Origin of the sequence: Vibrio sp. F13, from assembly GCF_020806305.2 — a bacterium.
In the GTDB taxonomy this organism is placed as follows: domain Bacteria; phylum Pseudomonadota; class Gammaproteobacteria; order Enterobacterales; family Vibrionaceae; genus Vibrio; species Vibrio crassostreae_C.
In genome coordinates this window covers 922171-1037513 of the sequence record NZ_CP170176.1, presented here as the reverse complement: position 1 = coordinate 1037513, position 115343 = coordinate 922171, and the positions used below count along the sequence as shown (strand labels likewise).

102 protein-coding genes and 4 pseudogenes (2 of these 106 only partly in view) are annotated in these 115343 nt (G+C 44.3%); 62 read left to right on the top strand and 44 right to left on the bottom strand.

Annotation, left to right across the window (positions count from 1 at the left end):
* Together LMH68_RS19635 and yghU are read right to left on the bottom strand one after the other, a co-directional pair.
* Positions 1 to 3785: the 5' portion of an SslE/AcfD family lipoprotein zinc metalloprotease gene (locus LMH68_RS19635; RefSeq protein ID WP_229647760.1), read on the bottom strand. The gene continues 703 nt to the left of window position 1, outside the view; 3785 of the gene's 4488 nt are visible here — the first part of the coding sequence; it begins with the start codon at positions 3783 to 3785; the stop codon falls past the left edge of the window.
* Between the two features lie 276 nt (positions 3786 to 4061).
* Positions 4062 to 4919, bottom strand: coding sequence for a glutathione-dependent disulfide-bond oxidoreductase (yghU, locus tag LMH68_RS19630; RefSeq protein WP_017060875.1), 858 nt, complete (start codon positions 4917 to 4919; stop codon positions 4062 to 4064).
* A 284-nt stretch (positions 4920 to 5203) separates the two neighbouring features.
* Between yghU and LMH68_RS19625 the strand changes: the two genes are divergently transcribed.
* Positions 5204 to 5548, top strand: a complete 345-nt coding sequence (locus LMH68_RS19625; protein ID WP_017060876.1) for a YajD family HNH nuclease — start codon at positions 5204 to 5206, stop codon at positions 5546 to 5548.
* 180 nt (positions 5549 to 5728) lie between these two features.
* On the opposite strand, the gene LMH68_RS19620 is transcribed toward LMH68_RS19625, so the two are convergent.
* Positions 5729 to 6109 carry a hypothetical protein gene (locus tag LMH68_RS19620; RefSeq protein ID WP_017064770.1) on the bottom strand — a complete coding sequence of 127 codons (381 nt, stop codon included), beginning with the start codon at positions 6107 to 6109 and terminating at the stop codon, positions 5729 to 5731.
* A 594-nt stretch (positions 6110 to 6703) separates the two neighbouring features.
* Between LMH68_RS19620 and LMH68_RS19615 the strand changes: the two genes are divergently transcribed.
* From LMH68_RS19615 to LMH68_RS19605, 3 genes are all read left to right on the top strand, one after another.
* Complete coding sequence (locus LMH68_RS19615) at positions 6704 to 7942, top strand: OFA family MFS transporter (RefSeq protein WP_017067032.1); 1239 nt, start codon at positions 6704 to 6706, stop codon at positions 7940 to 7942.
* Between the two features lie 57 nt (positions 7943 to 7999).
* Positions 8000 to 9664 (top strand): VRR-NUC domain-containing protein, encoded by a 1665-nt coding sequence (locus LMH68_RS19610; protein ID WP_229647759.1) that lies wholly within the window; start codon positions 8000 to 8002, stop codon positions 9662 to 9664.
* Between the two features lie 236 nt (positions 9665 to 9900).
* Positions 9901 to 12255, top strand: coding sequence for a fatty acid cis/trans isomerase (locus LMH68_RS19605; RefSeq protein WP_229647758.1), 2355 nt, complete (start codon positions 9901 to 9903; stop codon positions 12253 to 12255).
* A gap of 122 nt (positions 12256 to 12377) precedes the next feature.
* Here LMH68_RS19605 and LMH68_RS19600 read toward each other — a convergent pair whose 3' ends face one another.
* Positions 12378 to 13316, bottom strand: coding sequence for a LysR family transcriptional regulator (locus tag LMH68_RS19600; protein ID WP_229647757.1), 939 nt, complete (start codon positions 13314 to 13316; stop codon positions 12378 to 12380).
* A 93-nt stretch (positions 13317 to 13409) separates the two neighbouring features.
* Here LMH68_RS19600 and LMH68_RS19595 point away from each other — a divergent pair, with 93 nt between their 5' ends.
* Genes LMH68_RS19595 through LMH68_RS19585 form a run of 3 tightly spaced genes read left to right on the top strand, consistent with a single transcriptional unit; the run spans position 13410 to position 17450 of the window.
* Positions 13410 to 14735: a cytosine permease gene (locus tag LMH68_RS19595; protein WP_229647756.1), complete on the top strand. Its 1326-nt coding sequence runs from the start codon at positions 13410 to 13412 to the stop codon at positions 14733 to 14735.
* A 5-nt stretch (positions 14736 to 14740) separates the two neighbouring features.
* Positions 14741 to 15865 (top strand): DUF917 domain-containing protein, encoded by a 1125-nt coding sequence (locus tag LMH68_RS19590; RefSeq protein WP_229647755.1) that lies wholly within the window; start codon positions 14741 to 14743, stop codon positions 15863 to 15865.
* Positions 15866 to 15869: 4 nt separating this feature from the next.
* Entirely contained in the window at positions 15870 to 17450 is a 1581-nt protein-coding gene (locus LMH68_RS19585; protein ID WP_229647754.1) for a hydantoinase/oxoprolinase family protein, read from the top strand.
* 135 nt (positions 17451 to 17585) lie between these two features.
* Here LMH68_RS19585 and torS read toward each other — a convergent pair whose 3' ends face one another.
* Positions 17586 to 20591: a TMAO reductase system sensor histidine kinase/response regulator TorS gene (gene torS, locus LMH68_RS19580; protein ID WP_017060885.1), complete on the bottom strand. Its 3006-nt coding sequence runs from the start codon at positions 20589 to 20591 to the stop codon at positions 17586 to 17588.
* 92 nt (positions 20592 to 20683) lie between these two features.
* On the opposite strand from torS, the gene torT reads away from it, so the two are divergent.
* Both torT and LMH68_RS19570 read left to right on the top strand, forming a co-directional pair.
* Positions 20684 to 21712: a TMAO reductase system periplasmic protein TorT gene (gene torT, locus LMH68_RS19575; protein WP_102332911.1), complete on the top strand. Its 1029-nt coding sequence runs from the start codon at positions 20684 to 20686 to the stop codon at positions 21710 to 21712.
* 60 nt (positions 21713 to 21772) lie between these two features.
* Positions 21773 to 22228 (top strand): methylglyoxal synthase, encoded by a 456-nt coding sequence (locus LMH68_RS19570; RefSeq protein ID WP_017064778.1) that lies wholly within the window; start codon positions 21773 to 21775, stop codon positions 22226 to 22228.
* Positions 22229 to 22345: 117 nt separating this feature from the next.
* On the opposite strand, the gene LMH68_RS19565 is transcribed toward LMH68_RS19570, so the two are convergent.
* Together LMH68_RS19565 and helD are read right to left on the bottom strand one after the other, a co-directional pair.
* Positions 22346 to 22696 (bottom strand): VOC family protein, encoded by a 351-nt coding sequence (locus tag LMH68_RS19565; RefSeq protein WP_017060889.1) that lies wholly within the window; start codon positions 22694 to 22696, stop codon positions 22346 to 22348.
* Positions 22697 to 22783: 87 nt separating this feature from the next.
* Positions 22784 to 24859 (bottom strand): DNA helicase IV, encoded by a 2076-nt coding sequence (gene helD, locus LMH68_RS19560; protein WP_017064779.1) that lies wholly within the window; start codon positions 24857 to 24859, stop codon positions 22784 to 22786.
* A 177-nt stretch (positions 24860 to 25036) separates the two neighbouring features.
* Between helD and yccS the strand changes: the two genes are divergently transcribed.
* The 5 genes from yccS to LMH68_RS19535 all read left to right on the top strand — a co-directional run bounded on the left by yccS (position 25037) and on the right by LMH68_RS19535 (position 30591).
* Positions 25037 to 27220, top strand: coding sequence for a YccS family putative transporter (gene yccS / locus LMH68_RS19555; RefSeq protein ID WP_102332913.1), 2184 nt, complete (start codon positions 25037 to 25039; stop codon positions 27218 to 27220).
* A 332-nt stretch (positions 27221 to 27552) separates the two neighbouring features.
* Positions 27553 to 27738 (top strand): hypothetical protein, encoded by a 186-nt coding sequence (locus tag LMH68_RS19550; protein WP_065584591.1) that lies wholly within the window; start codon positions 27553 to 27555, stop codon positions 27736 to 27738.
* Positions 27739 to 27859: 121 nt separating this feature from the next.
* Positions 27860 to 28180 carry a hypothetical protein gene (locus LMH68_RS19545; protein ID WP_229647753.1) on the top strand — a complete coding sequence of 107 codons (321 nt, stop codon included), beginning with the start codon at positions 27860 to 27862 and terminating at the stop codon, positions 28178 to 28180.
* Positions 28181 to 28341: 161 nt separating this feature from the next.
* Complete coding sequence (locus LMH68_RS19540) at positions 28342 to 29604, top strand: hydroxymethylglutaryl-CoA reductase (protein ID WP_229647752.1); 1263 nt, start codon at positions 28342 to 28344, stop codon at positions 29602 to 29604.
* A gap of 75 nt (positions 29605 to 29679) precedes the next feature.
* Positions 29680 to 30591 (top strand): LysR family transcriptional regulator, encoded by a 912-nt coding sequence (locus LMH68_RS19535; RefSeq protein ID WP_017060895.1) that lies wholly within the window; start codon positions 29680 to 29682, stop codon positions 30589 to 30591.
* Between the two features lie 75 nt (positions 30592 to 30666).
* Here the strand turns inward: LMH68_RS19535 and LMH68_RS19530 are convergent, their stop codons facing one another.
* The 3 genes from LMH68_RS19530 to LMH68_RS19520 all read right to left on the bottom strand — a co-directional run bounded on the left by LMH68_RS19530 (position 30667) and on the right by LMH68_RS19520 (position 34141).
* Positions 30667 to 31581: a YjjW family glycine radical enzyme activase gene (locus tag LMH68_RS19530; RefSeq protein WP_229647751.1), complete on the bottom strand. Its 915-nt coding sequence runs from the start codon at positions 31579 to 31581 to the stop codon at positions 30667 to 30669.
* A gap of 56 nt (positions 31582 to 31637) precedes the next feature.
* On the bottom strand, positions 31638 to 33203 hold the full coding sequence (locus LMH68_RS19525) for a YjjI family glycine radical enzyme (RefSeq protein ID WP_017060897.1): 1566 nt from the start codon (positions 33201 to 33203) through the stop codon (positions 31638 to 31640).
* A gap of 338 nt (positions 33204 to 33541) precedes the next feature.
* A complete protein-coding gene (locus LMH68_RS19520; protein WP_017064785.1) occupies positions 33542 to 34141 on the bottom strand; it encodes a class I SAM-dependent DNA methyltransferase in 600 nt (199 codons plus the stop codon).
* Between the two features lie 161 nt (positions 34142 to 34302).
* On the opposite strand from LMH68_RS19520, the gene LMH68_RS19515 reads away from it, so the two are divergent.
* Positions 34303 to 35181 carry a LysR family transcriptional regulator gene (locus LMH68_RS19515; RefSeq protein ID WP_016797108.1) on the top strand — a complete coding sequence of 293 codons (879 nt, stop codon included), beginning with the start codon at positions 34303 to 34305 and terminating at the stop codon, positions 35179 to 35181.
* A gap of 57 nt (positions 35182 to 35238) precedes the next feature.
* On the opposite strand, the gene LMH68_RS19510 is transcribed toward LMH68_RS19515, so the two are convergent.
* Positions 35239 to 35589, bottom strand: coding sequence for a hypothetical protein (locus LMH68_RS19510; RefSeq protein WP_017060899.1), 351 nt, complete (start codon positions 35587 to 35589; stop codon positions 35239 to 35241).
* 288 nt (positions 35590 to 35877) lie between these two features.
* On the opposite strand from LMH68_RS19510, the gene LMH68_RS19505 reads away from it, so the two are divergent.
* Positions 35878 to 36774: a cation diffusion facilitator family transporter gene (locus LMH68_RS19505; RefSeq protein WP_050633104.1), complete on the top strand. Its 897-nt coding sequence runs from the start codon at positions 35878 to 35880 to the stop codon at positions 36772 to 36774.
* A gap of 39 nt (positions 36775 to 36813) precedes the next feature.
* Here LMH68_RS19505 and yddG read toward each other — a convergent pair whose 3' ends face one another.
* Both yddG and yjjG read right to left on the bottom strand, forming a co-directional pair.
* Positions 36814 to 37743 carry an aromatic amino acid DMT transporter YddG gene (gene yddG / locus LMH68_RS19500; RefSeq protein ID WP_229647750.1) on the bottom strand — a complete coding sequence of 310 codons (930 nt, stop codon included), beginning with the start codon at positions 37741 to 37743 and terminating at the stop codon, positions 36814 to 36816.
* A gap of 273 nt (positions 37744 to 38016) precedes the next feature.
* The gene (gene yjjG / locus LMH68_RS19495; RefSeq protein ID WP_229647749.1) at positions 38017 to 38691 is read right to left on the bottom strand and encodes a pyrimidine 5'-nucleotidase; all 675 of its coding nucleotides are present in this window, start codon (positions 38689 to 38691) and stop codon (positions 38017 to 38019) included.
* A 213-nt stretch (positions 38692 to 38904) separates the two neighbouring features.
* Here yjjG and LMH68_RS19490 point away from each other — a divergent pair, with 213 nt between their 5' ends.
* The 3 genes from LMH68_RS19490 (at position 38905) to LMH68_RS19480 (ending at position 41585) form a co-directional block, all read left to right on the top strand.
* The gene (locus LMH68_RS19490) at positions 38905 to 39057 is read left to right on the top strand and encodes a hypothetical protein (RefSeq protein WP_017060903.1); all 153 of its coding nucleotides are present in this window, start codon (positions 38905 to 38907) and stop codon (positions 39055 to 39057) included.
* A gap of 260 nt (positions 39058 to 39317) precedes the next feature.
* Complete coding sequence (yiaY, locus tag LMH68_RS19485; RefSeq protein WP_229647748.1) at positions 39318 to 40466, top strand: L-threonine dehydrogenase; 1149 nt, start codon at positions 39318 to 39320, stop codon at positions 40464 to 40466.
* Between the two features lie 195 nt (positions 40467 to 40661).
* Positions 40662 to 41585, top strand: coding sequence for a hypothetical protein (locus tag LMH68_RS19480; protein ID WP_229647747.1), 924 nt, complete (start codon positions 40662 to 40664; stop codon positions 41583 to 41585).
* A gap of 104 nt (positions 41586 to 41689) precedes the next feature.
* Here the strand turns inward: LMH68_RS19480 and LMH68_RS19475 are convergent, their stop codons facing one another.
* Positions 41690 to 42124, bottom strand: a complete 435-nt coding sequence (locus tag LMH68_RS19475) for a YccF domain-containing protein (RefSeq protein ID WP_004730224.1) — start codon at positions 42122 to 42124, stop codon at positions 41690 to 41692.
* A gap of 247 nt (positions 42125 to 42371) precedes the next feature.
* Between LMH68_RS19475 and LMH68_RS19470 the strand changes: the two genes are divergently transcribed.
* Positions 42372 to 42497 carry a hypothetical protein gene (locus LMH68_RS19470; RefSeq protein WP_017060906.1) on the top strand — a complete coding sequence of 42 codons (126 nt, stop codon included), beginning with the start codon at positions 42372 to 42374 and terminating at the stop codon, positions 42495 to 42497.
* Between the two features lie 102 nt (positions 42498 to 42599).
* On the opposite strand, the gene LMH68_RS19465 is transcribed toward LMH68_RS19470, so the two are convergent.
* Positions 42600 to 43676, bottom strand: a complete 1077-nt coding sequence (locus LMH68_RS19465) for a threonine aldolase family protein (protein WP_229647768.1) — start codon at positions 43674 to 43676, stop codon at positions 42600 to 42602.
* A gap of 303 nt (positions 43677 to 43979) precedes the next feature.
* Between LMH68_RS19465 and LMH68_RS19460 the strand changes: the two genes are divergently transcribed.
* The 3 genes from LMH68_RS19460 to LMH68_RS19450 all read left to right on the top strand — a co-directional run bounded on the left by LMH68_RS19460 (position 43980) and on the right by LMH68_RS19450 (position 48287).
* A complete protein-coding gene (locus LMH68_RS19460) occupies positions 43980 to 44597 on the top strand; it encodes an NAD(P)H-dependent oxidoreductase (protein WP_102428337.1) in 618 nt (205 codons plus the stop codon).
* Positions 44597 to 46519 carry a monovalent cation:proton antiporter-2 (CPA2) family protein gene (locus LMH68_RS19455; RefSeq protein ID WP_229647746.1) on the top strand — a complete coding sequence of 641 codons (1923 nt, stop codon included), beginning with the start codon at positions 44597 to 44599 and terminating at the stop codon, positions 46517 to 46519. Before LMH68_RS19460 ends, LMH68_RS19455 begins: the two co-directional genes overlap by 1 nt.
* A 541-nt stretch (positions 46520 to 47060) precedes the next feature.
* Positions 47061 to 48287, top strand: a complete 1227-nt coding sequence (locus tag LMH68_RS19450) for a DUF819 domain-containing protein (protein ID WP_229647745.1) — start codon at positions 47061 to 47063, stop codon at positions 48285 to 48287.
* Between the two features lie 128 nt (positions 48288 to 48415).
* Here the strand turns inward: LMH68_RS19450 and LMH68_RS19445 are convergent.
* Together LMH68_RS19445 and LMH68_RS19440 are read right to left on the bottom strand one after the other, a co-directional pair.
* A pseudogene (locus LMH68_RS19445) lies at positions 48416 to 48556 on the bottom strand (L-threonine 3-dehydrogenase); the annotation flags it as partial.
* Positions 48557 to 48927: 371 nt separating this feature from the next.
* Positions 48928 to 49665, bottom strand: coding sequence for a KilA-N domain-containing protein (locus LMH68_RS19440; RefSeq protein ID WP_229647744.1), 738 nt, complete (start codon positions 49663 to 49665; stop codon positions 48928 to 48930).
* Between the two features lie 518 nt (positions 49666 to 50183).
* On the opposite strand from LMH68_RS19440, the gene LMH68_RS19435 reads away from it, so the two are divergent.
* The 21 genes from LMH68_RS19435 to LMH68_RS19335 all read left to right on the top strand — a co-directional run bounded on the left by LMH68_RS19435 (position 50184) and on the right by LMH68_RS19335 (position 71420).
* Complete coding sequence (locus LMH68_RS19435; protein WP_016800282.1) at positions 50184 to 51464, top strand: hypothetical protein; 1281 nt, start codon at positions 50184 to 50186, stop codon at positions 51462 to 51464.
* 178 nt (positions 51465 to 51642) lie between these two features.
* On the top strand, positions 51643 to 53217 hold the full coding sequence (locus tag LMH68_RS19430; protein WP_016800281.1) for an EAL domain-containing protein: 1575 nt from the start codon (positions 51643 to 51645) through the stop codon (positions 53215 to 53217).
* Between the two features lie 716 nt (positions 53218 to 53933).
* On the top strand, positions 53934 to 54305 hold the full coding sequence (locus LMH68_RS19425; protein WP_017061840.1) for a hypothetical protein: 372 nt from the start codon (positions 53934 to 53936) through the stop codon (positions 54303 to 54305).
* Positions 54306 to 54479: 174 nt separating this feature from the next.
* Positions 54480 to 54782 (top strand): type IV conjugative transfer system pilin TraA, encoded by a 303-nt coding sequence (locus tag LMH68_RS19420; protein ID WP_016800279.1) that lies wholly within the window; start codon positions 54480 to 54482, stop codon positions 54780 to 54782.
* Between the two features lie 41 nt (positions 54783 to 54823).
* Positions 54824 to 55129, top strand: a complete 306-nt coding sequence (traL, locus tag LMH68_RS19415; RefSeq protein ID WP_016800278.1) for a type IV conjugative transfer system protein TraL — start codon at positions 54824 to 54826, stop codon at positions 55127 to 55129.
* On the top strand, positions 55129 to 55689 hold the full coding sequence (gene traE, locus LMH68_RS19410; protein WP_016800277.1) for a type IV conjugative transfer system protein TraE: 561 nt from the start codon (positions 55129 to 55131) through the stop codon (positions 55687 to 55689). Before traL ends, traE begins: the two co-directional genes overlap by 1 nt.
* On the top strand, positions 55686 to 56411 hold the full coding sequence (gene traK / locus LMH68_RS19405) for a type-F conjugative transfer system secretin TraK (protein ID WP_016800276.1): 726 nt from the start codon (positions 55686 to 55688) through the stop codon (positions 56409 to 56411). Before traE ends, traK begins: the two co-directional genes overlap by 4 nt.
* On the top strand, positions 56408 to 57820 hold the full coding sequence (locus LMH68_RS19400) for a TraB/VirB10 family protein (RefSeq protein ID WP_017061841.1): 1413 nt from the start codon (positions 56408 to 56410) through the stop codon (positions 57818 to 57820). Before traK ends, LMH68_RS19400 begins: the two co-directional genes overlap by 4 nt.
* An 11-nt stretch (positions 57821 to 57831) precedes the next feature.
* Complete coding sequence (gene traV / locus LMH68_RS19395; RefSeq protein WP_016800273.1) at positions 57832 to 58212, top strand: type IV conjugative transfer system lipoprotein TraV; 381 nt, start codon at positions 57832 to 57834, stop codon at positions 58210 to 58212.
* Between the two features lie 4 nt (positions 58213 to 58216).
* Positions 58217 to 60760 (top strand): type IV secretion system protein TraC, encoded by a 2544-nt coding sequence (gene traC / locus LMH68_RS19390; RefSeq protein WP_016800272.1) that lies wholly within the window; start codon positions 58217 to 58219, stop codon positions 60758 to 60760.
* Complete coding sequence (locus LMH68_RS19385) at positions 60757 to 61104, top strand: TrbI F-type domain-containing protein (RefSeq protein WP_016800271.1); 348 nt, start codon at positions 60757 to 60759, stop codon at positions 61102 to 61104. Before traC ends, LMH68_RS19385 begins: the two co-directional genes overlap by 4 nt.
* Before the next feature lie 4 nt (positions 61105 to 61108).
* On the top strand, positions 61109 to 61831 hold the full coding sequence (gene traW / locus LMH68_RS19380) for a type-F conjugative transfer system protein TraW (RefSeq protein WP_017061842.1): 723 nt from the start codon (positions 61109 to 61111) through the stop codon (positions 61829 to 61831).
* The gene (gene traU, locus LMH68_RS19375) at positions 61828 to 62844 is read left to right on the top strand and encodes a conjugal transfer pilus assembly protein TraU (protein WP_029222902.1); all 1017 of its coding nucleotides are present in this window, start codon (positions 61828 to 61830) and stop codon (positions 62842 to 62844) included. Before traW ends, traU begins: the two co-directional genes overlap by 4 nt.
* 12 nt (positions 62845 to 62856) lie before the next feature.
* Positions 62857 to 63543, top strand: coding sequence for a type-F conjugative transfer system pilin assembly protein TrbC (gene trbC / locus LMH68_RS19370; RefSeq protein WP_016800267.1), 687 nt, complete (start codon positions 62857 to 62859; stop codon positions 63541 to 63543).
* Entirely contained in the window at positions 63540 to 65300 is a 1761-nt protein-coding gene (gene traN, locus LMH68_RS19365; RefSeq protein WP_102561068.1) for a type-F conjugative transfer system mating-pair stabilization protein TraN, read from the top strand. The genes trbC and traN overlap by 4 nt, the downstream gene beginning before the upstream one ends.
* Before the next feature lie 24 nt (positions 65301 to 65324).
* Positions 65325 to 65528 carry a hypothetical protein gene (locus LMH68_RS19360; protein ID WP_016799995.1) on the top strand — a complete coding sequence of 68 codons (204 nt, stop codon included), beginning with the start codon at positions 65325 to 65327 and terminating at the stop codon, positions 65526 to 65528.
* 12 nt (positions 65529 to 65540) lie between these two features.
* Complete coding sequence (gene traF, locus LMH68_RS19355) at positions 65541 to 66350, top strand: type-F conjugative transfer system pilin assembly protein TraF (protein ID WP_170962716.1); 810 nt, start codon at positions 65541 to 65543, stop codon at positions 66348 to 66350.
* Between the two features lie 15 nt (positions 66351 to 66365).
* Positions 66366 to 66803 (top strand): conjugal transfer protein TraF, encoded by a 438-nt coding sequence (gene traF / locus LMH68_RS19350; RefSeq protein ID WP_016799993.1) that lies wholly within the window; start codon positions 66366 to 66368, stop codon positions 66801 to 66803.
* A gap of 71 nt (positions 66804 to 66874) precedes the next feature.
* Positions 66875 to 68161, top strand: coding sequence for a conjugal transfer protein TraH (locus tag LMH68_RS19345; protein WP_241904846.1), 1287 nt, complete (start codon positions 66875 to 66877; stop codon positions 68159 to 68161).
* A gap of 12 nt (positions 68162 to 68173) precedes the next feature.
* Positions 68174 to 70858, top strand: a complete 2685-nt coding sequence (locus tag LMH68_RS19340; protein ID WP_017061847.1) for a conjugal transfer protein TraG N-terminal domain-containing protein — start codon at positions 68174 to 68176, stop codon at positions 70856 to 70858.
* Positions 70859 to 70964: 106 nt separating this feature from the next.
* Positions 70965 to 71420, top strand: coding sequence for a hypothetical protein (locus LMH68_RS19335; protein ID WP_017061848.1), 456 nt, complete (start codon positions 70965 to 70967; stop codon positions 71418 to 71420).
* A gap of 318 nt (positions 71421 to 71738) precedes the next feature.
* Here the strand turns inward: LMH68_RS19335 and LMH68_RS19330 are convergent, their stop codons facing one another.
* From LMH68_RS19330 to LMH68_RS19315, 4 genes are all read right to left on the bottom strand, one after another.
* Complete coding sequence (locus LMH68_RS19330) at positions 71739 to 72890, bottom strand: HNH endonuclease (RefSeq protein WP_017061849.1); 1152 nt, start codon at positions 72888 to 72890, stop codon at positions 71739 to 71741.
* Positions 72890 to 73591, bottom strand: a complete 702-nt coding sequence (locus LMH68_RS19325; RefSeq protein ID WP_017061850.1) for a flagellar motor protein MotB — start codon at positions 73589 to 73591, stop codon at positions 72890 to 72892. Before LMH68_RS19325 ends, LMH68_RS19330 begins: the two co-directional genes overlap by 1 nt.
* The gene (locus LMH68_RS19320; RefSeq protein WP_017061851.1) at positions 73591 to 75294 is read right to left on the bottom strand and encodes an anion permease; all 1704 of its coding nucleotides are present in this window, start codon (positions 75292 to 75294) and stop codon (positions 73591 to 73593) included. Before LMH68_RS19320 ends, LMH68_RS19325 begins: the two co-directional genes overlap by 1 nt.
* 599 nt (positions 75295 to 75893) lie before the next feature.
* Positions 75894 to 76109 carry a hypothetical protein gene (locus LMH68_RS19315; RefSeq protein ID WP_029236513.1) on the bottom strand — a complete coding sequence of 72 codons (216 nt, stop codon included), beginning with the start codon at positions 76107 to 76109 and terminating at the stop codon, positions 75894 to 75896.
* Positions 76110 to 76534: 425 nt separating this feature from the next.
* Between LMH68_RS19315 and LMH68_RS19310 the strand changes: the two genes are divergently transcribed.
* Positions 76535 to 77416, top strand: coding sequence for an FRG domain-containing protein (locus tag LMH68_RS19310; RefSeq protein ID WP_017061853.1), 882 nt, complete (start codon positions 76535 to 76537; stop codon positions 77414 to 77416).
* A gap of 423 nt (positions 77417 to 77839) precedes the next feature.
* Positions 77840 to 78550 (top strand): phospholipase D family protein, encoded by a 711-nt coding sequence (locus LMH68_RS19305; protein ID WP_017061854.1) that lies wholly within the window; start codon positions 77840 to 77842, stop codon positions 78548 to 78550.
* A 65-nt stretch (positions 78551 to 78615) separates the two neighbouring features.
* On the opposite strand, the gene LMH68_RS19300 is transcribed toward LMH68_RS19305, so the two are convergent.
* Positions 78616 to 78915: a hypothetical protein gene (locus LMH68_RS19300; RefSeq protein WP_133152788.1), complete on the bottom strand. Its 300-nt coding sequence runs from the start codon at positions 78913 to 78915 to the stop codon at positions 78616 to 78618.
* An 83-nt stretch (positions 78916 to 78998) separates the two neighbouring features.
* Positions 78999 to 79230 (bottom strand): annotated as a pseudogene (locus tag LMH68_RS19295) (regulator).
* Between the two features lie 410 nt (positions 79231 to 79640).
* Between LMH68_RS19295 and traD the strand changes: the two are divergent.
* Complete coding sequence (gene traD / locus LMH68_RS19290) at positions 79641 to 81680, top strand: type IV conjugative transfer system coupling protein TraD (protein ID WP_017102203.1); 2040 nt, start codon at positions 79641 to 79643, stop codon at positions 81678 to 81680.
* A 187-nt stretch (positions 81681 to 81867) separates the two neighbouring features.
* The gene (gene traI, locus LMH68_RS19285) at positions 81868 to 87648 is read left to right on the top strand and encodes a conjugative transfer relaxase/helicase TraI (protein WP_229647743.1); all 5781 of its coding nucleotides are present in this window, start codon (positions 81868 to 81870) and stop codon (positions 87646 to 87648) included.
* A gap of 20 nt (positions 87649 to 87668) precedes the next feature.
* On the opposite strand, the gene LMH68_RS19280 is transcribed toward traI, so the two are convergent.
* From LMH68_RS19280 to LMH68_RS19260, 5 genes are all read right to left on the bottom strand, one after another.
* Positions 87669 to 88028, bottom strand: a complete 360-nt coding sequence (locus LMH68_RS19280; protein WP_016800258.1) for a hypothetical protein — start codon at positions 88026 to 88028, stop codon at positions 87669 to 87671.
* Positions 88029 to 88581: 553 nt separating this feature from the next.
* The gene (locus LMH68_RS19275; protein WP_016800257.1) at positions 88582 to 89025 is read right to left on the bottom strand and encodes a lytic transglycosylase domain-containing protein; all 444 of its coding nucleotides are present in this window, start codon (positions 89023 to 89025) and stop codon (positions 88582 to 88584) included.
* A gap of 54 nt (positions 89026 to 89079) precedes the next feature.
* On the bottom strand, positions 89080 to 89415 hold the full coding sequence (locus tag LMH68_RS19270) for a type I restriction endonuclease subunit M (protein WP_102488478.1): 336 nt from the start codon (positions 89413 to 89415) through the stop codon (positions 89080 to 89082).
* 78 nt (positions 89416 to 89493) lie between these two features.
* A complete protein-coding gene (locus LMH68_RS19265) occupies positions 89494 to 89880 on the bottom strand; it encodes a hypothetical protein (protein WP_102429047.1) in 387 nt (128 codons plus the stop codon).
* A gap of 38 nt (positions 89881 to 89918) precedes the next feature.
* On the bottom strand, positions 89919 to 90275 hold the full coding sequence (locus LMH68_RS19260; RefSeq protein ID WP_017060516.1) for a hypothetical protein: 357 nt from the start codon (positions 90273 to 90275) through the stop codon (positions 89919 to 89921).
* Positions 90276 to 90744: 469 nt separating this feature from the next.
* Here LMH68_RS19260 and LMH68_RS19255 point away from each other — a divergent pair.
* Positions 90745 to 91175: pseudogene (locus LMH68_RS19255) on the top strand (IS5/IS1182 family transposase); the annotation flags it as partial.
* 90 nt (positions 91176 to 91265) lie between these two features.
* Here the strand turns inward: LMH68_RS19255 and LMH68_RS19250 are convergent.
* Positions 91266 to 92213 carry an Rpn family recombination-promoting nuclease/putative transposase gene (locus LMH68_RS19250; RefSeq protein WP_229647742.1) on the bottom strand — a complete coding sequence of 316 codons (948 nt, stop codon included), beginning with the start codon at positions 92211 to 92213 and terminating at the stop codon, positions 91266 to 91268.
* A 328-nt stretch (positions 92214 to 92541) separates the two neighbouring features.
* On the opposite strand from LMH68_RS19250, the gene LMH68_RS19245 reads away from it, so the two are divergent.
* The 5 genes from LMH68_RS19245 to LMH68_RS19225 all read left to right on the top strand — a co-directional run bounded on the left by LMH68_RS19245 (position 92542) and on the right by LMH68_RS19225 (position 97604).
* The gene (locus LMH68_RS19245; protein ID WP_229647741.1) at positions 92542 to 93405 is read left to right on the top strand and encodes an abortive infection family protein; all 864 of its coding nucleotides are present in this window, start codon (positions 92542 to 92544) and stop codon (positions 93403 to 93405) included.
* An 83-nt stretch (positions 93406 to 93488) separates the two neighbouring features.
* Entirely contained in the window at positions 93489 to 94670 is a 1182-nt protein-coding gene (locus tag LMH68_RS19240; RefSeq protein ID WP_413755758.1) for a hypothetical protein, read from the top strand.
* 498 nt (positions 94671 to 95168) lie between these two features.
* Positions 95169 to 95861, top strand: a complete 693-nt coding sequence (locus LMH68_RS19235; RefSeq protein WP_229647739.1) for a hypothetical protein — start codon at positions 95169 to 95171, stop codon at positions 95859 to 95861.
* A gap of 142 nt (positions 95862 to 96003) precedes the next feature.
* Positions 96004 to 96702 (top strand): hypothetical protein, encoded by a 699-nt coding sequence (locus LMH68_RS19230; RefSeq protein WP_413755756.1) that lies wholly within the window; start codon positions 96004 to 96006, stop codon positions 96700 to 96702.
* A gap of 146 nt (positions 96703 to 96848) precedes the next feature.
* The gene (locus LMH68_RS19225) at positions 96849 to 97604 is read left to right on the top strand and encodes a hypothetical protein (RefSeq protein WP_229647737.1); all 756 of its coding nucleotides are present in this window, start codon (positions 96849 to 96851) and stop codon (positions 97602 to 97604) included.
* A gap of 540 nt (positions 97605 to 98144) precedes the next feature.
* Here LMH68_RS19225 and LMH68_RS19220 read toward each other — a convergent pair.
* Positions 98145 to 99782, bottom strand: coding sequence for a P-loop NTPase fold protein (locus LMH68_RS19220; protein ID WP_229647736.1), 1638 nt, complete (start codon positions 99780 to 99782; stop codon positions 98145 to 98147).
* Between the two features lie 334 nt (positions 99783 to 100116).
* Positions 100117 to 100602, bottom strand: a complete 486-nt coding sequence (radC, locus tag LMH68_RS19215) for a RadC family protein (protein WP_102420969.1) — start codon at positions 100600 to 100602, stop codon at positions 100117 to 100119.
* Between radC and LMH68_RS19210 the strand changes: the two genes are divergently transcribed.
* Positions 100601 to 100984, top strand: a complete 384-nt coding sequence (locus LMH68_RS19210; protein ID WP_413755753.1) for a hypothetical protein — start codon at positions 100601 to 100603, stop codon at positions 100982 to 100984. The two genes, radC and LMH68_RS19210, sit on opposite strands and share 2 nt — an antisense overlap.
* Before the next feature lie 21 nt (positions 100985 to 101005).
* On the opposite strand, the gene LMH68_RS19205 is transcribed toward LMH68_RS19210, so the two are convergent.
* The 7 genes and pseudogenes from LMH68_RS19205 to LMH68_RS19175 all read right to left on the bottom strand — a co-directional run bounded on the left by LMH68_RS19205 (position 101006) and on the right by LMH68_RS19175 (position 104820).
* Positions 101006 to 101323 carry a hypothetical protein gene (locus LMH68_RS19205; protein ID WP_017059568.1) on the bottom strand — a complete coding sequence of 106 codons (318 nt, stop codon included), beginning with the start codon at positions 101321 to 101323 and terminating at the stop codon, positions 101006 to 101008.
* An 8-nt stretch (positions 101324 to 101331) separates the two neighbouring features.
* A complete protein-coding gene (locus LMH68_RS19200; protein WP_229647734.1) occupies positions 101332 to 101841 on the bottom strand; it encodes a hypothetical protein in 510 nt (169 codons plus the stop codon).
* Positions 101842 to 102349: 508 nt separating this feature from the next.
* Positions 102350 to 102649, bottom strand: coding sequence for a hypothetical protein (locus tag LMH68_RS19195; RefSeq protein ID WP_016799982.1), 300 nt, complete (start codon positions 102647 to 102649; stop codon positions 102350 to 102352).
* Between the two features lie 16 nt (positions 102650 to 102665).
* Entirely contained in the window at positions 102666 to 103439 is a 774-nt protein-coding gene (locus LMH68_RS19190) for a ParA family protein (protein ID WP_016799981.1), read from the bottom strand.
* Between the two features lie 464 nt (positions 103440 to 103903).
* A complete protein-coding gene (locus LMH68_RS19185; RefSeq protein ID WP_229647733.1) occupies positions 103904 to 104266 on the bottom strand; it encodes a hypothetical protein in 363 nt (120 codons plus the stop codon).
* Between the two features lie 76 nt (positions 104267 to 104342).
* Positions 104343 to 104575: pseudogene (locus tag LMH68_RS19180) on the bottom strand (type II toxin-antitoxin system RelE/ParE family toxin).
* Positions 104563 to 104820 (bottom strand): type II toxin-antitoxin system Phd/YefM family antitoxin, encoded by a 258-nt coding sequence (locus LMH68_RS19175; protein WP_016799979.1) that lies wholly within the window; start codon positions 104818 to 104820, stop codon positions 104563 to 104565. The pseudogene LMH68_RS19180 and the gene LMH68_RS19175 overlap by 13 nt, the downstream one beginning before the upstream one ends.
* 233 nt (positions 104821 to 105053) lie before the next feature.
* Here LMH68_RS19175 and LMH68_RS19170 point away from each other — a divergent pair, with 233 nt between their 5' ends.
* Positions 105054 to 105626: a DUF2913 family protein gene (locus tag LMH68_RS19170; protein ID WP_016799978.1), complete on the top strand. Its 573-nt coding sequence runs from the start codon at positions 105054 to 105056 to the stop codon at positions 105624 to 105626.
* Positions 105627 to 105769: 143 nt separating this feature from the next.
* On the opposite strand, the gene LMH68_RS19165 is transcribed toward LMH68_RS19170, so the two are convergent.
* The 4 genes from LMH68_RS19165 to LMH68_RS19150 form a co-directional block, all read right to left on the bottom strand.
* Positions 105770 to 106000 carry a hypothetical protein gene (locus LMH68_RS19165; protein ID WP_016799977.1) on the bottom strand — a complete coding sequence of 77 codons (231 nt, stop codon included), beginning with the start codon at positions 105998 to 106000 and terminating at the stop codon, positions 105770 to 105772.
* Positions 106001 to 106267: 267 nt separating this feature from the next.
* Positions 106268 to 107434, bottom strand: a complete 1167-nt coding sequence (locus LMH68_RS19160) for a replication initiation protein (protein ID WP_016799976.1) — start codon at positions 107432 to 107434, stop codon at positions 106268 to 106270.
* A 685-nt stretch (positions 107435 to 108119) separates the two neighbouring features.
* Positions 108120 to 108542, bottom strand: a complete 423-nt coding sequence (locus LMH68_RS19155) for a phage regulatory CII family protein (protein WP_318276423.1) — start codon at positions 108540 to 108542, stop codon at positions 108120 to 108122.
* Between the two features lie 203 nt (positions 108543 to 108745).
* The gene (locus LMH68_RS19150) at positions 108746 to 108958 is read right to left on the bottom strand and encodes a hypothetical protein (protein ID WP_029203682.1); all 213 of its coding nucleotides are present in this window, start codon (positions 108956 to 108958) and stop codon (positions 108746 to 108748) included.
* 91 nt (positions 108959 to 109049) lie between these two features.
* Here LMH68_RS19150 and LMH68_RS19145 point away from each other — a divergent pair, with 91 nt between their 5' ends.
* Positions 109050 to 109676 (top strand): phage repressor protein CI, encoded by a 627-nt coding sequence (locus LMH68_RS19145; RefSeq protein ID WP_016799972.1) that lies wholly within the window; start codon positions 109050 to 109052, stop codon positions 109674 to 109676.
* A 429-nt stretch (positions 109677 to 110105) separates the two neighbouring features.
* On the opposite strand, the gene LMH68_RS19140 is transcribed toward LMH68_RS19145, so the two are convergent.
* The gene (locus tag LMH68_RS19140) at positions 110106 to 111011 is read right to left on the bottom strand and encodes a LysR family transcriptional regulator (RefSeq protein ID WP_029203681.1); all 906 of its coding nucleotides are present in this window, start codon (positions 111009 to 111011) and stop codon (positions 110106 to 110108) included.
* Between the two features lie 150 nt (positions 111012 to 111161).
* On the opposite strand from LMH68_RS19140, the gene LMH68_RS19135 reads away from it, so the two are divergent.
* The 3 genes from LMH68_RS19135 (at position 111162) to LMH68_RS19125 (ending at position 113133) form a co-directional block, all read left to right on the top strand.
* Positions 111162 to 111467, top strand: coding sequence for a monooxygenase (locus tag LMH68_RS19135; RefSeq protein WP_017059571.1), 306 nt, complete (start codon positions 111162 to 111164; stop codon positions 111465 to 111467).
* Between the two features lie 83 nt (positions 111468 to 111550).
* Positions 111551 to 111925: a hypothetical protein gene (locus LMH68_RS19130; RefSeq protein ID WP_016800234.1), complete on the top strand. Its 375-nt coding sequence runs from the start codon at positions 111551 to 111553 to the stop codon at positions 111923 to 111925.
* A 470-nt stretch (positions 111926 to 112395) separates the two neighbouring features.
* Positions 112396 to 113133: a DNA/RNA non-specific endonuclease gene (locus LMH68_RS19125; RefSeq protein ID WP_016800233.1), complete on the top strand. Its 738-nt coding sequence runs from the start codon at positions 112396 to 112398 to the stop codon at positions 113131 to 113133.
* 412 nt (positions 113134 to 113545) lie between these two features.
* Here the strand turns inward: LMH68_RS19125 and LMH68_RS19120 are convergent, their stop codons facing one another.
* Positions 113546 to 113818, bottom strand: a complete 273-nt coding sequence (locus tag LMH68_RS19120; RefSeq protein ID WP_016800232.1) for a hypothetical protein — start codon at positions 113816 to 113818, stop codon at positions 113546 to 113548.
* A gap of 237 nt (positions 113819 to 114055) precedes the next feature.
* Between LMH68_RS19120 and LMH68_RS19115 the strand changes: the two genes are divergently transcribed.
* Together LMH68_RS19115 and LMH68_RS19110 are read left to right on the top strand one after the other, a co-directional pair.
* A complete protein-coding gene (locus LMH68_RS19115; RefSeq protein ID WP_029203707.1) occupies positions 114056 to 114466 on the top strand; it encodes a LexA family protein in 411 nt (136 codons plus the stop codon).
* Positions 114466 to 115343, top strand: partial view of a Y-family DNA polymerase gene (locus tag LMH68_RS19110; protein ID WP_017059572.1) — the 5' portion only. It continues 376 nt past the right edge of the window; 878 of the gene's 1254 nt are visible here — the first part of the coding sequence; the start codon lies at positions 114466 to 114468; its stop codon lies off the right edge, out of view. The genes LMH68_RS19115 and LMH68_RS19110 overlap by 1 nt, the downstream gene beginning before the upstream one ends.

Sequence of the window (115343 nt, the reverse complement as noted above, 5' to 3'; positions counted from 1 at the left end):
ACTGGGTAGCCAGAGTGAGCAGCGCCAATCGAAATCTGCACGTCATTCACAAAACGATGGCGGAACGCATTCAGTTCTGGATAAGTGAACCTACGGTGTAAACCAGTGCTTTGTTTCTCATCACGCCCGTAGAAGTCACTTGCCGCTTCAGCGAATCGATTCATATCTGTTGCGAATTGGTTCAAATCAGCGGATTCTAGATTCCTGATTGGTGTAGTGTAAATAAATGAACCCGTATCGATTTCTGCAATTGGTGCGTCTGCCGATTGAATAGTGTTAATCCACTGTCCCTCTTTCCACCAAGCCGCTTTTAACGCGCCATCAATGCTAAACGAGACTTCACCAAGCTCTTTTACTTTCGGTTGAATGTAAATAAGGCCACCATATGGAACCTTGAAAGTTAAGCTCGAACCATTGTAGTCAAAGCTGGTTTGCATACGTGGAGGGCGTTTCAAACTCGTTTCGTGATTCGGCTTACCTGTAAGATCATCCGCGATCATCACAGTAATCGTAGCTGCCACGCCATCTTGAATAGTTACTTCTTGTAATTGAGGTGCCCACAGACCTGTCGATTGATTGTTTCCTGCCGAATACGTCACCGCTTTACCGTTGGTCTGAACCATTACCGTACTTGACGAAGATGCCCCCGAAGTTCGACCCGGATACATTGTGGTATCAACAACGATTTCATGATCCCAGAATGAGCGCCCCAACATAATACGAGTCAGAGGTTTCTCCATGTAATTTAATGGATAGCTAGGATTCAACTGCCCAGATAACTCACCTTCGCCATGAATCATTCCATTAGCGACTAACGACGCTTTTAAGTCAACAGGACACTGTGCATCCATTGTGTCTGTTTGATGTAAGTCTTCGGTATAACAGTTAAGGAACTGAACAGCCTGCTTGAACCCCAACTCATCTTGTATTTCTGTTTCAAAATGGTATGCGTTGTCATTCCACATCCAAACAGACAGGTTATCAAACGCTTGATTCAATTCGCTGTTAGACAGACGCTTACCTTGAGTACCTTTTGTTCTATAGTAAATTTCATGCTCATAAAGCGCCGTAAAGTTAGTGCCCAAGTTCGCCGCTTTAACCATGCTACCAACAACAGCTTCACTTACTTCATAGCGATCAAAGTCTGCGCGATAATAAGCACCGCGAACAGTAACACCGTCTCCAGAACGAGTCTCAATACAGTTAAATTCATATTCATAATCGTTTGTACAAAGATCAGTTCCAACAAATGCAGATTGCAGTTCTTTGATCGCCGCTTCACGCTCTTCTGCCGATTCAACAAAGATACGTGCGGATTTTTTCTCCATTACTGTTACACCAGACGCATCAAGCACTGGCTTCCCTTCAGCGTCTAACTTAGTAACCTCATAAGTCGGGATCTCAAACTTAATCTTGGACTCATCTTTGATCCACTCAACCGTACCATCTTGATTTACCGTGAATGGAGGCTCTCCTTGGTTATCTTGAAAACGCTCAAGAACCACCATTTCCTTTTGACTCTTCACGTGAAGATTAGGATAAGGTGCTTGGCAGTAATAAGAGCTACCGCAGAAAGCTTGGTTTGTCGGGGTAACGTTTTCACCACCAAGAGATACACCTACGGCATCTGCCAAGCGTCCAACAGGTTCAGGATTAGTCGTTTGAATCGCATCCATAAACAAGATATTGCCACCGTCATTAACATAGTTAATAAGAGCCGTAATATCGTCTTGGTTTAAGTTCGGGTTATCCAAGTCAGCAACAAACTGGTTAGTCATGCCATCTTGAACCAACTTAGGTGGGTATGCCTGAAGGATCAAAATCGGCGTATTACTCGCATCCAAATCATCAAAGTCACCTGAACCACGCTTTTCTACTGACGCAAAACCATACTGAGGACTAACAAAAAACGTGTACTGCTTACCCATTGTGGAGTGGTGATAAGCCGAATAGGCTTGGTCAATATTGGTCACTGCATTCATCCCAGCAATAGGCAAACCATTATTGAACCACTCAAACAAGTTCGAGAAAAACAACCTCATGCTGCCTTGGTCATCATGTAGTAGGTTTTCAAACGTCGAAACAGTGCACTGTTGTTTGTTGCTGTCGATATGTAATGTGCGATTAGCCCAATAATTCTCTGGGCATGACAGAATACTTGGATATAAGCCATTGCCCATGAACACGACCTTACCTTTGCCTATCTCGCCTGCAGTAACGAATGGGAAACCATAAGTCGCGTTGTCTTCAGAGACTAAAGGAATCGGAGGCATCGAGATGCTTGGGTGTTGTGCGATGTAAGGCTTACCTTCACGAGTCCAAGCCTGTTGCTCACCAAAGTAAAGCTCACGGTTTTTATCAGTTCTTGGCATCACCACAGGGAATGCTCTGTTCGATATGTTCAGAGCTCGCATACCACGGGTATACCCCGTCGCACCGTAAAAGCTACCATTGTCATTGAAGACATGGAATTTGGTGACGTTGTGGAAGATTTGCTTCAGAGACTCTGTTACATACTGACCAGAATTCATAGATAAAACGGCAGGTTGACGAACATAATCCATAAACTGAGGCGTTTGGCGCAGCTGCTCATCAATGACTGCCGTTAACCCTTGGCTAAACTGACCAACAAACTCATTAGGAAGTTCGAAGTCTGTACCCTCTATCAGCCCCCCATTTGGCAGAGTTAGGTTGATCAACTCATTTATAACGTTAGGGTAATTTGAAAAGGTATCTTGGACTTCTTCAGATATCTCATAATAACTTACATGATCAACCGCATAGCGCTCTAGTAATGACTGGATATTCGCTTTCTCAACCACATTATTGGTCACATCAGACAATTTATAAGCAACCTGATTACCCGTAATGGAGCCAAACTCAAACGTATCAATACCAAAAACGATTCTGTCGCCCCACAGGTACTCAAAGACTCCCTCTTCATCCGTCACGCCCGTCGCGTTAGCCGAAAAGAAACTGATCCCAGAAATCGGCGTACCATTAGCGTCTGTAAGCTTACTGCGAGTTAACACCTTACCTTCAACACTTGGCTTATAAGCATAGGTAGACTCCGCGTCTGCAGAAACAAAACCAGCGTTAAGGTTATTGTCCGCATTAGGGTCAACCGCAGGAACAACAGTTGTGTCTACGTGTGAACTAGGAGCCTTACCTACTTCATCTGTAGACTCCTCTTCTTTCGATGAAAAGTACGCATCGACAGCATCTTGATCATCAAGCTGCGAGAACACATCCTCAATATCAAAAGCATCCAGCTCTTTTAGACAGATAGCACTTTCAGTCTCACAAACATCAATTGATTCGAGTACCTTGGTAACGTTGTCTCCATGTAATTCTGTCAACTCAAATGCCGCATGAAGCGCATCATTTGAAATCGTGCTTTCTGTGACTTCGGGGAAAGGAGCCGTGAAATCACCTAAAGTAAGGTGACCCAAGGTACAGCTAAAACTCACGCCTTGTTTTACACTGAACGTTCCGTTTTCAAGATGAATGCCGTCACAGTACACATCTCCAGAAACAAACGCCCCGCTCGACAACAGTGAACCGATGTAAGTTGTTGGGGGAATAATATCTGTTGGTGGAATAATGTCAGTCGGCGGAAGAATATCCGTTGGTGGAACAATATCTGTCGGAGGAAGAATATCCGTTGGTGGAATAATGTCTGTTGGAGGAGCCGTATCAGGGCCGTCACTATAGCTTAGTGAATCGTGATTACACCCGGAAAGAGCCGTGGATATGATAGCCAACGCAATTAAGTTTTTTTTCATTGAGCGAAGTTAGTCGTAATTTAAAGTGGACCGTTATCTTATAGATTTACTCCACCTCGATGACTATTGTTTTTTGTCTTAACCACAAAGACCATTACTCATAAGCGATTGAATAAGAAAAACAAAATGATAATTGAGACTCTCATTCCAATTACAAAACCTCTCCCTACCTTAAAACGGAAAAACGCCATATCTCGATTGAGATATGGCGTTTCAATTAGCCATTAACACTAAGACCGATAGGGTATATCTGCCAAAAACACGTTCAAAAAAGAACTAAGGCTTAAGCTTTAAAACTCGGTCAATGTCTTCTGCAGAATGGCGCTCTGGTACTTGCTCCCACTCTTCGCCAAATGAACGATTAACCACTCGGCCGCGTTGGAAACCTTCACGCGCTTCTAGCTGCTTCGCCCAGCGCACAACGTTGGTGTAAGACTCAACTTGTAGAAATTCGGCTGCGTCGTAAATTTTGCCAAGTACTAAGTTACCGTACCAAGGCCAAATCGCGATATCTGCAATAGACAGCTCTTCACCCGCAACGAAAGTGCTGTTAGCAAGTTGCTTGTCTAACACATCTAGTTGACGCTTAGCTTCCATTGCGAAGCGGTTAATTGGGTACTCTTGCTTTTCATCCGCGTAAGCGTAGAAGTGACCAAAACCACCACCTAGGAATGGCGCAGAACCTTGTGCCCAGAACAACCAGTTAATGGTTTGCGTTCTTGCTGCCCCTTCTTTTGGTAAGAAGTGACCAAATTTTTCTGCTAGATGCATCAAGATAGATGCCGATTCGAATACATTCACGTCTTCGTCACCAGACTTGTCGACAAGTGCTGGTATTTTGGAGTTTGGATTCACGCCAACAAAGCCAGAAGAGAACTGATCAGCCTCACCGATGTTGATCAAGTACGCATCATATTCAGCTTCTTTAACACCCGCCGCTAACAACTCTTCCAGCAAGATAGTGACTTTTTGACCGTTAGGTGTGCCAAGAGAATACAATTGAAAAGCATGGTCACCAACAGGAAGCTCTTTATCAAAGCGAGCTCCAGATTCAGGACTATTGATGTTTGCCCACTTGTTACCACCAGCAGTATCGTTAACCCAAACTTTTGGCGGAGTGTATTGTTCTGACATGATATTTCCTTATTAATATAGGGTCTCACAAACTGATATTAGGTCACATGCCTGCGGTTAAAACCCCTGAATACGATTTATTTTCAAACTGTTAAGCATGGCTTATTCCAGAAAGACATAACCCGCTTAAGCGTTAGTGTGTAGAAGGTAAGTCTGTATTCAAACTTCAATCTAATATCGATAAGTCCACTGCATCATTTAGCAATGATTTTACGAACGACATACCGACAGCTTCAAGAAAGCTGTGATAAAATCGGGATATTACAATTGATAAGGATTTGGCAATGTCTTCTGATTTCACAGGTTCGAGTGCAGCGTATGCTCGCCAAGAGAAAGGCTACCGCGAAAAAGCACTAAAACTGTACCCTTGGGTTTGTGGTAAATGTGCGCGCGAATTTGTTTACTCAAACCTCCGAGAGCTTACCGTTCACCACGTGGATCACGACCATACAAACAACCCTGAAGATGGCAGCAACTGGGAGCTACTGTGCCTGTACTGTCACGATCATGAGCATTCAAAATACACTGACCATGAGCGTTATGGTGTGGATGCAAAAGCGAGTTTAGATGATCATCAGTCAGCGACACACAACCCGTTCGCCGATCTCGCTAAGATGATGAAGAAATAACACACCTTCAGAGTAGTCTTTGGTAGATGGTAACTGCTAGATAATAGATACATAACAAGTAACCCCAGTATGTCACCATACTGGGGTTTCTTTTATCTGCCGTCATAACCAAATAATAGAGTTCAGGTAGGCAGGATCAAAAAAGCCTTCCGAAGAAGGCTTTTTAAGAATCAAATCGAATTATGCTGCCGCTTGCTTGCGAGACTCTTCTACCTTCTTAGCGCGCTGTTTTAGCGTCAATTTATCGCGGTATGCAAACCAAACGTAAGACACAACCACTAAGAAGAACAGGTATGACAATGAGAAAATGAACGGCGATTGAATGATATCGTTCGAGATACCCCAAGAAACACCGATAACAGTCACTGCAATTTTCGCAAAAAAGCCACACATCAATAGCACTAATGCCAACTGTGGGAAACGCGTACTGCGGAATGCAAGCCAGTAGCAACTACCAACTGCTAGAGCCGCAACATAGAAGCCGAATAGGAAAGAGTGAATATGGTCAGCTGCCGCTACACCACCAGAAATTGACATCAATAAAATTAAAAACAGTTTCATAATACTCGCCTCACCATAAGTTGGAAACGCATCCTTTCAAATTTGGAATCTCAGTTTGCATACTATTTTCCCACTTTTTACGGACAACACAACCCCTCCAATCGAACAAAATGTAAGCAAAAGTACTAACAAAAATCACCCTTAACAATTGCTTAACATTCTGTTTTTAATAAAACTCCGTTACTCCTTGTCTCATATGAACAAAGCGCTGTTACGATTTATTTTGTTACACAAATTTAACCTTGGAAATTAATTAAAATTATTTGTAACTCTGTGATATCCGCACGCAATACGCGTCTATTCAAAAACCATCACCTCAAAATCCCTGAAATAATAAGAAGACAGAGCGAAAAAGAACAAAATAGAGAGGTGTTAAAAACATTTCAAAAACCAATGAAAAACAACTTATTAACAAATTGAATTTAATTTACCAAAAATGGAAAAAGAGATTCCAATCACATTTTAATTGGTTATAATCCGCGCTCTTTTGCGCTATCTGTTGATAAACGCAAACTAATTTTGAAGAAACAATCACAATAACCCGTCTTTAGTTAAGTGGCTCTCCACTAACCGATGACAAAACTGAGAATAAAAATGAGCAAGATTGATAAAGCAACACGTATCCTGCTAGCAGGCTTCTGTATCAACCTTTGTCTTGGCATCCTGTATGCTTGGAGTGTATTTAACAAAGCGCTAGTAACTGAAGCTGGTTGGAGTGCTGCTGAAGCATCTTCACCTTACGCTATTGCAACTATCACATTCTCTGTTTGTCTTCTTGTTGCGGGCATCCTACAAGACCGTATGGGTCCACGTAAGATCCTTATCCTAGGTACAGCGCTTACAGGCCTAGGTATGATTGCTTCTGGTTTCGCTACAACGCCTATGATGCTGAACATCACGTTCGGTATTATAACAGGTGCAGGTATCGGCTTCGGTTACGCATGTCTGTCTCCATCAGCAATGAAGTGGTTCCACTCTTCTAAGAAAGGTATGGTTAACGGTCTTATCGCAGCAGGCTTCGGTCTTGCGGCTATTTACCTAGCACCAGTAACTTCTGCGCTAATCGACAGCATGGGTATCCAAACTAGCTTTATGATTCTTGGTGTTGGTGTACTTGCAATCGCAGTACCTCTAGCAGCAACAATCAACAACCCACCAGCGGATTACACGCCAGCTGAGCCTAAAGTAAAAGCAGGCCAAGCTCCTAAAGCGGTTAAGAAGACTGAAGACCTAACTTGGAAAGTAATGCTGAAGACTCCTCAGTTCTACTCTCTATGGATCATGTACGCATTCGCTGCATCTGTTGGTCTAATGATCATCGGTAACATCACTACAATTGCTAGCGTTCAAGCTAACCTGCCAAACGCAGTTTACCTAGCGTCTATCCTTGCAGTATTCAACTCAGGCGGCCGTGTTGCTGCGGGTATGCTTGCAGATAAAATCGGTGGCGTACGTACTCTACTTCTAGCGTTCATCCTTCAAGGCGCGAACATGGCTCTATTCGCTACGTTCAACTCTGAATTCACGCTAATCATTGGTACGGCTATCGCAGCGGTTGGTTACGGTACGCTTCTAGCAGTATTCCCAACACTAACTGCTGAGTTCTACGGCCTGAAAAACTACGGTACTAACTACGGCGTGCTTTACACGGCATGGGGTATCGGCGGCGCTATCGGTGCAGCAGTTGTTGGCTTCTCAATGTCAAACGGCGAAGGTTACGGCCTAGCTTACACAATCTCTGCAGTTATGATGGCAGTGTGTATTGTTCTAGCAATCATCACTAAACCAATCTCTGAAGCTAAAGTTGCTGAACTAAAAGCATCACAAGCTTAATCAACAGAAAAGATTGAATTTGTTACTGAAGAGCTTAACCTTAGGGTTAGGCTCTTTTTGTATCAAGCGACTTCTCCATTGACGACCGAAACCACTCTTCAGCTCTCCCCCACTTATTATCTCGACAACTTCAATCGACTGGTTGAACACGCTCAAACGCTCTACCCCGATCTTCTGAGTGATGATGAATGTCGTTGGTTGTCCGCATACAAACGTCTTTCTGTTTCAAGCCAATGCCTAATGGTTCGTTTGCTTTCTCGTAAAGGCCGTTGGTTTCGCAGCGATAAACTCAACTATGTTGAGATCCCAGATCTAAAGACCGAACTGCAAGAGCTAAACAGCTCAGGCTTCATTGGGTTGAGTCATCCCGAAGAACAGCATGACCTCGCCATTAGTGAGGTCGAGCTCGGGTTGCACTTGCTCACCAAACCAGAGCTGTTGAGTGTATTCCCCGCCCTTAAGAGCCATAGAAATGCCAAGAAAGACGAGCTGTTGTTACGGCTTGATCAGCAACCTTTTGATCAATTTCAAAACCTCTCTTTCGACTGTATTTACGTCATCGAATCTCAAGTGATTGATGTATTACTGTTGCTGTTCTTTGCCAACACCTATCAAGACTTAAGTCAGTTCGTGTTAAGCGACCTTGGGCTAAACACCTTTGAGAACTACCCATTAAGCAAGCAACGCCGCTTCTTCACCTCTAGGGATCAGCTCAATCAATTAATCCAGATGCGCGATATTCAACGCTTGTATTCAGAAGGTGACCGCAAAGATGGCGAGTTTCTGGAACTGATTTTAAATGCGATTCCTGAAGAATCAGAACACAGAAGTATTGCCAGAAAACGATCGCGTTTGATCAATGATGTTGCTCGCGATCTTGAAAGGCTTAATCTAAACGACCAAGCAATCTTTTGGTTCAGACAATCTACACTTCCTCCGAGCAGAGAACGACTTGCACGCATCTATGATAAGCAAGGTACGCTAGACTTAATGTGTGACATTGTCACGCAAATGAAAGCTACTCCATCGGATGTGTCAGAGTTGGAAATCGCTATTAAGCTTGAAGACCGGCTGCTACGGAAACAGGGGCACAAAGTTTCACGAACCATAAAGCCGAGCTGCAAAGAGTTAAAACTGGAATTAGACCTCAGCCAAACTCGAGTCGAGCTTGCGGTAAAGCAGCATTTTGAGAACCAAGGTTGGGACGTCTACTTTTCAGAAAACAGTTTTCTGTGTGGCTTGTTTGGTTTGGCTTTCTGGGATGTCATTTTCGCAGACGTTGAAGGCGCCTTTATCAATCGTTACCAACATCGACCATTGGATCTGTACCATTCAGATTTCGTAGACAAGCGAGCCGAACAGATTGAAGCCGTGTTTCAAACGATATCCAAACATGGGCTGAACCATTTTCTTGATACTTACGATGAAAAGCAAGGTATCGCGAACCCCTTTGTTCATTGGAATTATTTTCCTAAAGCACTCATCGAACACGGCATGGCTTCAATTCCAAATGCCTTGGTTGTAGACCTCTTCAAAGTGATATTGAGTGACTTAAAGCTATTTAGAACTGGGATGCCGGATTTGATTGCGTTCAAGGGCGATGAGTTTCATTGGATTGAAGTCAAAGGCCCTGGCGATAAACCGCAAGACAACCAGTGGCGCTGGATCAAAGAGTTTGAGCGATTGTCTGTCCCCTTCTCTGTTTGTTACGTCAATCAATGAGTCTTAGCTCTTAACTCTTTACTCTTAACTCTTAACTCTTAACTCTTAACTGCTAGCTTTTAGCTCTTGGGACTTAAATCTAGCTAAGTCTAAACACCAATTTCTGAGCACTAGCGAGTGACGCGCATCGACAAGTCACTCGTCCCATCAAGATCTTGTCTACAAAATTGTTAGAACATGAGCATTTTCAATCATTTTCGATATAATTATAGAAAATGCCTAATATTTAAATACGTATGAATTTGAAAAAACTCTTCATTTTAGCTTTTGTTAGCGTCTTCTCAGGTTGTGCCGTCTACGCGGGTTTAAACTTCGACGAACTGTTTGGTGAACAACAAGTACGCGATCGCCAAGCACCTATTCTTTCAGCTCAAGCGCAGCACTTCATTGACGAAGTAAAGCCCATCATTGATAACCGATGCGTGGTTTGTCACGCTTGTTATGACGCCCCTTGCCAACTCAAAATGTCTTCAGTGGAAGGTATAGACCGAGGCGCGAGCAAGGCACTCGTTTATCAAGGCACCCGCTTAACGGCATCAGCCCCTACTCGCTTGTTTGAAGATGCTTTAACCACGCAAGAGTGGCGCGATGCGGATTTTCATCCTGTCCTCAATGAGCGCATGCAAAACTCAACGGCTAACCTCGATGCTGGTCTTGTTTCTCGTATGTTGATCCAGAAAGAGAATCACCCTCTGCCCGATCAAACCCAGCTTGAAGGTTTCGACTTTTCAATCGATCGCGACCAACAGTGCCCAACCATTGAAGAATACGCTCAATACGAGAGAGATTACCCAACTTGGGGAATGCCTTATGGGATGCCAAACTTAGACAAAACCGAATACGCGACTTTAATGAGTTGGTTGGAAAATGGCGCGTTAATGAACGACCACATTCCATTGACTGATGCAGAACAAGAGCTCGTTAATGTCTACGAAAGCTTTTTAAACAAGAGTGACAATAAGAGTCAACTTTCAGCACGTTACATCTACGAGCACCTGTTTTTATCTCATGTCTATTTTTCTGATTTAGCTCAGCCAACACGCTTCTTCACTGTTGTTCGCTCTGCAACACCACCAGGTGAAGCGGTACAGCGCATCACGACTCGTCGCCCTTATGACGATCCAAAAGTAGACCGTGTTTACTACCGTCTGATTCCAGAACAAGGCACTATCGTCGACAAAACGCACATGCCTTTCGCACTTAATAAAGAGCGTCTACAAAAGTGGAATACCTGGTTTGTCGACGTAAATTACGAAGTAAAACAACTACCTAGTTACGACATCGATGTTTCAGCTAACCCAATGACTTCGTTTGAAGCACTGCCAGTAAACTCGCGCTTCAACTTCATGTTAGATAACGCGCAAAACACCATCATGGCCTACATCAAAGGACCTGTGTGTCGTGGTCAACTTGCCTTGAACGTAATTAACGACCGTTTTTGGGTTTTCTTCATCGACCCAGAGAAAGCCGATGTTCCGGAAATCAACGCCTTCTACGCAAGTCAAAAGAAAAACTTAAAGCTGCCTAGCGAACTAAAAAGTAACACCGTACCTGTGACCAACTGGGTAAGATACGCAAAGCAACAAGCGCAATACCTAAACGCGAAATCAGACTTCACTAACCAATGGTTCGAGAGTGGCGTCCACCTAGACACTGGCATCATTTGGGATGGCGATGGCATCAACCCGAATGCTGCTCTCACCGTCTTTAGGCACTTCGATAGCGCCTCTGTTGTACAAGGGTTAGTTGGCACGCAACCTAAGACTGCGTGGATTCTTGATTATGCTCTTCTAGAGCGTATTCATTATCTTCTCGTTGCAGGCTTCGATGTTTACGGCAACTTTGGCCACCAGCTGATTACACGCATGTTCATGGACTTCTTGCGTCTTGAAGGTGAGAGTAACTTCTTAAGCCTTCTTCCTAAAGACGTTCGTCACATTGAACACTCTAGTTGGTACCAGAACCAAAGCGCACAACTGAGTGACTATTTGCAGCGAAACATTGCACCTTTTGATCAGCCGACCAGCGTGGTTTACAAAACGGCGGATCCGAAACACGAACTGCTTGATATGATCAAAGATAAGCTCGCACCTGTTCTCGATAATCGCTTTGAGATTGTTGAAACAGGTTTTGGTAGGAAGAATGAAGCACTGCTTAACCAAGTGAATTTGATAAAGGGCGAAGGCCTGCGTCATGTGCCTCAATTAGTGATGATCATGATTGAAGGCGAAAACGGCGAAGAGCAACTGTTCACCATGATTCACAACAACGCTCACAGCAACATTTCGAGCCTGTTTAATGAAGAAGGTAACCGTGATTACGCCAATGATGACCTAACCCTCGTAAGAGGCGTTGTCGGTAGCTACCCTGCGGCTTACCTGTCATTAACCGAAAGCGACATTCCGACTCTGGTTAAAACGCTACAGAACTTGAACACGGAAGAAGACTACGTGGCGTTACTTGATAAGTTTGCTGTACGACGCAGCTCTCCGGAGTTTTGGCCGTTCAGTGACCGTGTCCATCGCTGGTATCAACAAGCGCAACCTATCGAGTTCGGCCTGTTGGATTACAACCGCTTTGAGAACCGCTAGTTTTCACGCATAACTTTTAAAAACAAAAATCCTCTGTCTTGGCAGAGGTTTTTTGTTTATGGGGAAAAGTATCGTAAATGCTATTGAGAAGCGAGAAGTGCTCTTAAGAAGCGAAAAGTGCTCTAGATTGAACCCGATGTTTCCGGTTGGTGTAGCTCATCAAAAAACGCACGCGCGGCGGGGGAAAGGGAATCTACAGGTTGCTTCAACACCACATAAAACTGACTCTTAAGGCTCCACTTCTCGGGCTGAAGCGGAATCAAGGCTTGGTCATAATGGCCACGGTCGATTAAATGAGACGGTAAAAAACTCAGGTGTGTGCCCGCCAAGGTTAAAATTACACCCGACTCGACATGCCAGCCATCAAAAGGCTTTACGGAATCGTACTGCTCAATATTCAGTAATCGGAACATCTCATCTTTGGCATAGCCGCCCATGTTGATACGACAGCCATCCAATGAGAAATCCTTGTCCATGATCTTCTCAGCCAGATCCTTACGCGCATACAGATAACTGTGCTCTTCAAACAGTGGGTATTTATGTTGAAACGCTGATTTTTGATGTGACCCTAGAACCACTATCATCATATCAATCTGGTTCTTTGCTAACTTCTCATTCAACTGGGTGAAATCCCCGACATCAACACTCACCTCAACACTGTTACTGCGTTGGTAAAACGTCTCGATCGCTTTGGGAAGTGGGTTATAAGGCAAAGTGACGGTGTTATCCAAACATCCAATTCGCACATGCCCAGAGAGTTCCGTCTGTACACCTCGTAACTTATAAGCGAAGTCGGTTAAGGTCGATTTTAGTTGGTTCGCATATTTATACACTTGCTCACCTTCATGAGTCAGCTTAAAACCACGTCGACCACGTTGGCATAATGTTAATTCTAAGCTTTTTTCCAAGGCAATAAGCTGATTACTCAGCACTGGTTGACTAATCCCAGTGCTTGCGACCGCCTGATTGATGCCTCCTTGTTCAACAATTTCACAAAAAAGCTCTAATCTACGTAGGTCTCTTTTATCTAACTTATTGTTTTGATTCACTTTGCCACTCACATTTGTTTTTTGTTATGTTTACATCTGATTATATTCATTTATTAACAATAAATACATCAGTATGCTTTATTCACACTTATGGAATAACAATGCATGGATGGCACTATGGCGGCAGAAGCTTACGTGAATAAACCCGAAGCAACACACAGCCACAAAAAGATAGATGACTTCGAGTTGGAACCCGTTCCCGAGAAGGCCAAACGATCTTGGTGGGTCATCAGCCTTATTTGGTTGGCAATCGGCATCGACATTTCGGGACTGTTTCTCGGCTCGATTCTAAGCAGCGGTATTGGTTTTGAAGACGCACTGCTTGCCACGTTTATTGGTTCAGGCTTATTGGCGATCATCGCGATGCTGTGTGCCAACATTGGCTTTCAAGCTGGCGTCTCTACCCCGCTGGTGAGCAGCGCGGTATTTGGCCGTAACGGCGGTAAAATTCTTGGCTTCATCAACGGCATCTCATTAGTCGGCTGGTTCGCATTCCAGGCTGATTTCTTCGCTTTCATCATGGTCGATGCACTGGCGAAATACGACATCATAATTTCACACCTCACCGCTCTTATTGGCGGCAGTGTGTTAATGATGATGACGGCTATCTATGGCGTTCGTGCTTTAGGCAAACTCAGTACCTATTCTGTTCCATTGATGGTGACGTTGATTACCATCGGTTTGTTTATGGCTGCTGATTATCAAGGTGGCGCAGCGCCATCGATTGAAGATCCTTTGACGCTTGGCCAAGCCATCTCTTTTGTTATGTCTATCTGGATTCTAGCTGCGGTTGCTGCACCTGATATTGCTCGCTACGCCAAAACACGCCGTGATGCGATTTTAGGAGCGGGTATCGGTTTCCTCGTCGGCAACAGCGCCATCATTCTTATCGCATTGATCTTGACCAAAATGACCGGCACCGACGACCTAGTCGAAGTCTTCTTCACCCTAGGTTTAGGCATGGCGGCCATTATAGTACTGGTATTCGCACAATGGACCACCAACAGTAGCAACCTAACCTCTGGCGGCTTATGCATGTCGATGGTTCTACCTAAGATTCCGCGCCCTGTTCTGGTTGTGATCATGACCATCGTCGGCATTGGTATCGCTCAACTCGGCATGGTGAACAAGTTTACCGACTTCTTAATGCTACTCAGCGTAACCATTGCGCCTGCTGCGGGTGTCTACATCGTTCAATATTATGTTTTAGATTCGACAAAAATGAGCTTTGAGAACATCCAACAAGTTCCAGATTGGATGTTTAAAGGCTTGGCTTCTTGGGCATTTGGTACTGCATTCAGCGCTTGTACTGCACCAGAGTTTTTCAACCTGTTTTCGTTCACCAGCATCTCGGCGTTAGACGGCATTCTTGCCGCTGGTGTGATTTACCTCGCCCTAATGAAGCTTTCTCCTTCAAGTGATAAGGAATAGTAGTTGTGATTATTACTGAACAAATGATTGATGATATCGCGCTGGGTGCGACGGTATTAGGTACTGGCGGCGGCGGTGACCCATACAGCGGTGCCTTGATGGCGAAAGTAGCCATTGCAACGGCAAAGCACCCTGTACGCATGATTCCTTTAGAAGACGTGCAAGACGATTGGATGACAGTGCCCTCTTCAATGATTGGCGCACCAACAGTCGCAGTAGAGAAACTCAATTCGAAAGATCAAATGTTGATTGCTTTCGAAGCGATGGAAAAAGCGCTCGGCACTGAAGTAGCGGCAACGTTTCCTATCGAAGTAGGCGGCTTCAATTCATTGATTCCAATTCTCGTTGCAGCACAAAAGAACATTCCTGTGATCGATTGTGATGCGATGGGACGTGCGTTCCCAGAAGCTCAGATGGTGACCTTCTTTCTTGATGGTCTCCCTTCGGCACCGAACACATTGGCCGATGAGCGTGGCAATATCGTCACGCTTTATCCGATTGACGGTATTTGGTCTGAAAAGTTTGCGAGGCCAATTACCGAGCAGATGGGCGGCTCTGCAGCAATGTGCGATTACCCAATGAACGGTAAGAACCTAAAACGCAGCGCACTGCCTGCAACACTGACCCAAGCAATGAAGATTGGTGAAGCGATTAGACTGGCGAACGACAACAATAAAAGTGGCACACAGGCCGTATTAGACATTGTCGGCGGCCATACCATCATCAGTGGCAAGATTGTTGATATTCAACGTGAAACCGATGGTGGTTTTGCAACAGGTGGTGTCGTGATTGAAAAGCTGGCTCAGTTTGAAGATACCGGCGTCGATAACGTGTTTGTGCAGTTCCAAAACGAATTACTTCTCGCGCACAAAGGTACAAGCCGCGCAGACATGAGCCAAGATAACCTGCTGGCATCAACACCGGATCTTATTTCGATCTTGGATCATGAAACGGGTAAGCCAATCACAACCGAACAACTTCGTTACGGGCAGCGCATCGACCTTATCGCTTACCCTTGCGACCCCAAATGGCGCACTGATAAAGGTATTGAAGTCGCGGGCCCGGGTTACTTTGGCTACACCGTCGAGTATCAAACCATTGAACAACTAAAGTCTGCATTGAAGAGGTAGTCGCATGACAAACATTACGCTTGATTACTGCCGTTTGGGCATTGACGTAGGTGGCACCAATACCGACGGTGTGCTGCTCGACGCAGACTTAAATGTGATTGCCAAAGTAAAAACCGCAACCACACATGATGTTTCAACAGGGATCGACAACGCGATTTCTGCGCTATTAAACCAAGCAAACATTGATGGTCAGCAAGTGAAACACGCGATGCTTGGCACGACTCAATGCACCAACGCAATCGTTGAACGAAAAGGCTTAGACAGAGTCGGCATGATTCGCTTAGCGCTTCCCAGTGGTGATAGCGTCCCGCCCCTTTGTGGTTGGAGTGAAGCGTGGCAAAACCTGCTTGGTGAACACTTCTACCAAGCTCACGGCGGCTATGAATACGACGGCCAGTTGATCGCCGACATTCAAGAGTCTGAGATCCGCGAGCTTTGCCAGAAAATGAAAGGCCAAGTGGATTCCATTGCTATCTGCGGAGTGTTCTCTCCCGTCAACGGCGACCAGGAGCTTCAAGCAGCAGAATGGATTCAACAAGAACTTCCGGGCGTGAACCTATCGTTATCCCATAAAGTGGGCAGTTTAGGGCTTTTAGAGCGTGAGAACGCCACTATCCTCAATGCGGCTCTGCAAGGGACAGCAAAACGATTCGTTGACGGCTTTTGCAGTGCACTCATCAATCATGAAATCCACACCACGCCTTATTTCGGTCAGAACGACGGAACACTGATGTCACAGCAGTTCGCATTGATGTACCCGATTCTTACCGTGGCTTGTGGGCCAACAAACTCGATTCGTGGAGCGAGTCACTTAACTAAGTTAAAAGACGCGATTGTGGTCGATGTGGGCGGCACTACGTCTGATATCGGCGTACTGACTCACGGCTACCCAAGAGAATCGAGCTTAGCAGTAGAAATCGGTGAAGTGAGAACCAACTTCCGTATGCCTGATATTTTGGCGTTAGCCATTGGTGGTGGTACCAAGGTTCGCTTTGAACAGCAGCGTATAGAGCTAGGCCCAGAAAGTGTTGGCCATACCTTGACGCAAACGGCGCGTAGCTTTGGTGGTGATGAACTTACGCTCACCGATATTGCACTCAAAACAGGACAAATGCAGTGGCAGGCAGAACATCAACTGAGTGATGAGATTGGTGTTTCAGCCGAACAAGCAAGCAAGATTTATCAACAAATGGTCACGGATGTTGAAGAAGGCATCGATAAGATGAAGACCTCTGCGGCGAGTGTACCCGTAATCATGGTTGGTGGTGGTAGTGCCCTATTCCCAGATCATTTTGAAGGTGTGAGCCAAGTGGTTCGTCCTGAGCACTTTGAAGTGGCTAATGCGATTGGTGTTGCGTTGGGTGAAATATCAGGTCAATTCGATAAGATCGTACCGATTGACCCAGCATCACGTGAAGAGACCTTAAAGGGCTTGGAAGCACAATCAAAGCAACTGGCGATTGAAGCTGGCGCATGCAGCGATAATGTCGCGATCATTGAACGCAGCGAGATTCCATTAAGCTACCTACAAGGCAATATGGTTCACGTTAAGATCAAAGCTGCTGGACATATCAAGATGGCTTAGAGCCGTTCCTTGAAAGCCTTACTTAGATTCTTATTCGACAATAAAAAAGCAGGTCACTTCTTCATATTAAAACGGAGAAATAGCCTGCTTTTTGTTTTCTGTTCTTATTTTGGGGCTTTCCGCCCAATAGCCACTCTATAGTTGCTCTCGGAGCGCTGCTAACGAGTCTTTCACCAATTCAGGTAATGAGTCTGCATTATCGCGATATTGAAGTAATGGATCCTCGCTCGCTTCAATGCTCTGGCATAAAGCAAACAGTGCAGATAATCCTAGGCTGCCGGCAGACCCTTTCAGTTTATGAGCTAAAGACTTAATTTCACGAGCGTTGTCAGCGGCACTTGCCACAATCAGTTCATCGAGAGTGACTTGGCTGCTTTGGTCAAACAACCCAACAATCTGCACTATTTTTTCTCGACCGAGAATGGCCAAGTCGTCTTTGATAATCTTAGGGTTAATCATCTGCACAATCGGTTCTCCTTGATTATGTTCCGCGTCTTGGTTTGCTCGTTGTGTCGAGCTTGCAAATGCCAATGCTGATAAGTCTAGCTCGGTTTCCTGAGGTTTAGAGTTTAGCTGACAGCAAACAGCATCTGACGGATCCGGCTGAGGCAGCAACAGCGTGTGACCGTCCAACTGCTCAACAATCAATTCCGATAATGCTTCCTTCTCTAACGGCTTAGGTAAGAATCCATCAAAGCCAGACGACAAATAGCTTTCCACTTCTTCGTTAAACACATGAGCCGATACTGCGATCATTGGGGGTACTTTTCGAATTACGTCTTCTTCACTTTTATGCTGAAGCGCATCGTCTTTGAGTTGTTGAATTAACTCGACGCCATCGCAGTCGGGTAAGTTAATGTCCACCAGCGCAATATCGAACTCTTGCTCACTGAATATGGCTCTCGCTTCTTGTCCGGTTGTCGCAATCACAACCTCGTGCCCCAAGTTATGCAAGAAGCCTTCAGCAACGATGCAGTTTACGGGGTTATCTTCAATCAGAAGTACTTTAGCTCGAATACACGCTTCAATGACCGGTACTTTCGTTTCTATCTTCTCACCGGCTTCAAGTGGCAGTGAGAACCAAAACTGGCTACCCTCGCCTTCTTCAGAATGAACGCCAATATCCCCGTTCATTGCCAACATGATGCTTTTACTGATCGCTAATCCAAGCCCTGTGCCGCCGGTTTTGTTGCGACCGCTATCGGTTTGGGTAAAGGCATCAAACAGACAAGCTTGTTCGCTAGCATCAATACCGACACCTGTATCTGACACTTCAAACATCACTCGATTTTCATCTTCGATATCTAAGCTGATAAAGATATCGACCGAGCCACTTTCCGTAAACTTAATCGCGTTACCGACCAAATTATTCAAGATTTGGCTGATTCGCGTTACGTCACCACGCCAATAGCGTTGCACATCACTTTCAATATGGAAATCAAAGTTCAGCTTCTTCTCAGCGGCACGCCCTTCCATCAATTGGTAGGTATCTTGAACCATCTGATGAAGATCAAACGAAGCAGTGCGGATTTCTAAATGCCCTGCTTCAATCTTTGAGTAATCCAACACGTCATTCAAAATCGCGAGTAGGTTCTTACCGCTGCGGTTAATGATGTCTGCATAGCCGGATTGCAGCGGGTCTAACCCGGTATCTTTGAGCAATCTTGCAGTACCTAATACACCGTTCATCGGCGTTCGTATTTCATGACTCATCGTCGCAAGGAAAGCGGATTTTGCGCGGCTTGCTTGTTCTGCGGCGTTACGAGCCTTAGCGTGGTTCCCTACCTCGATGTTCAGCTTCTCATTGGTCTTTTGCAGCTGGTAGGTTCGGTCTGTGACCAACTCTTCTAAGTGTTCTTTGTGCTCTTCAAGTTCGCGTTTCGCCTTTGCTTCACCCACCGCAACCACTTGTAGCGCCTGCGCGGTGTTTCTGGCAGTGATGATCGCCTCGCCCATATGAGCCAGCTCATCATTACCCTTTACCGAGATATCAATATTCAGGCGACCTTGTGCGATAGACATCAAGGCCGATGAGTATTCAGTAAGACGTTTAACAACCGAGATATACACCACTCGCCACACGATAAATGCAACGATAACCAAACCAATAACCGAAATCACAGACAGTGACCATTGAGCCAAATTCAACGTGCTGGTCAGCTCATCAACCGCTTTTTTGGTACTGCGGTTTGAATCATCAACCAGTTGGTTAACCGTTGTATTCAGCTGAGAGAACAGCTCCAACGTATTTTGCATCAGAAACTCTGACTTTTTGGTGTTCTCATATTGTTCTAATGAAATATCGAACACGACTTGGCGTTTTCTGAGCTCTTCTAGAAGCTGAGACATCTGCGCTGAACGAGTAGGATCTTCGACCGCTTTAACGCGGCGCGCCATGATTCTTAGGTTGGATTCAAATTCTGATTGGATTTGATGAATACGCTCTACGTTGGTAACGGTTTGCGTTTCTTCAATTTGGTTAAGCATTTTGAACGCCAGCAAATGCAATTCGTGTAGGCGCTCAGACAAATCAAGGTCAACCTCTACAAGCGCATCTAAGGCTTGGTAGGCTTTATCCGTTTCTTTGGTTTCTAGCAGGTCATAGATATGCGTGACGTTAGCAACCGCAATGGTAGCCGTGTTCAAAACTTGGGTTCGCGTCAACTGCTCTAGCTCTTCGGCCAATAGGCGCATCTCTTCGACACGAGACGACAACTCTTTGCTTAACCAAAGCTTACGCTCAACCGACACACCCAACTCAGCCAGTGTGTTAATAACGCTTTGAACATTGTTTTCGAGTTTATTGAGGAGCTGAGAATCGAAACTGTCGACACCAAGCTCTTTGATATGTTGAAGAAGCGACTCAAGTTGGTCAAACAGTACGGTGCCAGCCTCTTTTCTTTCGGCCTCGTTTCTCGCATTAGAAAGTGTTTGTACTGACGAAATAATACGGTTACTCAACTCAGAAACCTGACGAGCTTCGATCATGGCAGGAAGCGCCGAATCAACGACGTTTCTTTCCGTTTTGGCTACAAAGCTAAAACCAGAAACACCGATCAATGCAGACAATAGAACCAACAGTGCCATCACTAAGAATGAGGCCAGCAGCTTGCGTCCAATACTCGCTGAAGCTAACAACATAAACTCTAAACCTTAAAACGTTCTTCTTTACCCATGCAGAATACGCTATATTTTGCAGTGTTTCTTATCTAAAACCAACAAAACGGCAATTCATGCTATCTAGACCTTTCGCTTCAATAATTCTTCTCTCACTACTGGCCTCAGTAACTACTGTCGCAGGTGCTAGTGAGCCTTTGAGCCCAATAAAGCCCGCCAATGCCACATCACAAAAAGAGAAAATCTGTGCCATTTATCCGCACCTCAAAGACTCTTATTGGTTGTCGGTAAACTATGGAATGATCTCTGAAGCAGAAAAGCAGCAAGTTGAGCTAAGAGTATTGGAAGCTGGCGGTTACCCCAACGTGGCCAAACAAGCCTCGCAACTGGTGCTTTGCACGCAATGGGGAGCCGATGCCATTATTTTAGGTACGGTTTCACCCGATGCGTATCATGACAATCTCAGCGATTGGGTTGGCTCGACGCCTGTGTTTGCTACGGTAAATGAGTTAACCGTCAATGAAGAACAACAGAAGGTATTAAAAGGTACGGTCGGTGTCGATTGGTACCAAATGGGATACCAAGTCGGAGATTTTTTGTCGAAACGACACCCGAAAGGATCAGGCGAAACACCTATCGCCCTGTTACTTGGCCCACAAGCGAGTGGCGGCACTAAGCCTGTAGCACTGGGGTTTTATGATGCGATCAAGTCGAGTGATATCAAAATTGCGATCAGCTATTGGGCAGATAACGATAAAGAACTTCAAAGAAATCTAGTACAGCAGGTGATAGAAGAACCTGATATCCAATATATAGTCGGAAGTGCCGTCGCGATTGAAGCAGCGATCAGTGAGCTACGAGCGGCCGATAAAACCGAAGATATTGGGTTAATCTCAAGTTACCTAAGTCACGGAACCTACCGTGGTTTACTCCGTAACAAGGTACTTTTTGCGCCAACAGATAAAATGGTTGAGCAAGGTCGCTTGTCGGTAAAACAAGCCACGAGTTACTTACGCGGTCAACCTTACGAGCAACACAGCGCACCGATTATCGAAGCGCTGACACCTGCAACTCTCAAAGATCAAATTATCGCCGACTCATTGTCACCTTCTGAGTTTCGTCCGGTATTCAGTGTGAATCCATAGTGCTATATTGGCTGAAGAGCTCAAAACAATAAAAACGAAACAACAATTTAGGGAACATTCATGCAAAAAACAACGCGCACTATGCCAACACACAAGCATATCGCTTTGGTCGCTCATGACCACTTCAAACCTGAGCTACTAAGATGGGTCAAAGAGAACAAAGAAAAACTACAAAAGCACTTCCTTTACGCAACGGGCACGACTGGTTCTCTACTCAGTAAAGAGACAGGCTTAGCAATCAAGAGCATGATCAGCGGCCCAATGGGCGGCGACCAACAACTTGGCGCGCTTATCTCTGAAGGCAAAATCGATATGCTGATTTTCTTCTGGGATCCGCTTAATGCTGTACCACACGACCCAGACGTAAAAGCACTGCTTCGTATCGCAAGTGTTTGGAACATTCCTGTGGCAACTAACCGCGCTACCGCTAACTTCCTGTTTAACTCTTCATTGCTTGAAGAAGAAGTAATCATCGAAATCCCAGACTACGAAGCGTATCTAGCAGAGCGCACGTAATCGCACGTTAAATGTGATCTCTACTGAACAGACTAAAAAGCCTGCATTTTATCGCAGGCTTTTTTATGTCTCGTTTCAGACATTAAACAGTTCAATCATAAACAGTGTAGTGAGTCTCTACTTATCACTCCACACTGCCATCTCGTTGCCACTTGGCTCTCTGAAATGGAAACGTCTGCCACCGGGAAAGCTAAAGATCTCACGGTTTATCTGACCACCAGCATCAATCACATCGCGCTCAGTTTGCTCAAGATCTTGGCTATAGAAAACCATCAGTGCCGCGCCATTATCCGTATTCGACGCCAGATCCGCCAAATAGAAGCCGCCCATTAAGCCTTTGCCTTCAAAAGCAGAATACTCAGGGCCATAGTCTTCAAAGCTCCAACCAAACACTTGGCTGAAAAACGCCTTAGTTGCTGAGATGTCTTTCGCAGCAAATTCAATGTAGTTAATAGAGCCGTGTTCCATAGCAAATTCCTTATGCTTTATGCGTCTGCCTTGTGATATTAGGGCAGGGATTGAAGATCTAATCTTAGACAATCAAGTCAAGTAACATCACTTTTTACGAACAACTGGGTAATCAGAACCATGCAGCTCCTGCACAAAGCCAGAGCCGTCGCCACTGTGCGTGATCCATACTTTCTCTTTTGCCCGCGTCATTGCTACATAGAATAAACGACGCTCTTCAGCATAAGGGAACGCGTCTGATGATTCAGTCAATGCGCCATCAATATGCAGCTGTTTTTTCTTGGTCGGGAACTGTCCTTCATCAACACAAAGAATAATGACAAAGTCCGCCTCTTTACCTTTACTGCCGTGGCAAGTCATGAACTTGATATCAATGGAGGTGAAGATCTTCTTCCAATCTTCCAACAACTCTGGCTTGTGGTAATGATTACGTCCAAGTAGCAACACCGATTTATTGGTTTTGCCTTTGGATTGACGGTTCAGTTGATCAAGAATCTTCTCAACTTCTTTGCTTGGCGCACTGTACACCGCCTTCTGCTTTTGTTGCTTGAAGCTGTTCAGTTCTTTCGGAATCTGAATTGGGTTTTCTTGTACAAAGCGATTGGCAACTGCACCTAGCTGATTGTTAAAGCGATAAGTGGTATCTAGGTGATGAATGGTCGAGCTTTCAAAGCGATCCTTAAAGCCCGTGGTCAAATCCACATCCGCACCCGCAAACTGATAAATCGACTGCCAGTCATCGCCTACTGCAAAAATAGAGGCTTGATGCTCGGCTTTAGACTGATTACAAAGTGCTTCAACCAAGGCAAGACGATCAGGTGAGATGTCTTGGTACTCATCGATCATGATGAACTTCCAAGGTGAGATAAACTTGCCCTTCTCGACATACTGGGTCGCTCGACTGATCATGATTGAGAAGTCGATATGATTCTGTTCTTTCAGCTCCTTTTGCCACGCGGTTACACATGGCCAACACAGTGAAAGCTCGCTGTTGAGGCGCGTATAGTCTCGGTGATCAATCAGCTGTTGCTGTACTTCTTTTTTGGTTAAACCCGACGCATTCAACTGTTCTAGCTGCTTTTCAAGCCAACCGATCAATTTGAGGTTTGAAACGTGGCTACCAAGCTCATCGTCACCGGTTAAATAAGCGATTGGCCATTTAGACAAATGCTTTTGCCAACGTTTAAAGTTGGTCGGTGTCATCCAGTGCTTCTTCAACCAATCAATGCACCATGCTTGGCGTTGGTTGTCATCGAGCGCTAAAGGAGAAATAACCACACGTTCGGGTTCAACTTGATTCAGTATCTTTAAACCCAACTGGTGGAAAGTGCTGACTTGCACCTTCTCTGCTGATAAACCAATTTTGCTGTCGAGACGTTGCTTCATCTCTTCTGCCGCTTCACGACCAAAAGCGAGCAATAGCAACTCTTCAGCTTGAGCTTGATGGCTTTGCAGTAAATACGCGACGCGAGCCGTTAGAACACTGGTTTTACCCGAGCCTGCACCCGCTAAAATAAGGTTGTGATCATCATTCATCAACACCGCATATTGCTGCGATAAGTTCAGTGGTGACGACTCACATTGCGCAAACAACACTTCCCAGTTTTTTCGCTCGGTCTCTAGCCATTGCTGGTTTCTTTCAGCTTGCTTGATTTCCGTTTCAGATAACCATGGCTGCATTCTTGCGATGCGGTTTGGCATGCGTTGTGCGGCCTCTTCTAGCGTCATTGTCATACTCTCTAAGCCTGAGTTGACCATATCAACCCAAGTGTTGACCTTAGAATGCGGTAGAAAGGCTGGTAATTGCTCAAGACGTGTTAATTCAGCTTCCCACTGAGGTACGTGTTCAGCCAATTGTTCACATTGAGTGTCGTGCCACTTCTGATAAGCACTAACTGACGCGCGTGCAAATTGACGGCATTGATCCCAAGGTAAGCCTTGTACTAACCAACTGCGCTGTGTTCCATCTTGTTGATTAGCAAAAAATTGTAGCGATCCCCAGAACAATCCGCGCTTTATCGCGATCTTGCCACTCCAAATAGTAAATGGGATACGCTCTTCACTGCCTACTGAAGATAACAGCAAGCGTGGACCATCAAGTTCAACCTGATGATATTCATTTTGAATAAAAAACTGTGCAGTCTTGTTAGCGCTTAGCTGCATTGGAGTGTGCTCTTAATTGGGAATATTGAATTTATATCATGATGCAATGAGAATTAATAATATCTCATATCTTATCGACGCTTTCATGACCACCTACGGGCAATTATGGATAAGTATCAAATTCTTGTGCTTGATTTCTGTTAGGATTATGGTTTTTAGTGTGTCAAGTGAGCGACTGTGGACTTTTCAGCCAAATTACGCCTCTATTGGGCGAATAAAACCATAAATTACAGCGTATTAATTCTCATCACCCTACTCGGTGTTGTGGTGCCTGCTTGGTATTATGGACAAAACACACTCATCACCCCACTTATTTTAGGCGTTATTGCTGCGGCTCTTGCGGAAAGTGATGACAGCTTTACCGGGCGCTTGAAAGCACTCACGCTGACCTTTATCTGTTTCGCCGTTGCGGCTTTCTCTATTGAGCTTCTCTTCGATACGCCTTGGCTGTTCGCGATCGGGCTTTTTGTTTCAACCTTCTCTTTTATCATTCTCGGGGCAATTGGCCCTAAATACGCGAGTATCGCGTTTGGTTCTCTCTTGGTTGCCATCTATACCATGCTTGGTGCACACGAGAGCACCAACCTTTGGTTTCAACCGCTTCTACTGTTAACTGGCGCCGCTTGGTACTACTTCATGTCGATGATTTGGCAGATAGTGTGGCCAATGCAACCCGTGCAGCAAAACTTAGCCACGGTATTCGATCAAATCGGTAACTACATCGATTCAAAAGCGGAACTCTTCTACCCCGTTTCTGACTTGATTCCCCAGCCACACCGAATCATTGAAGCCAAACTCAACGCGAGTACCGTTAACGCACTCAACATGTGTAAAGCGACGCTGCTTAATCGCTCTAAGCGCGGACACATTGACGGCCCTAGTGACCGATTTCTTAACACCTACTTCATCGCACAAGATATTCATGAACGCGTAAGCTCTAGCCACTATCGTTATCAAGAGCTAGCAAAACACTTTGAACGCTCTGACGTGTTGTTTCGATTTAAGTATCTACTGGAAGCGCAGGCAACAGCTTGTAAAGAAGTGGCGAGCTCATTGAAAGTTGGCGCTGAATACCAGCATGGTGACAAGTCTGTATTGGCACTTGATGAGCTGATGTCATCGCTCAATCACCTGCACCAACAGAACAACCCTGAATGGAAATCACTGCTGAATCAGTTGGATTACTTATTCAATAACCTAGCAACCGTTGAAAAACAGCTCTCGAATATCAGCAACCCAGATGCAGAGAAGATTGAAGAAGGTGTATTGGACGATACCAACCCTCATACTTTGACGGCAATGTGGCACAAGATCAAAGCTAACTTGCACACCGATTCTATGCTATTCCGCCACGCGATTCGTATGGCGATCACTCTGACGCTGGGCTATGGGATTATCCAAGGGTTTGATATTGAAAGAGGTTACTGGATTCTACTGACAACGCTGTTTGTGTGTCAGCCAAACTACAGTGCAACCCGTCAAAAACTGACGGCACGTGTCATTGGCACGGTCGCAGGCTTGTTGATCGGAGTACCTTTACTGACCTTCTTCCCGTCGCAAGAGAGCCAATTGGTGTTCATTGTGATCAGTGGCGTGATGTTCTTTGCGTTTCGAATCAATAATTACGGGTTTGCGACCGGCTTTATCACACTGCTTGTGCTCTTCTGCTTTAACCAATTAGGTGAAGGCTACGCTGTAGTATTGCCAAGGTTAGCGGATACCTTTATTGGTTGTGCTCTCGCCGTGCTTGCTGTCATTTATGTGTTGCCTGATTGGCAATCGAAGCGACTGCACAAAGTGATGGCGGATGCGCTCGATTCCAACAAGAACTATCTCGCTCAGATCATCGGCCAATACCGTGTCGGTAAGAAAGATAGCCTAAACTATCGTATCGCTCGTCGTAGCGCTCATAATAATGACGCAAACCTGACTGCCGCCATCAGTAGCATGTTGGTTGAACCGGGTAAGTACCGCACCTCTGAAGATGAGAGCTTCCGATTCTTAACACTCAATCATGCTCTGCTTAGCTATATCTCGGCTCTGGGTGCTCACAGAACGCGTATTGATGATGAAGCGACACACAAACTGGTGCTAGATGCGCACAGAGTAATCCACCAACATCTCGACGCTCTAAATGATCAGCTCTATTCTCATAAAGAGCATTGTGAAGTGAAAAACGCTTATGACCCGGAGCTGGATAAACGTTTGAGTGAATGGCGAGAAGAAGATGAGAATTCTGTCAAAATGGTTCTACAACAGCTCCATTTGATCTATCGCATGCTTCCAGAACTGCATACCTTAGCGACCAAGTTTGCAGTTAAGGTTAAGATCGACAAGTCGTTTGAAACAGAAGCTTCTTGAGCAACAAACAAAATACCGTAAAAACAAAAAGATAACGCCAATTGCTTATCTTTTGATCATCGCAAATATTTATACATTGCTTTACCCATACCCCTAATTGGGTAGAGAAATTACTTACCTACCCTTGTGCTACAAGGGTTGAAGGCGTTTTTACGTTATAGGAATTTACTGACTTTGATTGACCAAGCCTTAACTTTGCCTAACATTTCTCGGACAAAAAACGACCACAGGAATTTATAATTGTCTTAGTTTCAAGAAACTTCAAACATCATTTAAAATTCACTTAATCTTGTTTGATTTCCTGAATCAGTAGGCTATGCTCTAAAGAGCATATGGATTTGAACAAAGGTCACACTATGAATACACAGCAATTTGAAGCATTTAAGCAGCAAATACAGCTTCTTAGCCCACAACAATTAAAAGCACTTCAGAGTGAGATCGACGGCAACCTCGAAACAGAGAAGCCTTCTTTGCTTACTGATGAAGAATTAAACGCGCTAAATGACCTGTTCAGTTAATAGACAGACATCACTATTTTAGCTTAAGTTCACATTTTCACCGTAAATTTCATCTGTTCACCATTGCGCTCAAAATATCGTCCGCCTAGACTCATTCCATACGTCAATAAAAGGTTCTGATATGTCGATATCTGGTATTCAATCTGGTTACGCCATTATTCAGCAATCCACCAACATGGCTGAAGAAGCCGCAATCGAGCTCAACCAAGCCTCCAAACACGCTCTAGAATCCGACGACACTTTCGAAGCTAGCGATCTCAGCTTTAATCAAATAGAGCCTGAACAAGCCATTTCCTTTAAAGACAAAGAACCTGAACCTGCTTCATCTTCAACCGATTCCCTGATTAAACTGACACAAAGCGCAAGTTATAACCGCGTTGGTGCAAGTGTGGTTGATCGTCAAAACGAAGCCATCTGTAGCCTTCTCGACATTCATATCTAAATTTCGCTCAAATACAGCCTATATTTCGCGAAACTTCGCTGCTTTTTGCTTCAACAACCACACAAACTGTAACTCATTATATCAGGCGCTTGTTTCTGGTTTATTACTCGGTAGAATCAGCGCAAACCAATTTGCTGCACAAACTTTACTTCATACTATTTATGCCAAAACTAAATCTGCATCGCCATGACTATGTTTCTATTTTAGGAGGCGACATCTCCGCAGACGAATTAGAAAAAAAGCTTCAGCCTCATTTTGAAAAGCCAGTAAATAAGCTGACACCTAGCCCCTACCTGACAGAAAAAAATCTCACACGTCGCTGGACAGCGCTCGATAATGCAGATTCACAGCAAGAACTGCTCGACCCTCATACACAAAGTCAGTTCCAAGCTTATGAGAAAAACATTGAGCACTTTATTGGCACCGTTAAAGTCCCTGTGGGAATATCTGGCCCTTTAAGAGTCAATGGCCTATTTGCTACGGGCGATTACCTCGTACCACTCGCGACCACAGAAGCTGCGCTTGTCGCGTCTTATAACCGTGGTTCTAAGCTGATTACGGCTTGTGGTGGCGCAAGTGCTATGTTGCTCAATGAAGGCGTAACACGTACTCCTGGCTTTGCATTTCAAGGATTAGTTGAAGCCGGACAGTTTGTGGCTTGGGCTGTGACACAGTATGACCAGTTCAAGATCTTGGCAGAATCAACAACATCACACGGCAAGCTGACCGACATTAATATCAACATCGAAGGTAACCATGTTTACTTGGTGTTCGAATTTCTAACCGGAGACGCTTCTGGTCAGAATATGGTGACCATCGCAACCAATGCCGTGTTTGAGTACATCATCGAAAATACGCCAGTTAAGCCTGACCACGCTTTCCTTGATGGCAACTTGTCAGGCGATAAGAAAGCCAATACCCAAACCTTGCGCAGCGTTCGTGGCAAAAAGGTAACTGCTGAGGTTAATATCCCTGCAGAGCTTGTCGCGAAGTACCTACACACGACACCAGAGAAGATGGTCCAGTTTGGCCAAATGACCACAGTCGGTGGCGCTTTGAGCGGCACTATCGGTATCAACGCCCATTATGCGAATGCACTGGCAGCACTTTACATCGCTTGTGGCCAAGACGCGGCCTGTGTCGCCGAGTCAGCGATTGGTATGACGCGTATGGAACTCAACAAAGAAGGCGGTTTATACGCTAGCGTGACACTGCCTAACCTAATGGTGGGGACTGTCGGCGGTGGTACTGGCTTGCCAAGTCAAAAAGCCTGTTTAGATTTACTTGGGCTGCATGGTAACGGTAAATCACAAGCCCTAGCTGAAGTTTGTGCTGCACTGTGTTTAGCGGGTGAACTATCGATTGTGGGCGCATTTTGCGCAGGCCACTTTTCACGAGCGCACCATAAGCTAGCTCGTAAATAACCTTTATCCAATTTGGCTTGTTCGATTTTGTCGTTCATGCAAAATCACAAGCCAATCTGAATGCGTGAGTCATAAATGGATTACTTACACTTATCTAGGGTGAGCCTTAAGCACCTCACTGCGCTTCATATTATGCTGAACACCCACAGCGTCACTCAGACCTCAGAGCAACTCTGTGTCAGCCCTTCGAGTGTAAGCAAAACCCTGTCTCAGTTGCGTGACATCCTGAATGATGAGCTTTTCTATCGAGATGGTACCAAGCTTATCCCGACTCCCTTTGCTCTGAAGATAGCGCCCACTGTTCACGCAATTCTTTCAAGCATGAATGGACTGCTTCATCAAAAGAGTTTTACCCCTCAAGAGTACCAAGGCAGTTTTTCACTTTCGATGCGTGAAAGTACCTTCGAAGTATTTGCCTCTAAGATAAGTAAAATCACTACTGAACTGGCGCCAAACGCGAAGCTCAACATCTATTCGAAACAACAGCTCGGCTTCGATGCTTTACTCAGTGGCAAGGTCAATTTGATCTTGTTGCCTCATGATATATCTCAGCCGCCGACCGATAACAAAGAGCTGGTTTGGGAAACAATTCTTCCAGATGAAATGGTTTGTTTGATGGGCGCACACCACCCTCTCGCTCAGCAAGAACTGACGGTAGAAGGCTACTTAGATTACAAGCACATTGGGATTTTAGATAACGAACTGTCTCAGCCTTACTTTGAACAAAACTTGGTTCAATGCCACCAACCAAGAGAGATGGCAATATCGGTCGCGGACTTCGGCGCTGCGGCTGTGTTGTGTCACCACACACCTTTCCTGTTCACTTGCTCTAAACAGTGGGCTGAGCATGCTAAACAAGCTCAGGGCTTAGTGAGCAAGCCCTTGCCTTTTGATTACGGTAAGGTGGCTTACAGCTTGGTGTGGAATAAACCCAACATGAATGATCAAGCGATCAAATGGTTGTGTGACCTGTTTTTAGAAGCTTAATATTTTTAGAGACTTAATATCTTTAGAAAGTTAACGTTCTTAGAAGCCTGATTGACCGCCTAAGAAATCTAAAGACTAGGTATAAACCTCAGGAGTTTGCATCGGTCTTTGAACTATGGTGTAGAGCTTATCGTGAAAGCTCTGCATCTGTTTTTCGGTGCATTTCGGCCAATCTAACGCGTCGCCAATGACACCATGATGCTGAAACGCATTGAGTCGAATTCGAACATCACTTGGTAGAGTCTTCAAGTAACGCCCCACTTGTTCAATTTCGTCCTCAAGATCGCTTTTATTTGGGATATGTAGCAACCTAACTTCGTGCAGTTTTCCTTTATCTGCTAAGTAGTTAATGGTTTCAAACACCCTATGATTACCTCTACCCACTAACCATTGATGTGTTTCCGATTGCCATGATTTTAGGTCAATCATCGCGCCATCAAGATAAGGCAACACCTTGTCCCACCCTTGAAGTGACAGCGAACCATTACTATCAATAAAACACGTGAGATGCGCTAACTGTGGATCACGTTTAATCGCTTGAAACAGCTCGATGATAAACGGCAACTGCATGGTCGCTTCACCGCCAGAAACGGTAATGCCACTCAAGAAAAACTGATTATGCCTGACAAGCTCCAGAACCTCTGAGACCGTCATTGTGGTAATTTTCGGGCTCGACTTATGATCGCAGACATCAATGCACTTATCGCAGTTGGTGCAAGCTGCTGGGTCCCACTTCACTTTGCCATCAACCATGCTTAAAGCACGGCTTGGACAGCCACTCACACAATCTCCACAATGGTTACAGTGATTGATTGTGTGGGGGTTGTGGCAAGTAATACAATTAAAATTGCAGCCCTGAAGAAACAGCACCAAGCGGTTTCCCGGGCCATCAACACAAGAAAAGGTCAGCACACGGCTGACCTTCGCTTGTTTTTCTGCCTTATTATTTTTAACCCTAGCCATTTGAGTTGTTAGATCAGAAATTTTCATAATTCACATTGTTCGTATTCGAAACGCACCATACACATAACGCACGCACGTTAAAGCTATTCGTATGTCGGCGACATCTCTAAACTCGCCACGCGTGGTTTACGCTCTAATATGCCCGTGTTCTTCGCAGCTTCGGCACCTAAAAAGGTGGTATTGGTGCGTGAGCCTTGCTCGTCATATTTGGCAATGTCAGATAGCTTAATCATGTAACCCGTGACACGAACCAAATCATTTGATGCAACGTTAGCCGTGAACTCTCGGTAACCCGCTTGAATCGCGCCTTTACACAGGTTAAACATCGCTTCAGGGTTAGATTTCACTGTTTCGTCGATGGTCAGAATGTCACTGATGCCCGAGGTGTAGAACTTATGGTGACCCGCGGTTGCACGAACGTAAGAGACAGGATCCGGTTCGGTACCATAAGGAATACGGACACCCGGCGTCACATCTTCATCTAAGCTAATACCGCCTTGAGCATGCAGCAGAGCTTTACCTTCTAATCCATATTTCACTTCAGAGCGTTCAACGATCTCAGCCAGCTTTTCAGAGATACGATGACCAAGCTGATTCGCCAGTTCATCGTGACCATAACGCCCTGCTTGACCTTCTTTCTCCAACAAGATGTTGACTGCTTCCGCCATGCCGTAAATACCAAACATTGGCGCAAAGCGATCCTCTTCGATCAAACCTTCTTTGGTTAAGAAGCCTTCGAAGAAGTTAGACTCTTCATGCAAGAAGCGGCTTCGAACGTTCATCAACTCAACCATGATGCCACTGTAGTTCGGCAATACTTGTTGTAAGAAATCAGCACTGTCCTCAGACTTCAACGCCACTTGCTTAAGGTTCATACGCACCAAGGTGTTTGAACCACCCGCTAACGGCAGAGAGTTGTAGCAGCTCACAATACCAAAACGCTTATCGCCGTAAGCCTCGGCATGCGCTGGATAGTTTGCAATATGTGGTTTACTGCATTCACAGATGTTGCTCGCCGCATGACGAAGTAGATCATCAGGTGTCACGGCTGGGTCGTACATAAAGGTTAAGTTTGGCGCGATCTGCTTCAATTCAGCGTCTACACGTAAAATCGTACGGCAGATAATGTTGTCTGTCGGGCCGATATTCACATGCATAAAGGCGTCTGGCAGTGTGCGATCCAACATGATCCAGAACAGCTTAATCTTTTGGTATACCTGCTCTTCTGTTAAGTCGCCCACGAAAGGCATCAACACATCATCCAACTGACCTAGGTAAACCGGAATTGAAGTGACAGACGGAACATGGTGGTAAAGGATGGTAAGCATGTTCAATGCTTCATCGAAGTTGGTTGCCGCGCTAAGCTCTAAATACTCTGAGCCTTGATGTAAGTATTTAGAATAATCTGGAAGTACATAGCGCGGCTTAAATGGGGCGTGCCCTTCAAACATGTCACACAGCACACCTTGTTGTAAGGCTTGCTCTACTTCTTTGCTTACCGGCATATACGGTAAGCTGGCTTCAGCTTCTAAGGCAAGATAGCTCGACTTCTGTTTTGGTGACAGGTTGGCATCTGAAATGATATTGCTAAAGCGTTGTTGTTGCTCTGAAAGTGGTGAAGAAGTAGATGACGCAGATTGGTGGCTCATAATTAAACCCTTAGTGTTGTTATGGGCTTATTTTATATCTCACCGTTATATTTCCACTAATGAAATGTATGCAAGACTACATTTCCAAAATGGAAATAAATAATTTGTAAATTAGCGGTGTTGAGTTTTCTATGAGCGAGATGAGAAACAGAGAAATAGAGAAATAGAGAAATAGAGAAACCAGAGTTAGTAGTGAAGAAATGAGAAAGCGCTAATTCGTTCTGTTTAAAACGATAGCGCCAAAAAGAGAAAACCCACATAACTGACGTTAGAGTCGTTAATGTGGGTTTAGTAGTTTAAATGAGCATTCTGAATGCTAGCTCAAGGCATACACACGATTACAGATCTGGAAGCGCTTGTTTACGTCCAACACCCATTAATACCTTTAACTCTCCTTGTGGAGTGTCAATCGAGAACGGTGTAGAGACTTCAACTACTGCAAAGCCCGCTGCACTCAATACATTTTCTGAGCGCTGTTGGCTTACACCGTAGTCTTCACTGTCGCTTTCCAAGTACCAATCCCAGTGTACAAACGTACCGTCGTTTTCAAGCAGCGTGTAAATCAGACTGACTGTGTCTTGTAGGTTCGGGATAAAACCACACACCGAAGAGGCTACCACTAGGTCAAACTGGTTTCTGAATGCTGGATGCTGCGCTGCAAGTCCGCGCGATAAAATATCAACTACCGGTTCAACGTTAGGTAACTCTTTCTTATCTAACTCTTCAATCATCCCTTCAGAGATATCAAGTGCGATGATCTCTTTTGCTAAAGGAGATATTTTCTGGCTGAGTAGTCCTGTACCACAACCAAAATCAAGGACACGGGTTCCGTTTAAATCAACGAGCTGTGTTAACTGGTCAAATACGGATTGTGCGAATACTGCGGTTGCGGGATCTTTATCCCAATCAACGGCGTATTCGTCCCATTGTTTCGCCATCATGGCCTCCATCTTTACTTCTTGTAGGTTCGGAACTTCCCCAGAGTAAACCAAATTAGTCAATTCGTCATAGAGTTATCATGCAAAGATGGACTATTTCTAAGATAGTCAGCACAATATTCAGATAATATGCACCGACCCCCGCTCAATATGGAAATGAAATGAACCTTTCTCAAGTCCAAGCCTTTTGTTCCGTTGCTGATTTAGGATCAGTTTCTGAAGCTGCACGCCAGTTAGAATGCAACCGAACCAAACTCAGCATGTCGATTAAAGCCTTGGAAAAAGAGTTAGATGTCGAGCTGTTCGTCCGCAGCGGAAACCACGTTGAGCTTTCAGAAGCGGGTAAAGCGATTTACAAAGATTGCGAAGGCATGTTGGTGACAGCCGCGCGTATTAAACAAACCTGCTTGCATGTTTCGGGCGAATTCAACGCAGAAATTTGGATAGCACGAGATGACTCCCTACCCGATGAAATGTGGCAGGACTTATCTCACGCCTTAAATAACAAGTACCCTTCTACCTCATTCAACTTCGTTCTCGCATCGAGCGGTGACTTAGCTAACCTAGTTGAAACTCAGCAAGTCGACTTCGCATTTGGTGTCGATTACGAACGCGTCGATGACCCAAGAATTATCTACAACCCGCTTGGTAAGATTCGAATGATGTCTGTATGTAAGAAAGGACATGATTTGAGTGCGATGCGACGAGTGTCTGATGAAGTACTGAGAAATTCGATGCAAGCAACCATGGTTTATCTTAATGAAAAGGATAATCCTGAGCTTGAGCCCTTCTCGCGTCGTTACATTGGCTTCTCTAGCTTCGACTTTATGTTGGATACGATTCTACGTGAAGAAGCATGGGGCGTAATGCCTGAGCCATTGATTCGCCATTTACTGCGTGAACAAGAGCTTGCCGTGATCAAACACACCTACGGTTTAACACAAGAAGACTACTGTATGTTTACCGCGGCTGGCATGGCAGAGCACCCAGGAATGAATTGGTTGGCCGACCAGCTTAGTGATTATTTGTTTGATTTCTAGCTCGCGCTTATTGCTTATCGTCGATAACAAAGGGAAAAACCACAAACAGCACTACTCCTAAAAGACCATCACGTGATCCACTAAATAGCGTCCGTCTTCTTCAACCAATACCATTTCAGCGACAAACTCACCTTTGGCGATGGTGTAAGCTTGTTTCCACACAAAGGCGATGGAGTCTGAACGTCTAAATAAAGCAACTTGCTCACGCTCAGCAAAAAAGCCATTACTGTGCTGATAATGGTGACACACCTTTTCTAAATATTCTGGCGTAACAATGTCTTTCATCCTTTGAGTAAAATCTCGACAGTGCTGTTCATGATCAACCTTAGTTGAACCATCCATCAGATTATCCATGATCGGGTTAGCAATCGCCCACAACTCATTATCACTGATATCGTCAAACTTCATATTGATTCACTCCTTGTCCATCGCAGTCGCAGTCAAATCTAGAAGACCAATAAGACCTTAGCGACTAATGTGTTTTATTAATCATAAACGATCCTATTTCAGTTGCACACCATCACCAAAAAACACTCAACGTCAACTTTATTGACACCACACCCTGATCTTAAGTCACTGAATTTTATTGATTTATATGTTCGAATTAAATAAGACATATAAACATCATCAGATAAAGTTTGTAAAGTTAGCTCATTATTAGAACAATGAAGTTATCAAAAACATCTGGAAAATATTATGTGTGACAGGAAAAGCCAAAACGAAAATCGAGTACTATTGTTCTCAGCCCTTTTAGCATCAGGCTTCGCAATTGGCGGATTGGTGTTGGGTCTTCTCGTTGGCTCTCTGGTCATAGTGTTTGACGGTGTCTATTCTCTTATCAGCTTACTGTTAACTTTATTGTCACTAGCTGCTTCAAAATACATTAACCGCCCTTCAGATAGAGAGTTCCCGTTCGGTCGAGCTATCATCGAGCCGATTGTGATTGCGATTAAAGCCGTTGTGATTCTGCTTGTGGTTGGTTATTCACTTTACTCTGCGATTGGTGCCCTAATGACGGGTGGTCGTGAAGTTGATGCTTCTATTGCAACTCTGTTTGGTATTTTCAACGTGTTGGGTTGTGGTTACGCTTGGTGGTACATCGCGAATAAGAGCAAACGTATTTCTTCAGGTCTGATTCAGGCTGAATCTAAGCAGTGGCAGATGGATACGCTACTGAGTGTAGCGGTAACAGCGGGTTTCGTAGCGGCTTGGTTAATTACTTTTTCTCCGCTTGCAGAATACGCAGTGTATGCCGACCCAATGATGATGTTGCTAATGTCTTTCTACTTCATCAAAGTTCCTTTCGACATGTTACGTGAGGCGATGCGCGAACTGCTTATGATGTCGGCAAACAAAGATATTTGTGATGCGGTAGATAAGAACGTTGTCGCGGTAGACAAAGAAGCGGAGCAAGATTTGGAGCTGATGGGTGTGACTAAGGTTGGTCCAGAATTACGAATCAATGTTGATATTCATACCAACGACCAACAAGCGATTGCGGTCGATGATATTGAACGTACGCGCCGCCAACTTAAGCGACGCCTATCGAAGATGCCATATGAGCTTCAATTGAACCTCAATGTCGCGAGCTAAGTTTTCACCTAGCAAATAACGCTGGAACATAAGCGCAAATTAAGACTGAGATTGAACCTTTATAGAAGCCGACGCCTTTGCCGTCGGCTTTTCTCTTGTTACCCACCAGCAAGCCAGTGAACCAACGGTTACCATACATACGCCCTGCCAAAACGTCATGGTCAATGACAAGCCCAAAATCACCGAGGAAAGTAGTGTCGCGAAGATTGGCGTAAAGTACGACATGGTTGCCAAAAACACCATGTTGCCACCAAGAATCGCCGTGTTCCAAAGTGCGTAGCCTGCCCCCATGCAAGCGCCAGCTAGCGCTAAATCAATCGCCGCACTCGTTGTCATCACCATGCCGGTTTCATCACTCAATGCGTATTTGATCCACAGAGTGATCGCCGTAGCGATAAAGAAAAGTACAATCGCATTCTGCCCTTTCGCGACACGCTGGGTGTAGTTACAGTAAACAGCCCAAATAATCGCACCGAAAAACGCCATAGAATAGGTTTTAGGGTTGGTCGCAATGTTGGCAGCAATTTGGTCGACAGAGAGACCTTGGTCACCGCTGATGCTCCAAGCCACACCAAAGAATGCCAAGAAGATACTTGGATAAACCAGCCAGTTAATCTTCTTGTCGCTCAGCAGCACCGCAAATAACACCGTCAGTGCCGGCCATAGATAGTTGATTACCGCCATCTCTATCGCTTGATGTCGGCTGTTCGCCATTCCCAACGCCAAAGCCAAGAAGATCTCATAACAAACGAACAAGGCGCCGCCAATCAGCAAGTAAGACTTAGAAAAGCGTGAAAACTTAGGTAGCCCCATAACACAGACCAACAACAGCGAACTCACCGTATAAAGACTGGCCGCACCACCAATTGGACCTAGCTGTTCTGAGACGCTACGAGACAGAGCAATCAAGCAGCTCCATAGTAAAATGGCGATAATACCGTAGCAGCTATAACGATGAGATTTCAGCACACCTTTTCCTTTATCTGTTTTGATGGTCACTCTATGGTAAAACCAAGTTCAAAATAATTGGCCGAGTACATTTTCGTACTCGGCCATCAACACTTTGTTTACAAAGTATCTATCAATCTACGAAGTATCAGTCAATTAACAAATCATTGGTCAATTAACAAATCATTGGTCAATTAACGAAACGCCAATCAATTTACAAAGCATTGGTCGATTAAAGAAATCAACCGATTATGATTGTGTATTCGCTAGTGGCGGTCAGTTGTTAACTATTCACTAAGCCAGCAGTAGAGCTTGCAAGTCAGCCAAAGACTTCACTTGGTAGTGAGGATTGATACCCGCTGGCGTTGCCTTTTCTTGACTGTTTAACCAACAAGTTTCGATGCCAAAATCGAGTCCACCTAGAATATCGGAATGTGGGTTATCCCCGACCATCAATATTCTTTGCTTCGATGGCAATCCAACCAGCTTATGCGCATATTCAAAAATTTGTACATCCGGTTTGGCTACCCCAACCTCTTCAGAAATTATCACGTGCTCAAAGTAATCCGTCATTCCTGTACGCTCTAAACGAATTGACTGCAGCTCTGTAAAACCGTTAGTGATGATGCCCATGTTCACTTTGCCTTTTAAAGACTCCATCAACTCTTGTGCACCCGGTAATAAAGAGCAGATATCCGCCATCGCTGTTAAGAATGCACTGTTTAAAGCAGCGGTTGTTGTCTCTAATTTCTCAGCCCAGCTTTCGAAGCGCGTGTGTTTCAGTTGATCAGCCGTAATGCGACCATCTTGATAGTCTACCCATAGTGGTAGGTTAACTTCTTGATAAAAGGAATAATCCTGTTCGTTGAAGTCCACACCAAAACGAGAAAACATCAGCTTCATTCCCTGATAAGCATCAAAATGGAACAAGGTTTCATCTGCATCAAAGAATATCCAGTCGTACTTCATTTTATTTCCTATTAATCACGCTGTTGAGCTGCGTTTATCTTTAGTTGTTCATTGGCTCAAAGACCAGATGTTCATTCTACTACCAATTTTGTGAGCCTGAATATAGTTCTAATAATTTATAGAAAACAAGCCACAAGTCATGATGTATCGCAAATTTTGCCACATATTAAACCAATACCATACAATAAATACACTTAGGTACCGGGAGGTACTATGAAGCACTTTTTACCATCGTCTGTCATGCTTACCCCTTTTCTTGTCAAATACTATGACGAGGAGTCAGAAGACACGCTTGATTCTGAAGAGTCACAAGAACCTGAAATTGAATGCAGCGATGACTCAGATAAAACGTCGACACCAGCCTAACTAGAAGAGTTTTCAATGAAAAACCTTATTTTTCATTGTTATAGAGCTCCATACTGTCTCTAATTTAGTCGATTTATCGCGATCTATTACTGACAATCAACACAGCCAAAAACCATGAAAACGATTGCTATATGAGCCCTATCACAACGACTAGCCACAAAGTGGTAGTTCGAATTCAAAGTTGTTCCAGATCAATGGTCGACCACTTGAATGCCGACAACATGTAGGAAATTAAAAATCATAATTAACGGAGTTTTCCAATGTCTACTGCATTTTACATCCCTACAATCAACTTCATGGGTACTGGCTGTCTGAAGGATGCTGCTGATAGTATTCAGTCTCAAGGCTTTAAAAAAGGTCTGATCGTAACTGATAAGATCTTGAATCAAATTGGTGTAGTTAAGCAGGTACAAGACCTTCTTAGCCAGCGAGGCGTAGACGCAGTTGTATTCGATGGCACTCAACCAAACCCAACCATCACGAACGTTAACGATGGTCTTGAATTGCTGACTGACAACGATTGTGATTTCGTTGTTTCTCTAGGTGGCGGTTCTCCACACGACTGTGCAAAAGGTATCGCTCTGGTTGCTTCTAACGGCGGCAAGATTGCAGATTACGAAGGCGTAGACCAATCTGAAAAGCCAATGATGCCATTGATCGCTATCAACACCACGGCTGGTACGGCATCTGAGATGACTCGTTTCTGCATCATTACTGACGAAGCTCGTCACATTAAGATGGCTATCGTTGATAAGCACACAACACCGCTTATCTCAGTAAACGATCCTGAGTTGATGCTTGCTAAACCTGCATCATTAACTGCTGCAACTGGTATGGATGCGTTAACGCACGCAATCGAAGCTTACGTTTCAATCGCAGCAACGCCAATTACCGACGCTGTAGCAATCAAAGCAATCGAGCTTGTGCAAGCACACCTAAGAACAGCGGTTACGCACGGCGAAGAGATTGAAGCTCGTGAGCAAATGGCTTACGCACAGTTCATGGCGGGTATGGCGTTCAACAACGCGTCACTAGGTTATGTTCATGCGATGGCGCATCAGCTAGGCGGCTTCTACGATCTTCCACACGGTGTGTGTAATGCTATCTTGCTACCACACGTTCAACGCTACAACGCGCAAGTTTGTCCTGAGCGTCTACGTGATGTTGCAAAAGCAATGGGCGTTAACGTTGAAGGTATGTCACCAGAGCAAGGTGCAGAAGCTGCGATCGAAGCAATTGTTCAACTAGCAAATGACGTGAACATCCCAACAGGTATCGCGCAACTTGGTGCAAAGCTAGAAGATATCCCTACTCTGTCTGACAACGCACTGAAAGACGCATGTGGTTTTACTAATCCTAAACAAGCGACCCACGAAGAAATCTCTGCGATTTTCGAAGCGGCAATGTAATCTGCCATTAAGTCACTTATAAACTTATCGACAAACGGGCTCACCTACTGAGCCCGTTTTCTTTACCTGCCATATGTTATTCAAGTCTCTGTTTTGAATAGCCACTGATTAAGATAAATCTCTTTAAAAGTCGCATTGTCATAACTGCTTAGTTATAGTCAAACTATTGATACATAGAATGACAAACAGGTTCCATTGAGTCGTTGGATAGTTAACTCCTCATTATTAGCATCGCTCGTTTCCCACTCTGCCTTCGCGGAGGAACAGGATGAGTGTCACAGCCAACCGTTAGAAGACACGCGCGTCGAAAAAGCTTACCAGTACCTAAACAGCAAGTTTTGTCAGCCCGCAATATGGTTCGATAACTTCTTTGTGGATGACCGTATTACCGAGGACGCCAGAGCCGGAACCTCTGTACGTTGGTATAATGATTTCATCTATTCTGAGGGCGGTGACGTGGATTATTCCACCAAGCTCAACGCACGCCTGCATTTACCCTTTGTCAGCAAAAGGCTTAAGCTAATCTACGAGTCTGTTGGCGATGAAGAATTCTTAGACTTCTTCCCACAAGATTCTGAAGAGTTAGAGAATGCACTTGGCCTTCGTTATGACGCCTATGCCAAGGGTTACAGTAGTTTCAATATCAAAGCGACATTACGCCCAAGAATAGAGGCTCGCTATCGTTTTACCTACCCGCTCACCACAGATGCAGTATTCAGGCTGACCCAACGTGTATATCAAGAAAAACAAGAGACTGGTGAGATCACCGACATCGACTTTGATCTTTCTTTAAGTGATGATTTCTTGGCTCGATGGTCAAGCTTTGCAGGATATAACGACGACCTTAAAGGTTGGAACTATGGTACAGGGCTAACCTTGTATCACTACCTTGCCCAAGACCAAGCACTTCAATATAGCGCCACGATTAATGCAACGGATGAGCCTCATAATCATTACGAATACGCTCAGGTTTCGGTTACCTACCGACAAAACGTATGGAAAGAGTGGCTGTTCTACGAACTCATCCCTCGTTATCAATGGGAACGAGAACCTCATGAGAAACACACCGAAGAAGCCAACATCACCCTTAGGCTTGAAGTCTTGTTCAACAATGTCTAGTGAGTGTTTGTGAGATTGGGGCATCGTTAGATAGAAAACGAGGCACAAAAAAGCACATCATGTGATGTGCTTTTTCAGTTCTATATAAGGCTTAAACTGTAGTCTTAACCCTTGTAGTTTCTTACTCGTGCCGCTTCTGCTTCACGCTTGTCGACAACGGTTTTACCGATTGGCGCCAATGAGATAACCGCGAGCTTAAGGTGCTGAATCGCAAACGGAATACCTATAATAGTAATGAAACACGCTACTGCTGACATGATGTGACCAATCGCCAACCAGATCCCCGCAAATAAGAACCAAATAACGTTACCAATCACACCTAGCGGGCTCGTGCCGATGTCCATTTCATTGGTTAGCTCATCACGCGAAATCGCTTCCTGACCAAATGGGAAGAATGAGAAGTTACCCATAACAAAACATGCTCTACCCCATGGAATACCAACGATGGTTAGGAATGCGAGCAGTCCGAAGAACCACCAAGCTAGTCCCATAAATACGCCACCGAACAGAAACCAAATGATGTTTCCTATTGTTTTCATTCTGTATTCTCCAAATCTTTGAATGCTATTTATTTAATATGCCGAGTAAGGCAATGATTGTTGTAATAGGTTCATTATTGTTGAACCTTTATGAACCGTTTATGAATCACTTACATTTTATGTGATTGATATACACCACGGTTCTCTAAATCTACATAGGGCTAAACCCATTTATTTGATACCATACACTTAGATTTTTAGTACCAAAAAGCTAAACAGACTCAACAACGAATTTAAGGCCGAATTTATGAATAACACTGAGCAACCTAAAAAGAAAATGAAAAACTGGGTGCCAATCGTCTTCTTCGGACTTCTCAGCACTGTTCCAGTGTTCATGTTCTTAGTTGATGTGTACATCAACCAGTATATGTAACAGAGCCGGACATCCTAGCTATATAAATGGATATAAGAACCCTTTCCTGTATCCATTTCAGTTCCAATTAGATCAGTTCTTCTTCAGCCAGCTCTTCGTTAATCAAATCAGCTCTTCGCTAATAAAATCTAGAATGTCTATCAGCTCATGATCAGGCAAATTTAGTAGGTTATCCCCTACATACCATTCAATCTTACATTGGTTTGGCAACTCACTGATCGCTGGGTTTCCTATCCAAATCTTGTGTTTCTTCGCTATGTTATCTCTCACAATAATGCCGTCTTCATAGCTCACAGGTAAATATAGGTGAAGCATGTTGACCTGCGGTTGCTGCGGATTAACGGTGAACTGAGGGTAATCTTGTAATATTTGATAAACCTGTTTGGTGCGTTCATACAGAGCTGGCATCAGTTCTAATCGCTCATCAAACTGCATCGCAGCAGATACCACATAAGGCGTTCGGTGATACACGTTACCACCTTGGCGCTTCATCCACGCCGATGCCTTCGCTACAAAAGCTTTATCGCCTAACAGTAGCGAACCACCAAGGCCATTGAGACCTTTATACAGCGAGACATAGGCGCTATCGAACCCCTTAGCAATCTCGCGGTATGGCTTTTGGTAATACGCGCCACACTCCCACAAGCGGGCACCATCCATATGAAGGTGAATCGATTGCTCTTTGCAGTACTGCTTGATCGCTTCAAGCTCATCCCATTCTGGTAATTGGCCGCCGATTTCACGCATGGGTAATTCATATAGAGCGGCTGCAATCTCATCAGGCCACGCCTTTAAGTCATCAACATTCCAAGTGCGAAATACGTTGCCAACGGGAAGTACGTTGAATCGGTTTTGGAGCTGATACCCTTGGCGTTCATGACGCATAATATGACTCGATTCATGCATCGCCACTACTGGGTTTCTTTTCTCTTGGCACGCAATTTCTAATGCTGTTGGTTGATTCATGGTGCCAGTAATCACAAATACAGCCGCTTCATAACCTAGCAGTTCCGCGACTTTGTTTTCGAAGCTCTCGATAAACTCACCATCGCCGTAGCTATCATGGCTCACATTGTGTGTCTCACACCATTCAGCCATCTGAGCGAATGTTTGTGCTGGAGTCGGTTCTAGGTGACCGGAAAGCAACAAATCACATTGTTGACGCAAGTCCATGCTCATAGTTTTTCCTTTATTCATTATCGTTCTATGTAGGGTTATTGGATTATTTACGTTACCCACCAACGGTGACATAAAATGCCCATATTCGCTTTTACTATTCGTGAATAATTAGTTTTACTCAGTCATCGGCGGCTTGTGCCAGAAATACTCAAATTGACGGATGTTTTATATAATTAAGTACCTAAAAACACACGCATCTAGATAGATAAGTATGGGCTAATTCGTTGTTGTTCAACCATTCTTCTATTATTGTATATCTATAATTCCAATAAATATTATTCGTTAATGGACAAAGAGGGCTATATGTCGAAAAATCGAGTCTTGCTGCTATTCGCTCACCCTTCTCAACATCGTTCTGAAGCAAACAAACCCTTATTTGAACAAGCCAAACGCGTTGACGGTGTTACCTGTGTCGATCTCTATGCCGAGTATCCGACATTTAAAATCAACATCGACCGTGAACAGAAACGCCTGTTAGACCATGACATCATCATTTTTCAGTTCCCTTTGTATTGGTACTCAACACCGGCAATTCTTAAAGAGTGGCAAGACCTTGTTCTTGAATACGGCTTCGCCTACGGCGCCGAAGGCAATGAACTACAGGGTAAGAAATTGTTATGTAGCATTACTGCAGGAGGTAAAAAAGATGCCTACCAAAGTGATGGTTACAACCATTTCACGATTCGAGAACTGCTTCACCCAATCGAACAAACCGCTTCTCTGTGCGGGATGAACTATCTCGCGCCCTTTGCGTTATTTGGCTCGCGTACCGCTTTGGAAGAAAACCGCATTCAAGAGCATGTCGATAGCTATAAAGTGCTGTTAGAGGCGTTAGTTGCTGGCAAGATCAATATCAAGAAAGCCAGCAAAGCAGAAAAACTCAACCACTACGTAGAAGAACTAATGGCAGAGGTTAAATAATGACGGGATATTTTCTACAAGCATTTATCTACTTAGTCGCAGCAGTTATTGCCGTGCCTATTGCCAAAAGACTTGGCCTTGGTTCTGTATTGGGTTACCTCATTGCTGGTGTTGTGATTGGCCCAATCATTGGTCTGGTAGGTGAAGAGACCAAAACGATCCAACACTTTGCCGAGTTCGGTGTGGTTATGATGCTGTTCTTAGTCGGCCTTGAGCTTGAACCTAAGATGCTTTGGGCAATGAGGAACCGACTTATGGGGCTGGGTGGCCTGCAAGTTGGTGGTACTACCGCGATTGTAATGGGTATTGCTCTGTTCTTTGGGCAGCCTTGGACGATCGCACTGACTATCGGTTTGATCTTCGCACTGTCATCTACCGCGATTGTACTCCAAACCTTTAACGAAAAAGGGCTATCCAAAACAGAAGGCGGAAAGAACGCTTTCTCAGTCCTACTGTTCCAAGATATTGCCGTTATCCCAATGCTGGCGTTCATCCCTTTGTTGGCTCTTCCTGAATTGGTTGCTTTGGCAGAAAGTGCCGCCCAAACCGCTGCACACCATGATGAACTCAGTTTAGTTGCAGGTTTGCCAAGTTGGGCATACGGACTTGTTATTACGGCTTCAATTGCGATTGTGGTCGTCGGTGGACATTATCTAAGTCGGCCACTGTTTCGTTTTGTTGCGAGCTCTGGCTTACGCGAGATCTTCACTGCAACTGCACTGATGTTGGTGATTGGTATTGCCGCGCTAATGAGCCTTGTTGGTTTGTCGCCTGCCCTAGGTACTTTCTTAGCAGGTGTGGTACTTGCCAACAGTGAGTTCAGGCACGAACTGGAATCTAACATCGACCCGTTTAAAGGGTTATTGCTTGGATTGTTCTTTATCACGGTAGGCGCAGGTATCAACTTTGGCGTTCTATTTAACGATTTCGCACTCATCATTGGCTTAACTCTTGGCGTGATGGCGCTGAAAGCCTTGGTGTTGTTTACACTGGCTTTAATCTTCAGAATCAAAAACAGCGACCGCTGGCTATTTACATTGAGCTTGGCTCAAGCGGGGGAATTTGGTTTTGTACTACTCAGCTTCTCAGCACAGAACCATGTATTACCTGCGGATATTGTTCAAACACTATCACTGGTTGTTGCCCTCTCTATGTTCTTAACTCCTGGTCTGTTCATTCTGTTTGATAAAGTCATTCTGCCCCGTTACGAGCAAAAATCGAACGATCGAGAAGAAGACAAAATAGAAGAGAAAGGTACCGTTATCATTGCAGGCATCGGCCGATTTGGTCAGATCGTAAACCGCTTGTTGGTATCAAATGACGTCAATACCGTAGTATTGGATCATCAAGCAAACCAAGTGGACTTATTACGCTCCATCAATATTAAATCTTACTTTGGTGATGCTACTCGTCACGACTTATTGCATACCGCGGGTATCGAAGAAGCCGCGATGCTTGTTGTTGCTATCGATAATCAAGATTCTAGCGTCGAATTAGTGAAGTACGTAAAACACACGTATCCAAAAGTTAAAATCTTGGCGCGTGCATTTGACCGTGGTCATAGCTATCGCTTAAGAGAAGCCGGCGCCGATTTTGTGGAATCAGAAACGTACCATTCAGCACTTGAGATGGGCGCACAAGCCTTGCGTTCTCTTGGGCATCATCCATTTTTTGTTGAACAGCAAAAATCAACGTATCAACGTGTCGAAAGTCGTAAATCTGAAAAGCTTTATCAAGCTTGGTCTGAAGCCGAAGAAAATCCACGCTACGACAATAACTACCGACAGATCTTCATTCACCTGGAAGAAGCGATGAAAGAAGACATGAAAAAAGACCGTTCAGACAAGCATTCTCGCTCCGAACGTGGCTGGACACCACCGCCAAAAGGTTATGCAGACGGCTTTGAGGAAGAGGAGTCCTAAGCAGAATCTAGACTACAGCTCTAGATAACCATGCTATTCAACCATCAAAAGCGGCTATTTGAGCCGCTTTTTCTTTCATTTAACCCCGACAAAACCTCAAATGAGCACAAGTATCAGGTGCTGAAACTCTTAATCCGAAAGATTTGTGTGATCTAGCTAAAATTTTTAATTTCTGACCACATGGCAAAAGTGGATTCGATTTTTACATTATTGAAACATTCCCACCCCGCATAAACCACACCAAAAACATGGCTATATATGCACTCATTCCTACCATTCAAGCACCCACCCAATTCTTAGCGACCACTCTCTAAGGCTTGAATTACATTGCATATATCGAAATACGCCGCAAAACCCCTAACAGATTCATTCATCAATCAAATAAATAACGCACGACATTCACAAATTCAAACCATCAAAATTAACATAAACATTTCAAAATATGTCTATCGTTACAATTTGTAACGAATGGCGGTTGTCGGTATAGTCCTGCAATTCAAAAAAGTGAGACCTTTGCGCTCACCTTAAAGGAGATATAATAATGATTACTAATGATGCTGTAATAATGGGCATGTTAGCTGTTATTCTTGGCGGTGTTTTTATCACGGAAAGTAGCCAAAATAGCGCACTGAAAAAATTCTACTCGTTCGTTCCGGGTCTATTGCTCTGTTACTTTGTTCCTTCTCTATTGAACAGCCTAGGCATCATCGACGCATCAAACTCAAAGCTGTACTTTGTTGCAAGTCGTTACCTATTACCAAGCGCACTCGTTCTACTGATCATCTCAGCTGATCTACGCAAAATCTTCGGTCTTGGCTCAAAAGCCGTCATCATGTTCCTAACGGGTACTGTCGGCATCATCATTGGTGGCCCTTTGGCAATTCTGATTATCGACCAAGTTAACCCTGACCTAGTATCTGGCGATGTATGGCGTGGCCTTACAACTGTGGCTGGTTCTTGGATTGGCGGCGGTGCGAACCAAGCAGCAATGAAAGAAGTGTTCGAGGTTGATGACCAACTCTTCTCTGCAATGATTACGGTTGATGTTATCTGTGCGAACATTTGGATGGCAGTGTTACTTATCATGGCTGGTCGCCAGAAGAAGATTGATGCATGGTTAAAAGCAGATACATCATCTATCGAAGAGCTAAAAGAGACGGTATCTAAGTACCAAGAAGAGAACGCTCGCCCAACAACCACAACCGATCTCATGAAGATCACGGCAATTGCCTTCGGTTTAACAGGTTTGGCTCACTTATTCAGTGACATGATTGCACCGTGGATCTCAACCAACGCGCCAGAGCTTGCGAAATACAGCCTAACATCTGGCTTCTTTTGGCTGATCGTAATGGTGACAACGTTCGCGCTGATCGCTTCATGCTTCAAATCTACACGCAGCCTTGAGCACAGCGGCGCGTCTAAAGTTGGTTCAGCGTTCATCTACATCCTAGTTGCAACTATCGGTATGCAAATGGATGTGACAGCTATCTTAGACAACCCAGGTTACTTCTTCATTGGTATCACATGGTTAACTATTCATGCCCTTCTGATGATTGTAATGGCGAAGCTAATTCGTGCACCATTGTTCTTCATGGCTGTAGGTAGCCAAGCAAACGTAGGCGGCGCTGCATCGGCACCTATCGTCGCGGCTGCATTCCACCCAGCATTGGCACCAGTAGGTATCCTAATGGCGGTATTGGGTTACGCTCTCGGTACATACGGCGCTTACATCTGTGGCCTAATCATGCAGGCTGCTGCATTGGGTTAACAACTCATTGCTGTAAAAAATGGGCAACTGAACCTTGATCATATCGCCCATTTTCTTGAGTTCCGAGATGTAAAAAAGGCGACAGTAAAAACTGTCGCCTTTCTAATATCTTGTTACTCAGCTAAAGCTTATTCCCAATCAAGAATTACTTTACCTGACATACCAGAGCGCATCATGTCGAAGCCTTTCTGGAAATCGTCCACTTTGTAGTGGTGAGTAATGATTGGTGTTAGATCTAGGCCAGATTGGATCAATGAAGCCATTATATACAATGGCGAATTAAGTCATTTAAAAACAAAAGCTTAAAAAAAATCAAAATTGACAATGGCGACAAAATGGCGACATATTTTGAGCTATCAGATAAAAACCAGAAACCTAAAAAATAAGGTTCCCGCTAATCCGCGATGAACCTTTTGTCTATGTTCGATTTAGTGGCTTTCAGTAAATATACGCACGTATCGACATCAGATAACTTTGATTGCCCATACTATTTAGTTGATTGGTTAAAGTTATACATTAACGATTGCTTTAATGCCGCTTCTAACCAACCATAAGAATTACAGTCTCTATGCGTTATTTATAGTAGATTTCAAGTAACTCATCACTCTCCCATTGAGTTACTAAATATTAGTAATACTTATCACAAAATATGTCTTGTTAGCGCACTATGATTTCGACTTAACGCCATTACATCATCTACCAACTTCTCGATTTGCTTTTGCTGCATTTGCATTCGGCCTTGAAAGCTTTGGTATTCACTTTCATCCACTAATGCTAGGTCGTGTTCTCGCGCTTGCTGCTTAAGTAACTGCAGTTCTGGGGTTTGACTACGCAATTCATTTTCTAAGTCTTGTTTAAGTACTCTTTTTGCCAATGCATGTTCAAAGCCATGCTCTTGTGACCAAGCATTAGTATTGAATACAGAATTGTAGTGCACATGTACAATTTGCGTTGTTACGTTTTTCGCCTTGGCCAGTTCAAAGAATAAGTCGTTTAAGGAGAGGTCTTGTGGAACGGTTGGAATAGGAAATGCTGGATCTTGGTTTGTTGTCATACTGTCAAAAGCACGAATGACATTAAGATGGAACTTTGGACTAATCCACATTGCGTATGAGTAGACCAATTCTTTGCATACCCACGTCCCTGCACTGTTGCCGCCACGTTTAGTTTTTACAGCAAAGTGAGAATTAGTATTTTGGTCAAAGTAAGAATTCTTACTTTGCTCAATTTCTTCAATTATGTCTTGAGTTTGCTTGTTCTTAAGAAAATGAACAGGCTTATGATTTTGATGCCCACCACTCACTTTATGTAGATCATTTAATGAGTACAAGTCATCTAGCACGCGGATATCTTTTGAAAAGATTGTTAAATTTGGCATGGTTGCCTCCTTGGGGATGATCTTTAAATCACCACACAAAGGGACTAATCTTCGGGTGGTGAGCTGAACAAGGTTAGTCCTACCGCTCCCAAGGTTACGGCCAGCCGAAGCTGCCTCGCCCAGCCCACCATAATGCTGATAGTACGTTTTATAAGTAAAACGACTATGTTCAGGTGTGCTGAAGCTGCACATAAAAAACCAGCAAAAGCTAGCGTCTATGCGCCTTGGGTGTATATTGCGGGGGACTAATCCCGACACTGGATTTTGCCAGTGCCGTTACAGATTAACGATGTGGAAGATCGGTGTCAAACGTTTAATAACGTTGCATATTGTATAGAGCGCGGTTCTTATAATCAGTTTGCCTCACCTATGAACGTAGACAGAATCGAGACAAAAACAACTCCAGAGCACACACGCAGTTCCAGAGTCACACTAAATTATTAACTAATTTAGATTCATTTTATTTGTAACTATTGTAATTTTAGCCACCCATACAAATACGAATGATAATAATTATCATGAATTGTTTAAAGAAAATAATAGTTTCCTCATTTTTCCTCTCACCAATACATTGTTATTCTACAGAAATTATAGGGGAAGCTTTTCAATCGAATGACTCTTACGAAAATAAGATTAGAGATAAAAAATCGTTAGAGTTAGAAGCCCCTGACTGTACTGGCAACTCCTCTTGGATTGATTACCCTTCCTTACCTCAAGAGCCTACAGAAACGAGTAAATCCGATATTAATTGCAGTTTTATGCAGTTTGCATGGCAATCTTTTGCTTATTATACCAGTGACAAGACACCGGATTTATTCTTGAATATGATGCCGAAAGACAGAATATTTAAAGAGATACCCGATAGTTGGGACAATAAAGGTGATCAAGGATTAGTACAAAGTGAGATCCTTCAAGCCGGCTCTAATTTCCCATTGAACGATCAAGAAGGCAATCCGGTCTTCTATCAACAAAGTGTCAATAAAAAATTCTACAATGACATCGTCAAACACGGATTAAACAATAGCCAATGTGTCGCCGATATTGACAGTGGGAAAACACCGTTTGAAATATCCCCAGGCTCCACTGAAGTAAAAACCTCATGGAAATTAATATCTAATAACGACAACCCTGAAAAATTTTTCACTATTCATAGAGATGTTGAGATCGACGGGGCAGTAAGGAGTAATGTTCTAATGGGCTTGGTCGGGATTCATGTAGTGCGAAAAACAAGGAATCATCCTGAATTCATTTGGACCACATTTGAACACAAGGAAAACGCTCCTGATTGTGCTGATGTTCCTAACCTATCAAATTTTGAAAAATCAGGTAAATGGACATTTTTCAACCCAATGTCCTTTCAGAAAGTGAATACTTACTTCCCTGGTAAACCTACTCAAGTCTGTAGAGAAACACCCTATGGGGTTGGTGTTTTAACGAAAACTGAAGTAGCTAAAGATATAAAAGCGCTTAACGAGGCAATGTCAGATTATTACCAATCACGTAAATCTGTTTGGTCTAACTACTTCCTTGTGGGCACATCTTGGACAGTCTCAAACGAGAGTGATTTAAATAAAGGAGAGGTGCCTCCCTCTTGGAAAAATGAAATAGGGGGTTCGAAGTTATTATCAAACAGTACAATGGAGACCTATGTCCAAAACCCTCAATGGTTTGCTTTAGTGCATCCTAAAGAAGATAGGGGCTGTTTTGCTTGTCATAAATATGACCCTTTAACAAAGAAAGCCTTACATTTAAGCCATATGTTTAATGCGGCCCAAGATTACGGTCAGTGTTTTCTTTAAGGCTTGATTTAGAACCTAAAAATTGAAACTTCCTAACAAAGAGTGATCGGCTTTCCACTTTTATGATCTTACCCTTTCAGATTAAAAGGTTTTATAGAAATTAACGTTAATTAAACCGCATAATAACATTTCACAGCTCAACACAATTCGTTGGATTTATAATTATAAAGAGTTAAGTATGCGCTCCAGACACCCTTGGTTAGACCGCTTATTCAGTCCCCACCCTCAATGGGTCTATAAGACTGGTGTTATGTTATTGGCCCTGTTGTTTAGCTTATTGGCTTCATTAGCAACCAGTCTTTATCAAGTTCATAATGAAATTAAGCATGACGTCGACTACCTCGATCAAATCGTTTCTGTTGCGATTAAATATGGGCTTGAAAAACCCATTCTTTCTGAAGCCAGCGTCGCTAGCGGTGAATGCTCCACTGACACTATAGAGCAGTTAGAGAAGCTTTATGTGTCGCATCTACTTATGTCGATACCCATCGTTAATCTTGATAAGCAGAAACCTTATACCTATTGCTCTCCTTTCGGCGTTGAGCAATTTGAACAACGTAATTTTAAGAACTTACTCAGTACACAATTAAAAGGGGAAATGTGGCGTTTAGCGATTTATTCTCTCTCCACAACCCCAAAACATCCCCCCTATTTATACGGTTCGAATGGACAATATGGCTTCCTCTTTCCATTACGCACGGAATACCTTTTCCTTGAAAATGATTTAGACCATCAACGCTCTATTCGTTTATCTTTACCAAAAGAAAATTACACTATCCTTGAAATAGGCAGTTTGCCCAATGCTGATCGCCTGTACTCGAACTCAGTTGCTTCAAACTATCTTCCTCTTACCTTTGAATCCTCCGTCTCTGCCTCACGAGTGCTTTCGAAGTTTAAGCAAAACTTGTGGCCGGTCACCACTTTACTCTTTATGATTTCACTCACCATTCTTTGGTTATGTGTTTCCTATTGGCACGCAAAAAAAGAAATTGCTCTTCAAAAAGCGGTTCGAGACGCCCAGTTTTTCCCCTATTATCAACCCATTGTAGACGCACAAACAGGTAAAATGCTCGGTGTCGAAGCTTTACTCCGATGGCTTCCCTCTGATGGCCGCGTCATAGAACCAAGCAAGTTCATCCATTATCTAGAGCAAAGTGGGGATATCATTCCAACAACAGAAAATCTCATTACAACCATTTACCGCGACTTATCGTCTTTGATGAGTCAAAACGCTGAGTTTTATTGCAGTGTCAACATCACTCCTCTGCACCTACAAAATGACGATTTTTACCACTATTTAAAGCGGTTTCAGCACGACTACTCAAAACTGACGCTTGAATTGACAGAACGCCAACCGATTGAAAATTTGGCGTTTGCCAGTCAGCGCCTCGCCTTACTCAAAACATTAGGACTTAAAATAAGCCTTGATGATGCAGGTACCGGTTATGGCGGAAACTCCTATTTGCATTATTTCGATATTGACACTATCAAAATAGACAAAATGTTTACACGCTCCATTGATGAAGGAAAATCCGCTGTTCTCGATGGGTATATTAAAATGGCTAAGCAGTTAGAAATGAATCTAGTAGCGGAAGGGGTTGAAAATAAGCTTGAAGCTAACGGGCTTTTATTAAGAGGCGTCTTTCAACATCAAGGTTACTATTACGCTAAACCTATGTCGATTGAAGATCTCCATCGCTGGGCTTTAGATTATGGTTATACTCACGAGCGGGTTAGTGAGGCGCTCAGCTAAAAACATCACGGAGCTTACCTTAGTCAACAACGAAAAGATGCTCTTACTAATACTCGTGGTTTAGCCTATTTGAGTCCATAAAACGAACACGTCGGGAGTAAAGAAGATAACCACACTCTTTGCTCATTTGTGGCATCACTTACTTAAAGTGGTCCACCAAGGTCCCCTTGTGGGATAACGAACCATTCCCGCCTTACACATCAGAACATGTACGTCAGAAAACCCTTTTGGCCCGTTCTTTCACGATAGGTCGAAAACCAAGTCCCTTGTGCGTTGCTGATGCTTTCAAACATTGTCATCCCCATTGATGTTGATTCATACTGACTACGTTGATATCGCAGTCTTTGAGATCAAAGTCGAAAAACACATTCGTCGGCTTTTTATTCCATCTGCATACCAACACCCGCATCACCGTAAGAGTGGCTGCCTTCACTATTGCAAAAAGCGCCGCAGATGGGCGCAGGCCTGCGTAATATGCCTAAAAAGTTCAGGAGCCTTACCTGGGGCGACGTCCAAGGCTGTTTTTCTACTCAATTAAGCACGCTGGTTGAGTGGTTCAACAGAGTTACTTGGGAATACCAGACACCACATCCTTTGGGTGTGCGCATTCTACTACAAGAATGCACAAGCCAGTTTGTAGCACGGCTCTTGAGAGAGAGCCCATTGTTTTGTTCTTTTAAAAGAGCAAAACAATGTCCTTAAAAGGAGTTTGAATAATGCAAATTGTATACGGATATTGTCGTAAAAATGAGGCGGGGAATTTATTGGACCGCTTTGTTAAACAAGGGGATTTTGTCAGCTTCAAAGAACTGGGCTCGGTCGGGCGTGAATACATGGCATTTGCTGCTTTGTTGCCTTTTACTGACCGCCTCCCCTTTCCTTTCTATTGGAAGGGCGTTCATTTCGTTTCGGTTCAAAAACACACCCAATCAGTCCGTCAACTCACACCACCACCATCAAAAAATGCTCGCAAAAAACATTATCGTAAACTCAAGAACACGATCATGACCCCTCAAAATTGGAAACAACACGTCTGTCGCAATCGCGGTTTGAAGTCTGTAAACGCTTCCTTGTTGCCTTTAATGTAATCGAGAAGAACCATGGGGCTCAACGGCAACACCTTCACTCATGCGGCCCAAAGCATTCCCCAAAATATGGGGAACTAACAACGTCCATTTTTCAACCCACCAGATGCACGACACCCCTTTTGATAAAAGCGGTGCGATGTCGTGCCTCTTTTATTTACATTTAAAGGTAACCACATGAAAGATAAAACCTCACGCTTCAACCTTCCTCTTACGTATTGGCGTCACTTTTGTACGCTACTGGCCGTCTACTTTGCCTGTGCGTCACCCGCTTACGCCGATGACCTTTTTGCCAGTGGTAAAGATACCGTGACCAACACGGTAGGGACGGGGTCTTCTGGCGAGTTCTACATTCTGGTGGCAGGCCTGATTGGCGGCATCATCGTGGGCATCATGCAAAAGAACTGGGTGGGTGGCATCATCGGCTTTTTCGTTGGCGTGGTGTTCTGGGAAGTTGGTAAAGGGTTTGTAGGCTTATAAACCACATAAGGAGAGCGCGAAACTATTCGCCCTATTTCACTATGGATCATCAAGACAAACAAACCCTCTTCGCTTTTCCAAACTACTTACAAACCGACGTCAAAATAGTCGGATTTCCAATCGATGAAATACTCCCTTCTATCTTGTTGTTTTTGATGTTGTTCAACATCAATCGGTTGGTCGCGGTCGCCGTGTGTATCGGCTTTTTCCTCACCATTCGCAGCTTAAAAGTCCGACACGGCCCCAAATTCATCATTCACTTCATCCACTGGTATGGGGATGACACAGCGAATAAAACCATTTTTAAACGCACGCCCCCCGCCACAAAAAAATATTGGATTTACTGATGCTCAATGAACATAACGGCGAGGCGCTTAAAGCGGCTCGCTTTATCAATTACGTCCTCACCGCGGTGGTGTTGATCACCGCCTTAGGAACCGCTGGGTTGAGTTTTGCTTTATTAAGCCAAAACCAAGCGGAAAAGCGCACCTTCGTGCCACCTCATATCGACCGAGCGTTTACGATCTCAAGCGATGCGGTTGATGAAGCGTATCTTTCTATGATGGCCGATTGGTGGATACACCTAAAATTTAATGTCACGCCCTCTAACGTTAAACGTCAATTCAACTTACTCATTACCTACGTGCCGCCTAAATACTGGAGTGGCTTACAAGACAAGTTGATGCGAGAAGCCGAATTTATCATCGAGAACGACGTCACCAGTTTTTTTGAAGTTGACACGCTGTCTATCAACCTGAATGAAATGAAAATACGGGTCAAAGGCACGCTCAACAAAACCATCGCGGGGCGCACACTTGACCCTGAGCCCGTGACGTATCTACTCCAAGCCGATTACTCAAGTGGCTTGATTGAACTTCACACCATCGCCCAAGAGATACCGTTATGAAAATACGCTTGATTTATGCTTTTTTTGGTTTGTTGTTACCCATCATGAGCCACGCCCATACGATTGACGCAAAGACCTACTATTTTGAGCAAAATGATACCATTGTGTTGCCCTTATCCTCGGTCAACACCAACCGTTTAGTAGTGAAAGACGACAAGATATTAAACCTTCATTGCCCTAGAGGGTTTTGTCTCGCTAAAGCCAATCAACGAGACCAATCGGGCTCTATTACCGTCAAACTCAACATCGCCTTGCCTTTTACCGCGCACGTCACCACAGAGAAAGGTCAAAATTTCTCGCTTTTTATCAACCCTAAAGCCGTCCCTGCGGTGGTGAATGAGTTTATTCCGCTTCGCTCTACTGCAGAGAAAAGTGTCTTTGAAAAAGATCTCGAATACCCTTTGGCCTTGGGGCAACTCACCAAACAAATGATACATTGGCAGCGTTCAAAGACGCCTATCCCAGGGTTTCGTGTCCATCCGATTGACCCCGAAACCCTCCCCAAAGACACGTCGCCACTGGCCATTATTCCGCAGACCCTTTTTGTAGGCCGCCCCTTCTCAGGGCTTATTTATCAAGTTAAAAACCAATCCAATGACACCGTCACTCTGACCGAAGCGCAATTTTACAGTTACGCCAGTCGGAGCGCCTCACTTGACCGTTATACCTTACCCCCAGGTGAATCTACACATCTGTACATCATCACAGGAGGTCGCGAATGAAACGATTGAAACAGTGGCTTTTTAGAGAGTCAGACTTAGAGGATGGAGTGCTCGCCAATGACCAAAGTAAGCAGCGTAACCAAATACTCAGCCTGTTAGCCGTTGCGCTCTTAGTCGCAGTTTTTTTTGCGTTTAAAGCCTTTAAACAACCTCGAACCTCGCTAGATACTGCGAAAGAAGTCGTTGAGTCAGCCCCCAATTTTGGGGAAATCATTACTGATGATTTTACCGACAAAGACAACCGCTCAGCCTTGACCTTACAAGGTCAAGACATTGAAGACGTCAAAGAAAAGATGGAAAACCTCAATCGAGACGTCGATCGTTTGATGACGAGCAACGAAAATACGATTTCGCAAATGAAGAAAGAGAACGAGATCTTACGCGAGGAATTACGCCAACATCAAGAAGCGCAGCGCACCATCGCCTTGCCATCAACCCAATCGCTATCCTCAAAGGAAGCCGGTCACCTCACCGTCATGGGAGAGCCTGCGCCGTTTGGCTCGCGCCCACTTCCTCCCAAACCTTTACCCTCTTACGCCACCAATGATCTGCAAAAAGAGAGCTTTCAATACAGCAAAGCCGATAAGGCCTCGTTTGATGACCAAGGGCAAGCGTTTGACTCGTTTGATTTTTTTTGGACAGCCTCCTCAGAGTCAGCGTACCAACGAACCGTCGACAATTACGTCCCGTCGGGCACCTTTGTGACCGCCAAAATCACCGGTGGCGCCGATGCCAATGCCGGGGCGTTCGGCCAAAGTGATACCGCCCCCATCGTGTTTCAAACCGTGCATGAAGGCGTGTTGCCCAATGGAGAAAAGAGCCACCTCAAAGACTGCACCATCATTGGGAGCGTGTACGGTGACCTTTCTTCCAATCGCGGCGTGGCGCGCACTCACACCCTCAGCTGCATTCGGGACGGTCGAATTTTAGATATCCCCGTTCAAGGCACCGTCTTTAACTTTGGGCGCAATGGCATCCGTGGCACCTCGATTTTACGTAACGGCAAAATCGTCCAAATGGCGGGGATCTCAGGCATCTTAACAGGACTGGGTGAGACCGGGGCGGGCTTGGCCAGCACCACCTCAACCTCAGCGCTTGGCTCAACGTCGAGCCTCAACAGCAAGGATGTGGGATTAAGTTTATTGGGCAATGCCACCTCGGACGTGGGGAGTAAGCTTTCGGATTACTACATTGCCTTAGCCGAGTTATATCACCCCTTCATCGAAATCAATCCAGGGGGCATCGTGAATATCGTCTTTACGAAAGGGTTCCCTCTGGATGATGAGGAAGCGATCAAACGCTATGTTGATCATCAGACAAAAGAGCAAGAGCAAGCAAAACCAGACACCCTTTTAGAAACCATCACACTCAACCCTCTCGCGGCAGAAGTTAACCAACAATTAAATTAAGGTCGGCTTTTATGACTATCAAACTTTTCACAGCGCTGCTTATTAGCCTACTAGCAGGTTGCTCTGCGGGCTTTCAAGATGAATTTAGTTGCCAAAAAATCGGCGGTATACCCGGCTGCGCCAGCATGGATGACATTCGCAACATCTCGACACACCCAACAACACAACAAGTCGCCGAGGCTAACGTCCTGGCTTCCCACCCTTTTGCCTTACTGCCAAGACGCACCCGTGAAGGCCATCCTATTCGAACCCAAGACACGGTTAGGAAGGTGGTGATTTTTCCCTTTACTTCGGATGACACCACCACTTACCTCGACACAATGGATATTTACATTGTGTTAGACGAGTCTACCTGGACAGGTCGCCCTGTTCAGGCTATCAAGAAGGATTAACGCCATGGGCGTCTCAAAAGATTTAAAGGGTTTTTATCAAGAAGCCAAACGTGAATATAACCACCTTCATTCTGAACTGCCTTACCGCACTTTTGATGCGCAGCACAGCCTCTTTCATAACAAAAAGGGCGTAGGATTTGGATTCAAATTGAGCGTCTTAACGGGGGCGAATGACGACATGGTGGAGGCATTTAACCGTCTCATCATGGATTTACCGCCTGGCCATAAATGGGATTACCATTTTTCCATGATGGGCCACAACCACGTGAGTCATTTGATTGAGCAAAATACCGCCTTGAAATCCGCTCGTGCGGGTATTTGCAGTGAATTAGCAAAACAAGAAGCCGATTACGCCAACTTTGCGGCTCACCACGGCTTTTTTCATCGTCAGAAGCATTACTTTGACATCAAAGATTACAGCGCGTGGTTGTTTGTCTCCAGTACGGACGATGTTGATAGTGTGTTGGATTGCAAAGAGGCGCTCACCACGACTTTATCCCAAATTGGACTGGAGCTCACGCCGCTTACCCCCGAAGGCTTAATCAACTACGTCGAAGGCATTCTCAATTTTGACCCCACACAAACCGCCCCTCGCGGATCTGACTACGCACCAGAAGCGTTGATCTACAAACAAGTCCTCTCTCCTGATACCGAGTTTTTAACTCGCCGACATTACACCGACGTTCGCTTTAGTAACCGCCAACATCAAACGGTGACCTCGCGGATCATTTCATTGGGTTTACGCAGTACACCTCGAACTTTCCGCCTTTACGCCTTGCCCGATTGTTTTGCGTCCTTAAAGAGCGTGGCCAAAAATGTGCAATGTCCACACCTCATGACCCTCAATTTTCGCCATCAAGAATCGGGCAGTTTTGCGACCAAAAATGGCGGACGCATTGGAGAGCTGGAAAAAACACTCAAGTCCCCGATGGCATTTTTCTTCCCTCAAGCGAAGAAAGAGCAGAGCGAACGCGAGCAAATTCGAGATGAAATGTCGGATGGCATCAACAGCATGGCATACATGCACCTGACGCTGACGTTATTTACCAACAAAAAATCCGAGCGACTGCATCGCACTACTGCCATTAACGCCTTTCGCTCTGGCGGGATTGATTTACAAACCGTCTCGATGCTGCAAAGCCAAGCGCTCATGACGACCTTACCGTTCATGATGACCGATGGGTTTTGGGCCGATTGCGACCGTGCTGGACGCATTCAAACCGTAAAAACCGGCAATGTGGCCAACCTCTTGCCTCTTGTGATGGACGTAAAGAATTTCAGTGGCGGCATGATGCTTCCCACCATGCGCCAACAAGCCTTTTGGTTTAATCCGTTTAATTGTGGCTCAGATAACTACAACATCGCCCTGACCGGAGGCTCCGGGGCAGGAAAATCCTTCTTTGTGCAAAAGCTCGCCGAAACCCTCTTTGCCATGAACGGTAAAATCTGGGCGTTAGATAAAGGAAAGAGCTTTAAAAAGCTCACCTTGATGCTTGGCGGCCGCTACATGACGGCTGAGAAGATTTACCTCAATCCATTCACTCATCTGGAACGCATTGCCATGGGGGATGACTATACCGATGAAAAAGGCGAACAGGTCAACCCTCTCAAGGAAACGCTGCACACCATCACCGGACTCTTTGCGACCATGGCCTGCCCCACACACGAAATGGGAGATTTTGAAAAATCGGTCCTCGGTGATTGCATCATTGCGGCTTGGCAGGCACACAAAAGCGAGACGTTGGTTGACCATGTGCAAGAAGCGCTGTTTGCGGCGGCCGAAAAACAAGGCGGTGATCGCCGCCTTTCTGATATCGCCATGCAACTGAATAAATACCGCTCAGAGGGGATCTACGGTGACACCTTCAATAAACCGTCCATGCTGGATCCCAATGTCCACTTTACCACCATTGAACTCGACGGATTTCCCTCGGACATCATGCGACCGGTGATTTTTGCGCTGATGTCGAGCATCACTCAGCAGATGTACCTTTCAGGCTCTCGTTCAACGCCGAAGATGTGCATCATTGAAGAGGCGTGGTCTCTGATGGCTGGCTCTAATGCACAGGCACAAGAATTCATCAATACCGGTTATCGCACCGCCCGAAAATTTGGGGGTTCGTTTTGCACCGTGACGCAAGGGATTGAGGATTTTTACAGCACACCTGAAGCGCTCGCTGCGTTCAATAACTCCGACATTCACATCACTCTGCGTCAAGGCAGTGGATTGGCGAAATTCATCAAAGACAATCCTTCACACTTTTCACCCTATGAGCAATTTGTCATCAAGAGTTTTGAAAAGTCCTCCATCGCCGGTTACAGCTCTGTCATGCTAAAAACCGGTGATGTAACGACCTTTCATCGCTTGTTTGCCGATCCTTTTACTCGTGCGTGCCTTTCGACAGAGCCGCATGAGTTTGAGTACTGTGAAACCTTGATGAACCAAGGCGTCCCACTCATGGATGCGGTCAATCAAACCGCAGAGCATTTTTACGGACCAGAAATTGAGATCTTCAACACCCTCATCTATGGTAAGGAGGCCAAATGAAATCCATCCGTCACACACGTCTTGTCGGTGCCCTGTTTGCCATAGTGTTGATGATGTTCACGCTGATGGCCGTCAAGCTCAACACCGCCCCTCAAATCGTGGTCTTCGATATCGAACAAACGTTAGCGCAATATCAAGACCAACTCATTGAAGCCAACCTCAGCGATCAGGAGCACAGCGCGCAATTGGCGACCTTTGATACGGAACTCAGGCGGCTCTTGAAAGAATACGCGCAAGCGCACCATCTCGTGATTATCGTGCCAGGCGCGCTCATCAGCGGCGCACCGGATAGAACCACCGAGATCCAACATTACGTTATTGAGGCGCTTAAAAAGGAGTCATGATCTTATGATTGTTCACGGGCATTCATTCATCAAACCAACAGCACTCTCAAAGGTGCTCGGTCTCACTTTACTTGCCATCGCCCCCACCGCTCTTAGTCAACAATTTGGGCGTCAAGGCGAACTTTTCCCTATTGCAGAGGTAGACATGTTGCAATGGATTAACAGCAGATTGACACACTTAGAAGCCACGGGAGAAACCGCAAAGATGCAACAGCAGTTTGTGGAGAACGTAGAAAATAACGTGCGAAGACCCCCTCCCGTTAAAGGGTTGACCGCCACCACCGCGCCCAACACCTTTTACATCGACCCATCATTAAAGCTGGCCACCGATATCAAAGATGCACAAGGTAACCTCCTTTATGCTAAAGGCCTCGTCATCAACCCTTTTGATACCGACACTTGGCCAGTCGACATTCCCAAACAATCATTCGATTACTCGTATGTGATTGTCTTTCTTGATGGTGACGACCCAAGCCAGCGCGCTTGGGCTAAACAATACCGCGCAGATAAGCCGATAAAATGGACCCTCACCAACGGCAGTCCAGAAAACGTCGCCACGGAGTTTGACGCCCGAATTTATTTTGACCAACAAGGTCACTACAGCCGTCAATTTCAACTCTCACACATTCCCGCTCTGATTGAACAAGACGGAGCGCGGTGGAAGATCACAGAGATCGATGTGACGCCGTTCACCACCATAAACAAGAGTGCGACGAACACAAAATAAGGAGAAAGACCTTGAGATCCCATGGGTTATTACTGCTTGGTTTGTTCCTATTTCCTTGGCAAACCCAAGCTCAATCCGCCGCTTGTACGGGGCATTTCTTAAATCCATTGTCTGATATTTGTTGGGACTGCCTATTTCCTATGACACTGGGCAGTGTGCCTCTCATTAGCTCGACATACCCTGACACCGCCAACCCAAGCATGCCGATCTCCTATTGTCCTAAACCCCCGCCCATTTTTATGCAAATTGGCTTAAACATTGGGTATTGGGAGCCGTATTCCTTGGTGGACGTGACGCGAGTCCCTTATTGCATGGTCAACATGGGGATGCAGTTGAGTAATGACAATAGCCAACAAATAGGAGGCTCGCAGCACGACTCAAGCAGCAAAACCAGCGGCAATGCTTTTTATCACGTGCATTGGTACAAATATCCGGTGATTTACTGGCTACAACTGATGCAGTCGGCCGCCTGCATGGCCACGGATAATTTCGATGTGGCCTACCTCACCGAGCTTGACCCGTTTTGGGATGATGATGAGATGTCGTTCATTCTTAACCCCGAAGCCATTTTGTTTGGCCACCCCATCACGCAGCTCTCTTGCATCACCGAAGCCATGGCGACCACCACCGGGCGCGTTTTGCCTTTTGATGCGCTTTTTTGGTGTTTAGGCTCACAAGGCAGCGTCTACCCATTAACCGGTAATAGCGCTTACTCTCATACCGGCCCTCAAGTTGGCACACTGATGTTAGAGCGTTTTAATTTTAAAATGCACAGGCAAGGCATTGTGTGGGAAACCCGGGGCGAAGATGGCGCAATCTGTTACCAATGGCCAGAGCCTATCTTGCCGAAAAGTCGCTATCGCTATCAATTGTCGGCACCGATTGGTGATGCCGCTCATTGTTATCCCTATGGCACCACCTCGTCACTTTGGGAGCAAGGTAAAGACAACCCAACCACCGGCGGTAACTTTGGTTTTGTGAACTGGCGAAAACGTAATTGCGTATTTTTATAAGGAAATGAGACGATGTCATTTAGCCCAAGAGCCTCATGGCTGTTACTTATTCTGCTGGTTAGCCCTCTCTCAACAGCCGAGAAGGGTTACTCTCAAGAAGAGCTCAAAGCGCTTGCCAAGCAAGAGCAGACCATTGCAGCGCCAACCAATCACAGTGAACTGACCACCTTTCTTGAACGAGGTCAGCAACATAAGCAAGAAGCGTTGTCGATGAATCAACACCTCGATAACGTGTTGCAAGACTCGCCACTGGCGAGTGTTCTTGGGGTGCCTCAGGAAAATCCAAACAAAAAGGCGCAAGGTGTGATGGTGTTTGTGTCGCTTTCCATGCCAGATAACGCGCTTAGACAGCTACTCAAACAAAGTCAGCAATATCAGGTTCCTCTCGTGATACGTGGGGTACTGCCAGAAGGCATGGTACCGACAGCCTCTCGAATACTGAGTTTGTTAGAAGCGGACGACGAAGAAATGGCCATTGATAGCGGTTTTGCCATCAGTCCACAGTGGTTTCGTCAATTTAACATCACCCACGTCCCCGTGTTTGTGGCCATTGGAGAAGCGTGCAATGAAGCGTCTTGCCCGCAAAGTGATTACGACATGGTTCACGGCAACCTCTCCCTTCCTAACGCATTAACGATTTTAAGCCAAGGCGATGTAGGACACATCGCCAAACAAGTGCTCAATAGGAGTTCCCCTTGAATTCGCCCTTTTCACTACTTTTTGTTTTTCTCTCTTTCAGCGCTGCTCTCTTACTCTCCCTTCATACCCTTGCCGCCCCTCAAGAAAACACATTCTACGACAACGTGGAGTGGGCGAAAAACACCCCGAACGAGGCTTACAATGACTCAGAAATGACGCTTAACCTGTCAGACTTCTGCAGCGACAATAATCCAGGGTGTGAAAGCAAAATCCGACAGCCTGATGAAACCGGGATGACTGATGCACAAATCACAAACCAATCCACGTCGGAGTTTGGCAACAACGAACACGCTCAAGCGATACAAGAGGGGTTTGACAATAATAGTGTCACCATTGACCCAAACGATGATACGTATCGATTCGCCACCCTTGGCATTGAGAACGCCTATGAAATCAGTCATGGTCAGTCTAATCAGTACGTGGATTGTGACAACGCCACGCAATGCGTCATTGATAACATCGCAAAGCAATGCTACCGACCAACTCACAACCCGGTCCCGTGTGACAAAGTCCCCGTCGCCTCCGTGAGCCTTAGTGAAGTGATCTACCGCTGCCCATCCGGCTGGACAAAGCAAGGGGATAATTGCCAACGCCCTCTCTCACAATGCCGACACGATAATCACAATTACGTGAGGCAAACGGGGGGAACAAGAGGGTTTACAGGGTCAGATACCACGTATTTCTGGGATGGGAAGGTTGTCTCTCCCAACCAAGGCTACACGCTTGGCGATTTAAAACAGACCGACCACATTGTCTGGAAAAGTAACGAATCCTGGTATAAACGCTACCAGATTTGTCGCCCCACCACACAAACGAAAAAAGTCACCTTGAGCTGCTCAAACGGATTCTCCTTATCCGGAGGGAACTGCATCAAGAACAACATTACTTGGCGAACAGAATGCAACCTGATGAACTCATGCAAGATCACTCGCCAGCAATGCATTGAAGGTCGAGCCACCCGCATCATTAATGGCATACCGACCACGCTTGATTGCTGGAAGTATCGGGTTGAGCACCAATGCACTCGACCCAATACGTGCAACGTCCTGCCCGCCGATTGCACCACGACGTCAACCCATTGCAGCCTCCAGCAAAACGGTGTGTGCATTGAGGAGAAAGTCAATAAATCCTGCCCACAGCGGCGCTGCAGTGCCACCCAATTAATCTGTGGAGAAGAGAGCTTTTGTCTGGATGGCGATTGCTTTGAAGCCATGGCGACCACTTCAAACCGCTTTAATGAAAGCACCTCAGCCTTAGCCGCGCTCGCAGAAGCCGCTGACGGTATGGGTAACCCACCGAAGATATTTACAGGCAAAGGCATGAAGTGCACAGACGCCGCTTTTGGTTTTGCCGACTGCTGTAAAGACGGCGGTTGGGGCACGAGTATTGGCATAGCCCAATGCAATGATGAAGAGAAAGCGCTCGGTCAAGCCAAAGAGCAAGGCATTACGATAGCCCTTGGCCGTTATTGCGCAGAAAAGGTCTTAGGCGCGTGTATCCGGGAAAAGAAGACCTACTGCGTCTTTGATAGCAAATTGGCGCGCATCATCCAAGAGCAAGGCTCGAAAGGTCAACTTGGCATCAGTCTGGGAACCGCCAAACACCCCATTTGCGGCGCCCTTACCCCCGAGCAGCTTCAAGACATAGATTTTGAACGCCTCGACTTTTCGGACTTCTACGACGACATGCACGGCAACACCAACCTGCCTTCGGCCACAGAAATCCAAGAGCGATTACACAGCGCTTATCGCCATTAACTTAATCAATGATGAGGACATGATATGGATCCCCTACTCCCTTTACTTGTGGCCACCCTGTCGACAACCGGGTTTGCCATCACCCTTATTCGGCATCTTCTGTTCAAACGAAAACTCCATCAGCTCAAGCAAGAAATGATGAGGCACCAACAACAGCGTGGCATTGATGAAGCACTTTGGACGTTATTTCACACGCGCACCCACAAGATGCTGAGTTTCTGGCAATAATGAGGTCACACCATGAAGGACTTATCCACAAAAACGGTGAACAACTCAATTAACCGATTAACAATCAAACCCCTACCGTTAATGTTGTTGGCTTTATTGGCCTTTCACAGTATCGCCGATGAGCCCCCCAAGGGGTGGCGCTGGTATAACGAGACCAAAGCGCCCAAAGTCCCTCCCAAAGAGGAGGAGAGCCTCCCCCCCAACAGCGTCTCTACCGTGATGAGCGCCACCGAGCAGATGCAATGGTTCCACCGCGCGTTTGATGAAGCGTTAAACGATGCCACCATTAACCCAACCGATGAAGAGAAAAATCTAAAATTGATGAAGCTGAAAAAATTCATCGATGGCAAGACCACGCAAACGGGCATGACCTTCAAAAAGCTCATCAACGAACACCCCGAATACTCGTACACCAAAGACCGCCCCACAGAGCAAGCCGCAAGAGCGACGTACTATCAAGGTATCCAACTCAAAAACGAAGCCACTGTGCGTCAATTGGTACAAGAAGGTTGGGGCCTCTACTTCATCTACGAAGGGCAAGACGCCTTATCTCAAACCCTAGCACCCTCAATCCAAGACTTTGCCCACCGGTACCACATCGAACTGGTCGGGATCAGCAAAGACGGTCAGACCTTTGAGACGATTAATGAAAACCGTATTGATAAGACAGGGCGTGTACAGGTGCGCTACACACCGGCTTTAATGCTGGCCAATATCCACACCAAAGCACTCAAGCCCCTCGCCTACGGCTTCATTTCACAAAAAGACTTGCTCTCTCGCTTTCACAACGTCGCGACCAATTACCAAGACAGCGACTTTTAACTTAAGGACGCCCCGATGAACGCTTTTATCCGCACGTTATTGTTGAGTACGCTGATGACGCTCGCCTCAACCTCCCTCACTCAAGCGCAACCCCCTCATGCGATGACAGGCCAATACGCCTTGGTGTTCTTCCATTTTAGTCAGTGCGCTGAGTGTCACCACTTTGCCCCAACCATGAAGCGGCTAGAGCAAACTACTCAACTACCTGTGTACGATTTCTCCTTTGACGGACAACCCATCCCCGGTTACGCGACGCCTATACCGACCAACTCTGACATCACCGCTGCGTTTTTTGGGGATCTCAAAAACGCCATTACGCCCGCCACGTTCTTAATCAACGTCAGCAATGGTAAGTACGTGCGTTTGAGTGAAGGCAATGTTCCATACACTGAGCTGCTTAAGAGCTACCAAGCCTTGCGCGCCGATGTGGCCATCATGGAGAGTTTACAATGACGCGACCTACCCTCCTGGCTCTCTTAATGAGTCTTTCATGTTCACTTCATGCCGGCGGCTTGGGCGACGCCATGAACAGCTTTTGGGATGACAGCAGTTTTAACAGCAACATCACGAACCCAAGTGCCTATCAGGGTCAATCCGCCACCTACTATAATGCGGGCAGTTTGTTTGCTCGCACCAACATCAAAAACATTCAACTGGCCGCCATCACCTTGCCTTCTGTCAGCGCAGGGTGCGGTGGCATTGACGCCTTTATGGGCGGCTTTTCTCATATTAACTCTGACCAACTGGTGGCTTTTGGTAAAGCCGTCATTGCCAACGCCGTGCCCTTCGCGGTGGATTTAGCGCTGCAAACTTGGGCGCCGAGCATCAAAGAGAATCGGGACAAACTGCAAGCCATTGCTGATCAGTTCCTCACCACCTCGATGAACTCTTGCCAAGTAGCGCAATCGGCGGTCTCTGGTTTAGCGGCCTTTACCGATGGGGAAGCCAAGCGACATGCCTGCGCCACCCTAGGCACGCAAAGCAACGCTTTCGCTGATTGGTTAGAAGCGCAACACGAATGTCGCAACGTCCGTACCAACCAGAGCACACTGGCTAGCAACACCGATGACGCCACGGCGCACGCAGTGAAAGTGAACTTAAATGTGGTGTGGGATGCGCTCATGAAAAGCGCTTACCTTCAAGACAATCAAGAGGTCGCCGAGTTTATCGTAAGCCTCACTGGCACCGTCATTTACGACGCGCAGGGGACGCCAAGCTACATTCCGGCCATGTTAGTGGGTAACGACACCGCCATTAACGCCCTTTTGACCGGAGGGGATTTGGAGGTGTATCGATGCGACAACACCGAGACCTGCCTTTCGATGAGCCTAAGCGCCATCAGCCTAAATGAAAGCCAAGCCTTTAACGCCAAAGTGCGCCACACCGTCGATACGCTCTATGCCCACTTACAATCTGACCAACCTATCACCGACTCAGAGAAGAGCTTTGTTGAACTCAGTGACATTCCTATCTTAGCAATGCTCATTGATGATGCGCACCTCAACCTACAACCAGAAAGCCATTTATACGCTCAAAATATTGCCGCCGATCTCTTGCATGCCTATCTCAACAACATGCTGATGATCGTCAATCAATCCATGACCAACCTCGCTTCGGTTAACCCAACCGACGTCAATCGCACTCTCGAAGGCATCAACAGTGCAAGGGATTACTTACAAACCATTCGAGACCGTCACAAAACAAAATTGAACGCGTACTTAGCCCTCACTGAGCGCTTAAAACGCAAACGAAAGCTCCTTAGCCAATCGGCAAGTGACGCTACCCTATCGAACCTCACCTTTGGCCATTAAAGGAGATCCCCAATGACCTTAGACTTTTATCTCTATGGCGCAGGCCCTCAATTACAACGAGCCTTGAACGCCGTCGCCACTTTTTTTACCACCAACACCTTTGGCTCGTTAATCGAAATCGCCTTACAACTGGCCTTTATCATCAGTGCCACCCTATTTTTTGTGTCTCGAGACGCGAAACATGTGATGCGTTTTATGTTCATTTACTTGGCTATCCCCACTTTTCTTATCAGCATGAAAGCCACCGTCCATATCAATGACGCGCAAAATCCTATGCGCATTTATTACGTGAATAACGTGCCTTACATCGTCGCAATACCCGGTTGGGCGGCCACCACGTTCATGCACGGCTTAACCGAAGGCATTGAAATCGTCTTTAGCAGTACAGAGGATGAAAGCTACAGCTCCTCAGGCATGGTGTTTGGTTCGAATTTATACACGTTGCTTCGTAGCGCCAACGCCGAAACCATTGATCTGCAACGCTATTGGAAAGACTTTTATCACAACTGCATCGTCGGAGACATTCGAATTAACAAAAAATACACCATGCAAAACATCCTGCAAGCACCGGATTTGCTGGGTTTTCTCGCCACAAAATCGATGTCCCCCATTCGTGGGCTCTATAACCCCCAGGGTCAATACAGAACCTGCCGCGACGCGTTTCCTGAACTCACTCAACAATTTGATGAAGAGGCCAATCAAACCATGAATAAACTGGGCGCGTATATCTTGGGACGAGAGAGCAACATCCAATCAACGTTCTTAAGAAACGCCATCGAGAATAGTCACCAAGATTTAATTGGGGTCAGTAACAACGCAGTCGATATTTTAAAACAGAACATGGTCATCAACATGACGCGCTGGAACATCGAAAACACGCACCGAGGTATCGCGGCCAACTACGCCTACACCGCCAACCAAATGCAAACGACAACCATGTGGGCCAACATTGGGCTGCAAGCCAAAGAGTTCATTCCGATGATGCACTCGATAGGGGTGATTTTGTTTGTCTGCTTTGGGGCGATCATTGCCATCATTGCCTTACTGCCACATATGACGTTACCTGTCCTTAAAAACTATATGGGCAGTTTTTTCTATCTGGCCACTTGGCCAATGATATTCACCATCCTCAACGCGATCATGATGTGGTTCTTAGAAGGGGCGACCCAGGGCGCGACACAAGGGTTACGCGGCATTACCCTCTCGAACATGAGCGGCATTGATTACGTCAACACACGTTACGCCGCCATTACTGGTTACTTGATGATGTCCACCCCCGCGATTGCCTTAGCGTTAACTAAGGGGGCGGCGGCCATGATGAGCAGTTTAAACTACCAACTGGCGGGGATGATAAACCAAACCAATGCCCGTACTTCAGCCGCGGCCTCAAGTGGTGACATCAGCCACGGTAATACGCAAATGCAGACCCACACGTTTAACAACGTCAATGGCAATAAGTTTGATACGTCGACATTGCTGAAACAACACGGCAGTACCACTCAAAGCGAAGACGGTCTGCTTTCAACGCAATACGGTGATAGAACGGTGTATGACACTAGCCCTACCGCGTCGAATTTCCAGTGGAATGTCGCCAGCTCTAGTCAATACAGTGAAGCGGTGCAAGACTTGCACACTAGCGCTCAATCCAACCTCTCGACACAACAAACGGCCTTGTCACAAAGCACACAAAGTGGCTCTCAATTGATGGCCGATTGGAAAGAGAGTTATTCTTCAACCCAAGGTTACGGTTTAACTCATGGACACGGTGCAACTGCTGCAGCATCAAAAGGCTTAGAGCAGGTCAGCTCCGCCACTGAGCAAGTCAGTGCGGCAACCGGATGGAGCCATGAGAAAGCGAATGCCTTCTTACACTCTGCGTACGGCGGTTATGACGTGAACGCTGGACTGTCAAGCGGCGCTCTCGGTGACGCCGTAGGGTTTAATGGGAGTGTGAACGCGTCCACGGGACAAAAATGGACACAGGAAGACCGCGAAACGCTCAGCAGCATGAGCAACGAACAACAAAGCCAAATGCAAGCCGCCATCGAATCCTACCGCTCTGGTGCCAACCAAACCATCGATGCGAGCAACCGCCTCACGGCCGACGAACGTAATACGGAGATGGGCACTTACGCCACTGGCTTTACGGCGAACTTTAGTGAGACGCAAGGCTTGATAACGTCCACGACACAAGCTCAACAAGAGGTCGATACGCTCAGTCAAGTCAACAGCCAAGAGCAACGTCATATGGCCAGCCTGACTGAGAAACTGGAAAAGCCATTCCAAGCGTTTGTTGAAAACGGGCGTACGAAAGACGAATCAGGACTCATACTAACGGGACAGGGCGACGATGCTCGTCAAGCCCGCGCGAATGCCTGGGAAGAATTTAAAACAACCGATACGTTTAAAGATTTTGTGCTCGCCAGCGTACCCACTCAAGAAGAGCACGAACAAGCCTTTAACCCTGAGCCGACCCAAGCCGAGTGGCAAACGATGGTGGGGGAACAATTTAAAGGCCAGGCTCTAGGTAATACCGGTCAAACGGTGCTGGAGCAGCATCAGAAACGCGGCGGCACAGAGCGTTATTACAACCCCGACAACCACTCACAAATCGTGAATGAAACACGTGAACAATTTGAGGGCACCAGCAAGCGTGTTGAGCCACCATCAACCTTGCAGCCAACAAAGAAGGAGTAGGATCAAACCCGTTCTTAACCTATAAATAATGGTTAATTATTGAGCAACTCAAGTGAGATATCAAAACAACCTAGTATTATACACAGTATAAAATGGAGGATTAGTAATGAATAAATGGACCGTATTAGGCTTAACCACATGTTTCTCATTTTTGAGCCTAGCTATTAGTGCTAATAGTCAAATTCCAGAAATTGACCAACTCATCAGTGTCAAGAACCCTGCAGATATGCGTTACTACGTTGAACATTATCAACATCCGGATAGACCTGAGTATCGAGATTTATTGATCGGTGTTCGTGTTGCTGCGGATACCATAAATCTGTATACCACGCGCTTAGACGCTCGCAATCAACGTATCGATTATTGCTTGCCAATGAAAAGCCAGGTAAACCGCGAAACATTACGGAATTGGAAAACCGAAGAGTTAATGGAGCTGATTAATAACCAAATTGAACGTAATATTAAAAAATACGGTAAACCAGGCATTAACGGGTCTATCGGTTATTACTTAGCGATGGGGCTCAAAGAACAATACCCTTGCCCGGTACAAAAGCAATTTTAAGCTGTCAATTTACCCTGCTAAAAGGTTATCCGTTCTTATCATGCTGTTCGCTGTTAACCCCCGAGTTGTATCACGGGGGTAAATTCGACCAAACTACCCTGGCTTTACGGCGAACTTTAGTGAGACACAAGGCTTGATAACGTCCACGACACAGTCTCAACAAGAGAGCGAGCCCCTCAGCCAAGAGCAACGCCATATGACCAGCCTGACTGAGAAACTGGAAAAGCCATTCCAAGCGTTTGTTGAAAAGGGGCGTACGAAAGACGAATCCGGATAACCAATGGTCTGGGTCGAGTGAAAATATGAAAAAGGAATTGGCTATCTAACCTCGCCTTGAAACAAATCAAATCTATCTAATGCGTCTTGAACTGTATATACCGACCATCCTGCGCCTTTAAGCTCTCTAGAACTCTTGTGATTAATCACCACCGCCACTTTCTGATTATCCCAACACAAGTCAATAGAGACTTCATTTCCCTTTATGTTCTTACTTACGCCAACCTTGCCACAGGGAAGTCGATTCTTTTGACACTTTGATATCAAGCCAACAAGAGCAGGATCGGCATAAAGCATTAGATCTTGGTAGCTGTCAAACGGAGTTACAACGCCCTGCTCTTCCCTTAGCCTGTTGATGGTCAAAGTTGTCTCGTTGCTCACGCACAAGTGACCATGATGAGGTTGTTTCCTGTGACAGTCAGCACACAAGGCCCTAAGGTTCGCCCTCTTGTTGTCTGCCTTGTTCCCGTTAACATGGTGAGTGTGAAGTAGCTTTTTGTGATCTTTTAGGCAAACACTGCAATGTTGACAGGTGTAATTCAGTTCACTTCTGAAGCTCGATGATATCGATGCCCAATCAGGAGAGTACCCACCACTGTAGTAATCGGCAGTAGAGGTTGGTATTGTCTCGAAGTGGGAACTGTATGACTCAAACAACCTCACGAACGAGAAATTGGCAATGAACGATTTCTGCTCCTCGTATGTCTTCTCAGTATAGCCTTCTACATTCAGTTCCTTCATACACATAATGCATGGTGATAAATCAGATTCACCCTTTGAGTCCTGACCTGAGTGAAAAGAACGACCAAAGACCGGAAACTTGCCATCAATTCGACTTGTCACCACATATCTATTGTGAAAACGCCCTTTTTCGCGCATATCAATTATTGTTTTACACTCTGCGACATGAACACGCCTTGCAGACTTACACTTACCGTTACTAATAACTTCGCTTATGCTTGGCCCCTGGTCGGGTATGTAGAGCATTACCTGATGACCGTCGTAACTTAGTACACCATTTGAGCCGTCAATCTCATCTAACTGAATGTCTTTACCTAGTACCTTGCCTTGAACTAGACCACGAGTAACGCTCTCTAGATTGTCTGAGCGCCTTGTTAAGGTAAAATCAGATCTCACTGCACCCAACGGGGCAATAGCTTTATACAGGGCGCCAAAGTCGATATTTAACTTCATCAGTTCTCACCAAGAATTTGTTTTATCTGTATGTCAGCGTTTGTAATGGCTCTAAACGAGACTCGACGTGATTTCTCTGGGTCTTCTACCCCGTCTACTTTGACCAACCTCGATGAAGAGAACCCAACCGCAGCTACTCTGGAAGTTATCCAATCTGATTCTTCCGGCATTAAGCTGTAACCGTATTGCAAAACGGAGCGCGTTCTACCTTGTGACAACCTCATATTGTAAAAGTAAGCCTGCTCTTTGGTTGAGCCTCTAAGACCTGCGCTAGATGTGTGCCCCTCAATTCTCACTTCATCAATCGAGTCACGAAACGGCTTAAGAACCTCGATATAGCGTGGGAAGAACTGATTTAAGATCTTCTTGTAAGCAGGTTTAATCTTTGTCTGGTTGTTTGCGAACAGTACGTCAGGTGACTTGAAGTTGAATGACAGAGTTTCCTTATCAATCTCTGCTCCCCATATATCTAAATCACCTTTGAATTCATTCACTAAAGCATCGTAAATGGCGACTTGGTTCTCTTGATAGGCAACTGCTACATCTTTTATCTTCTGGCTTTCTTTCTGAGTCTTGAGCATGAATACGATGGCGATAAATAAAAACACCATCATTAAGCCAGCCATTAGGTCTGAGATGGAAAGCCAATGCTCTCCATTCTCCTCTTCAGCGGCATTGCTTTTACCGAATATCTTGTCCATTAGGCAACTCGCTCGTTAACGATCTCATTCATTGCCTGAGTCAGCTTCACATAGTCCTCTACAAACTTGCCTGTCACTTGAGTAAGAGCTCGTCCCATCTCGGTAATGACACGGTTAATCTCTTGCTGCATAGACTCATCAATCAACTTGAGCTGAGAATCTACCGCCTCGCCAGTTAACCCTACTTGGTTTCGAATACTCTCTTCCATCGCCTCGAACGTGCGTCTAGCTTGGTTAATTTGCTGAGTTGATGCCTCGTCGATAACGTCAGACAACCTCTGTTGCAACTTATCTGCCGAATTAACAATCGCATCAGACACTTTGTTGGTATCGGTAACTAGGTTCTGGTTAGCAGTGGTCATCGTTTCTGACATCTGCTTGGCATCAGTAACTAGCATTTCAATCATGCCGCGCATAGTGTTATTCAGATCAGAAACAGCGTCTTCTAGGTGCTGCTTGATAATTCCAGTTTGGTCTTGAAGGTAGTCGGAGCTTGTCTTGAGGCTTTCGTTCGTTCTAGCTGCATTATCTGTAAATTCAGTTGCAGCCAAATCTATAGACTTGCCGATAGTTTCAGAGCTCTCTATTAGCTTTTCGCTGACATTGTTTATGCCTTTCTCGGCTTCAGTGAGCATATCAGCATAGTGGGTATTAGCAGTCTCGACTGATTTAGATATACTACTCACCACATTCTCTATCTGGTTTTGAATCTCCGGCACGGCTTCAACCGCTTTGTCTCTCATATCCCTGAATGCACCAAGATGACTCTCAAGCTCAGATATTTGGTGATTGCAGACCTCCATGATTTCTTTAAGTTGAATCATAGCTTCAGGGATCACTTTACTGTGCTCGCTGATTGTTGCGACCGAAGACTCGGTAGAGGCAATTGATTTTACGCCCAGCTCATACTGACTCTGCATTTGCTCGAGTTGGTTTTTGTAATCTTCTTGCCACCTAACGAGAAGCAACACTGCCTCGTTTAGCTGTTTGAAGTTGTCGCCAAACTGCTCTGTCAGATTGCTATTGAAGTCAGTAATAACCTGCTTAAGCGCCTCTATAACCTGCTCTGTCGCAGATTTCGACAAGACATCGGCAAACTCCTGCATCTTGAGCCACAGATTCGTGGAAAACTCTTTAAATCTCTCTTCTTCAGTTTCGGCCCTTTCATCAAGCGTCTTTCGGGATAGCTTGGCATTGTCGTTTATGTCGCTGCGAATCATCTTGAATTGACCAAGCAACGTAGACTCTTCGTTACCGACTAGAGCATCTTTCAAAGCCTTTGTTTCTGTGGATTGAGACTGTATTGCAGAAAGAATATCTTCCGGTGTCGCGCCAAGTTTTTGCTCTTTCGCTTTTTTGGGTTTGAAGAGAGGAATAGTGCTGAGCGTCTTAAGTAATAGAGATGCGAAGATCCCCATCAGACTCGTTATGAACGCTGTCTTAAGACCTGCTAGAAGTGGAGGTATGCTTGTTTCGATATTGTTTTGATCGAACTCTAACAAGCCAAGCACAATCCCGAAGAACGTACCAAATATACCCAATGTGGTTAAAAGTGTTGGTGCGTAGTTAACGAAATCTCTGTTTCTGCCTCTCTTTCCTAGCCAGATTGCTACAAAGAATACACCGATGATTAGCACTGCTACTAGGGTGCTTACAACCCCAGCACTGAGGCTTAAAAGAATCATCTCTAATTGTTCTAACATTATATATTCTCGTTGATTTAATAGTGGTTCGGCTTTATCTCCAACTTTGAAAGTGAAAGAGGAGATTAAGGATTATTTTTATAACATGGTTCACAGTCATAAGGTGCTGTCGAGTTGCCCTTATCTACATTGTTTATCTGATCCGTTTTTGTGTTCATTCATAATCGAGATGAGGAACCAACATTTACTGATCTGTATAAATCAACAATGGTTCAAGTTAGAGATAAATAGAACCAGATTTAACGTAACCTCATGTAATATTAGCCAAAAATAAGACATTTTAGTTAGCGCTAATTTTACTTATCGCGTTAGCTTCCCACAACTTACTTTGCAATCCCTTTAGTTATTGATATTTCGCCAAATAGCAAAGACAATAGCTAATAAACATCAAGAATCTTGATAGGTAGAATGTTTACCGTGACAATTTCTAGTTCGAAAGTGTCCAGAGGCGTTAAAGCTGGGCTAACTCAGATTATAAGACTCAAAGTGGTATTTATGGGGGGATATAACTGAATAGAACCAAAACGCTTAACAAGTAGTGCTGTGTTGTCACGAAGAACGCCTCCTCATGGGAGACGTCTTTATCTACAATTCCCGCGTTAAGCTGGATCTTGCAAATACGGCTTATCGGCTACAACAAAGGGTTTAAACTCAGTGTGTGTAATGCGTGTTTTGTCCAACTTGTTCTTTGCTGTCCATTGAGTGTTATCTCTTAGGTACTTTCTGTTGTCTTCAGATTTCGATTTACCAACTAGCCCTAAATGATAATTCATTTCATGAACTTCGCTAAAATTCACGTAATCCCAATCGTTCATCGGAAAAACCTCCTTTAAATTATGCAACATTGCATATATGCATATATAGGCACCAAGAAAGGTTTTCAAGGGGAACGAAAGAAAGATATGTCGTCCACCCAACCATTGTTGGGTAGAATTTGAACTCATTCACATCCTATTTATGTACGTTTGCCCTTCTAGAAAGTTATCCATCCTTATAATATTCTTCACGGTGACTCCCCGTGATGTATCACGGAGGTAAATTCGACCTATCTATCAGCACTCACATAGCCCTGCTCTAGTTGCAAGCTTGCGCGCTAGTTTTTACACGCCTAGAGATAAGTGATTGTTAGTCAATAGAAAACTCTAGTAGACTTACCATGTTAGTTTAAGTTCGGAACTTCTAAAACTGAAGACTCTCGCTAGAAACTATTTTAATGGCTTATACTTAAAGAGTTTTACTCATGTACGACATAGATATTACTTACGAATCAGCAAAAGAGCTTATTGATGAACTCTTAGGTGATAACATTTTCAACCCAAAAAGCTTATTTGATGTGAGTGAAAAATATGTTTGTAACTATATTTTTCGTGGACAAGGTAACAAGTCCTGGTCTCTATTGCCAACTGCTCACCGTGACGAAAGTAGCTTGAAGGATTTCACGCCTCAATCTCCAGTAAATCGAAGTGATGTTGGCCAATACTTGAAACTTCATAATCATGCAGAAATTCGCTCTGTATATCTATTTCTAGAAGCTGCTGATCATATCGGTTTACAGACTCCTATTGATTACAACCTTTTCAAAGGAGTAGTAACTGAAGACGATGATACATTCGATCACCAACTTCTCCCTAGTATTGCTTTGGCACAACACCATGGTGTACCGACTCGTTTATTAGATTGGACTGAGTCTCCTTTTGTAGCTGCCTATTTCGCCGCTAATTCAGCGTTAAACAATGCACCGGATACTCATTTTTCCATTCTTTGTATTAATACCAACATAATCAAAAATATTGAAAGTATAAACTTAATCTCGACGCCCAAAGTTAATAACAATTTTTTACGCGCGCAACGAGGTTTATTCACCCTAGTGAACACGTCTAATCATTTTTATAAAGCAAAAAAACGGTGGCCGACTTTGGAAGAAACTGTGATCAGTGAACGCTCGAAGTCATTAAATTACGCACGTCCTCCAACCGTTCGTCTATCATTACCGTCGTCAGAAGCTAAAGAATTATTGAAGCTTCTATATAGGTTAGATATATCTAAATTAACTCTCATGCCTTCCTTAGAAAATGCCGCAACGTCATTCAAGAACAAAAGGATGCTATGGGGAAATAGTTAGTTTGTAGTCTTTTTTGTTGTTAAAAAACCGAACTCAATGAGTCCGGCTTCTTTCTCCTTGATATGACCAAAAAGGAGGACTGGCTAATCCACAAACAAGACACCTCTTTGCACCAGTCATGGTCACCTTATCAACAAGAGTCACGTCGTGTTAGTTAATGTAATTTATACTTTGAATTCGCATTGATAAACCATACTTTTCTCATCCTAGTTTTTGATTTTGCCTATCGCCTTAACAAGACCAAACCAGTGCATCGACGTCTAATAGCATTGATAAAATCAGAATAAACAATAGGTTGTGCCTTTCATACCAAACATAATCAGATATTGTGCGTCATGTTTGATGTATCAAATGACCAACTTGCTTTAACTGTGTTCTCGTCGTAATTTGTATGCGTTAGATTTTATATGTCAAGGATATGAAATGGCTAAGTTTTTAAACACAAGTGCTACAAACTACTATTTAGAAGAACTTATTAAGAATGCATCTGAAAGGTTGATACTCATCAGCCCTTTTTTGAAACTTAATGACCGAATCAGAGAGCTACTAGAAGATAAAGATCGATTAAAAATCGACATCAGAATTGTTTATGGAAAAAGCGAACTACAACCAGATGAGATTAACTGGCTTAAAGGTTTATCTTACATCCGTACTAGTTTCTGTAAAAACCTTCACGCTAAGTGCTACATTAACGAAAGCTCTTGTATCATCACTAGCTTAAACCTATATGAGTTCAGCCAAGTAAATAATAATGAAATGGGTATCTTCATCGACAGAGATGAAGACTCAGAGATTTACAAAGACTCTTATGAAGAAGCTCAACGTATTATTCGTATTAGTGATGAAGTTAGGATTTCACTAGAAAAGGTTTCATCTGACGCAGCTGAACCTGCAATTAGTGATGAATCAAATGCAGTTTTTGAAGAAACGAAAGTTACGTCTTCTAAACTCGCAAAGAAACATAAGCTAAAAACTGACGATTTTCTTCAAGCCTGTGTGTCGAAAGGGTATCTCTCGTTAGAAGATGGGAAACACACTTTAACTGAATCAGGCAAAGAACAAGGTGCTGAATTCAAATACAGCAAACGATTTGGTCCTTACTTTATTTGGCCTGAAGCTATCGATGTAGTTTAAGCCATGAAAAAGCCGAACTCAATGAGTCCGGCTTATTAAAATCAACAGTACGTGCAAGTGCTTTGCTACATATCGTCAGCTTTTACTGCTGTTGATATGAATGTTGTCCATACATCATCATGCTTTATAGTTACAAACTGCCCATCGTCGTCGCTATGCTTTTTTACTATCTCAGAACTTTCCAGATCTTTATTAGTAGGTTCAGCATGAACGTGACAATGTCTTGACCCCGTAGGAACACCCCAAGCTGAACAGTTTGTTCGACAATAATGACAACCGTCAGAAGCTGTACGTCCGGGATGACTCAATGTCGGCATTGAAACTGTAGAAATAGTTAAACCAACGAGTAATAACAACTTTTTCATAATAGTACTCATCTTTTTATAAGGAGAGTTAATCTATCACTTTCATATGGCATAAACTGCGACTTAGATCATTCACCTAATGTTCAACAATATACGTATTCTATGGCCTGATCTTTGATAATGCTTCTAGCAAGTTTTAGTAGGTGCGTTGAGGTTTTAATCTCTAGATCCGATTGAATCCCCAAAAGAGCAATTCCTGCTAATATTTGTTGTGGCCTAACCACTTGGCCAGTTGGTAGCTCCATTCTATCGTATAACATTTTGAACTGTACCCAGTCCTCACAGTTTTGAAACACAGTTCAGCTACCTCGTCATTTGGCACTCTAACTCTCGAAAAATGTAATTCTTACTCATTTCGCGATACTTAAATGATAAAAGCTCTAAATACAAGAGGTTGAACTGATTTTATAAGATATGCATCATTAAACATAATCAGACAAAGTGCGCACTGTACGAAGAAGTACTAATTGGCAAATTTGCCTTATAAAAAGTTATTCATTAATCGCTAATGTTAGAATTCCTGAAACACATTTATGTCCAAAAACGTTTTTGAAACGGCTCAATCTTAATTGTGATCACCAAGCTATTCTGTCGTATCTTAGCCTTGGCAGTCGTAATACACCTCTTTTGCAGCTTGTAGCCCTATTTCAGATTTCATCAAACCGAACAAAAGCGCCTCGCTCAGTGTGGGCGCTTTTTTGTTTTCCTTCACAAGGAGTTTTTCTATGTCTACGACTCGTGGTGGTCAAATCACTTTTCACAACATTCGAATGTGGTGGCAAGTGAACGTGACCACAATCAAGTACCTCAATATCTTCGCGGCCTTGCTCGGCCTTCTCACCACTTACCTCCTCACCTCGGCCAACACATTAACGGGTGCCTACTACTACAGTATCTTTTGGCTGTTCAACAAATTAGGTTTTAGCCTAAAGCGCAACGTGGTGATCGAATGGGAAGAGCAACGCTACAGCAGCACCCTTGGCCAACAACTGCAAAACCCCATATTGTCACAGTGCTACCAAGAATTACTGCAAGCCCTGTTCGTTGGCCTAGTAGTCTCTGTGGTCACTTCCACCGTGCTGTTTGTGATTATCAACCACTGGTTTAAGAGAAAAGGGCAAGAGCAAAGCGAAGATAACCACATTCGCGGCTTTCAATTGGCTGAGCCTAAAGCCGTCACCGCAGAACTAAAAAAGAAGAAAAAACTCTCTCCTTTTGCGCTCGATGGTCACAAGCTTTTTGTTGATAGGTTTGAGGTCAAGCACTTAATGATTGACGGTACCACAGGCGCAGGTAAATCCGTTGCGATTCGCAAGCTATTGCGCTGGATACGGGCGCGAGGCGATAAAGCCATCATCTACGATAAAGGCTGCGATTTTGTCAGTAAATTCTATGACCCGCATAAAGACGTGATTTTAAATCCCTTCGATGAGCGTTGCGCTGCCTGGGATATTTGGAGTGATGCCAAAGAAGCCCCTGACTTTGAATCGCTCGCGGCCGCGCTTATTCCACAACACGGCGAAGGCGATCCGTTTTGGGTGGATTCCGCACGAACCATTTTCGCAGCAACCACCTATCAAATGATGCTCGATGACAAACACGAATGTACCATTGAAAATTTGCTGCACATTATCTTAACATCTGAGCTTTCAACGTTAGGTGAACACTTAAAAGGCACCGAAGCCAGCTCCCTAGTCTCGAAAAGTATCGAGAAGACGGCGATATCCATCAAATCGGTCCTGGCGACTTACATTAAGTCTTTGCGTTACTTACATGGTTTGGATGAAAAAGACGCCCAAGGTCACCGTAAACATGCGCCATTTTCGATCACAGATTGGGTGCAAGATGAATCCCAGCAAGGGTTTTTATTCCTATCGAGCAATGCAAGACAACACACCGCACTCAGACCACTGATCTCTATGTGGCTCGCGATTGCCTCCAACGCCATTCTAGGGATGGAGCCCGATGACGACCGCCGAATTTGGGTGGTCATCGATGAAATGCCTACATTACATAAACTGCCTGAACTCACGCACATTATTTCTGAAGTGCGTAAATTTGGAGGGTGTTATTTACTGGGTTTGCAATCTTACGCTCAATTAGAAACCACTTACGGGCGCAACGCGGCGAGAGTCATTTTTGATTTGCTCAACACGCGTTTTTTCTTCCGCGCCCCTTCAAAAGCGATGGCCACCATTTCCTCGGATGATCTTGGTGAGCAAGAAATCGATATCTCACGAGAAAATATCTCTTACGGGGCGAACGCATTGCGTGACGGTGTCTCACTCGGCCATCAAAACAAAACGCGTCCTGTGGTTTCTCCTGCCGAAATCCAAGGTTTGGATGATTTAGAGTGTTACTTACGCACCCCTAACTCTATGCTCATCACTAAGCTGCAACTGAAGTACGACCGCATGAGCAATCTCCAACCCTCCTTCATCAAACGCAGCCTACCAGGCGGGAAAGCAATGGAGAGTATCGACCAAGCCTTGATTTTTCATGAGTTAATTGCGTTGCATGAGCTCGATGAAACCCAAAGAAACCGATTACTTGCCATTCAACAAAGTACCTATGAAGACGAAGAAGAGCAGCAGCAAACCAGAACCCATCAAAAACAAACCCTTACCAAAGCACCGAAAAAGGAAAACCCGACCAATAACGCAGCCCAAAACCAACAGCTCGCTGAAAACACACAAAATGAACTACAACAAGAGACCGAAGAGGCGTCCATGACACAAGCAGAAACGGGCGAGATGTACGATTAACCACACGAAATGAAACATCAAGGAACATTTAGAGACCGAACACAATCTTGCCCTCCCCTGTAAAAAGCCTTTACCACCCTTTCATTCACATCAACGCCGTCCGCTACCCCATTCGTACCACACCCAAATCACCGGCATTGCGCTGACGTGGCGGCTTTGCTGCGCCCCAACAAAAGGAAAACACCTTATGATGTCCATTAGCCCTCTTAAATCCGCCTCTGGCGCCGCCAAGTATTACTTAAACGAAGAAAACACCCAAGAGACCCCTGACATTTCTCTCGAAAAAGACAGCAACGACAACTACTACCTTAAAGAAAACAGTCCCAATGAAAACACCTTTTGGCATGGTCAGTTAGCCGAAGAAGCAGGCCTACTCGGTAAACCGGTTGACCAAAAAACGTTAGAGTCCGTTTTATCTGGACACCTAGGCCATGAAACCATCAAAGGCAAACGCGACGATCATAAATCGGGGTTTGACCTAACCTTTTCTGCGCCAAAATCGGTCAGTGTACTTGCTCTCGTCGGGGGTGACACACGTTTAGTCGATGCGCATAACACGGCGGTCAAATTCGCGCTATCGCAATTAGAAAAAGACGTAGCACAAGCCACGCACATCAATGACGAAGGCGCTCGTGAGTTCATCAATACCGAATCCATGGCCTTTGCGGTCGTGCGCCATAAAACCAGTCGTGAAAACGACCCACAACTCCATTCCCACGCTTTGACGGCAAACATGACACGCGACAAAGAAGGGCAACTGCGTACACTCGCCTCTTCTCTCAAACAAAAAGGCGGCGTCATCAATGGGACAGGCGAGCGCATTTACAACTTCCAAAAGTACTACACCGCTCTTTACCAGAGTCAGCTTGCCAAAGAGAGCGAACAAATGGGTTATCAAATGCAAGGCGTGGGTAACGGCCAATTTGAAGCCAAAGGCCTCCCTCAAATCCTCCTTGATACGTTTTCTACTCGCAAACAACAGCTCGACCAACAAGCCTTAGTTTTTGGGGGGACGCAAGCGGCAAAAGATGTAGCCGCACTCGATACTCGCAAAGCCAAAACCTACGAAAGTGAGGCAACGCTCAATGCTCGCTGGCAACAAACGGTGTGCAATAAAGGCTATCAGCCCGAAGACTTGGTTAAAAACGCCCTCGGCATAGCTCAACAAGAGCATCACCCTGAACAAATCGCTAAAGACGCGTTTAGTCGCGCCGTTGAACACTTAGGGCAATACAACACGGCATTAAAACTGGAAAAGATTATAGAATTAGCCACGGCCGAGTTTACCAAAGGCGGCGTACAAGCCAATGCAATTGACCTTAAAGTGGTCGCAGACCAATGGGTGAAAGACGGGGCGCTTATCCCCCTTTCCATGAAAGGTCAATACACCACTCAAACCATGCTGAAAACCGAACAAGTGTTAATGGCGGCCAGCAAAGGGCGTACGCACCATATGCGTACTCCCGTCAATGACGCTACGTTAGATAAACTGAACCTCACTCAAGGCAACCGCCAAAAGGTGGCGGACATTTACCAGTCCACCAAACAGTTTCATGTGGTCAATGTGTTTGGTAACAGTGAGCAAATCGCGCAAAACCTATTGAACGTCGGCAACCATGTCGGTAAACGTGTCCACTTAGTGTCACAAAACGCCAAAGACAAACACCGTCATAGCCAAACCATCCAACGTGAAAGTCATACGATCGCAGCCTGGGTAAAACACCGATTTCAAGAAGAGCAGCGTCACTCTGTCCATAGTTTATTGCACTCAGACGTCCCTATGACCAACAAAGACATCCTTCTCGTCGACAGCGCCCACAAAATGAGCGCCAATGAGTTGATGGCTTTAAATACAAAAGCTAAGGGCTCGGGGAGCAAAGTCATCTTGCTGAACAACACGTCCAGTCGCCAAGGTTTTAAAGCCTATAACGCCATCGAGCTTTACCGCAAAGGCAACGTCGTCTCGCACTCTTGGGTAGACAGCAAACAGATAGACAGTAAGGTTGCCTTGCACAACAGCGATACGCGCACCCTCGCCAGAGCTTATACCTACTTATCAAACAAAGAAGACACACAAGTGCTGGCGACTTCTCACGTTGAACAACGAAGATTGACGGACGCGATCCGGACCTCTCTGCAGAACGAGGGTCAACTTGCCCGCAGTGGCATCACCTTGTTTACTCAGCAGCCTCATTATTTGTCTAAACCCCAACAGGAGTTAGCGCAACACTACAAGCCGGGCATGACCCTTCGCCATTGGGAAGAGGGAAAACCTCAAGAATTAGTGGTTTCAACATCGGATAAGGCAAACAATCGAGTCCATGTCCTCAGCAAAACCGATGGCCAAGAATACACCCTCGATCCCGCTTCCGCCGGATTCAAAGCCCTCAACATGCAGCTCTTTAAACCTGAATCGTTACAAGTCAACCAAGGTGAACGCCTCATAACCACCGGTAAGCACTTTCCATCCGGGTTGAACGCCAATGAACATTACGTGGTCACGGATATCTCTAAAGAAGCCCTAACGTTAACCGACACGCAAGGCGAATCAAAAACCTTATCCGTTGCAGCGCTGAAAGACGCACCACTAAAATACGACTATGTGCATTCCACCAGTCATATCGAACCAAGGCCGCACACTCTCATTTCAGGCAAAGCCTTTACGCTATCCAAAGCGCTCTTCCATGATCTGACCGAGAAAAGCGCGCGCATCGATGTGTTTACCGACAACCCCGATAAAGCCCAGGCCGCGCTTGAGAAAAGCGAAGTGAAGCTTTCTGCCATCGAGCGAGTGATGCACACTCAAAGCGTCAACGACCGCTACCTGACTGACACCACCGCCATCACCGTCAAAAGCGACATCCAGCAAGCCCTCACTCTCTTAAACAAAGAGCAAAATTCACCACTGCAAGAGAAAGCGTTGAACTTTGCCCTGAGTCATCTTTCTGAAAAAGAAGCGGCGTTTACACAAAAAGAGTTAGTCGTCGAAGCGATCCGTTACGCTTTTGAAGAGGCCAATCAACCGATAATCAAAGATCAAATTGAAACAGAGCTCGCCAAGCGCAGTGACACCCTCTCTGCCGAATACAGCGACGGCACACGCTGGACCACCCAAGCGGCGCTCGATACCGAAAAGCACATCTTGCGGAACATTGAGCAAGGGAAAAATCAACACAAGCCGTTTGCCACCCACAGACAAGTCAGAGATTATCTCGATGCACAGCCTCGCCTTACCCAAGGGCAAAAGGACGGCATCACCCTTATCTCAACGACCAAAGACAGTTTTGTGGCCGTGCAAGGTTTAGCGGGCACCGGTAAATCCACCCTACTCGAATCCAACATTGAATTGATTCAACACGCTAGCCAAGCCAGTAAACACTCACCTTCACAAATCATAGGTATTGCACCAACGCACGCCGCCGTCAGCGAACTGGAAAGCAAAGGGATACAAGCGCAAACGCTGGAAAGCTTACTGACCGACCTAAGACGTGGCATCACCTTACCAGAGGACTACAAAAACACGCTGTTCTTCCTCGATGAAAGCTCCATGGTCAGCAACCAACAAGCCAAAGAGCTCACCGACCTTGTATTACAAAGCGGCTCCAAAGCCACCTTACTTGGGGATAAAGAGCAGCTGCTTTCTCTTAATGCCGGTAAACCGTTTGAATTGAGCATGAGACAAGGACTCATCGATACGGCTTTTATGACCGACATCATTCGTCAGAAGAATGAAATACTGCTTGGTGCCGTACACAACATTGTGGATAAGCAGCCACACAGCGCCCTCGATAAACTCTCTCAGCAAAGCCCTGATACACTCGGTAGCACGCAACATATTATCTCCACCCTCGATGAGAGTGCGAAAGACCAAAGCAAAGCACAGCTTATTGCCACCGAAAAGCTGCCTTACGCTGTAGCACAGGACTACCTTGCCCGTACGCCCGAAACGCGAGAAAACACGCTTATCATTGCTTACACGAATAATGAGCGTGACCACATCACTGAGCACATTCGTGTCGGACTGATGAAAACACAAGAGATAGGCCAAGAGAACATCATCACCACCCGATTGCGCTCTACAGGTGAGAGCAAAGAAGAGTTAGCCACCATGATGCCTTATCAGAAAGGGCTCATTTTAAGCACCAAGCAAGGAGAGTACGACATCATTACCCACATTGATTCGGAGCACGGAGTAGTGACACTTCAAGACGTGAATACAGGTAAGACAAAACCGTTTTTGCCACGTAACAAAGACCACAAATACACGTCACTCTTCGCTCAATCAGAAAAGCCGCTTTCAACCGGTGATAAAATCATGACCCGCTTTACCGACAAAGCGCGAGGCATTAAAGCCAATGTGGAATACACCATCAGCCGTGCCACCAAGGAAGAAATCACCGCGCTTTCGAAAGAAGGGCAAACGTTAAACCTCAATCCAAACCAACTCAAAGATGGGCATTGGGATTACGCTTACACCAGAACTGCGGACATGGCGCAAGGAGCGACGTATCAGTACGTCATTACCACTCTCAAAGGCAAAGGCGCACTGACGAACTTAAGACGCGCTTACATCGATTTGAGCCGAGCGAGCACTCATGTCAAACTTTTTACCGATAACCCAAAACAGATGATGAAGAGCTGGTTATCAAAAGAGGTCAATAAACACAGTGCCATTGAAACCATCGAAAACATTGCACCACACAGTACCCCTTACTTTAATGACAAAGCTCTGCCTCATGAAGACGTACGTTATCAAAATAGAAACGGAGATTTTGACTACAACCAATTTAAAGAACACATCAACCAAGCGCTCCCTAAATACACCGAAAGCTTAGCCATCAACCTATTGGGACAACCGAACCCATCTAAATCAGACCGTGACTATTTAACCTTTGGTATCGGTAAATCGGCTCTAAAAGTGTCATTAACGGGGGAATATCGAGGGTATTTTAAAGACTATACCACCGGTGAAAAAGGCTCATTAATCAATTTGATGATGAGTCATAAGGAAATAAATTATAAGGAGGCAATGAAAGAAGCCCACAACATCCTTAATGATCCTAATAAATACCAACTCACCGCCAACCCTAAACATGAACAATTACTGACTACTACGCCAAAACACATGGCACAATTTGAAGAGAGAGCGAAAGAATATATACAAACCAGTCAGCCACTCACAGGCACATTAGCCGAAACTTACCTCAATAAATTAGGTATTGAACACCCTAAGAGTGACCATGTTCATTTTCATCAAGCAGTGTACTCCTCGGAGGACCAGACATTTCACTCGGCAATGATAACTAACATTCACGATAAAAAAGGAGAAACAAAAGCGATTGAAGTGACTTATTTAGACGGGCAAGGAAATAAAGATCCGGCACTCGACATCAACCCACGGATATTAGGCACGAAATCCAAACAAATAACGCGATTCCATCAAGGCAGTGATTTGCACACCACCATCATCAGTACCTCAATCGAGAATGCTTTTATTATTAATCAAGCGCATCAAGGCCAATACGACATTATCAATGTCAATCATAAGAATGACATTCAGAATATCTCCACCGATGAACTCAGACAGAACATTGTGATTGTACTGAGTCAAGGAAATACTGATTTAAATCCCAACAACGTTGAAAAAATCATGGCCAACTTTTCAGGGAGAAATATTCAGTTTGTTTCACCTGACGATATGCTTGAGGAAATTAAACAGGGTATTGAACAATACCATCAACAAACGCATCAACAAAAAGAGGAATTCGACACACCCACTCAAGACCATGATTCATTAACCAACGAGCCGGACACTGATATTAATCAACACACAAAAGAAATCAAAGATAAAGAGCTTGAACACTTCGACAGCAAAGAACCCTCCCCTCAAAAAACGTTTGATTTTAATCAGGAGCGTGACAACAACAATGACCAAGATAATAAACTAGATAGAGAGTTAGAGCGGTAGAAAAAGGGGTGTCCAATGGACTACCCTTTTTTTTTGCCTGCCAGAAACTCATCGACTTTATTATCGATATCAGATTTCACCTGTTGCCTAAAGGGTTTGGATTCTTTTTGTTGTCGGAATAATTTTTCACCATCAAAGGTTTGTCCATGAACCACATCAGTGATAGCAGATGAGCCACGAACGACACGATAAATCTCTTCCATCAACGCACGGTTCGATGGACTATCATCCTCACTGTCATTGAGTTTGATGCGCAGTGCCAACATCAAAAGTTGGCGTGTGGCCTCTGCATCACTTAATGCTTCCTTATCCCTAAACGTCTTAAAATCTTGCGCTAACTTTCCACGTAAAGAACTTTGTAGCGGATAAGAACGTGTCATATTGCCCTCCTCAATCCCAATTAAAAGCATTGTTATTCAAATGAAACTTCAATCAATTAATTTTATAAAAGACCCTTCAAGCATTGTCAATAAAGGGCTCAATCAACATTCAATGATTTCCAATTAAAGGACCTTGAAAACGCTCTCATCGCTTTACCTATAAGGGATCAATTAATAATCATTGAAAAAATATATTTATCCATTGAAATTTAATCGGCTAATTAGTGTAATTTCTGAAAATTTTTCCACGTTACTTTAAGCGACTATTATATCTTTAACTTTTTGTTTTTATTATCTTTATGTTTTTCACAGACAACCATTTGCATTGATTTCAATGCGCCGTAGGGTGTGGATGATTCTAAAGCGGTAACAATGACCTCCAATGAATCTGCATCTAGTTTGTTTTTTGGGGTGTGTTTTAGGAACGTCGAGCTCAAAAGCCGAACCGTTGGCGATTGAATCTAGGGTGATTGAGACCATCAGGGAAGGAATGTAAAACGGAAAAAGAAGATCGTGACACAACTAGCACCGCACCGTTATGGTGCAAGAAAGGTTATTTTAATGGCGACTGGTAATAGACTTTCTGAACTTTTTTGATGTATATTTTTCTGGCGCTTTCGGTACGTTTAAGAAATCCTGCATTATAAGCGCCTACGCTATTCCAGTTATAGCCATGGCTGGCAAAGTTAGAGCTTAATACCCACGCACCTAATGAAACATTAAAACAAGGTTCGTAGACATTGGTTTCATTGACATGAAATTCAGCCAGTCGAGGAAACCAACTAGAGTTAATTTGCATGAGTCCAAAATCACGACTGGTTACTTGACCTTTTTTATTTTTGTTTTCGTTATAAGCATTAGGATCAAGACTGCTTTCAACTTGTGCTATCGATCGCAGCAAATCTGGATCAACATTATAGTGTTGTCCTGCTTCATCAAAACAAAACGAATACCCGACACTTGGAAAGACCGACAAAAATAAGATTAGTTTTTTCATAAGCTAAAAAATGGAGTCTAAAGGAACTCCATTATATCGCGTGAATTGACGTCATCAATATTCATTAGGGAGTAAAATCGTAGTGCAACTACGATCACGCTCGGTAATTATCCAGACTTGTTCATTACAAATGGTGTAACTTGATAAAACCCGCTCGCCTGTCTTGGTGGCTTCGTCATTGGTAATTTTATCTTCAACACAGATATTTCCCCAATCACCATTTTGGTGACGATGTAAGTAAATCGGTAAATTCACACCAATATTGTTATTTAGCAGTTCAGCAATGCCTTGTGTACAAACAACTTTGCCAAGATCAAACTGCACAGCCGTACAAACATAATTTTTTTCTTTTGTTTCTTCGTTACCTGATGTAACATTTTTAATGTTCATTTTATTTACCCCTGTATTTAAATTGAATTTGCCTTGATATTTGATACAGCAAATATCAAGGCGCTTTACTTTTAGCGTTTAATAAACGTCTTCCGTTTTACGAATGTGATTAAACACCTCATACACTTCATCGTAAGAAATGCCATACTCTTCGAGCTTTTCGACACAATCACAAATGTCATTGGTATAGAAACACTCGTGATTGAATAGCTCACGGCGAATGATCGATTTTTTACCATTCTCTTCGATGTCTTCGACGATCCCTTCTTGAGCAATAGAATCTAAACGGTTCATTAATTGCTTCGCCTTATCAACAGGGCAAATTAAGCCCATACCTAACGACGCATATTTCACGCCCTCTTTTTTTGCTTCATCGAACTGTTTAGTGGAAAAGGCAAAAAATGCCCCAGCTTCATTAAATGCTTGCGTTTGTTTGGCTTGAATATAGTGAGAGAGATATTTCATGACTTACTCCTGACGTTAATACAAAAATATCCCAGTAATTAAAACGGGCAACGATGGAACGAAAAGAGGGCTCTCGAAGGGGTTGATACATCCTTCACAATAAAATTGTCAGTTAAGTCCCCTATTTTAAAGTGGTGTAAGATACTCTTCTCAACCTCAGCCAGAGTGGATGGGTAGAACTTAGAATCACGCGAAGTAAATCCCGCGATTTTGAGTTCAGCTAAGGTAATGTCGCTACACGGCGTAAGAGAAAATCCGTGCTCTTCTTCCTCTGTACGCTGAGGAATACGCAATAAAGAGATATCATTTTTTGGTGAGCTTTCGTGCCCAGCGGCGAAACGCTGGTCGCTGAAATTCGATTTAGAGAGAGTTGGGGTTGAGTTTTGTTGTGCCATGAGGAGTTTCCTTTTTGTTTGAGTATCACTTTTATGGAGCCGCTTGGCTGTCCAGACCTCAAACAGGGTTCTTCTCTGCAGGGGCGCGAAGCGTTTATTTACCCTTGCAGAGAAGGTTCTGATTGAGGATGGTGAACAGTCTGCGAGCGCCATCCAGTGATGCGAGTCGAAAGGAAAATCGGCACATAAGAAAACAAGCCCTTACTCGAACTTAATTGAAGCCAGTGAAAGGCAATAAGGAGGCACGACGAAGCGCAGCTACGCAGTAGCGGAGGCGTTGGGTGATTGTTCGCAGTAACTTAATGTCACATCGAGCTTGCTCGATAACAGTGCCATAAGTTATCGCGAGAGGAGTGAAGCGACGGAATGAGCCGACCGAAGGGAGAACGCCCAATATTTAAGTTTAATACGTACTTTATAGATTGATTGGCGTTAGAAAAAGAACCGTCCGTACTCAATCTTCAAGGGTAAGCGTTCGAACGCGGTTCAAGTCAAATATCACAATAAATCTAAAGGGCTATTCGCCGTCTAGCCATTAACTCAATTAGCCTCCATCTTTTTGGTCAGGGAGAGTGGAAAGTGAAAAAGCTTGATGCAAAGAAACGCAGAGCATGGCAAAAGCTGCACTTGGCTGTTCATGTCGATACACCCGAAACCATGAGTGCGGAAGTCAGTTTTGTTGTGCCATGAGCCTCTAAAAAAGAAAGGTTGTCCCTCACTGAAACTCACCTCGAAAGAAGGTAATGCTTTGGGAAGAGAGTGGAGCAATAAATGAAGCGGAAAAGGCGCTAACGAGCGGTAAAACGAGTTTGAAATACTACAACGCTCAGATAGGTGAAATGATAGTAAATGTCAAAACTACAAACAAAAATTATAGCTCTGGCTATGCCAGTTAGAAGCCAACGGTTAGCCATAGACGATGTAGCTTTATCTCCAGGCAGATTTTATCAACACCACCACTTTGCCACACAACCCTTTATGCTTGAGCAGCTAATGAGAAAGTTGTGCGAGTTCGTCTGTATTCAATCCCGTGACATCCATAATGGTTTGTTGATCTAGACCATTAAGCAGCATCTTACGCGCCATCTCCTTGAGTGCATCTTGACGACCTTTTTCCTCACCTAATTGTATACCTTCTTGGCGCCCTTCTTGGCGCCCTTCTTGGCGACCACGTTGTTCGCCTTGTTGGCGCAATTGTTCTGCAATAGTCATAAGTGTTTCCTCGTGTTTCGGTACTGATGAGACCAGTGACGTAATTAACGCTTCTAGGTTACTCGTTTCACCCACTTGGAGTAGGTAGCTCATCAATGACTGTACTTGCTTATCTGTAGTGTAATCGGTTAAGAGCAATGTGACCAGAGGCTCAAGGAAATCCATGATATCGCGATGCCTAGCGTGCTTTTGTACAAGTTCAAGTAACGCGATACGGCGATGCTGCATTATCTCATCATCGGAGATGACCGTGACATCGACCAACGGAAAATCTTGAGTATAGAGTGCCTTAGCCACAACAGGATTCGCAAACCCTTTTAACCAATTCATTTCATAAGGATACGGCGAGACTTGGCCATGGTAAAACTGCAAAGGTATCACTAAGGGTAAGTGCCCATGACCCGCTTCAATATGCTGTTGCATGGCAGCAATAGCGTAACGCATCAGTCTGAACGCCATGTGTTTATCTGGCCGACTTTGGTGCTCGATTAACGCATAGACGTACCCTTCCCCCTGAGACGTTTTAAGAGAATAAAGGACATCCGAATAGTAAGGCCGTAAGTTTTCTTCTATAAAGCTGCCTGATTCGAGCTTTAGGGTCGTCAAATCACAGATTTCACGCAGCTCAGCAGGCAGGTGAATATCCAATAAGTCCTTAGCGGTTTCAGGGTGAGTGAGAAACTGCTTGAAGAGCGCATCGTGTGGAGTTGGCGTGGTCTTTTTCATTCCATTATCCTAACACCAAATAAGTCAAATCAGTACCATGATAAAAATTCTGCACCATGTTGGTTTCTTTCTACACATCAATTTAGTTCATTTACTCTAAGTAATCTTTGCCCCGAAACAAGTTACGAATCATTTTAACGCATTTTCAAACGAGTAAAGTTTGCATTAGATTAGCTAATACAACTAACGTGCAAGCAATAGGAAGGACTACAGCTTATCCGAAATGTACTTAACTCAAAAAGCGTAACTATCTGTTAAAGTTTCTTCCATATCGGAAATCAGTGATAATATTCTTCTCATAGACGATTTACATAATAATGGGATGAAGATGCCTCTCGAACTACCCGCTGAACTACAGTTTGCAACTGAATATCCTTTTGCTATCCCTGACAATGCTTTTAAAGAATTGCAGATACTGATAGGGAGAGTTAATTTCAACGAAAGGTGTGAGGAAAAAAGCCTCATTGAAATCTATAAGAAGCACATAGCGAAGCCAGCGGGAATAGAGTTCAGCAGAAGTTCTAATATTGACTGGGCAAAAGGCGATCTGGAATGGTACATGGCAGAGGCAAGGAAGAATGGCCCGGGCTTTATTGCTGCAATCTATAATGCATTTGAGCAGCTATCTCGTTTCGAAATCACCGTCCCTACAGACGCACACATAAACCAAATTCTATCTAGGCATGGAATGCCTTGTCATATCAACAATGGTAAGCTGGTAATGGCAGGAAATGTTCAGGTGCCAGAGCCTCCAGAATCTATGTCTCAAACAGTCATTAGGGCGCTGCAAGATGCAAAAACACTACCGCCAGCAAGTGCAATTGATCGTGTCCATACTGCACTTCATGCATACATCGTTAGCCTTTGCCAAGATGCGAGTATTCCATTGGATTCAGGTGTTACAGCACAAAAGGCTTTCAAAGAACTGAAGAGCAATCACCCCGCTCTTCAGTCTCAGGGAAATAGGCCATCAGAAGTTGCGAATGTTCTTAACAGTATGGCTGCTACCATCAATGCTCTGGGTACTATTCGTAACCATGCAAGTCTTGCGCATAATAACGAACTGCTTCTTGAACCAGAAGCGCAGGCGATGATTAACGCAGCAATGACTATATTTCGATACATCGAAGAATGTATGGCTAGATATAACAGAGCCAACGTCCAGCCTAGTCCTGCATATGGGGTGATATAGAGTGGGCGTAATGTGTATTCGCCCAATATAGTGTCTACTTGATGGACTATGGGCGACCAAGGGGAAAAACAGTCGAGTAAAATATGGATTTTGGAAAATATAAAGTAACGAGGCATCTCAAGCCTCTACAAGTTCCTAGTAAAGAAAAACTACTTCTCGATGTGTCTAACATTGAAGACAGTTTCACTGGAAGAGCCGATGCTAGTATTGCAAACACCTTCATATTTGAAGCAAGCCACCTGATTGTCAATAGTCTTGCCTTGTTCGAGCAGGGTTATTTTGACTGTGCCTTTTACTCTCTACGTCAGTCATTAGAAGTCGTAATGACGATGATGTACCTCTATGACTCTGAAGAAGAAGTTAGGAAAAGAGAACTAGAGAAATGGAAGTCTGAGCAACATTTTCCAATGTATGCAGGTATGATTAAACACTTGGAATCAAATGAGAGCGAATTTAAGGATATCAAAAGTAAACTTTCAGAGTTTTTTGACGAGACAGAGAAAGTTAAAAAGCGTCTCAATAAGTACGTCCACAAACAGGGTTTTGACAAACTTTATGCGAGTAGAAATCACCCATTAAATCGAATCAAAAACAAATATGGTGATGAAGTATTTGTCGATGAATTTGTTGGATATGTAGAGAGTTGTATTGGGACTGTAGCTGTAATGAGGTTAGCGATAAATCCGATGCCAGTGTTACTCAATGATGAAGAGATCTACGCTAGAACTGGTGACATAATCACTTACCCATACTCTGACGAGTTCATTGCAAAATATATTGGTTTTGATGCAATTGAAAAGTACAAGCAGACATCAATGTATACATTGCACTATGACTGTTTTATGCAAGAAGAGAAGCAAAATGAAGCGGTTAGCTGGGTAATCAAAGATAAGTTTGTTGATGTAAGAAGATCGGATGAAATTCTAGAGCAAGGTCATCTTCTATCACAAGTAGAATTGCTAGGTGTTATTGCGCTACAACATATTGAGAGTGCAACTAAATTTTATACTTGCGGTGGATTCGTAATGTACTTCTCAAATAGAGATACATTAAGGCAGAAGCAAGGATGGGATTCTCGGCAATTTGACAGTTTTCTAGAGGCAACGCCTAGCACTAACCTCCCATTTGATGAGGTGTTTATATCAGCTTTCAAACTCCCAATCGGCGAAATTTTTCTGGAGCATAACGAACTAATTTCGGAAAACGACACTTACAACATTGAGTATCTTATCAGCTCACTTAAACAGAAAAACGCCAGCCTTTAAGGTTTCAAGTTACTTTTCTTAATCTCGGATAAGACTGTAGAAGTAACGTCTCTATCACTCTTTTATCCAAAGCCTTCACAGGCTGAATTTTTACCCGTGGCATTTTCTTGCTCGAAAATGCCCCAAAGTGAGCTAGAGAGGGATTGAACTCAGTTTGAAACCCTGTAACTTGCCTTACTTTTCCTCATGCCTAGAGTTCCAACAATATAGCTAAATGTTCTAATCCACAACAGACTAACCTTCAATCACACTTACGCACGAATATGTTGCTCAACTATTTCTAAGCTATTGAATAATAGAGAACTAAAGGGAAGTTTTTGATTGATAACATGCCTTAAATTGGAAGCAATATGTGCTTGCACGGTTTTCAACTAGAAATTAGATTAAATCTTAATTATATACATAATTTTCAGTTGGTTAGATAGGTTTCATGAGATATGCTGAATACATAAATTCGTGCTGGCACGATATTAAAGTGTTAGTTCTAAGGAGACAACTTTGAGTACGAATAAATCCGATTTGGCAGCAGTGATTGGCAAGGGTGTGGTGGGTGCAATACCATTTGTGGGTCCTTTAGCAGCAGAAGTGGTAGGTTCAATAATTCCTAACCAGAGAATTGACCGAATCGAAAAACTACTGGTTGAATTAGAAACTAAAATATCAGTTAAAGAGCAAGTTAAAGTTAAGGATAAGCTCAACTCAGAAGAGTCCATTGATATTCTAGAAGATGGTTTCATCTTTGCTTCACGAGCTTTATCTCAAGAAAGGCTCGACTACATCGCATCATTGCTTAAAAATAGCCTAACTGAGCCAGAAGTAAAACATATTGAATATAAGCGTTTGTTAGGAATTCTAGGGCAATTAAACGATATCGAAATACTGACTTTAAAGTCTTATGTTTTGTATCAAACTCCTGGAGAAGAGCAGGAATTTTGGGGAAAACATGGTGACATTATTCGTGTACCTCCTGCAGTCATGGGATCTACTCAGGATGAAATCGACAAATATGTTATTCATCAAACTCATAAGAATAATCTTGTAGCTTTGAACTTACTCAAACCTCGATTTAAGAAGCCTAAAAAGGGTGAGTTCCCTGAGTTTGACGATAAGACAGGTATGATTAAGGCATCTAGTCATGAGATTACAAGTTTAGGTCGTTTGTTTCTCCGCGCTATTGATCAGCTTGGGTAAATTAGAACTAACAAGGCAATCAAGGTTGACGCGTTACACTTGGCGGTTTTGGTCTGGAGTTAAGTGCTCTTAGTGGGTTAGTCGTGGCGCACCTTATTGCTGGCGTTATATGCCCGAGAGTGATGAGGGAAAAGGAAGAAAAGTGAATATTTTTTGTAAAATAACGAATCAACGTCAGGAAGATGATAAAAAAACTAAAGAAAACACTGATGTTCCCAACTCTATATCTGATCGTGACCTCAGAAGGTTATACGCTGTTGAGTTTAAGAGTCAGTCTTATGCTTCTTACTACACTACAAGTATGGAGAAAGATAAGAGTATTTTGACCTTATCGGTGGCTGGGATTGGCTTTTCTCTAACACTCTTGAAATTAGCGGAAGTAGTAAATCTGCATGACTTAATCATATTTGTTTTATCCAGTCTTTCCTTCCTTGGTTCTATTTATGCTGTTGTTACAATGTTTGGTAAGAACGCCGACTTCATGATTGATTTGACGCAAGACAAAGATGTGAGTGTTAAACAGTATCAACTGCAACAATTGGATAAAGTAGCAATAAGGTGCTTTTACATTGGGATAGTATTGACGATTATATTAGGCTTATCAACGTCGATAGGGCTCATAAACAAGGAGAAAAATATGAGTGAGAACGAGAAACAGAACGTAATACAAACTGAAGTCAGAGGTATCTCGTTAGAAAGTTTGCAAGGGGCACAACAAATAAAGAAAAGTCTTGCGACTGCTGCCGAACTCGCACCAAGTGAAACAACACAACCAACCTCAAACTCGCAGTCTAGCTCTTCGGCTAGTGGTCCTGCAGCAATGAAACCTGACATAGACTAAAGGCATATACAAAGCATTTAAGAGTGATTCCCAACGCATGGCATTTTTCATTCCATCGTTGGGTTTCGTGTTTATGGCGCAGTGTTTTAGTATCGTGGTAGGGTTGCTCACACCTTTATGCGGCGTTAGTTTTATGGAGAGTGTAAATGAACAAGCGAGCGATAGAATGTGTTTTTGGTTCATTTAGAAATGACTTCATCAATATCAGAAAGTTGGAATGTGATGATAAGTACAAAATTACACTTTACCTGTGTTTGATTGATGGTATTTCTAACTTCTCAGTTCCGAGTGAAAAGAAAAATAATAGAGAGCGGTTTATTAACACCTTGAAGAAGTTCAGTGATTGGACTGATGGAGGGTTAATTAGCATCCAACAACTCAATGCGTTCATTCACTCTGATGTAAAAGACATTGATGAGCTTAAGTGTTTAGCAACTGAAGAAGTGTCTATCTTCGTCAAAAATAGGTTGTTTCCGACAGATAAAACTCTAGCGGTATCAGGTTTTACAGCTATTTCACAAGTAGATATAAAGTCTGATGAGATCATAAGTTTGTGGAATAAATATGCTAGTGATAAGGGTAAGTTACATAAAGCGTACGTAGACCAATTTTCTCACTTTAGTTTGTTATATGAGCTCCGAAATAATTTGATTCATAGTTTCCAAAACTGTTCTGGTGCAAGTTACGGTATCTACAAGGAACCCGGATATAAAGTTGTCAATATTGCCACTAATTCAGAGGAACAACTAGTTTCTGGTCATAGAGTTGAGCTGGTATACCCATTGAGCTTTATTGAAAAAGTTACCGACAGAGTATTGGTAAATACTCAAAGCTACTTTGAGTCTAATGATATTGATGTTTTACAGCATATAGACGAAAGTGAAGTTTGGCGGATGCAATAAAACTAACAAGCATTTAAGGTTTCAAGATACTTTTTCTAATCAGGCAGAAGCTTGTTAGTGCAATAGTTCTAGCACGTCTCTGTCCAAAATCGTCACAACCTGAATTTTAACGCACAGTATTTTCTAGCTCGAAAATGCCCCATTCCTTGTTGGCGAAAGTAAATCACATCAATCTCACACCGATAATTTTCGTTAGATTTCCTAATGCCAAACATGTGTCGAAGACAGAACAAGGACATGCTGATTAAGAAAAGTATTGTTAGTCGTCCCAGTCTGCCACTGACGTCTTCCATTCCAGTTGAATACCTTGCGCTGCACTTCATTGTCAAAGTAAGCCAGTAACGCAGTTTTCAGATGTGCATCAGGCCTGTTTGCAAGTATATTCACCCAATCAACAAAGTCACACAGTTTGTAAAAGCAAAACGAGCGTTAAGGCTTGGGTATCTCGAAAGCTATCGTCGTCTTAGAAGGAAACGACCCTTGCAGACGGGCTGTCAGGTGCAATGTGAAATGCCTTGTCTGACAGCCGGAGAGCATGGGTTAAATGTCCAAAGCAGTACTGAGTTCTACGAGGTCTTTGTAGAATGAGTACCTACTTTCCACACCCTCACATTTCAAACCAAGCGAAACAATATCTCCCTGATGTCTGATGAATATTTCTCGTCGCTTGTCAGACCCTCTTATTGGTTCGGACACATAAGTAGCCGTATCCTTTAGATTTTCTTTTGCTTTGGTACAGACAACTCTCGCAAGCTCTGCATCAAAATGATGAGTATGTATCCTCTCAAACAGGGAGCGAATCTCGATGTCGTAGACCGAATTTTGGAAAGACAAATAGGTCTGACGAACGTCTGAAAATGCGGAATGAGCGTAATCATCAGCATCGACAACGAGCTTCAACGTTACTCCACCCCAGTTAAGTAGTTGATCAAACCTCTCTATTGGCGAGCCTTGGTACTCAAGGTTTTTAGACATCATTGGTACATGCTGAAGCTCGTCATAGAGCTTAAAGTGTTTTTCCTTCAAACACATTAAAACAGCCAAATAATAAACATCTAATGACCTTTCAGAACCTAGGTTATCGACAATGGACACCAGTCGTTCTGTTATTTGAATTGATTCTCTTTCTGATAGTTTTAGTGCACGATAAATGGTTGAAAGGTTTTCAAAGTGGACGTTACCATCCGTAGCTATTGGCCAGATCCCAATTCCTTTTCGGCTCAAAGCGTTCAATGAAAGCTTGTCTAAATCACAATGGACTGACAGTAGTTCTTTCAACGGCATTTTCTTCAGTGCGTATCGTGTATTAAAGAAACGCCCCAGATAGATATCTGCATCAAATCCCTGTCCATAGACTACCCTCACCGCATGCTGAAGCTGCCTTGTATCAGTTGCTACAACAAACACTACGCCTTTAATGTCGAAGATGTGCTTAATGGTTTCCAGCATTTCAACGGCATAGCTAGGGCGACAACGGTCTAACTCATCAATGAAGACAAAGGCTGGATATTGTTTATCCGTAAAACCTTTAACTGCTTCCAACCACTGACTCACACTCTGTTTCAATGCAGAAATGGCTTTCGCCTTGCCTTCATGTTCATCTAACATGTACTGCACAGCTTTAGACGCAGCTGCACTCATGTCCAAAGCATTACCGTCTTCATCCTTGATGTCTGACTCTGCACTTGCTCCTTCTGCGTCATTCATAACAGCAGCAAAATCAATACCGGTAAACTTCTTGGTCACGCCACCGACTACTGCTGGAGCTAGAGCCTTAAATAGACCGCCAGCTTTGCCAATTACACTGATCGCAGTATTGTCCTCAGCTCTACCAGCTTGCTCTCTCAACTGACTTACCATTGATGAAATCACCGTCATCAGCGGGTCATCTGAATAGTCCTGCTGCCATGCATCAACGTAGACAACAGGATGATGTGCTTTGAGGTCTTCTGCCCAGCGTTTAAGAAAGTACGTCTTACCGCTGCCCCATTCGGAGTTCAAGTTGAGTACGTAATTACACTTCTTGTCTTCACCGTCTCTGCTTTCATCATAGCCTTTAGATGCAAGAAAGTTTGATAGGTACTGAGCGTATTTAGCTCGGTTTAGCGTATCTTTGGGATAGTGACCACCATCAATATCGACTGGCTGACTCCAATTAATAACTACGTTGCTTGGCATATAAACTCCGATGCATTTTAACTGTCTGCATGGTCTAACTTTTCATCATAAAAATCAATCTGATGCATATAATTCAATGCAATTACTTGATGGCTGTCGTAATCATGGGTACATCAAGAGTGAAAAAACAGGGAAAGACACAGGGAGAAAAAAGCACAGAGGGTGAGAGAGAGGAAGGGAACTTTGCTGGACAGCTTGTTGCCCACTTTTTCCCATTATAATAACTAATGGATTTTAGTCCTATTCGGTTTTTTGTCCTAAATAGCTTCTGTCCAAAAATGTGTTAAAGGGTAGTCTCCTACCCTGTTTCAATCAGCGGCCATAAGCCGCTTTTTTAAATCCAGCCTCGCTCAGAAAAAGACACCACACACTCAAATGAAACCACGAAGTGGTCCAGTACTCGGATATCAACCAATGCCAACGCATCCGTCAGTTGACGGGTAATGCGTCGGTCAGCTTGACTTGGGGTGGCGTCGCCACTTGGGTGGTTATGATAGAGAATAACCGCACTCGCGTTCGCGGCCAGCGACGCTTTCACGACTTCACGCGGATAGACCGAAGCGGCATTAACGGTACCGTAGAACATCTCTTTGGTGCGCAACACTCGATGTTGATTATCGAGGAAGATAATCCCAAACACTTCAGACTCACAAGCGGCCAAGGACGTTTGACAGAACGATTTCACCAATTCAGGCGAGGTTAATGGCGTTTGTTCTGAGATAATCAGTTTGGATTTGAGAATGCTTGCGGCCTGGTCAAGGATGCCCTTTTCTTCTGATGTGAATAACGAAACATTTGAGTATTGAACAAGTGCTGACATGGTATTTCCTTTCGGTCTTGGTGAGCGTCTGACTGTCCGTACCCAGTTGCAGGTTCTGCAGCGCAAGGGCGCGCAGCGGCGAAGCCTCCCTTGCGTGAGGGTTCTCAAATGGGACGGTTTAAAGGAAGTCGCGACAACAAGCCAAAAGGACAGCCTAAGCCAATATCTCAACCCAAAGTACGTCGCCCAGGTAGAAATGTCCCTTCCCCACCAAGAGAGCACCCTGCTGGTTACTCGACTTGCGCCACTCGATAACCTTGGCTACTTAGGACAAGACCGAACAGGGCGTTGCTCGTCTAAAAACACGAACCGCTTGAATACCGCAAACAGTTGGAATATCGAAACAAAATTCAGACAGATTGATGATCTGATGAGTATTTGAGCCGTCACGCATCTGCCGACTTTAGTCGTCATACAGACAAGAGAGTAAAGCCTTAGCCGACGTGCGATGCTCAGAGGTTGTTCCTATCGTCCTTTCTGCTTTCTTTGCGTAGCCGTAGTCTTCTCGCATCTGTTTAATGGTGGTAGTCAGGTCACACACACTGATACTCACCCCCTTGCCTCGGTTGCCTTGCTCTAGTATTAAGGCGTCGGTATACCCAAACTCATTCACCAAAATTTCATGAACCTTGACGGCCTTTACGGTGGAATCAAAGTCGGTCGAATTCACCCAAATCACGTGCATGGATATGTCAGCGGATACTGTAGAACGCACTTTCATGTGACCCCCTAAGCGCCAAAACGCACATCAAAACAAAACCCTGAGCACTTAAACGTCCCCTCTCCCGTTGTCACAAAGCGCAACGCGGGAAACACAGAACCGTAAGTGGTGTAAAGAATGATGTGATCCACTCGCTCGTGAAGAAACCATTCACCAAAGCCAGCACCATTTAATTCGATGAAAAAATTACGGATTTCATGGAAAGCAAAACGACGCGATCCCAATAGCGGAAACTGCTGCTTGATAGCTTCAACGAACCCTTGGTCTTTTAACGCTGCGATATCAGCCTGCTGCTCTGGCGACTGGCGACGACTGAACATTTTCAAACGCTGGATTTTGGAAACCCAATCAGACTTTCTTTTCGCCTCATCACGACACTTTTTGACTTGAGAGCGCAACTTCAATACCGCCAAAGGACTAGAGACATCATTTTTTGGTGAGCTTTCGTGCCCCAGCGGCGAAACGCTGGTCGATGAATTTGAATTAGAGAGAGTTGGGGTTGAGTTTTGTTGCGCCATGAGAGTTTCCTTTCTGTTTGAGTATCACTTTTCGGAGCCGCTTGGCTGTCCGCTCTCTCAACATCGTTCTGCTTTGCAAGGGCGCGCAGCGGCGAAGCCTCCCTTGTAAAGCAGGTTGTGGGGAGAAACGGTTAACAGCCTGCATGCCCGAAAATGATGCGAGTGAAAGAAAATCGGCGCATAAGAAAACAAGCCCTTACACGAACTTATTCGAAGACAGAGAGAACAACGAGGAGGAAACGACAAGGCGCTATGACTCTTAGGACAATAACGGGGTTCAAACAAGGCCTAGCTGCAGGGGAACCAAGGCAACGATAAGAGTCATGATTAAAGACACGTTTAAAGTGTTAGTCTTTACAAGGAGAGAAGGCCCAGAACAGGTAATAAGACGCTTCAAGTGTCATGTTCATCCGTGCTAGAAGTTAAGTCCAAACTAAGGCTCTATGAAATGTCTTAAAATAGATACAGAGCCTTAAAAGCAAATATGTATTACATAGGTAATACATATTCAATTCATTTTATTAATCAACTCAACGAGCTCTTCATCATCTATCTTGTCTCGATATAAAGCCAAAGCTCGGTACAGTTTCGCTGCAGACACATTTCTCTCTGTCTGCTCTTGCAGATTTGCTACCCAATCGGTTATCCGTTCTTTATCAGTAAGTGACATTCTAAGAGTCAGAGGAGGCACCATATAAGATGTCGTCACTTTCTTTTTGACAGTCGTAATTCCAGTCGACTTACTTGAACCTTCGTTCTTGTCAGTAGAGATAGCTGTTATAGCTCCTCGTTTTTTCAACTTGCTCATATGTATTACCTATGTATTACATCAAATTCAAAAGAAACGCAGCCAGTTTTCGGTAATCGTTATTAACAAGAGATCCCGATTTATAAAAGCGCACAGGAGAGGAAACGGCATTAGCTTGTCCAACATGCTCAGAACGACGGACAGATACTGGTAGCAATTTATCTTGTACTACCTCCAATTCCTCATCAATGAACTCATTAATAATAGTGTTTCTTGAGTCGACCTCGTTCCTCAAGATCAGATAATTGCCTTCATCCTCCTTAATTTCATAGACAGCTTCGAGTAAAGAGCTAATGCCGTCTAATGAAAATGCACCTGAATCTACAGGGATCAAGATAAGGTCTGAAGCCTGGATTGCGTTAAGAGTCGTTAGGGATAAGTTTGGTGGAGTATCAAGAAGAATGAAATCATAGGTATCACCTAACTTCGCTAATTGCTTTTCTAAAATTCGTTCACGATTAATCTTTGTCAGTGATGTTTCGATGACACGTGACAACTGAACATCAGCGGGAACGACATAGAGGTTTTCAATAGAGTTCCCATTAATCTGTGCAGGTTGAATTAAATCGACAATGGACACAACTTTAGGCTTATCAAACAAAGCAGCCACCGTCTCTTCAAACTTAAAATCACGTTGTCCGGTTAACGTTTTAGAGCAGTTCCCTTGAGGATCGAGGTCAATAACTAACACTTTTCGTTTTCGTGCAAGCTCAGCCCCTAAATTGACAAGAGTCGTGGTTTTTCCAACGCCACCTTTTTGGTTCGCCGCGCTGATGATCTTAGTTTTCATAATAAACACCTCATGTATTACATGTGTAATACACAATAAAAAACAAAAAGCACACTGTCAATGTATTACATATGTAATACACTTTTTCTATCAACACTTAAAGTTATTCCCCCGTTACCAGTCGATGATGTCAAGACACTAAAAATCCTAAAGAAAGTGACACCAGCCGCGAGATCACTATCCGTATGAATCAAGTTATTAGGCTCCTCACCAACCAAAACTTCTTGGTTAAGTTAATCCCAACACTAGAATCAAAGTCAGTTCTGAAATTGAAAATATTGTGACTACGACGGGGGACACTGTTTAAGCATGAATCGGATTCATCAAGTCCCGACGCGCCATCGATATTTGGAGCTATCTGACTCACACCAGAAAGACGCGAATTTAAACCCAAAGAATGGCTAAGTTTTGCCTACTGGCGTGATGAGCAGCGCCAACTGGTTGAACGCCACGACAAGATTGAGTCACCCACTGGGCAGAGTCATGGAAGTGAAATCCCACTGTTCATTGTGGCTGTTTGTAGAAAGGTGTTCCCAAAAGAAAATACCCATAATGAATGAGAAGCCCATTGAGTCTTCTACTCTTAACACGACATCGCCCTGATCTAATAACTCGCCCATCGCTTGTTGGTAAGCTTCTTCGACGATGGTTTGTTCCCAAATACGCTCGTATTCGGGTAAGACTTGTTGTCTAGAGATGGTCGACACCCTGAAGCTTAATGCGCCCTCGATACGATGTCGTCGGCTGGTGATCAGTTTAACCTCCGTCCATGAAAGTACTGGTTTGGCGAGGCGCCTAGATTGGCGTTCCTTTTTCTTTTTCGCCATACTCGAGTCTTAACGGATGTAGACCATCAGCTTATCAGAGGTGGCACAGACGCTTGACTGTTTGCTCATACAAAAATCAACATAAACCTTGCTCCGCGCGCATCACAAACAAGATGTACACCTTGTCCCCGTCTTGCTTGCAAAAAACACGACAAGGGTTGACCACAACTTCTCGGTAATTGAGGTGTTCAACTTTGTCGAAAATATTTTGAATCATCTGCTTGGCCGCAACCAGATATTCAAGGGCAATGTATTTCGCGATATCCTTGAGGTCCGATCACGCGGCTCACTCCAAATCACTTCAGCCATTTTGACATCTTGTCCTTAGCTTCATCCTGACTCAAGGACTTGCCTTGTGAAATGGCGCGCTCACCACATGCGATCCCTTCAAAGATAACCAAACGGTTTTGCATAAAATGATAGTCGTCCACATCAACCAAATACGCAGAAGGTTTACCGTGTTCGGTGATTAGCACAGGTTCTTTGGTGTCGTGTAAGTCCGCTAGGATTTGGGACGCTTGACGCTTGAGGGAAGTAACGATCTCGACTTTCATAAGAGTAACTCCAAAATAAGAGTAATAAAGTGATACTGTCGTATCACTTTCAAGGTGCCAGGTTTAGCGCAGAGATATTGAGCGTTAAGAATCACTCTTAAGTCATGCTTCTTATGAGTAGGAAACTCACTCAACAACACACAAACAGCAAATGGCGTCACTTGGGTTTCGGCCTTAGAGCCTTGCTATTCTTGTGATAAGATACCCTCACCAGAAAATAATCGATGTGAACAATGTCAGAACATTCATACCATCAACTTCTTAAGTCGACCTTCGAAAACACTCTTCTTCACCTTTACTTCAAAGTAAAAACTTCCAGTCACTTTGTTAAAGAAGAGCAACGAAACAAGATCATCATTGACTTCTTAAAGCCAAAAATCAAACAAGCTCGATATAGCCTTATCAAGAAAAAGCTTAAAACTGTTTGTTTGATGAAGAGTAAATTTGGCTCAATCGAAAAACACTTAGAAAGCGTTTTATCTCAATATTCAGCGATAGAGAGCAAAAACGACGTTGATAAGCTTTATGCCTTGTTAGAACGCTTTGAGAAGAGCGGATTAGAAACAAAACTTATTGAAGAGACCCCTAAGCAGGAAATGGACGTTGTTTATATCGACAGAGCACATATTGATCATTGCTTCGATAATGAAAACCGTCAGATTGCACCCATTTCGCTGTTTATACATACGAATGAATTAGACAGATTCACTAAGAGCTTAGCAACCCAACCTTATTTCACATATGAGTTGTGCCAAGCAAGTGAAGAGTTGAATAACTATCATTACAAAGTCCACCCAATTAGCTAACCATACTGCTTATCACACACTGTTTAGCCTTAACTAGTCCAAGACTCTTGTGAGTGCTTACCTGTACTTTTCCATCAATTGTCTATCCTGTACCTTAGTAATTGTCCCACAGCTATATGAAGCGCCAACTAACACAACCAAATCTAAAACGTTGGGCACTTCCAGCCCAAATCAAGATGTGTTGTACGCGATTTACCAAGCGGTACTACCGTCCTTTTTTCATCACAATCAAGGCCAATCTTTTGATCTTCTAACAGTAAGCTGATCAGATATAAGCCTAACGCTGAATGATCTTGGCCATTCGTCTTCACCGCTACGGCTTCAACAATGAATTCAATTCCTGTTGACAGTGTCTCTTTATCTTTAAAAGACATAACTCCTCCCTTAAGTTACTGTGTAAATATACAGCAATATGGAGCGGGTGAATCCATATTTAAACAAATTGAGACATCAATCACATTGAACAGGGTCATGTCGACTCACCCTTAGAACACATTTCATGTCTTTAAAAAGGAGCTCGCGGACAAAAAGTAAGAGAGGAGATGATCGGGTGTCCAATAAATGCAACCTAGTCTCAACTCCATAATTGAATTTACTAAGGGACCTCGTTTTTAGTCGATAGTTACTCATTATTATTTAACTCAAGGAAAAGCCGACTCAAGCACCGCCTTCTTTTTCCCTACTTCATACTCCGCCCTCTCTAACGTTATAGGGGCAGATATCTGATGAACAGCATAATTACCACGAGGCTCTGGCCCATTTCGCCTACTTTCGGATAAAGCAGACTTGACCCATTCAAACAGATAGACGTAACGACTGACGGTCTGGCGACACAAGTTCGCCTTACGCGCCACCAAACCAATCGTGAGCTCCTGATTTTTGCGTAACAGAAACAGACAGGCGCGGATAATTCGGCGAGTGGTCTTCGTCCGACGAAGGTTATGAGTTCTTCTGGCCGCTCTACGCTGCCTTTCCTGTAAACTTAATCCACTATCCAACCTCATCACACCTCGCTGGCAGTCTGACCGAGCACAATATTTATCCCAGGTCCAACGAGAGACGCTTTTTACCACCGCTAACACCTCACTGCATGGCAAAGACGGCTTACCCACCAAATTGGCATTATTGATATGTGCAAAGCTCTCTACACGGCCTTTAAAATTCGTATAGCTGCCCTTTTCCCTTTCTTCGTCGACGATGTCATAAGCGAACCGGCGAGTACGTTCAAACAAAGTACAATTCCGGGAATAAGAAACGTCACTCTCTTGACGAAGCCACGGCCGCGTACTCTCCAGTTCAAGCGAATCCGCTAACTCGTTAAGTTCATAGACACTGCGGTGAAGTTCGGTTGTCTGCCACCAAGGATGAAAGGGCGTTTTGGCAACAGGCCCTGAATAACTCAAGTCCGCCTCCAATCGCAAGGCTAACGCGCGATAAATGGCTTTGAGGTACTGAATGGGTTTGGAGCGAGCCTGATCACTGGTGCAAACCGGTACAATGGCATAAAAAAGGTGGGCTTTATTACTGGTACGGTTTCGGACAATCATATTGGGGGGCGGCAACCCTTCATCTTGCCAAATGTAGGGATTGGGGAAAGCTCGGTGTTCATGATCAATATCGAAAACCATCCACGCCTGCATCTCTTTTCGATTGACCTGCATATAGGGCCATCTGACGGCGTAGTTTCGAGGTCGAATTAGCATCGCGGTTTTGTTGTCACTGCACCTCGACAAATAAGGCGCTTCCTCAAGCAACCGGCTCAAACACGACATAGACGAAGACGCAGCGTATTCAGAATGAGCCGTCATCGGCTCGCCCTCACCGTCCCTTGTCCACGTTGACTTCCTGACTCGCTCTGGATAAACACCCTTTCCAAGGCCTCGTACGTTACGACCGAGTTGACGCTCTTAGTGGCGCCCAATAAGCCTGTCGAACCTGATGAATCCTTTCCATTCAGGCGTTCAATTGTTAAGTGTTCGTCATTTCCCCTCACCCCGCTTTTCACAGGACAGCGGAATGCATCACGCCATTGGTCTTCGCTCACTACCGCTAGATAGAAGACCGCTTCTTGGCTTATTTGAAGCACCTTACCGCCTATGACCGCCCACTCATGATTATTCATCACGTTTTCCTTGGCTAACAGGCTCTCCTTTGGGAGCAGCCAATGACGTTACTCAGGCTAAGGACAACGCGTTAAAGCCAACGCTGTCTGATTCTTTGCATTCGCTTTTCAAGACCGAATAAACGAATTCGCAGCCGTACTTGTTCAAACACCCGATTCGAATGCCTTAATTGATACGTTAACCTCATCCACTCAACCAATAATGGCGAAAGTTGACGGTCACATAACTCGCGTCGGATGCGCCTGATATAGCGAAGGCCTCTTCGCTTATCTTCCTCTGTTAATCCATGACCAGACCTTTCAGAAGATGGCTTATGATCCGGAGCAATGAGCATCACCCCTCCGAATGAATACTTGAAACTGATATACCACTAGCGCCCACCTTTCCGCCCTATCGCTTTGAGCAGACCAACACCTTGATTCAGTTTTTCCAAACTATTGAGGAGCAAAACCTGACCGCTGATATTCGCGTGTACGGTCTGAACAATCTCATATTTCTGTGCCCGAGTAAGCCTAGGCTTTCCTGCATACTCCAAAGCCATTCGAGACAACTCACCCGAATGGGTCGAGCTCTCTAGTGCGCACAAAACAAAGGCATCATCGGTAGTGTTGGGCGGTATATAAGCGGTGACCACCCCAAGTCCAAGAAGTAAGCTGTTTACAATAATGTGATTACCGCTCACTTTGGCGAGAGTGATGGCTTCAACACAACTCAGGACATGAGGCTGATCAGGATTAAGTTTATTCCGCAGCATGGTCGGACTCATCCCTATGACCTCTGCCAGCCTAGCCATATTCTCTGACCTAGCGAACACGCAACACGCCTCATTAAAGGCCCCTTGTTTTGTGCGAGAAAATTCGCCTATTGAGTCAATTCCGTTCATAACCAATACTCAATTGAAGAAAGACGAGATGACAACGAAACTCCAACCAAGAATGTTAGCCCCAACGGACAAAGCTCTTTGGTCGAAGTTATGAAAGATAAACGCATGGCTATTTACCCCATTCTCTCCAACGTTTCACGCGTTGCCATTTCTAGCAACATGACCATATTGATGAGAGGGGTTTCTTTACCTTTTGCTTTAGTTTTAATAGGTAAGCGACCATCAGCTACCCAATCCATGATGGTGCGTTTCGGCATTCCGGAGAACTGAGAGTATTGGTCGTACGTCATGAAAGGCGTATTTAGGACTACTTGATATGAGAGCATAATGATATCCTGCTTGGTCATTGAATGTTTAATTTCGGAATGACGAGTTGCACCCCACCATTTCGAACTCAATTGCGATTATTGATCACATATGAATAACAAGCAACTTAAAATAGACCAAATATCGTATTTGGGAGGTAGAGATATTATCAAGAAGTTGATAGATATCACGAATTCAGACCGCCAACAGGACGTAGCAGACGTATTTGGCATCCCAAAATCAACAATCGCGACTTGGCGACAGAGAAACCTTACTCCCTTTGAAATTGCAGTAAGGACTCATTTGAGCACTGGAGTCTCACTTGAATGGTTACTTCTAGATAAAGGCGAACCGTACCCTAAAACACCAACCCAAAAGCATATTAATAAGAAGAACGAATCGAAAACTCTTTTCGATATCGACTGTTTCTCTATTGACGACGGTAAATTGGTTGGGAAAGGGATACTTGCATTCGATAAAGCTCTTCTAGACGAGTTAGGTGTGAGTAATGTAATAGCAATCAAAGATGGAACTACTACGTTCCTTATAAATAAAGAATCTCACCATGCAGTAAGCGGTACATACCTAGTTGATATGGACGGCCTACTCTCGCTAAACGACATCCAGCGCTTACCAGGCAAAAAGCTAGCCATCAGCTTTAACGGTTCGATTCTAACCCTCGAAGAAGATGAAGTAAGGGTTGTAGGTAGAGTCGCGTTAGTGATAGAAAAGCGTTAACTGTTACACTCATCTGTTTGAGAGCCCTGCAGCTAATTTGATTAATAGCGTCACCGATACTTAACGAGCCTCTTATCACCCTCCCTCGTGGGGAGTGGCACTTGCAAAGACAAAGACTGCCTTATGGCAGTCTTTGGGTCAGTGTTGGTCGTTGTGCAATCTCTAAGTAGTCCTGAAACATTTTTGGACAAAAATGAGCTAGTTACATTACTAAATTAGAGAACAATGGATTATCTAAGGTATTGCAATACTACTAATCTGGAGACCAAATCTCGTTAAACATTACACAAGAATAACTTTGAAACTCTTCGAACACGATAGCAACGAGTTGGAGGAAGAAAGGCTTCCCTACACTGGTGAATGTGGCGTGCTATTCTTGAACGGTCTCCCGCCTCGCTAGTTTCAAATCGAACTTGATTTGGAAGTTGCTCAGGAGATAGAAGGTAAGGGTGAGGCTGACTCAAGAAGCAACTCATAAAAACGTTTTGTCGCAGGCCCCGTTTTTATCCCTTTAGGTAAAGTCAGATGCAATGGAACATGATAGCCACTGCCATTTTCCACATTCAGTACCGTTAGTTTCTCACTACCTCGGCTATCAACAATATGCTTAGGCAGCCTGCAATAGCCCACCCCCTGCTCTACTGCACCAAAGGCATGGTCGAAATTATCAACCGTAATGCGCTGACTCGACTTTAACCAGCCCACATCTTTTTTCTCGCCCAGTTTTTCAATCGAGCCTAAATCTCTCACCACAATTTGTGGCAGCGACGAGAGCTGGTTGAGCGATATAGACGTCCCCCTAGTTATCGGATGCGAACTCGCCACAACAGGCTCCATCTTGGTAAAACCAAAGGCTTCTGCAGGGTAATTGATTATGGGTAGATTAATGATGGCAACATCAGCCAGTTCTTGAATGACCATTTCAGTGGTCTTCGACAGTGATGTTTCTACCACTTGTATCGATGTACTGTTGTTCTCTGCCATAAAATTAGCCATCGGCTTATAAAGATGCTCAAGACAGCACAAATGATCAACTGCGACTACTATTTCTGACTCAACCCCCTTTGCTAACTGCTCACTGATCAGCTCTAGTTCTCGCGCTTGTTCCAGCATGCTGCTAGCCCTGCGCAATAACGCTTTACCGTCTTCAGATAACACCGTTCTTCGACCTTCAACCTGAACCAACGACACGCCTAGTTGACTTTCCAGTTTTCTCAACGCATAGATCAGCGTGGTATGGCTCTTATTGAGTTGCAATGCCGCTGCCTGAATGCTACCAGCACGATCTATCTCATGGAGTGTTTGCCATTGGTCGAGGGTGGTCTTTAATCTCATTGGTCTAAAATCCTGACATTTAATGGCAATATTATGAACTTTCCAGTCCATTTTTTAAAGGTAATATCTAAACAGGCAATAAAGCCTCCTATGTTTGCGATATGACAGGAGTCTCAGCGCAATACCAAGTATCTGTTTGGAGAAATAACCATGAAATTATTACAAGTCGATTTTGAATTTAACGGCCCATTTGGTGAAGAGATGTCGAACGCACTCGTTGGCCTAGCAAAGTCTATCAACAATGAATCGGGGCTGATCTGGAAAATCTGGACTGAAAACCAAGCCAAAAAACTGGGTGGTGGAGTCTACCTTTTTGAAGACCAACTCAGTGCAGAGACTTACCTAGCAATGCATAGCGCACGCTTAAAAGAGATGGGCGTGGATAAAGTTCGCGGCGTGATTTTTGACGTGAACCAACCATTAACTACCATTAATAAAGGCCCAATCAACGGCTAGTTCAACCGTTCATTCCTGAGTGAAAATAAAAATAGTGAAATGAAAGAAGAAATAGCAAAAGACACGAAATAGAGATAGACCAAATGAACAATAAAATGTTTTTAAGCCTACACGGCATCATATACGCAGGGTTTGCCTTAGCGCTGTTTTTCTTACCCACTGTCATGTGGCCAATGTACGGTGTAGAGATCAATGATAAATACGCGTATTTTCTCTCTCAGCACACCAGTATCTTTCTTGGCGGCATCGCAGCGATAACTTGGTTATTACGAGATATTGAAGCGGGGCTCAGCGCCAAAAAGCTCATCCTAGGTTTGGTTGTAACCAATATGCTTGGGGCGATCATCACACTGTATGCGGCTTTCACTGGTATCTTTGTTGGCTTTGGTTGGACTGATCCTGCGTTTTTCCTTTCACTATCGGTACTGAGCGTGTTGCAGGTTCGTAAGCAAGTTTAAACGGTTATTCAGTTCGGATAAGCACAAACAAAAAGCACTTGGTATATGCCGAGTGTTTTCGTATTCAACCAATTTATCAAGACCAAAGTTAAGTTCACTAAATAAGCGGAAATCTTGATGTCTAGCTTAGGTGGTAAAGCCTGAACTTTAGAGGCAATACATGTATAAGAAAACTTAGGTCAAATCTCATACCGTAACTCGTTATGTAAATCGAACGAAACCCATTTCGGGCAAAAGTTACTCAGACGAATTGGGCAACAAGTGAAGAGCCTTTTTCTTGTGGCACTAAACCACTTCTGTACACAGTTAATCCTCAACTCGAAGACCGAAATTGTGAAAAACGTCAGAATAAGGAAGCTCACGAGGAAACCAAATGGGGTCTTCCCGTTTCAGAAACGTTAACCCACTCTACTTCTACCGTTTTGATAGTTATGCTAAATTTGAGGCGAAGCTCATCTAAAGGAATGACAATGAAAGCATGGATAGCAATTACGGTGCTAGCCTCAGGTATTTTGAGTGCTGCTGAATTTCGGACGCCAAACTGCCCAATTGGCTGCCCTAGCCTAGAAATTGACGGTAATGTTGTCATCTTTGAGCGTTTATACACGCTCTCTCAAAACAAGAAAACACAATTTGCAGATTGGGTCGCATATGAAGTCGATATTCTTAACTTCGGAACAACAACTAATCGAACTTGGAAAAATAACCCTCTACTTGTTGAAGCTGAGCGATTAGAGAAAGGTGATTATACTGGGGCTTCAAGTAAGCTCAATGTTGACCGTGGGCATCAGGCTCCCTTAGCCAGTTTTGTCGGCAGCCGCTATTGGCCTACTCTTAACTATTTGTCGAATATCACTCCCCAAGCAAAAGACTTAAACCAAGGCGCATGGAAAAACTTGGAAGAAGCAGTTAGGGATGCCGTTGGGTTTCGAGAGAACCTGTACGTTATTACGGGGACTCTCTACCGTAACGAAATGGATACTTTACCAAAAGCTGATGAGCCTCATGCAATACCCTCGGATTACTACAAAATTGTGTACGACGAGAAAGGAAATTCTGTAGCCTTTTTCATGAACCAACACACAACCAGAGATACAAATTACTGCACTAGAAAGCTGGCAGTATCAGAGTTGAGATCAATCGTTCCATATACCCTGCCAAGTGGTTTAGCTGATAGTAATGAAATATTGGAACGTTTAGGTTGTTGAACACTAAGGTTGTTTGGGCTCGAATTGCTCAGCTCAGAACATGCTCGAAGTTGTAGCTATGCCGCGCTTCCATTTAACTATCCGACTTCCAACATGCTGTGTAACTACGAATCAGTAATTAAGCGATTTAATCCACTACAACAAGTAGCTCTTCATAGGATTGAGTTACTTAAATTACCTTAGGAACAACCATGAGCTACGCTCATGAACTAATAGAGGTCTTTCAAAGCGTAGCTTTGGGATGTTTTCATGGGGGTCACTTTTACTCTATATATAATATTAGGGTGAAAGTGACCCTATACATTTAGACCATTTCAAATTAGCAATCCAGTGATAGAACTAACAAGTTATATGGATGACTGTACTAATGAACTGTCCAGGCGACTGCATTTTTGAACACCAAGCTACAGATCTAGTGAAGTGGATGACTTTCAAAGTTCATTACGTGAGTGACAGCAATCGCAAGTATGAGTTCGTCATACTGAGTAGTTAAATCAATATCGGTTAAAACGATCAGCAACAACAAATCGGGCTCCGATACATCGTTCATCAAATGCAAAGCTATATCGTCAGAATCGACCTTCATCACAGCTTGAGTCATCAATACAAACAACTGGTTTAAACAGCTATCGCAATGAGCATTTGCGCGATGGATATACTCTAGAAAAATTGATTTAGTATTCATACGTACAGAATAATAAAAACACTCACAGTTAAAGTATTGGAATAGACTGCCATCATGTGAAGAAAATCACGATGCAGTCGCTCGCATACCTAATGGGTTCGAACAAGCTCAACTTTTAAACGTACGCTTTGTTAATTCGAACAAAAGGTTAATTAAACCGCACTTAGTTTTACAAACATTGACGGCCCTAGAACCTATACTGTATATTTATACAGTATAGGTTCTTAGGTCGTAAACATGCACATTCTACCGCTTTCTCCATCCAGTATTTCTTGCTCTCTTACCTCCTGGGAATCACCAGCAGCTGAGTATGTTGAGCTTGGTGTTTCACTGGATTCTGTCTTGGTAAATAACCCCAATGCTACATATCTTGCTTATGCTAACGGAGATTCCATGGAAAGAATTGGCATCTTCAATGGCGACTTGTTAGTCATCGACAGAAAGCCACAAGCTCAGCATTTTGATACCGTTATCGTCAGCTTAAATGGTGCATTTATGTGCAAAATCCTTGATCTGCATAACAGGCTTTTGCTGTCAGCAAATCCTCATCACTTACCTATTGAGATCCATCCAGAAGATGCCTTTGCTATTGAAGGGGTTGTGATACGTTCTATTCGTCTACATAAACCGTTGCCTGAGTTCATGTAATGTTTGCTCTTATAGATTGCAACGCTATGTATGTCGCTTGTGAACAAGTATTTCGGCCTGATTTACGACACCTACCCTGTATTGTCTTATCAAACAATGATGGTGCAGTTGTAGCAGCAAATCGGTTGGCAAAAGAAGCTGGAGTCAAAAAGTTTGAGCCCTATTTCAAGCAAAAAACACTCATTGAAAAGCGTGGTGTGAACGTTTTTTCATCAAACTATGCTTTATATGCTGATCTGTCTGCAAAAATGATGGCAACAATTACGACGTTCTCACCAAGGAGCCATATTTACTCAATAGATGAATGCTTTTTAGATATAAGCCGTTTTTCACATGTTGAGTCAGACTTAACCTCTTTCGGTCAACGAATTCGTCAAACGGTCTGGAAAGAATGTCGACTGCCCGTTTGCTTTGGTGCGGGTGATACTTTGACACTATCAAAAATGGCAAACAGAGTAGCCAAAGTTGATAAAAAGTTGAATGGTGTCTGCATCATTGATTCTGAAGACAAACGCCAACAATATTTGACATCACAACCTGTATCTGAAGTTTGGGGCGTTGGAAGGCGATTGACACAACGTATGAAGTTGATGGGGATTGAAACAGCTCTAGATCTTGCGAATTTAAGTCCTGAACAAGCAAGGTGCTCTTTCAATGTAGAAATTGAACGCACCGTTCGTGAGTTAAATGGCCACCCTTGCAAAGTTTGGGACGAATGCAGAGCGGACAAACAACAGATATTTAGCACTCGCAGTGTCGGCAACCGAATAACATCACTTGAAGAGCTAAAACAAGCCCTCGCCTTTCACGCTGCCACAGTGGCAAGAAAAGCACGTAATCAAAAGAGCTCATGCGCTACTCTCATGGCTTTTGCCAA

Excerpts from the sequence above, each read along its gene's own strand:
- yghU (WP_017060875.1), bottom strand. The coding sequence starts at position 4,919 with ATGTCAGAACAATACACTCCGCCAAAAGTTTGGGTTAACGATACTGCT.
- LMH68_RS19625 (WP_017060876.1), top strand. The coding sequence starts at position 5,204 with ATGTCTTCTGATTTCACAGGTTCGAGTGCAGCGTATGCTCGCCAAGAG.
- LMH68_RS19620 (WP_017064770.1), bottom strand. The coding sequence starts at position 6,109 with ATGAAACTGTTTTTAATTTTATTGATGTCAATTTCTGGTGGTGTAGCG.
- LMH68_RS19615 (WP_017067032.1), top strand. The coding sequence starts at position 6,704 with ATGAGCAAGATTGATAAAGCAACACGTATCCTGCTAGCAGGCTTCTGT.
- LMH68_RS19605 (WP_229647758.1), top strand. The coding sequence starts at position 9,901 with ATGAATTTGAAAAAACTCTTCATTTTAGCTTTTGTTAGCGTCTTCTCA.
- LMH68_RS19595 (WP_229647756.1), top strand. The coding sequence starts at position 13,410 with ATGGATGGCACTATGGCGGCAGAAGCTTACGTGAATAAACCCGAAGCA.
- LMH68_RS19585 (WP_229647754.1), top strand. The coding sequence starts at position 15,870 with ATGACAAACATTACGCTTGATTACTGCCGTTTGGGCATTGACGTAGGT.
- torS (WP_017060885.1), bottom strand. The coding sequence starts at position 20,591 with ATGTTGTTAGCTTCAGCGAGTATTGGACGCAAGCTGCTGGCCTCATTC.
- torT (WP_102332911.1), top strand. The coding sequence starts at position 20,684 with ATGCTATCTAGACCTTTCGCTTCAATAATTCTTCTCTCACTACTGGCC.
- LMH68_RS19570 (WP_017064778.1), top strand. The coding sequence starts at position 21,773 with ATGCAAAAAACAACGCGCACTATGCCAACACACAAGCATATCGCTTTG.
- LMH68_RS19565 (WP_017060889.1), bottom strand. The coding sequence starts at position 22,696 with ATGGAACACGGCTCTATTAACTACATTGAATTTGCTGCGAAAGACATC.
- helD (WP_017064779.1), bottom strand. The coding sequence starts at position 24,859 with ATGCAGCTAAGCGCTAACAAGACTGCACAGTTTTTTATTCAAAATGAA.
- LMH68_RS19550 (WP_065584591.1), top strand. The coding sequence starts at position 27,553 with ATGGATTTGAACAAAGGTCACACTATGAATACACAGCAATTTGAAGCA.
- LMH68_RS19545 (WP_229647753.1), top strand. The coding sequence starts at position 27,860 with ATGTCGATATCTGGTATTCAATCTGGTTACGCCATTATTCAGCAATCC.
- LMH68_RS19540 (WP_229647752.1), top strand. The coding sequence starts at position 28,342 with ATGCCAAAACTAAATCTGCATCGCCATGACTATGTTTCTATTTTAGGA.
- LMH68_RS19535 (WP_017060895.1), top strand. The coding sequence starts at position 29,680 with ATGGATTACTTACACTTATCTAGGGTGAGCCTTAAGCACCTCACTGCG.
- LMH68_RS19530 (WP_229647751.1), bottom strand. The coding sequence starts at position 31,581 with ATGAAAATTTCTGATCTAACAACTCAAATGGCTAGGGTTAAAAATAAT.
- LMH68_RS19525 (WP_017060897.1), bottom strand. The coding sequence starts at position 33,203 with ATGAGCCACCAATCTGCGTCATCTACTTCTTCACCACTTTCAGAGCAA.
- LMH68_RS19520 (WP_017064785.1), bottom strand. The coding sequence starts at position 34,141 with ATGGCGAAACAATGGGACGAATACGCCGTTGATTGGGATAAAGATCCC.
- LMH68_RS19515 (WP_016797108.1), top strand. The coding sequence starts at position 34,303 with ATGAACCTTTCTCAAGTCCAAGCCTTTTGTTCCGTTGCTGATTTAGGA.
- LMH68_RS19510 (WP_017060899.1), bottom strand. The coding sequence starts at position 35,589 with ATGAAGTTTGACGATATCAGTGATAATGAGTTGTGGGCGATTGCTAAC.
- LMH68_RS19505 (WP_050633104.1), top strand. The coding sequence starts at position 35,878 with ATGTGTGACAGGAAAAGCCAAAACGAAAATCGAGTACTATTGTTCTCA.
- yjjG (WP_229647749.1), bottom strand. The coding sequence starts at position 38,691 with ATGAAGTACGACTGGATATTCTTTGATGCAGATGAAACCTTGTTCCAT.
- LMH68_RS19490 (WP_017060903.1), top strand. The coding sequence starts at position 38,905 with ATGAAGCACTTTTTACCATCGTCTGTCATGCTTACCCCTTTTCTTGTC.
- yiaY (WP_229647748.1), top strand. The coding sequence starts at position 39,318 with ATGTCTACTGCATTTTACATCCCTACAATCAACTTCATGGGTACTGGC.
- LMH68_RS19475 (WP_004730224.1), bottom strand. The coding sequence starts at position 42,124 with ATGAAAACAATAGGAAACATCATTTGGTTTCTGTTCGGTGGCGTATTT.
- LMH68_RS19470 (WP_017060906.1), top strand. The coding sequence starts at position 42,372 with ATGAATAACACTGAGCAACCTAAAAAGAAAATGAAAAACTGGGTGCCA.
- LMH68_RS19465 (WP_229647768.1), bottom strand. The coding sequence starts at position 43,676 with ATGAGCATGGACTTGCGTCAACAATGTGATTTGTTGCTTTCCGGTCAC.
- LMH68_RS19460 (WP_102428337.1), top strand. The coding sequence starts at position 43,980 with ATGTCGAAAAATCGAGTCTTGCTGCTATTCGCTCACCCTTCTCAACAT.
- LMH68_RS19455 (WP_229647746.1), top strand. The coding sequence starts at position 44,597 with ATGACGGGATATTTTCTACAAGCATTTATCTACTTAGTCGCAGCAGTT.
- LMH68_RS19450 (WP_229647745.1), top strand. The coding sequence starts at position 47,061 with ATGATTACTAATGATGCTGTAATAATGGGCATGTTAGCTGTTATTCTT.
- LMH68_RS19440 (WP_229647744.1), bottom strand. The coding sequence starts at position 49,665 with ATGCCAAATTTAACAATCTTTTCAAAAGATATCCGCGTGCTAGATGAC.
- LMH68_RS19435 (WP_016800282.1), top strand. The coding sequence starts at position 50,184 with ATGAATTGTTTAAAGAAAATAATAGTTTCCTCATTTTTCCTCTCACCA.
- LMH68_RS19430 (WP_016800281.1), top strand. The coding sequence starts at position 51,643 with ATGCGCTCCAGACACCCTTGGTTAGACCGCTTATTCAGTCCCCACCCT.
- LMH68_RS19425 (WP_017061840.1), top strand. The coding sequence starts at position 53,934 with ATGCAAATTGTATACGGATATTGTCGTAAAAATGAGGCGGGGAATTTA.
- LMH68_RS19420 (WP_016800279.1), top strand. The coding sequence starts at position 54,480 with ATGAAAGATAAAACCTCACGCTTCAACCTTCCTCTTACGTATTGGCGT.
- traL (WP_016800278.1), top strand. The coding sequence starts at position 54,824 with ATGGATCATCAAGACAAACAAACCCTCTTCGCTTTTCCAAACTACTTA.
- traE (WP_016800277.1), top strand. The coding sequence starts at position 55,129 with ATGCTCAATGAACATAACGGCGAGGCGCTTAAAGCGGCTCGCTTTATC.
- traK (WP_016800276.1), top strand. The coding sequence starts at position 55,686 with ATGAAAATACGCTTGATTTATGCTTTTTTTGGTTTGTTGTTACCCATC.
- LMH68_RS19400 (WP_017061841.1), top strand. The coding sequence starts at position 56,408 with ATGAAACGATTGAAACAGTGGCTTTTTAGAGAGTCAGACTTAGAGGAT.
- traV (WP_016800273.1), top strand. The coding sequence starts at position 57,832 with ATGACTATCAAACTTTTCACAGCGCTGCTTATTAGCCTACTAGCAGGT.
- traC (WP_016800272.1), top strand. The coding sequence starts at position 58,217 with ATGGGCGTCTCAAAAGATTTAAAGGGTTTTTATCAAGAAGCCAAACGT.
- LMH68_RS19385 (WP_016800271.1), top strand. The coding sequence starts at position 60,757 with ATGAAATCCATCCGTCACACACGTCTTGTCGGTGCCCTGTTTGCCATA.
- traW (WP_017061842.1), top strand. The coding sequence starts at position 61,109 with ATGATTGTTCACGGGCATTCATTCATCAAACCAACAGCACTCTCAAAG.
- trbC (WP_016800267.1), top strand. The coding sequence starts at position 62,857 with ATGTCATTTAGCCCAAGAGCCTCATGGCTGTTACTTATTCTGCTGGTT.
- LMH68_RS19360 (WP_016799995.1), top strand. The coding sequence starts at position 65,325 with ATGGATCCCCTACTCCCTTTACTTGTGGCCACCCTGTCGACAACCGGG.
- traF (WP_170962716.1), top strand. The coding sequence starts at position 65,541 with ATGAAGGACTTATCCACAAAAACGGTGAACAACTCAATTAACCGATTA.
- traF (WP_016799993.1), top strand. The coding sequence starts at position 66,366 with ATGAACGCTTTTATCCGCACGTTATTGTTGAGTACGCTGATGACGCTC.
- LMH68_RS19345 (WP_241904846.1), top strand. The coding sequence starts at position 66,875 with ATGAACAGCTTTTGGGATGACAGCAGTTTTAACAGCAACATCACGAAC.
- LMH68_RS19340 (WP_017061847.1), top strand. The coding sequence starts at position 68,174 with ATGACCTTAGACTTTTATCTCTATGGCGCAGGCCCTCAATTACAACGA.
- LMH68_RS19335 (WP_017061848.1), top strand. The coding sequence starts at position 70,965 with ATGAATAAATGGACCGTATTAGGCTTAACCACATGTTTCTCATTTTTG.
- LMH68_RS19330 (WP_017061849.1), bottom strand. The coding sequence starts at position 72,890 with ATGAAGTTAAATATCGACTTTGGCGCCCTGTATAAAGCTATTGCCCCG.
- LMH68_RS19325 (WP_017061850.1), bottom strand. The coding sequence starts at position 73,591 with ATGGACAAGATATTCGGTAAAAGCAATGCCGCTGAAGAGGAGAATGGA.
- LMH68_RS19320 (WP_017061851.1), bottom strand. The coding sequence starts at position 75,294 with ATGTTAGAACAATTAGAGATGATTCTTTTAAGCCTCAGTGCTGGGGTT.
- LMH68_RS19315 (WP_029236513.1), bottom strand. The coding sequence starts at position 76,109 with ATGAACGATTGGGATTACGTGAATTTTAGCGAAGTTCATGAAATGAAT.
- LMH68_RS19310 (WP_017061853.1), top strand. The coding sequence starts at position 76,535 with ATGTACGACATAGATATTACTTACGAATCAGCAAAAGAGCTTATTGAT.
- LMH68_RS19305 (WP_017061854.1), top strand. The coding sequence starts at position 77,840 with ATGGCTAAGTTTTTAAACACAAGTGCTACAAACTACTATTTAGAAGAA.
- LMH68_RS19300 (WP_133152788.1), bottom strand. The coding sequence starts at position 78,915 with ATGAAAAAGTTGTTATTACTCGTTGGTTTAACTATTTCTACAGTTTCA.
- traD (WP_017102203.1), top strand. The coding sequence starts at position 79,641 with ATGTCTACGACTCGTGGTGGTCAAATCACTTTTCACAACATTCGAATG.
- traI (WP_229647743.1), top strand. The coding sequence starts at position 81,868 with ATGATGTCCATTAGCCCTCTTAAATCCGCCTCTGGCGCCGCCAAGTAT.
- LMH68_RS19280 (WP_016800258.1), bottom strand. The coding sequence starts at position 88,028 with ATGACACGTTCTTATCCGCTACAAAGTTCTTTACGTGGAAAGTTAGCG.
- LMH68_RS19275 (WP_016800257.1), bottom strand. The coding sequence starts at position 89,025 with ATGAAAAAACTAATCTTATTTTTGTCGGTCTTTCCAAGTGTCGGGTAT.
- LMH68_RS19270 (WP_102488478.1), bottom strand. The coding sequence starts at position 89,415 with ATGAACATTAAAAATGTTACATCAGGTAACGAAGAAACAAAAGAAAAA.
- LMH68_RS19265 (WP_102429047.1), bottom strand. The coding sequence starts at position 89,880 with ATGAAATATCTCTCTCACTATATTCAAGCCAAACAAACGCAAGCATTT.
- LMH68_RS19260 (WP_017060516.1), bottom strand. The coding sequence starts at position 90,275 with ATGGCACAACAAAACTCAACCCCAACTCTCTCTAAATCGAATTTCAGC.
- LMH68_RS19250 (WP_229647742.1), bottom strand. The coding sequence starts at position 92,213 with ATGAAAAAGACCACGCCAACTCCACACGATGCGCTCTTCAAGCAGTTT.
- LMH68_RS19245 (WP_229647741.1), top strand. The coding sequence starts at position 92,542 with ATGCCTCTCGAACTACCCGCTGAACTACAGTTTGCAACTGAATATCCT.
- LMH68_RS19240 (WP_413755758.1), top strand. The coding sequence starts at position 93,489 with ATGGATTTTGGAAAATATAAAGTAACGAGGCATCTCAAGCCTCTACAA.
- LMH68_RS19225 (WP_229647737.1), top strand. The coding sequence starts at position 96,849 with ATGAACAAGCGAGCGATAGAATGTGTTTTTGGTTCATTTAGAAATGAC.
- LMH68_RS19220 (WP_229647736.1), bottom strand. The coding sequence starts at position 99,782 with ATGCCAAGCAACGTAGTTATTAATTGGAGTCAGCCAGTCGATATTGAT.
- LMH68_RS19210 (WP_413755753.1), top strand. The coding sequence starts at position 100,601 with ATGGTATTTCCTTTCGGTCTTGGTGAGCGTCTGACTGTCCGTACCCAG.
- radC (WP_102420969.1), bottom strand. The coding sequence starts at position 100,602 with ATGTCAGCACTTGTTCAATACTCAAATGTTTCGTTATTCACATCAGAA.
- LMH68_RS19205 (WP_017059568.1), bottom strand. The coding sequence starts at position 101,323 with ATGAAAGTGCGTTCTACAGTATCCGCTGACATATCCATGCACGTGATT.
- LMH68_RS19200 (WP_229647734.1), bottom strand. The coding sequence starts at position 101,841 with ATGGCGCAACAAAACTCAACCCCAACTCTCTCTAATTCAAATTCATCG.
- LMH68_RS19195 (WP_016799982.1), bottom strand. The coding sequence starts at position 102,649 with ATGAGCAAGTTGAAAAAACGAGGAGCTATAACAGCTATCTCTACTGAC.
- LMH68_RS19190 (WP_016799981.1), bottom strand. The coding sequence starts at position 103,439 with ATGAAAACTAAGATCATCAGCGCGGCGAACCAAAAAGGTGGCGTTGGA.
- LMH68_RS19185 (WP_229647733.1), bottom strand. The coding sequence starts at position 104,266 with ATGGCGAAAAAGAAAAAGGAACGCCAATCTAGGCGCCTCGCCAAACCA.
- LMH68_RS19175 (WP_016799979.1), bottom strand. The coding sequence starts at position 104,820 with ATGAAAGTCGAGATCGTTACTTCCCTCAAGCGTCAAGCGTCCCAAATC.
- LMH68_RS19170 (WP_016799978.1), top strand. The coding sequence starts at position 105,054 with ATGTCAGAACATTCATACCATCAACTTCTTAAGTCGACCTTCGAAAAC.
- LMH68_RS19165 (WP_016799977.1), bottom strand. The coding sequence starts at position 106,000 with ATGTCTTTTAAAGATAAAGAGACACTGTCAACAGGAATTGAATTCATT.
- LMH68_RS19160 (WP_016799976.1), bottom strand. The coding sequence starts at position 107,434 with ATGACGGCTCATTCTGAATACGCTGCGTCTTCGTCTATGTCGTGTTTG.
- LMH68_RS19155 (WP_318276423.1), bottom strand. The coding sequence starts at position 108,542 with ATGGCTAGGCTGGCAGAGGTCATAGGGATGAGTCCGACCATGCTGCGG.
- LMH68_RS19150 (WP_029203682.1), bottom strand. The coding sequence starts at position 108,958 with ATGCTCTCATATCAAGTAGTCCTAAATACGCCTTTCATGACGTACGAC.
- LMH68_RS19145 (WP_016799972.1), top strand. The coding sequence starts at position 109,050 with ATGAATAACAAGCAACTTAAAATAGACCAAATATCGTATTTGGGAGGT.
- LMH68_RS19140 (WP_029203681.1), bottom strand. The coding sequence starts at position 111,011 with ATGAGATTAAAGACCACCCTCGACCAATGGCAAACACTCCATGAGATA.
- LMH68_RS19135 (WP_017059571.1), top strand. The coding sequence starts at position 111,162 with ATGAAATTATTACAAGTCGATTTTGAATTTAACGGCCCATTTGGTGAA.
- LMH68_RS19130 (WP_016800234.1), top strand. The coding sequence starts at position 111,551 with ATGAACAATAAAATGTTTTTAAGCCTACACGGCATCATATACGCAGGG.
- LMH68_RS19125 (WP_016800233.1), top strand. The coding sequence starts at position 112,396 with ATGAAAGCATGGATAGCAATTACGGTGCTAGCCTCAGGTATTTTGAGT.
- LMH68_RS19120 (WP_016800232.1), bottom strand. The coding sequence starts at position 113,818 with ATGAATACTAAATCAATTTTTCTAGAGTATATCCATCGCGCAAATGCT.
- LMH68_RS19115 (WP_029203707.1), top strand. The coding sequence starts at position 114,056 with ATGCACATTCTACCGCTTTCTCCATCCAGTATTTCTTGCTCTCTTACC.